The organism is Flavobacterium sp. C3NV, assembly GCF_046825355.2.
Taxonomy (GTDB): Bacteria; Bacteroidota; Bacteroidia; order Flavobacteriales; family Flavobacteriaceae; genus Flavobacterium.
In genome coordinates this window covers 57,672-173,014 of record NZ_JBKQBJ020000008.1, presented here as the reverse complement: position 1 = coordinate 173,014, position 115,343 = coordinate 57,672, and the positions used below count along the sequence as shown (strand labels likewise).

The following is a 115,343-nucleotide window of genomic DNA, read 5'->3' as shown; positions in this document are numbered from 1 at the left end:
TTTTTAAGGCAGAAACAATAGAAAAATAAAATGAAAATATTAAAATTTGGAGGCAAATCGTTATCAAACGGAGAAGGACTTAACAAAGTAGTTTCAATCATTTCTGATAAAGTAAATCAAGGAGAACAAATTGCAGTTGTAGTTTCTGCCCGCGGAAATGCTACAGATGAATTAGAATACATTTTGAAACTTGCCGCTAAAAACGGAAATTACAAACCACTATTCGAAAATTTTAAAACATATCAAATTTCAGATTATCCACAAGTTGATTTATCCGAAGAATTTACCATTTTAGAAAAACTTTTTGAAGGTGTAAGTCTAATTGGTGATTATAGCAACAAAATCAAAGATCAGATTTTGTCTAAAGGCGAATTGCTTTCGGCTAAATTACTGACTTCGATTTTGAAAGAAAAAGGAGTTCCGGCAAATTTTGTTGATTCGAGAGAATTGCTAAAAACCGATTCGAAATTTGGTGATGCACAACCATTGGAACAACTTTCTAAGAAAAATGTTGTCAATTATTTCAAAGAACACAATGGTTCAACGGTAAATATCGTAACGGGTTTTATTGGTTCAAACAACAATAACGATACAACAACTTTAGGCAGAAACGGTAGTAATTATACCGCATCATTAATCGCGAATTATTTGAATGCCGAAGAATTACAGAACTTCACGCATGTTGACGGAATTTATACAGCAAATCCTGATTTGGTTGCTGATGCTAAAAAAATCGAATTTCTTTCGTTTAACGAAGCGAATGAATTAGCGAATTTTGGCGCAACAATTTTGCATGCTAAAACGATAATTCCTTTATTAGAAAAAAATATTCCGCTTCGTATTTTAAATACTTTCAATCATGAAAATCGTGGCACATTAATTACTTCAGATTCAGCTAAAGAAGGAATCAAAACACTTTCGGTTTTAGAGAATTTATCATTGGTAAATCTTGAAGGACGCGGATTATTAGGAAAATCTGGAGTAGATGCCCGAATTTTCAAAGTAATGGGCGATCATAATATTAGTGTAAGTATCATTTCTCAAGGTTCTTCAGAAAGAGGAATTGGCTTGGTTGTGGCTACAGATAAAGCAACAACGGCCATGATCGAATTAGAAAAAGAGTTTGAAAATGATTTTTATTCTAAAGATGTAAACCAAATTACGGTAACAGATAATGTTTCGGTTATTTCGATTATTGGTCAGGATTTGAGCACTTTTCATAAGCCTTACACCGCTTTAATCAAAAATAAAATAGTTCCAATTTTGTTCAACAACACCGTTACGGGTAAAAACGTGAGTTTGGTGGTTAAAAAATCAGAACTTAATAAAGCGTTAAATGTAATTCACGGAGAGATTTTTGGAGTTTCAAAGAAAATCAACATTGCCATTTTCGGTCACGGATTAGTTGGCGGAACTTTAATCAATCAGATTTTAGAATCGGCTGCTGCAATCGAAAAACGTAAAGACATCAAGTTGAACGTTTTTGCAATTGCCAATTCGAAGAAATTACTTTTAAACAAAAATGGCGTAACTTCAAACTGGAAAAATGATATTGCAAAAGACGGTCTTGAATATACCATCAATGATGTAATTGCTTACGCGAACCAACATCATTTAGAAAATTTAATTGCGATTGATAATACAGCAAGTGCCTCTTTTGTAGAAAATTATATTTCGTTGATCGAGAGTAGTTTCGACCTGATTTCATCTAATAAAGTCGCCAATACATTAAGCTATGGTTTTTATAAAAAACTGAGAAAATCTTTGACAGAAAATCAGAAAAATTATTTATACGAAACCAATGTTGGTGCCGGTTTACCATTAATTGATACTATAAAATTATTGCACCTTTCGGGCGAAAATATCACAAAAATAAAAGGTGTTTTCTCCGGAACATTAAGTTATTTATTCAATAATTTCTCTGCAAAAGACGCTCCGTTTAGTGAGATTCTGCAAGAAGCAATTGATAACGGATATACAGAACCGGACCCGCGTGAGGATTTATGCGGAAATGATGTGGGAAGAAAATTATTGATCTTGGCAAGAGAACTTGATTTACAAAATGAATTTGAAGAAATCTCAATTCAGAATTTGATTCCGGAACATTTACGTGACGGAAATGTGTCTGATTTCTTAACGAAACTAAAAGAATTCGACCCTATTTATGAAAAAATAAAAGCCGATCAAAAACCAAATCACGTATTAAGATATATTGGCGAATTGTCAGGAGATTTACAAAATGATAAAGGAATTCTGGAAGTAAAATTAGTTTCTGTTCCTTCAGACACTGCTTTAGGCGGATTAAAAGGATCTGATTCTTTCTTCGAAATTTATACAGAATCTTACGGAGATCGTCCAATTGTAATACAAGGTGCAGGAGCTGGTTCTGCAGTAACGGCGAGAGGAGTTTTTGGAGATATTTTGAGATTGTCGGATAAAGGGTAAAAGAATTTTAGATTTTAGAGTGTAGATTTTAGATTTTTAAAATCCGATTAATAAACATTTAAAGAATGAAAAAAGTTCTGATTTTATTATTGTTTTCGAACATTTTGACTGCTCAGATTTCAAATGTCATTAGAAATAAAGACAGTTATACACAGGAAGTTTTTCCGTATAAAGGAGTTAGGGCAATTCAGATAGATGAAGTGAGTGCTGTTGGAAATGAGGAGAACGTATTTATTTTTTCTAAAATTGAAAAAAATGCCAATCCTGATAAAATGTATTTTCAGCGGTTTACAAAAGTCAATGATAAATGGATCGTAAAATCTATTCTTGAAGTAAATTATAGCGGAATCATTTCGGCCTGGGGAAGCAGAAAAGCTTTTGGAGATTACAATAAAGACAAGAGTGTTGATGCGCTTTTTATTTACGGACTTTATGACGCTGATTTTAAACAGCAATCAGTTCATTTAATTTTTTCGCAAAAAGATCAGTTTTACACGATCGAATCAAGTGTTTCTGATGATTTTAAAACAGATAAATTTTCTCCTAATTTTAAATCTTTAGATGCAGAATCTAAAAAGCAGGTTTTAGAATATTGGGGAAAATTAGACAAAAAAGACAAATAACTTAGGAAAACAAAAAACATGAAAGTAACCTTAAACAGAGTAAACGACGCGTTTCATTTTAAACTCAAAAATGAGCGTGGTCATGTAGTTGATGTTGATAGCAGAGCCGAATTTGGCGGAAGCGATTTAGGTGCAAGTCCAATGGAATTAGTATTGATGGGTGTTGCAGGATGCAGCGCTATTGATATGATTTCGATATTAAAGAAACAACGTCAGGAAATAAAGGCATTTAATGCTGAGGTAGAAGGAGAACGCGTAAAAGTTGGAGAAGCAACACCATTTAAAGAAATCAATGTGGTTTTTTATTTAGAAGGAGATATCAATCCTGAAAAAGCAAAAAAAGCAGCACAGCTTTCTTTCGAGAAATACTGTTCAGTTGCCAAAACCGTTGAGCCTACAGCAACCATCAAATACAAAGTTGTTTTAAACAACGAAGCGTTATAGAATTAGAAAATGAGTTAATTAGTCAATTTGAGAATTAGAAAATTAGATAATTCTTTTATTGATGGTAGCAAAAACCGCATAAAAATTTTTGGTGAATCTCTGAGTTTATTTTGCGAGTCTCTGTGAAATTTATAAAAACTGACGAATTAGTGCTAATCAGTGCAATTCGTGTTAAATAAAAAAAAATGAACGAACAAGAATTTGGTTTTGAAACACAAGCCATCCGTACACATTTAGAAAAAACACAATTTCAGGAACATTCAACTCCATTATATTTATCATCAAGTTTTGTATTTGAAGATGCCGAGGATATGAGAGCGTCTTTTACAGAAGAGAAAGTACGTAATATCTATTCACGTTTTAGCAATCCAAACACAACTGAGTTTGTAGATAAGGTTTGCGCTATGGAAGGGGCTGAGTCTGGTTATGCTTTTGCAACCGGAATGGCGGCGATATATTCGACTTTTGCAGCATTGCTGGAGTCAGGCGATCACATTGTTTCTGCGGGAAGTGTTTTTGGGTCTACACACGCGTTGTTTATGACTTATTTTCCTAAATGGAATATCGAAACAACTTATTTTGATATTAATAAACCGGAAACGATAGAGGGATTTATTAAACCTAATACCAAAATTTTATATGCAGAAACGCCAACAAATCCTGGTGTAGATGTAATTGATTTAGAATTATTGGGACAAATTGCTAAAAAGCACAACTTGATTTTAATCATCGATAATTGTTTTGCTACGCCATATATTCAGCAGCCAATTAAATACGGTGCTGACATAGTGATTCATTCTGCGACAAAATTAATCGACGGACAAGGTCGTGTTTTAGGAGGAGTTGCAGTTGGAAATGCAGAATTAATTCGTAAGATATATTTATTTTCAAGAAATACAGGACCGGCAATGTCGCCCTTTAACGCTTGGGTTTTATCGAAAAGTTTAGAGACTTTAGCAGTTCGTGTAGACAAACATTGCGAAAATGCCTTAAAAGTGGCGGAGTTTTTAGAAAATCATCCTAATGTTGAGAGTATTAAATATCCGTTCTTAAAATCGCATCCAAAGTATGAAATTGCCAAAAAACAAATGCTTTTAGGCGGTAACATTATTGCGATTGAAATAAAAGGCGGAATTGAAGCTGGGAGAAAATTTCTGGACAAAATTAAATTGTGTTCGCTTTCTGCAAATATTGGAGACGTAAAAACGATCGTAACACATCCTGCATCAACAACACACAGCAAATTATCTGTTGAAGAAAAGTTGGCTGTTGGAATTACAGAAGGTTTAGTGCGTGTTTCTGTAGGTCTGGAAACGGTAAAAGATATTATCGCCGATTTAGATCAGGCACTTTCTTAGATAATTTTAGATTTATGACTTTAGATATTAGATTTTCAAAATCTAATATCTAAAGTCTAATCTTTCTTATATATGGTTAAACCAAGATTACTGATTTTGTCGGACTTATTTGGAGGAAAAGATCCGGAATGGGTTAAAATCTACACAGATTTACTGAAATCTAAATTCGAGATTCAATATTATGATGTTCTTGAGTTGGCAAATATTGATTCTGATAATTTTATCGAAAGTAAGATTCATAATCAGTTTCTTAACGGAGGAATTGATAAGGCAGTTCAAAATTTGCTTCAATTGGAAACAGAAAAAGTAATTATTTTAGGATTTAGTATTGGAGGTACAATTGCCTGGAATGCATCTTTAAAAGGGTTGAATGTTGCACATTTATTTGCGGTTTCTTCAACAAGATTGCGATACGAAACTGAAATCCCTAATAGTATTATCAAATTGTATTTTGGAGCAAAAGATCCTAATAAACCTAACCCAAAATGGTCTTTGGATTTGAATATAGATAATGAAATTCTCGAAGCTAATAGTCATCAACTCTATTTGATAGAAAATAATATACCTTTAATTTGTAATGATATTTTAAAATCTTTGCAGTAATAACGATTTTTGATTGTAAATTAAATGCGGTCTAAAATCGTTTTTTATTTAAACCATACTAATTTAGTAGAACTTACTTTTTCATTGTGTTATTTTTCTCATCCAAAAAGCTTATTTTTGTTGCAGAAAAATATTTAGCTGTTATTTTAGCACGAAATCTAAAATCAACAATCTAAAATCTAAAATATATATAAGTGCTTTCAAAGAAAACAAAATACGGCATTAAGGCTTTAACTTATTTGGCTAGACGTGAAAATAATGAACCTGTACAGATTGCCGAAATTGCTAAAAGTGAACATATTTCGATTAAATTCTTAGAAAGTATATTATTACTGCTTAGAAATTCTGGTTTTCTTGGAGCCAAGAAAGGAAAAGGAGGAGGCTATTATCTGATAAAAGATCCCAAAGATATCAGTATGGCAAAAGTGTACCGTATTCTCGAAGGTCCAATTGCTTTGTTGCCTTGTGCAAGTCATAATTTTTATGAAAGATGCGATGATTGCGATGATGAAACTACTTGTGCAGCAAGACGTTTAATGATGGAAGTTCGTGATAATACTTTAAAAATATTAGAAAGTAATTCTTTGGCAGATATTGCGTTTTAAAGAAAATTTTAAACCATAGTACTCATGTAAGGCAATATAATTTTGCTTTATGTAAGTAGTTTTATAAGCTTATATTAAATGAACTTATATAACTTATATAGTGGAGAAATTAAAAAATCAATTTATATCCGGCTAAGAAAAGCATAACTGCGATGGCGTTTCTTAAAAACAAATCAGGCACTTTTCCGCTTAACATACTTCCCATAAAAATTCCCGGAAGCGACCCTAATAATAATTGCCCTAACAAGGCTAAATCTAAATTTCCCATTGAAGCATGTCCAATTCCGGCAACAAGAGTTAGAGGAACAGCGTGAGCAATTTCGGTTCCTACCAAACGTGGCGTTGGTAAAAGCGGATATAAGAAAAACAAAGTAACTGTTCCTAAAGCTCCGGCACCAATAGACGTTAAGGTTACGGTTGCGCCCAATAATACCCCAATCCCGATAGTCAGCATGTTTTGAGTATGACTTTCGCTGTGAAATTTATCCCCCGCATGTTTTTGAGAATATACTAATAGTTTCTTTTTGAATAAAATGGCAATTGATGTAAAAAGCAATGCCCAGCCTAAACTGTATTTGATAACTGCATTTATTGTCGAAATATCTGTTTTAATGCTGTTTAGTATCCACAGCGTTAGTAAAGCTGCAGGAACACTTCCTAAAGTAAGCCATCCTGTAATTTTCCAATTGATGTTGCCTTTTTTGTGGTGTACAAATACGCCTCCCATTTTGGTAAAAGCAGCATATAATAAATCGGTTCCAACGGCTGTGGTTGGGGGAATACCAAAATACAATAAAATAGGAGTCATTAAAGAACCGCCTCCAACACCTGTCAACCCCACTACAAAACCTACTGCTAAACCTGCAATTACAAGACCTATCTGAAAATCCATGAATAAAAATTTGCTGTAAAAATAAGAACAATTTTATAATAATCCGATGGATTTGGTAGACTTTAAAATGCTATATTTGTAAATGAATATTTTTAACGTTTTATATCATTGAAATACAAGTCGATACGATTTTTAACTTAGAAAGCAAATTTGTTATATTTTTTAAAGTTCCCGCTTGCTTAACTAAAAGAGGATTAGAGTTGTAAAAAAATTAAATAATGTTTTGATATTTAGAAATAAGTACTAATTTTGCATAGTAATCTATTAAGCCGATAGGGTAATAGATTTACTAGCTTAAAACAAGCCAGTAATATGGAGAAAGAATTAAAAATTAATAGTTATGATGTTAGATCTGATGCATCAATAAAAGAAAAGTTGTGGGTTGTAATTCCCGTAGTTCTGTTAGTAGGTTTGTTATCTACGTTGATATACAAGCATCATGCTGAATTTTCGATAGAGGGATTAGTTTCCGGATTTGACACAGACTTTTTAATATTTTTTGCTATTGGAGTTTTTGCTCAGTTGGTAGATGGAACATTAGGAATGGGTTACGGAGCAACCTCCACTTCGTTTTTATTGGCTTACGGAGTTCCGCCGGTAATTAGCAGCACAGGAGTTCACGTTGCAGAAATGTTTACAACAGGCGCATCGGCGATTTCACATCATAAATTCGGAAATATTAATAAAAAGCTGGTAAAACATTTATTAATTCCGGGAGTTTTAGGTTCGATTACAGGAGCTTATTTATTGTCTGACGTTATTAGCGGAGATGTTATAAAGCCATTTATTGCGGTTTACATGATTGTCTTAGCTATTATTATAATTAGAAAAGCATTAGCCAAAACCATTGTTAAAAAGAAAACAAAAAAGCTAGGATATTTAGCGACTTTTGGAGGTTTTATGGATGCTGTTGGCGGCGGCGGATGGGGGCCAATTGTAACGTCTACATTATTAGGACGTGGCAGGAACCCCAGATATACAATAGGTTCTGTAAATGCAGCAGAATTTGCTATTTCATTTGCAAGCGGAATAACATTTATGCTTTTTGGAGGAATCCATGGTTGGCAGGTTATTATAGGATTAATTTTAGGAGGAGTAATTGCGGCACCGGTTGGGGCTTATTTGGTTAATAAAATCAAAAGAAAACCTATGATGGTTGCGGTTGGAATTTTAATTATATTATTGAGTTTAAAAACATTATCTAAATTATTGTAATAGGTTTTTTAGAAAGGGAAAGAAAGAGATTATGAGTGCGACGAGTATACAATCATTATTAGATAAAACAAAAGATTTTTCGCTGGATGAAACACTTGTTTATTTAGCAAATGAATATCCGGGAAAAGTAATTTTCTCGACTTCTTTTGGTCAGGAAGATCAGGTAATTACAGATTTTATTGCAAAAAGTAATACTAATATTACCATTTTTACCTTAGATACCGGAAGATTATTTCAGGAGACTTATGATGTTTTTCACAAAACATTAAAAAAATACAAAAAGCAAATAGAAGTTTACTTTCCAGAAGCGGCATCAGTAGAAAATCTATTGCAACAAAAAGGACCAAACAGCTTTTATGATTCGGTTGAAAATAGAAAAGAATGCTGTTTTATTCGAAAAGTAGTTCCGTTGAGAAAAGCTTTATCCGGAAACTCAGTTTGGATTACAGGTTTAAGAGCTGAACAATCTGAGAATAGAAACGATTTGCAATTGTTTGAATACGATGGAGGTTTCGAAATCATCAAATTCAACCCTTTATTAAAATGGACTTTAGAAGAAGTTGAAACGTATTTATCAGAAAACAATGTTCCTCAAAATGCTTTACACAAACAAGGCTTCGTAAGCATAGGATGCGCGCCCTGTACAAGAGCAATTTTCCCTGGCGAAGATATAAGAGCCGGAAGATGGTGGTGGGAATCAAGCCATAAAGAGTGTGGTTTGCATAGTGCTAAGAAAGAGTAAAGAAGTTAGAATAGAATAAAGAGTATAGAATAAAGAGTAAAGAATAAAGAATAAAGAATAAAGAATAAAGAATAAAGAGTAAAGAATATAGAATCAAGAGCAAAGAATCAAGAATATAGATTTAAAGTTCCGGAGGAACGATTTATATTGTAGCGCCGGATTTTAATCCGGGGGGAAATGAAGATTCGTATTATAGCGTGGTTCTGAGGCTTTGGGATTATTAATCCGATGGCATTGTCAGATTGCGATTATTTAGAATAAAGCAACGGATTAAAATTCGTTGAAAAAAGACAAAAACAAAAAACACAGAATAACGATAGTTTATAGGTTTTAGATTAAACTCACAGCGATCTAAAACTAAAAAAAAACTGTCAAGCATTAAACAAAATATCAAATGAGTTCAAGTTCAGTATTAAAAACAAACGCTTTAGAGAGTGAAGCGATATACATTTTCAGAGAAGTAATTTCACAATTTGACAAGCCTGTTTTACTTTTTTCTGGAGGAAAAGATTCTATAACATTAGTGCGTTTGGCACAAAAAGCATTTTTTCCGGCAAAGATTCCGTTTCCTCTTTTGCATGTTGATACGGGACACAATTTCCCTGAAACTATTGCTTTTAGAGACAAATTGGTAGAAGAATTAGGATTGGAGTTAATTGTTCGTAATGTTCAGGATGCTATTGATGAAGGAAAAGTGGTTGAAGAAACTGGAAAATATTCTAGTAGAAACAGTTTACAGACCACAACACTTTTAGATGCTATCGAAGAATTTAAGTTTGATGCTTGTATTGGTGGTGCGCGTCGTGATGAAGAAAAAGCAAGAGCAAAGGAACGTATTTTTTCAGTTCGTGATGATTTTGGTCAATGGGATGAAAAAAATCAAAGGCCTGAGTTATTTGATATTTTGAACGGAAAAATAGAAAATGGTCAAAACGTTCGTGTTTTCCCAATTTCAAACTGGACAGAATTAGATGTTTGGAGTTATATCGAAAAAGAACATATTGAAATTCCGTCAATCTATTTTTCACATAAAAGAAAAGTTTTTTTGAGAGACGGTTTAATCTGGTCGCATTCTCCTTATGTGTACCAGGAAGAAGACGAACAAATCGAAGAAAGAATTGTTCGTTTCAGAACCGTTGGAGATATGAGTTGTACTGCTGCTGTTGAATCTTATGCTGCAACAATTCAGGAAGTTGTTGGAGAAATCAGAGAATCAACTATTTCTGAAAGAGGCGCCAGAATCGACGATAAACGTTCTGAAGCTGCAATGGAAAAGAGAAAACAACAAGGATACTTTTAATTCAATTAAAAATTTAGAATTAAAAATTAAAAATTAAAAATCTCTACAGTAAATTCAAAAACAAAAAAACATACAGATTTAAACTTTCGTTCATAGGGAATCAACTTTAAACCTGAAACCTGAAACAAAAAATTTAAACCTGAAACAAAAATATTAGAATGGAAGTTTTAAAAATAGCAACAGCAGGAAGTGTAGATGACGGAAAAAGTACTTTGATCGGAAGATTATTGTACGATACGAAATCGTTGACTACAGATAAAATAGAAGCAATCGAAAAAAGCAGTAAACAAAAAGGATACGACTATCTTGATTTTTCATTGGCAACTGACGGATTAGTGGCAGAAAGAGAACAAGGAATCACTATTGATGTTGCTCATATTTATTTTTCGACTGCAAAGAAAAGTTACATTATTGCCGATACTCCGGGTCACGTAGAATATACCAGAAACATGGTTACAGGAGCTTCGACTTCTCAGGTTTCTATTATTTTAATTGATGCCAGAAAAGGCGTAATTGAGCAAACATACCGTCACTTTTTTATCAATAATTTATTGAGAGTAAAAGAGGTAATTGTTGCGATCAATAAAATGGATTTAGTTGATTATTCTGAAGAAGTATACAACAAAATCAAAGCTGATTTTCAGGCATTAAATGCTAAAAGTACTTTCAAAGAACAAAACGTAAGTTATATTCCGTTAAGTGCTATCAATGGCGGAAACGTAGTTGATCAATCAGAGAATATGCCTTGGTACACTGGTCAAACTGTTTTGCAACATTTAGAGGGATTAGACTCTTCGGATGTTTTTGAAGCAGGAAAAGCGCGTTTCCCGGTTCAGACTGTCATTCGTCCAAAGACAGAAGAATACCATGACTTTAGAGGTTACGCAGGAAAATTATACGGAAACTCAATTAAAGTTGGAGATGCTGTAACAGTTCTTCCTTCTTTAACAGAATCAAAAGTATCAAAAATTCACTTTTTCGATAAAACATTTGATGAAGCCGTTGCAGGTTCTTCAATTACAATCGAACTGGAAAATGATATCAATGTTACGAGAGGAGATATGATAGTAAAATCATCAGAGCTTCCAAAAATTGAAAAAGAAATCAGTACAACAGTTTGTTGGATGGACAGTAAAAAACTGGTTGCAGGTACAAAATATATTGTACAACACAACACAAATTCAGTTTTGGCAAAAGTAGAAAGTATCAAAAATACCATCTCTACAGATTATTCAGGTACGAAAGAAGCATCGCAATTAGCCATAAATGAAATAGGAGAAGTAAGCATTAAATTAAGTAAACCTTTATATTTTGATGCCTATAACGATAATAAATCAAACGGAGCTTTTATCTTAATTGATACAGCAACCAATACCACCGCTGGAGTTGGATTTATTAGATAAAATGCAATAGACGTAAGTCCTGAGCACAAAGTAAGAAAGTTAAAGTTAGCTATTAGCTAAGAGCCAAAAGCAAAAAGAAAATGGAAAGTTTTAGAACAGAAATAGAAAATCCGATCGTTCAGAAAGAGATCATCGATTTAGAAAAAAAGATTCATTTATTCCGTGGAGGAAAAATTGATGATGAGCGTTTTCGTAGTCTTCGTTTAGCGCGAGGAATTTACGGACAACGTCAGGAAGGCGTTCAAATGATTCGTATTAAGTTGCCTTACGGTAAAGTAACCAGCGAACAATTGCTGCGTATTACTAAAGTTTCTGATGAATATTCTACAGGACGTTTGCACATTACAACGCGTCAGGACATTCAGATTCACTATGTAAGTTTAGACAGAACTCCTGAGCTTTGGGCAAATTTAGCAAAAGATGATGTTACCTTGCGTGAAGCTTGTGGTAACACCGTAAGAAATATAACAGGAAGTGAATTGGCTGGTGTAGATGTAAACGAACCATTTGATGTTTCGCCTTATGCACACGCTTTATTTCAATATTTATTAAGAAACCCGATTTGTCAGGAAATGGGACGTAAATTCAAAATTTCGTTCTCATCATCTGATGAAGATACCGCTTTGAGTTATTTGCACGATTTAGGATTTATCCCGAAAATTGTTGATGGCGTTCGCGGATTCAAAATCATGTTTGGTGGAGGTTTAGGATCTCAGCCGGCGCATGCTGAATTACTTTCAGAATTTGTTCCTGCAAACGAAATCATCCCGACAGCAGAAGGAATCATCCGTATTTTTGACCGTTACGGTGAACGTGCAAAAAGAATGAAAGCGCGTATGAAATTCTTAATCAAAGAAATGGGAAGAGATGTTTTCCTTGATTTAGTTGAAAAAGAGAAAAAAGCAATCGCTTTTGAAACTTACGAAATTGACACAACCGCTTTTGACGGACCAATTGCAGAACCATTATTGCAAGCTCCAGAAGTTACAATCGAAGATGCTGCAGCTTATGAAGCCTGGAAAAAATCGAATGTAATTGCTCAAAAACAAGCAGGTTATTACGCTATTGGTATCAAAGTTTTATTAGGAGATTTTTATACTGATAAAGCAAGATTATTAGCCGCTTTAATTAAAAATTACGCAGCAAATGAACTACGTTTTTCATTGCGTCAAAATATTGTAATACGTCACGTAAAAGAAGAGAATCTTCCTTTCTTTTATCAGGAATTAGCCAAATTAAACTTTGTTGATTTAGGTTATAATTCTACAGCTGATATTACGGCATGTCCCGGTACAGATACTTGTAATTTGGGGATTGCAAGTAGTACCGGTATTGCAGAAGAATTAGAAAAAGTTTTAAACGCAGAATATCCACAATATTTAAACAATCAGGAAATCGAGATTAAAATTTCGGGTTGTATGAATGCTTGCGGGCAACACAATATGTCTGCAATTGGTTTTCAGGGAATGTCTATCAATTCTGGAAAATTAGTGGCTCCGGCATTGCAGGTTTTATTAGGAGGAGGAAGATTAGGAAACGGAGCCGGACGTTTTGCTGACAAAGTAATTAAAATTCCAAGCCGTAGAGGACCAGATGCTTTGCGTACCATCTTAAATGATTTTGACGCGAATGCAAACGGAGAAAAATTCCTTAATTATTATGATCTAAAAGGAGAGAAATATTTCTATGAAATTTTGAAACCTTTCGCAGACGTAACCAATTTAACTGAAGCTGATTTTATAGATTGGGGTAATGCAGATAACTATGTAAAAGCAGTTGGAGTAGGAGAATGTGCTGGAGTTGTGATCGATTTAGTAGCTACTTTATTATTAGAGGCTAAAGATAAATTGACTTTTGCTCAGGAATCTTTCGACGAAGGAAAATGGTCAGATGCAATTTATCATGCTTATGCAGGATTTGTAAATGGTGCCAAAGCTTTATTGCTTTCAGAAAACGAAAAAACAAATAATCATGCAGGAATTGTAGATTTATTTGATACTGTTTTCATTGCAACTGATAAAATTCAATTACCAACAACATTTAGAGAATTGGTATATCAAATCAATCAAAATGAGCCTACCGAAGCATTTGCGAAAGCATATATTCAACAAGGAATTTCATTTTTTGATACCATAGAAAAATACAGAGCTCAAGAATTAGCAAATGCATAATACAATAAAACCCAAAGTAACTTTAGTTGGTGCAGGTCCCGGAGATCCGGATTTGCTTACGCTGAAAGCCGTAAAAGCCCTTGCTGAAGCGAATGTGGTTTTGTACGATGCCTTGGCCAATGACGAAATATTAGCGCATGCTCCTAAAAATGCCATCAAAATTTTTGTTGGAAAAAAAATAGGAAATCACGCTTACTCGCAAGACCAAATCAATCAGTTAATTGTTGATAATGCATTAACGTACGGAAATGTAGTGCGTTTAAAAGGTGGTGATCCGTTTATTTTCGGGCGCGGAAGCGAAGAAATTGAATTTGCAGAAAGCTTTGGAATCGAAACAATTGTAATTCCCGGAATATCTTCGGTAGTAGCAGTTCCGGCAAGTCAGGGAATTTCTATTACTAAAAGAGGCGTTTCAGAAAGCTTTTGGGCAATTACCGGAACAACTTCTGATAGAAAATTATCTTCAGATGTGGCACTGGCGGCGCAATCTTCTGCAACAGTTGTTATTTTGATGGGAATGCACAAATTGCCTCAAATTATCGATTTGTTTCAAAAAGAATCTAAAGGAGATTTGCCCGTAGCGATTATTCAAAACGGAACAACTTCTGATGAAAAAGTAGGCGTTGGAACAGTAGATTCAATTTTAGAAGTTGTAAAACAAAGACAACTGAGTTCACCGGCAATTATTGTTCTTGGAAACGTTGTTCGCGAAAGCAATAAATTAAAAGGATTTTACGAAGAATTTCTATCAAAAGAAATAGTTAGATAAAGTTCCGTAGGAACGATCCATATTGTAGCGCCGGGTTTCAACCCGGGAATGCAGGATTTATTTTGATGTTGTTAAGAATAAATCATCTAATTTTGATTGGATGAAATTAAATTAAAATGGAACAAAACGAATTATATCCAATATTCCTAAAGCTTCATAATCTAAATGTGCTGATTGTGGGTGGAGGAAATGTGGGACTAGAAAAGCTCTCTTTTTTATTAAAGTCGAGCCCTAATGCAAATGTTGAAGTTGTAGCGCCGGATTTTCATTTAGAAATTAAAGTATTAGCCGAAAGTCATCCTTCAATTAAATTGACAGAATCGAAGTTCAAAAAGAAAATGCTCAAAAAGCGTCATATGGTAATCGCTTGTACCGATGATCTAAAAGTCAACAAAAAGGTATACGATTTATCCCGAAAGCGTTATTTGATATGCAATATTGCTGATACACCAGATTTATGTGATTATTATCTGGGCGGAATCGTAACGAAAGGAAATGTGAAAATTGCCATTTCGACCAACGGGAAATCGCCAACAACAGCCAAAAGGCTGCGGGAGTTTTTCGAAGAAGTGATTCCGGAAGACATCAATAAAATGGTAGAAAACCTGAACGAATACAGAAGAACCTTAAAAGGTGATTTTGAAGAAAAGGTTAAAAGGATGAACGAGATTACCGCTTCATTAAAAAACAAAGAGTAATAAAAGAGTTCCGGAGGAACGTTTCATATTGTAGCGTCGGGTTTCAACCCGATGGAGGAGGAATGTTTTATATTGTAGCGTCGGGTTTTAACCCGATGATTCCAGAGGAACGGATTCATATTATAGCGTCGGGTTTAACCCGATGAAAAAAGATTCACAAAGAAATCAATGATAAAAATCATTTGTCATTAGAATATATTATTCGTTTCTTTGTATTATTAAGAATGATTATAAACAACAACATAATGATTAAAACAGATATACTTATAATTGGAGCAGGACCAACAGGTTTATTTGCCGTTTTCGAGGCAGGATTATTAAAATTAAAATGTCATATTTTAGATGCTTTACCACAAGCAGGAGGACAACTTTCAGAATTGTACCCTAAAAAGCCTATCTATGATATTCCTGGTTTTCCTGAAGTTTTAGCAGGAGATTTAATTGATAACCTACAAGAGCAAATTAAACAATTTGAGCCAGGTTACACATTAGGAGAAAGAGCTGAAACTATCGAAAAACAAGAAGACGGAAGTTTTATTGTAACATCAAACAAAGGAACTAAATTTCACGCACCGGTTATTGCTATTGCTGGAGGTTTAGGAAGTTTTGAGCCACGCAAGCCACTTATCGAAGATATCGAGTTTTATGAAGATAAAGGAGTAAAATACTTCATCAAAAATCCGGAGAAATTCAGAGACAAAAGAGTTGTAATTGCAGGAGGAGGAGATTCAGCTTTAGACTGGAGTATCTTCTTAGCAAATGTAGCTTCAGAAGTAACTTTGATTCACCGTAGAAACGAATTTAGAGGAGCTCTAGATTCTGTAGAAAAAGTACAGGAACTTAAAACAGCAGGAAAAATTAAATTAATTACACCTGCAGAAGTTATCGGAATTAATGGTGCTGAGCACGTTGAATCGTTAGATATCGAAGAAAACGGAGCACACCGCAAAATCGAAACGGATTTCTTTATTCCACTTTTCGGATTGACTCCAAAATTAGGACCAATCGCAGACTGGGGATTAGATATCGAGAAAAATGCTATTAAAGTAAACAATGCATTAGATTACCAAACCAACATTCCTGGAATCTTCGCCATTGGAGACGTTAACACTTATCCAGGAAAATTGAAGTTAATCCTTTGTGGTTTCCACGAAGCAACTTTGATGTGTCAGGCAGCGTACCAAATCATCAATCCAGGTAAAAAATACGTATTGAAATATACCACAGTTTCTGGAGTAGACGGTTTCGACGGAACTCGTAAAGAAGCGCCAAAAGCAGTTGTTAAAGCAATTATCTAATCTGAGTTGCTAAGGTTCTAAGGGACTAAGATTCTAAGATTTTTACATACAAAGCTCAAACTTGTTATCAAGTTTGGGCTTTATTTTTTATAAAATATATAAAACATAGCCAGTGGTTTCAACCACTGGAACACAACGTATAAACACAACGTATAAACACAACGTATAAACACAACGTATAAACACATCGCATTCCCGCAACATATAGACACAACGCATAATCAATATATATGGTTATAACGCAAACGAATTATCACAATACGTTCCCGGCGGTTGAAACCGCGGGCTATATTTGAAAAAAAGAAGTCGATTTTAAAACTTAGAACCTTATCATCTCAGCACCTTTTAAAAAACCTTAGAGCCTCAGAATCTTAGCCCCTCAGAAACTTAAAAAAAACACTTGCAAATCGAATGTTGATTTCATACCTTTGCCCTGTTCTTAAAATTATTGAAAGTTATCACGAAAGGCGGAGGGATAGACCCGATGAAACCTTAGCAACCCTTTATCTTAAAGAAGGTGCTAAATTCTACTTAATACAAATTCATAGTATTTAAGATAGATAACACAAATACATAAAGTATTTCCCAAAACTCTTCCTGACAACCATACAATATTATTTTACTGAATTCAGTATTATGAGCGAATCATTGACGCATTTTTTGCTGTCATCGTTCCCGCTTTCGCCTATATCTCTCCGTTTCACTGCGAGGATACCGGCTTAATCGGGGCTAGTTAGCTTACAATAGTGATTTTTTGGAATTAATGTGAATCAAAACACGTATTCTAACAGGTTTTCAAAACCAGTTAGGTATGTTTATAATAGAATAAAAAACTTAGCATCTTAGTGCCTCAGCACCTTAGCAGCTAAAAGATAAAAGACATGGCAATAACAATTCAGGAAGCAATAAAAAAAAATATCCTAATCCTTGACGGAGCAATGGGAACAATGTTGCAGCGCTATAATTTCTCCGAAGAAGATTTTCGTGGAGAGCGTTTCAAGGATTTCCCGCATCCCTTAAAAGGAAACAACGATTTACTATCCATAACACAACCACAAGCAATTCGCGATGTTCACGCTGCTTATTACGAAGCCGGCGCAGACATCGTAGAAACCAATACTTTTTCAGGAACTACGATCGGTATGGCCGACTATTTCCTGGAAGATTTGGTTTACGAATTAAACTACGAATCGGCTAAAATTGCACGAGAAGTAGCCGATGAATTCACCGCTAAAAACCCAGACAAACCACGTTTTGTAGCAGGATCAATCGGGCCAACAAACCGTACGGCAAGTATGTCACCAGACGTAAATGATCCAGGTTACAGAGCCGTAACATTTGATGATTTACGCATTGCCTACAAACAACAAGTTGAGGCGTTAATGGATGGAGGTTGCGATTTATTGTTAGTAGAAACCATTTTCGATACCTTAAATGCTAAAGCAGCACTTTTTGCAATCGAAGAAGTAAAAGACGAACGTAATCTGGATATCCCGATCATGGTTTCAGGAACCATTACCGATGCTTCAGGAAGAACACTTTCTGGGCAAACGGTTGAAGCATTTTTGATTTCGGTATCGCATATTCCGTTATTGAGTGTTGGTTTCAATTGCGCTCTTGGAGCCGATTTGTTGAAACCATATTTAAAAACATTATCGCAGCATACACAGTTCAATGTCTCGGCGCACCCAAATGCAGGATTACCAAACGCATTCGGACAATATGATGAAACGCCGGAACAAACTCAGGCTTTAATTAAGGAATATTTAGATGATAATTTAATCAACATAATTGGTGGTTGTTGCGGAACTACTCCGGATCACATCAGATTAATTGCTGAAGTAGCGAAGGATTATAAGCCACGTGTGGCACCTGTTTTGGCATAATAAATTTCCATAGAGATGAAGCAATTTAAAATAATAATAGTTGTATTTGTACTTTTCGGCTTATTTGGTTTCAGTGGAAAACCTTTGACAAAAGTTAGAGAAGAAGTATCAACTGATTTTTATTTTGTAATTGAAAATGGAGGAAATGATTATTATGATTCTCAGAATAATAATTTTCATAGAAAATATGTCAAAGAAGAAAAAATAATAAAAGTAAAACTAACCAGGGACGAAAAGGAAAAAATCTATTCGTTCATTTTGAAAATCAAATTTTTTGAAATGCCGACAAAATTTGAACCCAATGATAAGAAGAATATTGTAATCAGAAGTCCTGGTTTTTTGCAAAGTATATTAATTACGGCAAATGGCAAAAATAAACTTGTCAGTTATGACACAGGTTTTACCAGCAAAAAGAATGATGAAAATGCAAAACCTTTTTTAGATCTATATAATATGATTTGGGGAATTTTATATAAAAAAGAGGGAATAAAAAAAATGCCGAAGTCGGACTATTTTTATGAATAATCTAAAAAAGTTCCGGAGGAAAGAAATGTTTATAGCAACGTAGGAACGACATATAATACGTAAGATCTGAAAAAAGATAATTGAAATCGTTAAGACAAAAAATATCTGATGAACCCGATACCGCGTGAGGGATAGAAGTGGATAGCCCACAGCCTGACGAAGGAAGAGCGAGGACTTGTAACGGATAGCCCGACCCTTGGGGCACGCCCAAAATAGGATTATTAAAAACGAATATACCTACAAGGTTTCGAAAACCTTGCAGGAAAGAAAAAATAGAATAAAAAAACTCAGAACCTTAGAATCTCAGGATCTTAGTAACTTAAAAAGAAATGGCAGAAAAAAGAAGAGACCTTGTATTAGCAGGATTAGAACCGTTGATTATTACGCCCGAAAGTGTTTTTGTAAACATTGGCGAGCGTACGAATGTAACGGGTTCGCGAAAATTCCTTCGCTTAATCAAGGAAGAGAAATATGACGAGGCACTTGATATTGCAAGACAACAAGTAGAAGGTGGAGCACAAATCATCGATATTAATATGGATGAAGGAATGCTTGATGGTGTTCAGGCAATGACCAAATTTTTGAATTTAATTGCATCAGAACCGGATATTTCCCGAGTGCCGATTATGATCGACAGCTCGAAATGGGAAATCATCGAAGCGGGTCTTAAAGTAGTACAAGGAAAAAGCGTTGTAAACTCGATCTCTTTGAAAGAAGGCGAAGAAGCTTTTATTCACCATGCCAAATTAATCAAACGATACGGAGCGGCGGCCATTATCATGGCTTTTGACGAAGTGGGTCAGGCCGATAATTTTGACCGAAGAGTCGAAATCTGTCAGCGTTCGTATGATATTTTGGTTAACAAAGTTGGTTTTCCGCCACAAGATATTATTTTCGATTTGAATATTTTCCCCGTTGCAACCGGAATGGAAGAACATCGCCTGAATGCTTTGGACTTTTTTAGAGGTACAAAATGGGTTAGGGATAACTTGCCACATGCGCATATTAGCGGTGGAGTAAGTAACGTTTCGTTTTCTTTTAGAGGAAATGACCACGTTCGTGAAGCGATGCACTCGGTATTTTTATACCATGCAATCAAGAACGGAATGACGATGGGAATCGTAAATCCGGAGATGCTTTCGATTTATGATGATATCCCAAAAGACTTATTAGAACACGTTGAAGACGTAATCCTAAACAGACGCGACGATGCAACAGAACGACTTTTGGATTTTGCTGAAAACGTAAAAGGCGAAGTAAAAAGTGATGAAAAAGCAATTCAGGAATGGCGTTTAGGAACGGTTCAGGAGCGTATTACACATTCATTGGTAAAAGGTGTTGATGCTTTTATTGAAGAAGATGTTGAAGAAGCGCGTTTGGCCGCTGTAAAACCAATTGAAGTTATCGAAATCAATTTGATGACGGGAATGAATGTCGTGGGAGATTTATTTGGAAGCGGAAAAATGTTCTTGCCTCAGGTGGTAAAATCGGCACGTGTAATGAAAAAAGCCGTTGCGTATTTGTTACCGTACATTGAAGCCAGCAAACAGGCCGGAGACAAACAAGGGAATGGAAAAATTTTGATGGCGACTGTAAAAGGTGACGTTCACGATATTGGTAAAAATATTGTTTCGGTAGTATTGGCTTGTAACAACTACGAGATTGTAGATCTTGGTGTTATGGTGCCTCCGGAAAAAATTATTGCTGCGGCCATTGAACATAATGTTGATATTATTGGTTTAAGCGGACTGATCACACCTTCGCTTGACGAAATGGTGTATCTGGCAAAAGAATTAGACAAACAAGGAATTAAAATTCCGATTATGATTGGTGGAGCAACCACTTCGCGCGCGCATACTGCCGTGAAAATCGCTCCTCAATATAGAGAAACTGTAATTCACGTAAACGATGCTTCGCGTGCCGTTACCGTTGCAGGAAACTTATTAGATCATAACCGTAAAATATATGCGAGTGATATTCGGGCAGAATACGATGCGTTTAGAGAAACGTTTTTGAATCGTTCGAGAGATAAAAACTTCCTGACGATCGAGCAAGCGCGCAAAAACAAATTACAATTGGATTGGGACGAATATACTCCGACTAAACCAAAGTTTATTGGCAAAAAAATCATCGAAGTAGATCTTGATGTTTTGGTTCCTTATATCGACTGGACTCCGTTTTTTAGAACCTGGGAATTGTTCGGGAAATATCCGGCAATTTTAACAGATGAGGTTGTTGGAGAACAGGCAACTTCTGTTTTTGCTGATGCTCAGGAAATGTTGAAAGTGATTCTGGCAGAGAAAAAACTAACGGCTAAAGGAATTTACGGCATTTTCCCTGCGAACCAAATTGACGACGACGATATCGAATTGCGTGATGAAAACGGAAAAGTGTTGGAGAAATTCTTAACGCTTCGTCAGCAATCACAAAAAACAAAAGGAGCACCAAACATAGCATTGTCTGATTTTATTCTACCAAAAGACAGTGGAATTACAGATTATATGGGCGCATTTTGTGTAACAACCGGTTTTGGTGTAGACGAATGGGCAGCTGAGTTCGAAAAAGACTTAGATGATTATAATTCGATTATGGTAAAAGCATTAGCAGATCGTTTTGCTGAGGCTTTCGCCGAATATCTGCACGAAAAAGTACGTCAGGATTTCTGGGGTTATGATGCCGAAGAATCACTTTCGACAGAAGATTTGATCGAAGAAAATTACAAAGGAATTCGTCCTGCGCCAGGATATCCTGCTTGTCCGGATCACTTAGAGAAACCAACGATTTGGAAGCTCTTAAACGTTGCCGATGAAATTGGAGTAACCTTAACAGAAAGTATGGCAATGTGGCCGGCATCTTCGGTTTCCGGATATTACTTTGGAAATCCGAAAAGTAAATATTTCGGACTCGGAAAAATAAAAGAAGATCAGGTGGTAGATTACGCCAAACGACGCAATGTACCAACAGATTACGCCATGAAATGGTTAAACCCTAATATAGCAGATTAAATTAATTTTTGATTTTAGAGTTCAGATTTCAGATTTTACTCTAAATCATCATTTAAACAAAAAGATATTTGATTATGTTTTTTGATTTCAGATTTTTTACAGAAACTAAAACTCAAAATTCATAACTCATAACTCATAACTTAAAAAATGAAAGTAACACAACATATAGAAAACGCCAAAGGAAATACATTATTCTCATTTGAAATTATTCCGCCTCAAAAGGGGAAAAGCATTCAGGAATTGTACGATAATATCGATCCGTTGATGGAGTTTAAACCGCCGTTTATTGATGTAACGACTTCTCGCGAGGAGTACATTTATATTGATAAAGGCAACGGACTTTTAGATAAAAAACTGACTCGTATGCGTCCGGGAACGCTAGGGATTTGCGCTTCTATAAAACATAAATACAATGTAGATACTGTGCCTCACGTACTTTGCGGAGGATTTACGAAAGAAGAAACCGAGTATCTTCTGGTAGATTGTAATTATTTAGGAATCGATAATATCATGGCTTTACGTGGTGACGCCATGAAAGACGAACAATATTTTATCCCTAAAGCAGGAGGAAATAATTATGCAATCGATTTGGTACAACAAATTAATTTATTGAATCAGGGAAAATACCTTCATGAGGTAATGGATATTGATAACAAAGCTGATTTCTGTATTGGTGTTGCAGGTTATCCGGAGAAACATTTAGAGTCTCCTTCGTTACAATCGGACTTAAAAAGACTGAAAGAAAAAGTAGATGCCGGAGCTGATTATGTGGTAACGCAGATGTTTTTCGACAACTCAAAATATTTCAAATTTGTAGAAAAAGCCAGAGAAATGGGTATCACAATTCCTATTATTCCGGGAATTAAGCCAATCGCGGTTCAAAGACATTTACAGGTTTTACCTCAAATTTTCCGTATCGATTTGCCGGAAGATTTAATTCATGCCGTAGATCAATGCAAGAATAATGCAGAAATCAGACAAGTAGGAATCGAATGGGCAATTCAACAGTCATTAGAACTAAAAGCTGCCGGAGTTCCTGTTTTGCATTATTATTCAATGGGGAAATCTGAGAATATTCGTCAGATTGCGAGCCATCTTTTTTAAGTTTTTAATGTTTTAGTCATTGCACATAATATTGTCATTCCGAGGAACGAGGAATCTCCGCAAGTAACTCCGCACAGAAAAGCGGACAATCTTTATCGAGCTTCTTGCGGAGATTCCTCGTTCCTCGGAATGACAAAAGATACGTGAAAGTTATAGTGTGGTTGCTTCGTTCCTCCCAGTATTTTCATCTTTGCGAATAATTGGAATTTGGAATTTTTTAATTGGAATTTAATTTTAAAGTTATGAAACAAGAAGAATTACAAGCAATAGCTTCTCAGCTTAAACACCCAACTGGAGAAAAAGGAATCGAAATGGGCAATATGATGAATGAAACCAACATCAACATGACGCGCCATTCGATTCAGAATCTACAGATAGAAGCAGGAAATAAAATTCTGGAATTAGGTCACGGAAATGCTGGACACGTTGAATTCATCTTTGAACAAGCTGAAAATATTAAATACTACGGACTTGAAATGTCTGAGTTAATGTTTCAGGAAGCGCGCCAGATCAACAGAAATTATGTTTCTCAAAAACAAGCTTTCTTCTCGATTTATGACGGAAATACAATTCCGTTTGAAGATAATTCATTCAATAAAGTATTTACGGTAAACACGATTTATTTTTGGCAGGAACCTGAAAAATTGCTTTCTGAAATTTACAGGGTTTTGCAGTCAAAAGGAATTTTATGCATCACTTTTGCAGAAGAGAGTTTTATGAAGCAACTTCCTTTTACTCAATTCGAATTCGAACTTTATAGCACTGAAAAAGCCGAAAAACTTATAGGAAAATCATCGTTCAAAATCATAAACAAAGAGACTTTAACAGAAAAGGTAAAAAGTAAAACAGGCGAATTGGTCGACAGAGCTTTTACTACTTTGGTTTTAGAAAAATAATAATGAATGCGAATCAAGAGATTAAAATGTTTGGCTATTGCGTACCTATGACACGCTAAATCTATTTTTAATTCCTTATTTCTACCAATATTTAGTGCCTAAATGCACATCTTTCGCATGAATTAAAAATCATTTGAAATCCTTTTAATCAGTGGCATAAAAAAATAATTTCAGTACTCTTTTTTTGAGTAATTTAATTGATTTTTATTTCAGGTTTCTATTTCCAAATTCTAATACGGCTTAATTATGGAGGTTAAAAAAATCAATTTTCTAAAAAGTTACAGCAGTGTCTTGCTGCTTTTGGGCGGAATCATAATAGGAAGTATTTTCGGATTAGTTTTTAAAGAGAAAGTTGCCGTTATAAAACCTGTTGGAGATATATTCTTAAACTTGCTTTTTACAGCGATTATTCCGCTTGTTTTTTTTACAATTACTTCTTCAATTGCCAATTTAGAGAAAACAGAAAAGTTAGGAAAGTTATTTGTTATCATGATAGCAGTGTTTTTAGGGACACTTTTAATTTCGGCTATTGTTATGATTATCGCGGTTTATCTTTTTCCCATTCATGAAAATATTATCATTACTAAAGTTCCATTAGAGAATATCCAATCCGGGAGTGTTGGCGATCAAATAGCACAATTACTAACGACCAATGATTTCTACGAATTGTTGTCCCGAAAAAGTATGTTGGCGCTCATTATTTTTTCCTTTTTAATAGGATTTGCAACTTTGCAATCAGGAGAAAAAGGGAATGCTTTCAAAAGTTTTTTGGATTCCGGAAACGAAGTCATGAAACAGCTTCTAACTATGATTATGAAATTGGCTCCAATAGGTTTAGGTGCTTATTTTGCGTATCAGGTTAGTTATTATGGGCCACAATTATTTGGAGTTTATGCCAAACCATTAGGTGTTTATTACGTAGCTTGTATCTTTTACTTTTTTGTCTTTTTTAGTTTATATGCTTTATTGGCCGGAGGTAAGAGAGCTTTTATTGTTTTTTGGAGCAACAATATTACACCTTCATTAACAGCAATTGGAACCTGCAGCAGCATTGCGACTATTCCGGCGAACCTCGACGCTGCCGAAAAAATGGGCATTCCAAAACATGTCAGGAATTTAGTTATTCCACTTGGGGCACCTTTGCACAAAGACGGTTCTAGTATGTCATCCATCTTAAAAATAACATTTCTTTTTGCCATGTTTGGTAAAGATTTTACTTCACCGTCAACCATACTTTTAGCATTAGGAATTACGATAATCGTGTCGATTGTTGAGGGCGGAATCCCGAACGGTGGTTATATAGGAGAAGTTTTGGCCATTACCGTTTACGGATTACCAATGGAGCAAGCTTTGCCGGTTGCTATGATCTTAGGAACTCTTGTTGACCCTATTGCTACTTTACTAAATGCGAACGGCGATGTTATTTCCTCTATGATGGTCTCGCGGTTCTCGGAAAAGACGAAATGGTAAACGACTAATTATACCCCAACAATAAAAATCAGTATTAATCCGCTTAATCAGTTTAATCTGTGTGCTATTCTGTAGTAGCGCAATTATATAAGCATATAAAGTTATACAATGAATTCAGTACTTCAACATGATCTAAATGATCTCGAAAACATACTTAATCAAGCCAAAGAACAAGGGATACATTTTTTAAATAATCTTGAGGATATTCCAACTTCAAATAAAAATACGATTGACCCAACCCGAAATTTAAATGCAGTGGGTTTAGGATCATTAGCAGCTTTAAAAGAATTTAAAGAAAGATTAGCGCCCTTGATGGTTGCTTCGCCTGGACCAAGATATTTGGGTTTTGTAACTGGTGGTTCAACTCCGGCTTCGATTGTGGGAGATTGGTTAGCATCGGTTTATGATCAAAATACACAAGCGATAAAAGCACAAGGTGGAGTTTCGGCTTTAATAGAATTTGAAACCATCAATTTGTTGTTGCAATTACTAGATTTGCCAAAATCATTTTTAGGAGGTTTTGTAACAGGGGCAACAATGTCCAATTTTACCTGTTTGGGAGTGGCAAGACAATGGATTGGAGCGCAATCAGGAAAAGACTTTGCAAAGACCGGAATAACTGAAACCATTCATATTCTGACTGCTACACCACATTCTTCTTCAATAAAAACTTTATCGATGTTGGGTATTGGAAGCAATAATTACACGACAGTTAAAACCATCGAGGGTAATCGCGAAGCCATTGATGTAGATGATTTAGAAAAGAATATTCAAAATTTAAACGGACAGCCTTTTATTCTGATTTCGAGTGCAGGAACAGTAAACACAGCCGATTTTGATGATTTTGTAGAAATTGCAAAGCTGAAAGAAAAATACAATTTCTGGTGGCATATTGATGCCGCTTTTGGTGGTTTTGCCGCAGTTTCGGAGAAATTCAAACATCTAACAGAAGGGTGGGAAGGAGCAGATAGTATTACTATCGATTGTCATAAATGGCTGAATGTGCCTTATGAAAGTGCTTTTTATTTAATTAAAGAAAAGCATGTAAATCTTCAAATAGAAACTTTTCAGAATTCGAATGCACCTTATTTAGGAAATCCATTAGAAAACTTTAATTACCTGAATGTATTACCTGAAAATTCACGTCGTTTACGAGCCTTGCCGGTTTGGTTTTCATTAATAGCGTACGGAAAAGAAGGTTTTAAGGATATTATAGAAAATAGTACAGCATTGGCATTGCATTTTGCAAACGAACTTATTGAAGATGATAATTTTGAACTTTTGGCTCCTATTCGATTAAATAATGTTTGCTTTACTTTAAAAGGAGATCATAATCAGGAAAAAGTGAGTCAGTTTTTGACGCTTTTGAATGATAAAGGAAAAGTGTTTATGACACCAACTGTATATCAAAACCGAAAAGGAATCAGAGCTTCTTTTGTAAATTGGAGAACATCCGAAACAGATATAAAAATAATAATACAAGAGTTGAAAGAAACTATTTTAGACTTGGAAATATAAAGTTTATCCCGATTCGTAAAAGCCCGTTTATATTGTAAACGGGCTTTTTTTATGGTTTTTTTTAAGAATTTTACTAAATTAAGTTTTGTGTTTTAACTTTTAAAATATAAAAATTTAAGCAAATCTTAAGTCAGTCTTAATTATTTATTAAGGAATCAGTTGTTTTTTTATTGATTTCTCTATTTGAAAGTTAATCATTGAGTTTATTTAGAATAATTAAAAATAAGTTGCAAATACTGTTTTTTGATGTTAATTTTGTGCCAAATTAATTTCAACCTTTAGTAATGCAAATAAGTAAAATATTTTCCTTAGCCTTGATTCTCTTAACTTCAATTCAGGGTTTCTCACAAAGCAAAAAAGTAATTTTAAACGGAATCATTTTAGAAAATACTGGTAAACCTGCCGAAGGTGTTTCTGTAGCATTAAAAGGAACAGCTTATTCTACTTTAACAAACGAAAACGGAGAATATGAGATAGCTGCAGAACCGGGAAATTATGTGTTATCTGTTAGTTCAGTAGGATTTAAATCTAAACAGACAAAAATTAATCTGCAATCAGACCAAACAGTACCAAGCATTAGTATCGAAGAGGATATGGCTGCTTTAAACGAAGTTCAGGTTAAAGGAATTTCGAAAGTAACTAAAATAAAAGAATCTGCTTTTCAGGTTAATGCGGTCGATACGAAAGCAATGGCCAATATTACATCCAATTTGAGTCAGATATTGAACAAAACTACTGGAGTAAAAGTTAGGGAACAAGGAGGTATGGGTTCTGATTTTGATTTTTCTATCAATGGTCTTTCCGGGAGTGCAGTAAAGTTTTTTATAGATGGCGTGCCTTTGGATATAATGGGAAGCTCAATGTCGTTAAACAACATACCAGTTAATTTATCTGAAAGAATTGAAGTCTATAAAGGTGTAGTGCCGGTAAACTTAGGTTCTGATGCTCTTGGTGGCGCTGTAAATATAATTACGAATCAGCAAATATCAGATTATTTTGATATGTCATACAGTTTTGGATCTTTTAATACACATAGTGCCTCATTAACAGGTCAGGTTCGTAATAAAAAATCAGGACTTACTTTTAAAGCTTCCGGTTTTTTAAATTATTCTGATAATGATTATAAAATGAGAGATGTACAGGTAATAGAAGTTATTGATAAAGATAATTCTCGTTTTGTTAATGGTGATTTTAAAAGATTCAATGATCAATATAAGGCTGCTATGGGACAAGCAGAATTAGGTTTTGTTGATAAATCCTGGGCTGATGTGTTCTTTGTTGGAGGAAGTTATTCGGCAACAGAAAAAGGAATACAGACAGGTACTAACCAAGACGTAGTATACGGTCAGGTGCGTAGAGGTGGAGATGCTTATTCATTTTCACTACGATATTTAAAAAAGAATTTGTTTACAAAAGATCTTGATTTAAGCTTTTTTTCTTCCTATTCAGACGATCAATATACTATTACAGATACTGCGTTTAGAAAATATTATTGGGATGGAAGTTATGTACCTACTACTTCTTCAGAAATGGGAGGACCGGCAACTAAATGGAATATTCAACGTCCAAAATATTTTATTGGATCGAATCTTAGCTATAAAATAAACGATAATAATTCGTTAAGCCTTAACTATACTTTAGATAAGGTAGACAACAAAACTTATGACGAATTGCTTACGGATAAAGATCATAATCCAGGGAAACTTACAAAAAATATTATAGGATTATCCTATCAACAGAATTTCTTCGAAGAAAAACTGACCAACACGTTTTTCGGAAAATACTACGGTATGTTGTTAGAACAACCTTTTGCTATTACTGATTCCGGAAGTGGAGCAGGGCAAACCGTTAAAGATAACAATGGTTATACCGGATATGGAATTGCATCACGCTATAAAATAACACCATCTATAGGAGTAAAAGCATCTTATGAAAAAGCATATCGCTTACAAAGAGTAGATGAAGTATTTGGTAATGGGTACTCGGTTGTAGCAAATCCTGCCCTTAAGCCAGAGAATAGTAACAATTATAATGTGGGAGCTTATTGGAAGAATGAAGCGGAAAATCACCATTTTTTTGTTGAAACAGGAGGATATTTAAGAAATGCAAAAGGCTTTATTTCTGCAGTTGTTTATCAATCAAATAGTCAAATAAGCAGATTCGAAAACACATCAAATGTTCTGATCAAAGGACTTGAGGCTGATATTAAATACAATTATCAAAATAAAATAAACGCCGGAATAAATTTTACTTATCAAAGCACGGTCGACAACACAAAATATCCTAATGGATCAAATTCAGGAACAATATCAGCTACCTACAAAGATGACTTGCCTAACAGACCCTGGATGTTTGGTAATGCAAATTTAGGATATAGAAAATCTGACTTCATTAAAAAAGGAAATAATCTACAGTTTAATTGGGATTTACAATATACTCACTGGTACTACCTTACATGGGAAAACTACGGGACAAAAGAGGGAAAAAGTATAATTCCTGATCAATACATACAAAATGCATCTGTTTCTTATTCTATGAATGAAGGAAGGTATAATATTTCATTAGAGTGTAATAATTTAACAAATGATCTGGCTTATGATAATTTTAGACTACAAAAGCAAGGGCGCTCATTTTCAATTAAATTTCACTATTTCCTAAAATAACATTGAACGAAATTATTTTTTAATAACTACATATAAAACATTTAAACATGAAACGATTAATTAAACCCTCTTTTTATTTTCTATTTATTAGTACGCTAATAATGGGTACAACTATTTCCTGCTCTAGCAATGATGATTCTGGAAATGACGATTCTGGAAGCGATGGAAAAGCTGATTATGCACTATGGCTGCAATTAGGTAGCTGGCCAAATACAACACAGTACATTGTAGGAGTTGATGATTTGACAAAAGGTAGTGTTAGTTTAGTTGGTAATGGTGCCGAAGTGACTAGCAAGGCAGATTATGGAATTATTGCCAAAAACGGATTTTATTACTACCCAAGTACAAGTTCTAACTTTGGTAAAATGACTAAATTCGAATTTAAGAATAATCAATTGGCTGTTGTAAAAGAAGTGCCTTTTACTTACCAAAAATCTATAAATTGTTATACATGGGTAGATGACAACACCTTAATATTGATTGGTACGAATGGAGATGCAACCAAAGTATTGTATACTGTTGTAAACGCTACAACACTTGAAATTAAAAATGGAGAATTGGCATTGCCAGCGATTGCAGCAGGATTTAGCGCTTACAATCAGGGTAATGTTGAATATTCAAACGGAAAGTTATATGTAGCTTTCTCTAATATGGGTGTTTGGCCAGCACTTGCTAAACCAGGTATGAATATTGCAGTTGTAACTTATCCAAGTTTCGCTGTTGAAAAAGTTATCGAAAGCACTGATGCTGATGGTAATGGAGGTTCTAATATGTGGATGCCAACTTCTACTACAGACGAATCTGGTGACGTTTATATGATGTTTTTTGCTGATTGGATGACTACTAAAGAAAGTCCAACAAAAATATTTAGAATTAAAAAAGGTGCAAGTGCAATTGATGCTTCTTATAATTTTAACCTTGGTACTGCCTTAGGAGGAGAAACTGCAAGTGGATTCTGGTATGTTGGTAATGGTAAAGCAATTGTTAAATACATAGATTCAAAAATAGTAGCAGCAAGTCCTTCGACATTGTTTAATACTAAATTTGCCTTGATTAATATCGCGACAAACTCGGTAATTAAAAAATTAGATTTACCTGCAGATAAAGGAAGCCAGTTACAAAATGTAATTACATCTGATGGTAAAGTATTTATTCAGGTGAATGCTGAAACTACTAAAGATTATGTTTGGGAAGTGAATACTACAACAGGTGCTGTAACACCGGGTGTAGAAATTGTTGGAGGTTATGATTATATTTTACGTTTAGATAATTTGAAATAATCTAAATAAAAAGATCACAAATACTATATTATTTTTTTGAACCGCAGGCCATTTAGGTGGCTTGTGGTTTTTTATCTTTTATATTCCTTTAAATATGTTTTCTTCATCATCAGAATCAAAAAATAAAAAAAATAAAAAATCACGGTTTAGTAAAATCAATGCCTGGTTGCATTTATGGCTTGGGTTAGCATCGGGAATAATCGTGTTTATTATGGGAATTACCGGTTGTATTTTGGTTTTCGAACAGGAAATCAAAGCGCTAACTTCACCGTATCTAAATGTCGAAGCTGAAGGTCAGGAGAAATTATTACCGCCTTCAAAAATTTACGCTGCTGTTCATAAAGCATTGCCTAATAAAGAAATTCATGGCGTTTGGTATAATGGTTTAGATAAATCAATTAAGGTCGATATCGAATCGGATTCGTTGATTTATGTAAATCCGTATAACGGTAAAATTACCGGAATGGTACATCATGAAGATTTCTTTCATTTTATGGATGAAGGGCATCGTAATCTTTGGTTAGAGCGTGAAATTGGTTCTCAAATAACAGCTTGGGCAACGGTTGTCTTCTTCTTTTTGCTCATAAGCGGACTGATACTTTGGTTTCCGAAAAAATGGAATAAAACAACCCGAAACGCTAGTTTTAAAATAAAATGGGACGCTAAATTCAAACGCCTTAATTATGATTTGCATAATGTTATGGGATTTTATACGTTGATTTTGGCTGTACTTATTGCTTTTACAGGACTGTTGATGAGTTTTCACTGGTTACGAGAAAATACCTATTGGATAGCCGGAGGATGGGCTGATGAAAAAGACAAGAAAGAACAAGTTGTTGCAGTAAAAAAAGATACTTTATCGCAACAGCAATTAGATAAATTGGCTGGAGCCGATATTATCTGGAAGAAAGTAAGAACAGAAATTGCGAAGGAAAATAAAGAAGCCGTTATCATTCATTTTCCGGATGAACCAAAAGATGATTTCTATGCCTGTACAGATATGAATAAAGGAGTCTGGAGAGATTTATACTTTAATTCCCAAACGTTAGAATTACTTCCAAGTTCGCAGGACTACATTGGCGATGCCCCTTTTTCAAAATGGTTAATGCGATCCAATTATAGTCTTCATATTGGTGCAATTGGAGGCATGCCAACTAAAATTGTCTATTTTATAGGCAGCTTGATATGCGCCAGTTTACCTGTTACCGGATTTTATATCTGGTGGGGAAGAAAGAAAAAACAAAAAGCCAAAGCATAATTCGGCTTTAATTTTATTTACTTTTTTGTTGGTTAGTACTAAAAGTCTTTTGATAGAAGTAACATTCTTCAAAAGACTTTTTCTTGTTTAAGAACTGAAGGGAAGTATCAACCCAAAACAAATTGTTCAGGTGAATATTTCCGTTTGTCAGACTGAGCGAAGTCGAAGTCCCACAAAGTGACTCAGCGTACGGGACTTCGACTTTGCTCAGTCTGACATTCGTGTAATATAAAACAGTAAAAATAAACCAGCGTAAATCCGTTTAAATCCGTGTCATCCGTGTGCCATCTTCGCCAACATTCGCAAGTAATTTATCAAATAAAAACAGAAAGAGCCCGCTAACTACAACAGGCTCTTTTCCATCAAAAAAAAACAAAAACAAGGGGAAACTAAAAATCCAAAATATTAAATTCTGTATGTGAACGCTATTGTGGCAATACGGTTATCAAGGTCATACCTTTTGTTGATGCTCGTTTGTGCAATAACTGAATTGATGTGAAAATTATTGGTATTGAAAATATCAGTAACATTAAGTTTGATGTTGCCTTTTTTGGCAAGCACTTGTTTCGAAATTCCGATACTGAAATCAAAGAAAGCATCTCGTTCATATATACCAAGATTCGATTTTGACTGATACTGGGCGTTAGCTTCGGCTTTCCAACTTTCTGTAATGGTAAAGGAGTTTTGAACGCTTAAATTCAAGGTTACAATTGGGTCGATTTTGTCTGTATTAACTACATTGCCCATAAATTTATTTTCGAAAATATTAAAAAGCGTATTTACAGACCACCATTTATAAATTTCGGCCGTATTGGTAATATTGGCTCCGTAATTATAAGACTTGTCAACATTAATCTGAGAAGTTACCGTAGTATTATTGGCCGGATCATAAACATACACTTCGGTAAAAACATCTTTGGTTTTGCTGAAATATAATGATGCCATAAAAGCACTTTTCCAGGCATAACCAATTTCTGCAGAATGTGTAATTTCAGGAACCAGATTCGGATTTCCCTGAGAGTAATTAAACGAATCATCATAAAAACGAAACGGATTCAAATCGAACTGACTTGGTCTGTTGATTCTTTTACTATACGAAGCATGTATCGAATGATTGCTGCTCAGTTCATATTTCATAGAAACACTCGGGAACCATTTTAAATAATCGTCTTTATGCTCTTCATTCAGCGTTTTTTGTAAAATGTTTATCGCAGTATATTCAGTACGTAAACCACCCTGAATATTCAATTTTTCCATTTGATACTTAAAGTTGGCATAAGCCGCATAAATTTGTTCTTTATATTCAAAATGATTGGTCGAATTAAGATCTACAATCCATTGATTATTGTTATTGTATTCGTAAACCGATGGATTATCGTTGTTTTTTACACTGGCTTTAAAACCCCATTCGATAGATTGTTTTTCCTTCAGCGGATTTGTAAAATCTACTTTTCCGGTAAAAACCTTCAATTGCGACGGGATAAAACCTCTTCGGTCACTAATGTTATTGGTGCTCAAAGGATCTATATTTGTAGCACTCTGAAACTGATTCGATCTGAATTTCGAAGTTTCATATTCAAAATCAAAAGACATATTTTTTCCTTCTGTATTAAATTTATGAACCCCGGAGAATGCATACGTATAATCATTCCATTTCTCTTTACTGTCATTATAAGTCGAAGCATCAAATTGCACCTGATCTGTAGCGTTAAGCAAGGTGTTTCTACCATTGGCGATGTTTTCGTAGCGCCCCAATTTAGCATCAACATAGACTTCTAAATTCGTTTTAGGAGAAACTTCGTATGTTGTCCCTATTTTAAAATTGTTCGAAGTCAGTGGTTCATCAGTTGTTGAGGTTTGATGGTTTTTTGTCGAAATAGTCTGGCGGCTTGCATCAGTATATTGATTTTGGTCAAATTCTTTACGTTCTTCTTCACCTCTAAAAGTATAGCTGTAGTTTCCGTAAACGCCAAATTTTTCTTTATTGTAACTTAAGTTGGCACCAGAATTGGTTCTGTTTTTTCGGCCTCTTCCATAATTGGTAAAAACAGTTCCTTTAAGTCCGCCCGCATTTGGTTTCTTTAAAATGATATTAATGATTCCCGCTTTTCCGGTGGCGTCATATTTAGAGGAAGGATTGGTAATCACCTCTATTTGTTTGATATTTGATGAAGTGGTCGATTTTAAATAATTGGCCAGTTCCTTTTGCGAAAGCTGGGTCAATTTGCCATTGATCATTACGCCAACACCTTGTTGTCCGCGAATCGATAATTCGCCATCCTGAGACACGACAACACCCGGAGCACGCGATAAAACATCTAATGCCGTTCCGCCTTCAGAAACAATACTGTTTTCGACATTAAAAACTAATCTGTCTGATTTTTGGGTATATAAAACTTTCTTTTTTGTAATTACAATTTCATCTAATGCATTGATAGAAGTTTCGACAATACTGTCCGTTTCTTTTTCTGTCTGCGAATAACCGTAGACCGAAAATGCAAGCATAATAGATGTTATAATATTCTTCATGATATTTGGATTTGATTTTTTTGGGAGTAAGGCTTTTTATGTGATGCCAGATTTGTGGGGAGAAGACTTAATCATTCAAGAAGAAATGCTCAGTCTAAAACGATTTGTTCTAATTTATCAGAAAGTAGTTTTAAAAGAAATAAAAAATACTTAGATAGTTTCGAAAAATAAGATGAAATAAGGCTGAATACAGAGAACATTTGAGTGGTATTTTGAAGTTTCAATGTTCAAATATAATACTATTTATAACAAGTCTAAATAAAAATAGTTAAAATTTGCCTGCGATATCATAACAAATTGATAATTAGCCTTTCGCGATTTATTAAAAATGAATAAAATGTACTCTGAAAACCAAATTTTGACAATAAAGCCAGTAAAACCAAGCCTGCGTTTAAAAAAGTAATAGATCAATCCCAAAGCTGTAAAGTGGAAAAAAATTACCGCAAGGCACGTTAAGTTTTTTCGATTAGCTTTTAAAAGTAAAGTTCGCAATCCCGATAGTTATCGGGATTGGATTAACTTAGCTTTGCGAACTCTGTGCTTTTTAAGGCATTTTTATATAAAAATCTTTGTGTTCTCTGCGGTAAAAATAATTAGTGAAAGTAACATCAGAAGCATTACAAAAAAAAGCCAATCCTTTATAATGAAAGAATTGACTTTTATCTGTAAACTGCGACTGCAAACCGAGACTGTAAACTGAAAAACGCTATTTAGTAATTTCTCTAAAAACAGCTTCCAGATTTTTATTTTTCTGATTGAGTTGTAATGTTTTTAAGCCATTTTCGTTGGCAAAATCAAAAATAGCCGGGCGCATATCTTTTTCGGCAACAAAAGTCAGTTCCCAGATCATATCGTGAATATTTTTGTATGCAGTAATGTTTTCAAGTTTTGCCAGAAGTTGTTCCTGAATCTGATAATCAAATTCTACTTCGATAACTTGTTCTTTATCTTCAGATACTAAATGATTTAATTTTTTATCGGCAACAATTTGTCCTTTGTCAATAATAATGACACGATCGCAAATGGCTTCGACTTCCTGCATAATGTGAGTTGATAAAAAAACGGTTTTATCTTTTCCAACATTTTTAATTACGTTACGAATTTCCATTAACTGATTCGGGTCCAAACCAGTAGTAGGTTCATCCAGAATCAAAACATCCGGATTGTGCAATAAAGCATTCGCAAGTCCCACACGCTGGCGGTATCCTTTAGACAACTGTCCTATTTTTTTATGGCTTTCCGGTGTCAGTCCTGTCAGTTGAATGACTTCTTCAATTCTTGATTTTGGAACCTGATAAACATCGGCATTAAAAGCCAAATACTCACGAACATACAAATCCAGATATAACGGATTATGTTCCGGTAAGTAGCCAATAGAACGTTGAACTGACTTTGCGCTCGTCATGACATCATGACCATTTACAAGGGCTGAACCGCCATCGGCAAGTAAATAAGTCGTCAAAATTTTCATTAAAGTAGATTTTCCTGCTCCATTTGGACCAAGAAATCCAACGATTTCTCCTTTTTGAATAGAGAACGAAATTGAATTTAATGCTTTTTGAGTTCCGTAACTTTTTGATATGTTGTTTACTTCTATCGACATGACTTTTTATTTGCTACAAAAGTAAACAGAAATACGATCGATTGCTACGATTTTGTCTTTTAAAGAAATCATAAAAAAAACTTAAAGGCCAACAGCAACGGCATCGTTATTGCTAAAGCAGTAGTAATTAAAAAAAATATTTACAATGAAAAAAATTTTACTTATTCTGGCTTTAGCTATGTTTAGCTTTGCAAATGCACAAAAAGGAACAATCTTAGTTGGCGGAAACATCGGATTCACTTCTGAAAAATCAGAATTTCAATTTGGTGAAACAACAAAAAATTCATTTAGCTTTTCTCCTAAAGTTGGTTACCAATTTAATGACAACTGGACTGTTGGAGGTGAATTTACAGTAGCTTCTGCTAAAAACGAAACTGCAACTACAGAAATTAAAAATAATAATTTCAAAATAGGAGCATTTGTTCGTTATTCAGTGCCTTTGAGCCAAACTTTCTCTATTTTTGCTGATATGGGTGCTGGTTTTCAAAATGAAAAATCTAAAGTATATGGTCCTGCAAATGCTTATTCAAAATCTAAAGCAGATGGTATGTATGTAGGTGTAACTCCAGCTCTTTTCATTAACATGAAAAAAGGTTTTGGTCTTAACTTCAGTATTGGTGGTTTAGGATATGAAACATTGAGTTATGATAATAACGGACCAGATGTTAGTAAATTCTACTTCAACTTTGGACAAACATTTAATATTGGAGTTTCTAAAAACTTCTAATCTTAAATTATATATTCAATTTCAGAAAAAGCACTCCAATTGGAGTGCTTTTTTTGTGTTTTAGAGGTTCAGGATATGACTAGTTATCAGGATTTTGTAATGAATAAATTATCAACTATAGAAAACATAGGAAACACCAACAGTATTTTTGTGATGGCAGAAATAAAACATAGTACTGGATTAGAGTTTTAATTTTTTTTACAACGTTTTCGTGAATTTTTCTTGGTATTTTAATAGAAACAAGATAAAAATCACGTTTTCTGTAAATTTCGACTTCTAAATTTGTAAGACGCATATTAAATATGTCGCCTTATGATAAAAATAAATAAATGGATAGTTGCATCGGCAGGAATGTTATTGCAATTGTCAATAGGTTCGATTTACGCTTACAGTGTCTGGATTAATCCTATTCATGAATTGAATGGCTGGGATGCGCATCAATTAAAACTTTCTTTTAGTTTAGCCATTTGTTTTTTAGGTCTTACGGCTGCTTTCATGCAAAAATTTGTTCGAAGAATTGGTCCTAAAAAAGCCGGATTACTCGCTGCATTATTTTTTGGTGCAGGATTAATAGGCAGCGGATTTGCTATTGCAGAAAAGTCATTACTATTGTTTTATTTATTTTATGGCGTAATAAGCGGCATAGGTTTAGGATTTGGTTACATTACGCCTATTTCGGTTGTTGTAAAATGGTTTCCTGAAAAACCAGGATTTGCAGGCGGATTGGTTATTATGTCTTTTGCCGTGGGTTCTATATTGGCATCAAGACTTATTTTGCCTCTAACAGCTTCACTGGGTGTTCCGGGAGCTTTTTATTTATTAGGCAGTGCTTATTTTTTAATAATGGTATTGGCGTCATTATTTCTTTTGCTTCCTGTTTCCAGTATTCAGATCGAAAATACGGTACAGGATAATGCTACTATTCCTTTAAAAGTATTATTAAAAGACGTTCGTTTTTACGGTCTTTGGCTGATGCTTTTTTTTAATACAATTTGCGGTATTGCCTTAATTTCTATTGCAGCGCCAATGGCAAAACAATTAATTCATATTACGGATAGCCAGGCGATTAATTTTGTTGCTTTTATTGGTTTTTTTAACGGATTTGGAAGATTGTTCTGGTCCAGTATCTCTGATAAAATTGGCAGATGGTCAACTTTCTTTTTGTTTTACACAATAGGAGCATGTTGCTTTTTAGTTTTAAGTCATACCAATTCTCCCATTTTATTTCAAATCATGATATTCATTATTATAAGTTGCTATGGCGGGGCATTTGCAACGATTCCGGCTTTTGTTAAGGATATTTATGGACCAAATAAAATGAGCTCACCCTTTGGTTTTATATTGATAGCCTGGTCGGTAGCTGCTTTTGTTGGACCAGGATTAATTGGGCTGACTAAAGATTATACAACGATTTTTTATTTGTTCGCCGGAATTTTAATGTTTACTGCCATAATATGCTTAATATTGAAACAAAAGCTTACTTATAGTAAATAATTACGAATTTTATAAAAATAAGCTCCATTTATGATTATTGTCATGGTTTTGAGCGAAAAAAGTGTCTAAATTTGAGTATATAATAAACGCAATTAAATTATTTTGAGTTATGAAAGCAAGTGTCGAAAAAATGGTATTTACACCCGGAAAATGGGGGGCATCAGTGAACGTTCAGGATTTTGTATTAAAAAACATTACGCCTTATGAAGGGGATTCTTCTTTTTTATCGGGACCATCAGCAAAAACTACAAAATTGTGGGATATCTGTAAAGAAGCTTTATTAAAAGAGCGAGCAAATAACGGATGTTCAGCAATTGATGTAGAAACAATATCAACTATTAATGCATTTAAACCAGGCTACATTAGTAAAGAAGACGAAGTTGTTGTTGGTTTACAAACAGATGAATTGTTAAAACGAGCAATGAAACCTTTTGGAGGGATTAAATTGGTTGAATCTGCGGTAAAAGAAAGAGGATTACAAGTTTCTGATCGTGTAATAGATATTTTTAACTACGCTAAAAATCATAACGAAAAAGTTTTTGATGCTTATGATAAAGAAATCAGAGATTATCGTTCTAAACATATATTAACAGGTTTGCCTGATAATTATGCCCGCGGACGTATCATTGGTGACTTCCGTCGTATGGCGTTGTATGGAGTTAATCAGCTTATTGCTTTTAAAAGAGAAGATCATAATAGAGTTGGTGGCGAAATGACCGAACATAAAGTTCGTTTGCGTGAAGAGATTTCTGCTCAAATTAGTGCCTTGCAGGATATGCTTATAATGGCTGCTGATTATGGTTTTGATATTTCACTTCCTGCGCAAAATGCAAAAGAAGCGGTACAATGGGTTTATTTTGCTTATTTGGCTGCGGTAAAAGAGCAGGATGGAGCAGCAATGTCTTTAGGAAACGTATCTTCATTCCTTGATATTTATATAGAAAGAGATATGAAAGAAGGATCACTTACCGAATTTGAAGCTCAGGAATTGGTAGATCAGTTTGTAATGAAATTGAGAATGGTACGCCATTTAAGACCTGGAGCTTATGATGAAATATTTGGTGGAGACCCAACTTGGGTAACAGAATGTATTGGTGGTATGTTTAATGACGGAAGAACGAAAGTAACCAAATCTTCATTCAGATTCCTTCAGACATTATATAATTTAGGAGCTTCTCCAGAACCAAACTTAACAGTTTTATGGTCAGACGATCTTCCACAAGGATTTAAGGATTTCTGTGCGCAAGTGTCAATTGATACATCATCAATTCAATACGAAAATGATGATTTGATGAGACCTAACAGAGGTTCTGATGATTACGGAATTGCTTGTTGTGTATCGCATCAGGAAATTGGTAAATCTATTCAGCACTTTGGAGCACGTGCCAATTTGCCTAAAGCATTATTGATCGCTATAAACGGAGGTAGAGAAGAACGTGGCGGAGCATTAATCATGAAAGATATTCCGTTTATTCATGACGAAGTATTAGATTATAATGTAGTAAGCAATGTGTTTAAACGTACGCTGAAAGAAGTAGCGAGAGTATATGCTAAGTCTATGTATATTATTCACTATATGCACGATAAGTATTATTATGAAAGAGCGCAAATGGCGGTGATTGATTCTGATCCGCATGTTGATATTGCTTATGGTGCAGCAGGGATTTCTATTATTGCCGATTCGTTATCAGCAATAAAATATGCGAAAGTAAAACCAATCAGAAATGAAAACGGAATTACAGTAGATTTTAATATTGAAGGTGATTATCCTAAGTTTGGTAATGATGATGACAGAGTCGACTCTATTGCTCAGGAAATTACAGCTTTCTTTATCAAAGAGCTTAGAAAACATACTGCATATAAAAATGCAACACCAACTCTTTCATTATTGACAATTACGTCTAATGTAATGTACGGAACCAATACAGGAGCAACTCCTGACGGACGTAAAGATGGTGAGTCTTTTGCACCGGGAGCAAACCCAATGCACGGACGTGATTCTAGTGGAGCAATTGCTTCTTTAAATTCTGTTGCAAAACTGGATTACAATGATGCACAAGATGGTATTTCTAACACGTTTTCTATGATCCCGAAATCATTAGGAGATACCAGAGAAGAACAAGTAACAAATCTGGTTAACACAATAGATGGTTATTTTGCACAAATGGCGCATCACTTAAATGTGAACGTATTAAATCGCGAAACGCTTCAAGATGCTTATAATCATCCTGAAAATCATCCACAATTGACCATAAGAGTTTCAGGTTATGCTGTTAATTTTGTGAGATTATCAAGAGCGCATCAACTTGAAGTTATAGCGCGTACTTTTCACGAAGCAATGTAAAACAGGCCAAGCGTGAATCAGAGATAGGTTGGCTAAAAATAGCCAGCCTATTTTTTATTTATTATTATTAACTTGTTGGGTGTAATTAATAAAAAAATTAAACACATAGAAAGATAGATTTTATAGGCAAAAGAAGGAGACAAAAGAAACTCATTTCTTTCACATAGATAGCTTATGTGTATTTCAAATAAGTGAAATGCCTTTTTAAGTATAGAAAAGCTATGTTTCTATGTGTTAAAATAATTACCCCAATTCGTTATTATTATTTTAATTTCATTTAAGAAACTATGTATTTTCAATTACAAGATATTGAAGCCGCTAAATTAAATATTGATGATCCTGATCATTTAAGAATACACTCTCTCGAAACCTTTGGCACGCATGATGGTCCCGGTATTCGAATGGTGGTATTTGCACAGGGATGTCAGTTTAGGTGTTTGTATTGCCAGAATCCTGATACACTCGATGTAAAAGGAGGCTCTTTGGTCGAAATAGAAGAACTGGTAAAAAGAGCTGTTCGCCAGAAAAGCTATTTTGGTAAAACCGGAGGAGTTACAGTTTCCGGTGGGGAACCTTTACTCCAAAGAAACAAATTGCTTCATTTTTTTAAATTATTGCACGAACAGGGAATCAATACTTGTCTTGATACCAACGGAAGACTAAATAATCATCAGGCACAGGAACTTTTTGATAATACGGATCTTTTATTATTGGATGTAAAACATATTAATGACGAGATACATCATAAATTAACTGGTTTGACGAATAAAAATACACTGGAGGTTGCTGCTTATAGAGAATCTACAGGAAAACCAATGTGGTTAAGATATGTTTTAGTTCCCGGCTGGACAGACCAACCAGAATATCTGGAAGAATGGGGACAACATTTTACCAATTATAAAACGGTTGAACGCGTAGAGATTATTCCGTTTCACCAGCTCGGATCTCAAAAATGGGAATTGCTTAATATGCCTTATGCACTTAAAGATACTGCAGCACCAACACCAGAAAGTAAAGCAGAAGCATTTGCTATTTTTAGTAAATATTTCAAAAATGTCATACTCAAGTAGCAAGTTGTGTGTAGCCTGAATATACAGGAGGTTTATCTTTTAAATACTATATTTTGTTGAATGAAATCCTAAATAAAACGTATTTTTGACGCTTAGATGAGAAATCTACAATCTACAATCTGAATTCTAAAATACAAAAATGAACTGGGAACAACTTTTATCACTCAAACGCCAAGGCGATACTAGCAAGAGATTACGTGTAGAACAAGACGATACCCGACTGGGTTTTGAGGTTGATTATGATAGAATTATCTTTTCGGCTGCATTTCGATCACTGCAGGATAAAACACAGGTTATTCCGCTTTCTAAAATAGATTTTGTGCATACGAGACTTACGCATAGTTTAGAAGTTTCGGTGGTAGGACGTTCTCTTGGGCGTTTAGTTGGAAAAAAAATCATTGAAAAATATCCTCACTTAAAAGAAATTCACGGTTATCATATGAATGATTTTGGCGCTATTGTAGCTGCGGCTTCTTTGGCACACGATATTGGTAATCCGCCTTTTGGACATTCTGGTGAGAAAGCCATTGGAGAATATTTTTCGATAGGAAACGGTTTAAAATACAAAGATCAGTTAACCGCCAAAGAATGGCAGGATTTAATTGATTTTGAAGGAAATGCAAACGGATTTTCGGTTCTTACGGCAAGTCGTCCGGGAATCGAGGGTGGACTTAGAATTTCCTATGCTACTTTAGGTGCTTTTATGAAATATCCAAAAGAAAGCTTACCTAAAAAACCAACAAATGATATCGCCGATAAAAAGTACGGTTTCTTCCAGACGGATAAAGCATTCTTTGAAGAAGTAGCCAAAGATATGGGCATGATTGCCAATAAATCCGGAGATGACATTGGTTTTGAAAGACATCCTTTAGCGTATTTGGTGGAAGCAGCAGATGATATTTGTTACACCATCATTGACTTTGAAGACGGAATAAACTTAGGATTGGTATCTGAAGATTATGCTTTAGAATATTTAATCAAACTGGTAAAAGACAATATTGGAGTTGCGAAGTACAAGACTTTAACCACCAAAGAAGATAGAATTAGTTATTTACGTGCGCTTGCAATTGGAACTTTAATCAACGACGCCGTAAATGTTTTTATTGAAAATGAAGAAGCAATTCTGGCCGGAAAATTCCCTTTTGCTTTAACAGATAAAAGCAAATACAAAGCACAAATGAATGATATCATCAATTTAAGCGTTGATAAAATCTATCAGAGCCGCGAGGTTATAGAGAAAGAAATTGTGGGTTATCAAATCATTCAGACTTTATTGGATAAATTTATTACTGCTTTTAATAATAAATACGAAGGAACTGCTTCCAACTATGATAAATTAATTTTGAAAATGTTGCCGGAAAAGCATCAATTAGAAAAAGAGAATTTATACGAACGTTTGCTTCATATTTGTCATTACGTTTCGCTTTTAACCGATGGAAATGCATTAGAATTATTCGAAACCATTAACGGAAGAAAAAAGAATTAAATCATCTTTTCCTTTTTGATATAAAAAAACACCCGATAGAAACAATTTCTATCGGGTATTTTTTTGCTTAATAGCGATACTGTTTTATTGAAAAGCATATACTAAACCTACGCCCAAAACTTGTCTTAACTGCGCTCTTGGTCCGTCGTTTACCTGAGAAGTCGATCCTGTAGTTGGGTCAACAACATCTTTTTTAGTTTTAATATCATCATCATAAACCAAATGAATACCAATATTTGCTTTCACATAAGCGTTTACAACAAGATCTAAACGAGTATCATAATCTACGTCGACATTTCCGAATTTGTTCAAATAATCGGTGTATAAGCTTAATCTGTTCTCGTAGAAAATGTTTTTGAAAATTTCGTTTTTCATATATGCAGTTAGTAAAATACCAAATTCGGCTTTTACTTTTTGTCCGTTTTCAACTATAATTTGAGAATTAGGATCCATAGGATCCGGAGCATAAATTGCTTTTTTAACACCAAAAGATCCTTGGTTGGCCAAATCCTGATCTAACACCAAAGTAGTTTTTAACGTAATAGGAGAGAAGTAAAACGTTCTGTTTTTCTTTTTATTTGAGTTTTCAGCTCCAGCTCCCAAAAATACATAGGCTGGTGCAAAAGGTTTCGAAATAGCAATATCTCTGTTTGGGTAATTATATCCGTTCGTAAACTGCGTATTGAAATTAAATTTAGCCGAATAATACCAATTCGAAATCGTATCTTTTCTGAATCCGTAAGTAGAATTCAGCATCACAGCATCATCAGTCTTTCTTAATTCGGTACCGTCTTGTTTATTTAAACCATACTTTATGATAAGTTCGTTCGCCCATTTATGATTTCCTTTGATGTAAGTTCTTCCAAATTCGCCCTTAAACAAACCTGAGATAGAACTTGTTCCCCCCGCGCTCCAGTTCACAAAAGCAATTTCGGAAATGTCAAATCCCAATTGATTTTTCTTAGTCCAGTTAGAAGGTGGCGGCGGCAGCTGATTAGGCGCTAAAGTCGTTTGTATGATTTGAGCAAAGTTATGTGAGGTACACAAAAGCAATAGAAGCAAAAGGGTAGAACGCAATAATTTCATTATGATTTTAGTTTTTTTTGGTAGTGCAAAATAATTATTTTGTATCGGTTGAAAAAAGATTTATCAAACTTTTAACGTCTATTTTGCATAATTGTTGTAATTGATTTGCAGTTCCATGTTCAATAAAGACATCAGGAACGCCTAAAATTTCTATTTTATTTTTAAAATTATGCGCTGCTGCAAACTCTAAAACAGCACTTCCAAAACCTCCGTTTATAGTCCCTTCTTCAACAGTTATAATCCTTTCGAAAGTATTGAAAATACTAATCAATGATTTGATATCTAATGGTTTGATAAATGGAAAGTCATAGTGTGCAATTGACTCGGAGTTGTCACATTCATTAATCGCTAAAGTGACATTATTTCCAATTGTTCCGGTAGATAAAACAGATGTTTTTGTTCCGGGTTTTAATTGACTAGCCTGTCCTATAATAATTTCTTCATAATGTCCGAAATTTTCTACTTCCCAATTTGGTAAAACGCCTCTACCTCTCGGATATCGAATCGCAATAGGATGATTTAATCCTAATTGGGCCGTATATAAAATGTTTTGCAGTGCAATTTCGTTGATTGGAGCATGTATAATCATATTTGGAATGGCCCGTAAATAAGCAATATCAAAAACGCCATGATGTGTTGCGCCATCTTCGCCAACCAAACCTGCACGATCGATACAAAAAATAACCGGTAAGTTTTGTAAAGCCACATCGTGAATAACCTGATCGTAAGCGCGTTGTAAAAAAGTAGAGTAAATGGTGCAATACACAATCATGCCTTGAGTTACCATTCCCGCAGCAAGCGTCACGGCATGTTGCTCAGCAATTCCTACATCAAAAGCACGTTCGGGAATTTCATCCATCATGAACTTTAAAGAACTACCAGATGGCATTGCAGGTGTAATTCCGATGATTTTATCGTTTTTTCTGGCTAAATCCAAAATGGTCAGTCCAAAAACATCCTGATATTTAGGAGGTAAATTTTCTTCAGATTTTAAAATAATCTCCCCTGTTGAAGCATCAAATTTCCCAGGCGCATGATATTTTACCTGATTTTCTTCAGCTTGTTGCAGGCCTTTTCCTTTAGTGGTAACAATATGAAGGAATTTAGGACCTTTTATCTCTTTTAATCGTTTTAATTCTTTTATTAAAGTCGGAATATCATGCCCGTCAATTGGTCCCGAATAATCGAAGTTAAGAGACTTGATCATGTTGTTCTTCTTCGGGTTCTTTCCCTCTTTTACAGCAGTAAGATATTGTTTGAGAGCACCAACGCTAGGGTCAATTCCAATAGCATTATCATTTAGAATCACCAGTAAATTGGCATCTGTAACTCCAGCGTGATTTAAACCTTCAAAAGCCATTCCGGATGCGATAGAAGCATCGCCAATAACTGCAATATGTTGTTTATCGAAATCTCCTTTTAGCTGAGAAGCAATCGCCATTCCGAGTGCAGCAGAAATAGAAGTAGAGGAATGTCCAACGCCAAAAGTATCGTAAATACTTTCGCTTCTTTTAGGGAAACCAGAAATCCCGTCTATTTGCCTGTTGGTATGAAAGATTTCCCTTCTTTCGGTCAAAATTTTATGTCCGTAAGCCTGATGTCCAACATCCCAAACCAATTGATCTTCCGGAGTATTAAAAACATAATGCAAAGCAATCGTAAGTTCAATAACACCAAGACTAGCGCCCAAATGCCCTTCTTTTACCGAAACAACATCTATAATAAATTGACGCAATTCCTGTGCAATTTGAGGAAGTTGCGCTTCGGTTAATAAGCGTAAATCAGTTGGATTGTATATATTGGAAAGTAAGTTGCTTTTCATTGTAAGGTAAAAAGCAAATTTACGGTTTTAAATTTAATTAGGACATAAGGTTCTATTAGCAGTGTTTTACTTTTTAATTGTAATCGGTAAAACATAAGTTGAGCGAACAATTTTGTTTTTTAGTTTACCCGGAACCCACTTTGGAGTTTTTTCTAAAATTCCGATAATATCTTTTTCACTTGCTGACGTTGTATTTTCAAGTATTTTAAAATTGCTAAGACTTCCGTCGCCTTCAATTACAAATAAAACGGATATTTCTCCTTGTTTTGCTGTGATAAGATTTTTTAAAAAATTAGAATTGAATTTTTTTATTCCATTTTTTGGAACAGCTGCAATGTCTAAATCATTTGAATTATAAATAACTCCGTAATGTCCAGATTGAGGTACGTCTTGTTCAAATTGAGAATGTTCTTCGGCGTTAAGTTTGTCTACAGGCATCAAAATAATTCCAGTAGTAGCATGTTGTTCTGGTTTGACATCTTCAACAACTTCAATTGTATCTATTTTTTTCTTATTTCCGTCTTTGTCTTGACAACTAAATAATGTAGTTCCCATAGCTATAAAAAGTGCCAATAAAAACATTTTTCGATAATGGATCTGGCTGTGTAATATTTGAGATGGAATCTGAATATTTATTTCGCTTAACTGTTCACTTTTAAGTCGTCCACAGACATTTTTATTTGAAATAAAATACTGCTGAATTTCCTCCGGAAGCATTGCCGTGAAATCAACAACGGTTTTAGAACAACTTAAACAAAATCTTCCGTTGTCTTTTGGTGTCATCTTATCCCAGTTTTCGTGGCAAGGTTCTGGAATCGTTATTTTAAAATTTCTTTCCATGTTTTGAATTTCAATATTTAAATGTAATAAAAAATAATACTAAAACCTTATTTTTGCAATTATGATAAATCCTTTCACCGACGAATATTTTATGAAAAAAGCTTTGCAGGAAGCTGAAATGGCTTTTGAGAAAGGCGAAATTCCTGTTGGAGCTATAATTGTCGTTGCAGACAGAGTAATTGCAAGCAGTCATAATTTAACCGAATTACTGAATGACGTTACGGCTCATGCCGAAATGCAATCCATAACTGCTGCCGCAAACTTTCTGGGCGGAAAATATCTTAAAGATTGTACACTTTATGTTACTCTTGAACCTTGCCAAATGTGTGCCGGTGCTTTGTATTGGAGCCAGATTTCTAAAATTGTTTTTGGCGCCCGTGATGAACAGCGTGGTTTTATAGCAATGGGAACAAAATTGCATCCTAAAACAACTGTTGTTTCAGGTATTATGGCAAATGAAGCGGCTGATTTAATGAAGCGTTTTTTTATTGAAAGACGTAAGTAAGATATGCTGAATTATTTTTTATAAATTAATGACATGACCGACTTCTCCACAATTAAAAAACTATTTCATATTACAGAATCTTGTGGGTTTACTACTGATGAAATTCAGGTTGTAAAGGATATATTTGGAGATCTTCCAAAAGTATTTACGGATTATTATACGGAATTGGGTAAAATTCAAAATCTGAATCACACTCAGGATTTATTAATTACACCAGAGCGCTTTCAATATTACAAACATGACGATTATTTGATATTTTATTCTGAAAATCAAAGAGCTTGTGTTTGGGGAATTCACAAAGACGATTTGTCGAAATCTGATCCGCCGGTTTACATGAGCGAGGATCAAAAAATATGGAAACCGGAAACGCAAACCTTAACCGATTTTTTTACAGCAATGGCTTTTCTTCAGGCTGGTTTTGCATTAGAGTTTCCCTGTAATACATTTTACGAATTAGAACCTCATGAACTCGATTTTATAACTGAAAACTTCGTTAACAAGGATGTTTCATTTAAACAATGGCTTGATGGAATAAATTTCTATGGTAATTACGATGATGATGTGATTGTAATTATGGCTGGTAACCAATTGTTTTATGCTTCAAATTCAGAAACTCATTTTCTTGAGATGGATAATGTTTTATCGAAGCTGGGAACAGAGCTTTAAATCATCTTACGAAAACAAATGCCCTCGCCCAGATAGGAGAGGCATACTTTTTATTGCTTCTTTAGTAAGGAAAAGATATAGCAAATCCTGAAACTTCAGGAGAAATAGCTCCTTATAAAACTAAATTACCTTTTTCTAATTTAAGGATTTAAATAATTAGCTTCAGCGGAATTTTCCTCTTAAATTATTTAGAAAAATAATCTATATTTACTACAACATAATTGGCAAAATAATAGTTACGCATTTAACTGTAAAAAGTTAAAATGTGCTGCCAATTTTGAATTTATAACCTTATAATTCTATAGAAAAGTGAAAGTAAAAGGATTAGTTCTCGCGTTTTGTGTTTTTTTTATTTTTCAATCTTGTGGTAGAAAATCTGCTGCCGATTTCAATTCCGATTTTTCACTATTTAAGGATTATATTGTCAGCTTTACGGGGGGAATTGTTTCCTCGGAATCTGATATTCGGGTGGTTTTGGCTTTCGATAAAAAAGACTGGAAAGTCAATCAGGAATTAGATGATGATTTATTTGATATTTCGCCAAATGTTCGTGGAAAAGTAGTTGCGCTTTCGAGCAATACGCTTGCTTTTATTCCGGAAAAAAAGTTAAGCCCGGGAACAGAATATCAGGTGACTTTAAACTTAGATAAACTGATCACACTCCCAAAAGAGAAAGAGGCAACGCTTTCTAAATTCAACTTCACGGTAAAAACAATCAAACAGGATTTTACAATTAATACGATAGATATTCAGTCGTATAGTAAACAATATCAATATTTGAATTGTGTGCTTAAAACGGCAGATAATATTGATATTGAAACGGCTATAAAATTAGTTTCGGCCAGTCAGAAAGGGAATAATCTTAAAATTAAGTTCGAAAAAAAATCAGGAACTGCTAAAGAATTCAATTTTATAATTGATAGTATTCAGCGTTATGATGAAGCGACAAATTTGGAAATTGCTTACGATGGAAATGATTTTGATATTGACCAGAAAGGACAATTAGATTATGCAATTACAAGCATTAATGAATTTAAAATTGTAAAAGTTGATGTTCCGGACGGAAGTAATCAGTCGGTTTTAATTAATTTTTCAGAACCATTAGAAAAAGGACAAGATTTTAAAGGCTTGGTTTCAATTCAAAATACGAATAACTTAAAATTTTCTACTCAGGGAAATGTCCTGAAAGTGTATTTTACGAATGAAGCTGCCGCTAAAAAAGAAGTTCCTGCTCCGGTTGTGGTACAAGAACCGGCATATGTTAGTGTGGATTCTTCATCAGTTGTAGTAGATTCTGCCGCTGTTGCAGTAGATTCAGTTGCAGAAGAAGTAGTTGAGGTTGTTACTGACGAAACGCCAGAACCGGTTATAACAGGAGAATTACTTCTGGAAGTTTTTGAAGGAATCGAAAGCCAGTACGGTAAAAAGATGGATTCGAATTACACGGAAAAAATTACTTTTGACCAAATAAAACCAAGTGTTCGCTTTATTAAAAACGGAACAATTTTACCAAGTTCAAATAATTTAAAACTGAATTTTGAAGCTGTAAACTTAAGTGCTGTTGATGTAAAGGTTTATAAAATCTACAAAAACAATATTCTTCAGTTTCTTCAATATAATCAATTAAACGGAAGTCAGAATCTTAAAAAAGTAGCGCAGCCTATTGCAAAAACAACGCTAAAGTTAAATGAAAGCGGTTTAATAAATCCTACCAGGTGGAACACTTTTGCATTAGATTTATCTAAAATAATTACGCCGGAACCTGGAGCAATTTATAGAGTAGAATTTGTGTATAAAAAGAAATATTCGCTCTATAAATGCGAAACTTCTGAAACAGATGAGAGTAATGAAGACGAAGAAGAGATTGATGAAAATGATGTAAACTATAGCGGAAACTCGTATGATGATTACGAGTACGATTACGGAGATTATGACTGGAGAGAAAGTGAAAATCCGTGTACAAACTCGTATTATTACAATGCCAAAATTGCTACCAATATCTTAGCAACAGATTTAGGGGTTATTGCGAAAAGAGGAGAAAATAAATCGTATTTATTTGCCGTAAACAACATTGTTACTACAGAACCTGTATCGAATGCCAGAGTTGATTTGTATACCTATCAACAGCAAAAAATAACTACAGGAGCCACCAGCAGCGAAGGAATTGTATCTTTTCAGCTTGATAAATTTGCTTATTTTGCAATCGTTACTTTGGGCGATCAGTCGACTTATGTAAAACTCGATGACGGACTTTCGTTATCACTAAGTAATTTTGATGTTGCAGGTGAGACTTTGCAAAAAGGATTAAAAGGATTTATTTACGGAGAGCGCGGCGTTTGGCGTCCGGGAGATAATGTGTATTTGTCTTTTATTTTGAATGATGCTGCGAATAAACTTCCGAAATCACATCCTATAAAATTTAGATTGAATGATCCTAACGGAAAAACGACCTATCAAACGATTCAGAGAACGAACGAATTAAATCATTATTCGTTTGTGGTGCCTACAAGTTCAGAAGCGCCAACAGGAAACTGGGAGGCAATGATAAGCGTAGGTGGAGCTAAGTTTTACAAGAGTATTAAAATCGAAACGATCAAACCAAATCGATTAAAAATAAAAAATAATTTCTCCAGAAAAACGCTTTCTTCTTCATATCCAAACACAAGTAATCTTGAAGTTACGTGGCTTCATGGCGCAATTGCGAAAAACCTGAATGTAGAAATGCAGGCTAAATTTTCTCAACAAATAACCACTTTTAAAGGATATGAGAAGTTTACTTTTGATGATTTGGTACGCAAATTTAGTACAGAAGAAATCAATGTTTTCTCAGGGAAATTAAACGAAAACGGAAAAGCAACAGTAAATATCGAACCTAAATTACAGGGTCAGGCGCCAGGAATGCTTCGCGCTTCATTCATTACAAAAGTATATGAAGAAGGAGGAGATTTTAGTACAGATGTTATTTCGACAACATATTCTCCGTATAAAACTTATGTGGGAATTAAATCCCCGGAACCTAATAAATACGGAATGCTGGAAACCAGAGCAAACAATCGCTTTGAGGTCGTTACTGTTGATGAAAACGGAAGACCAAAAGCAGTTAGAAATCTTGAAGTAAGAATTTATAAAGTAGACTGGAGATGGTGGTGGGATTCTTCGAGTGATAATTTGTCTAATTATAATTCATCGAACTCAACAACAGCTTATAAATCTGTTACAATTGATACCGATTTCAGTGGAAAAGGAAGTTTTCAATTTGCATTATCTGATGAAGAATGGGGACGTTATTTAATTCGTGTTTCTGATGATACTAATGGTCATGCAACGTCATTGACTGTAAATATAGACTGGCCAATATGGTCCGGAAAAACGCGTAACAGAGATGCTTCTACGGCAAATATGTTAGTGTTCTCAACAGATAAACATAATTACGCAGTAGGCGAAAAAGCGCAAATATCTTTCCCGTCAAGTGAAGGTGGTCGCGCTTTAATTTCGATCGAAAACGGATCAAGAGTAGTACAAACAATTTGGGCGAAAACACAAAAAGGAGAAACTAAAGTAGAGATTCCGATTACGGCGGCGATGGCTCCAAACGTGTATTTTAATATTACACTTTTACAGCCACACGCTTCGACCAAGAATGATTCGCCTATTCGTATGTACGGTATTGTGCCTATTGAAGTTGTTGATAAAAATACCATTTTGGCACCAACACTTTCGATGCCGGATGTTTTAAAACCAGAGCAAAAATTCACGGTAAAAGTAGGTGAAAAAACAGGCAAAGAAATGACCTATACGATTGCCGTTGTCGATGAAGGTTTATTGGATTTAACCCGTTTTAAAACGCCAAATGCATGGGATAGTTTTTACGTTCGTGAAGCCTTAGGAGTAAAAACATGGGATGTTTATGATGACGTAATAGGAGCTTATGGCGGAAAAATAAATCAGATTTTCAGTATTGGTGGAGATCAGGATTTAGGTGGTGGAAAAGCTAAAAAAGCAAACCGTTTTAAACCTGTTGTGTTGTATTACGGGCCATTTAAATTAGAAAAAGGACAAACGAAATCACATGAACTAAAATTGCCAAAATACATTGGTTCAGTTCGAACTATGGTGGTTGCGGGTGATGCCAGTACAAGTGCATACGGAAGTGTCGAAAAAGCAACTCCGGTTCGTAGTCCGTTGATGGTATTAGCTTCTTTACCTAGAAAAATTTCACCTTCAGAAAAAGTAACAATTCCGGTTACGGTTTTTGCTACAGAAAGTAAGATTAAAAACGTTTCAATTCAGATTAAAACAAGCCCTGGATTAAAAGTAATGGGAAGCGCAACGCAAAGACTGACTTTTGCCCAGCCCGACGAAAAAATGGCGTATTTTAATTTAGTTGTGGGTTCTGCAACCGGAATTGCAAAAGTTCAGGTTATTGCGACTTCGGGAAGCGAAAAATCGGTTTATGATGTTGAAATTGAGATGACAAACCCTAATCCGGTTACAAGTACGTATACGGATGTTATTTTACCTCCAAATAGTACTAAAACTATTTCATGGCAAACTTTTGGAGTGTCAGGAAGTAATAAGGCAAGATTAGAGGTTTCGTCAATGCCAACAATCAATTTGAATGGAAGATTACAGTTTTTAATTCAATATCCACACGGATGTGTTGAGCAAACTACTTCATCAGTTTTTCCACAATTATTTCTGAATGATGTTGTCGATTTAGATGCTACAAGAAAAGAACTTATTCAAAAAAATATCACAGCAGGAATTGCAAGATTAGGTAGTTTTCAATTATCGAATGGAGGATTACCTTATTGGCAGGGAAATACAATTGCCGATGACTGGGGAACTTCATACGCAGGACATTTCCTGATTGAAGCAGAGAAAAAAGGTTATGTTTTACCAATAAACTTTAAATCAAAATGGACTTCGTATCAGCAAAAAGAAGCGAAACAATGGCGTTTTGAACAAAAATACGGGAATGATTTAGCTCAGGCTTATCGTTTATATACACTGGCTTTAGCAGGAAATGCCGATTTATCGTCAATGAACAGATTGAGAGAAACAAAAGGCATTTCGAACGAAAGTAAGCTCCGTTTGGCTGCAGCATATGTTTTGGCCGGACAAAAATCAGCAGGACAAAATCTATTATTACGTACCAGTATTGATAGTGAGTCAAGTGATTATAATTATTATTACTATGGTTCAAGCGAAAGAAATCGTGCAATGGCTTTAGAAACCATGTTGCTTTTAGACCAAAAACAAAAAGCATTCTCGATGGCTTCAAAATTAGCCAAAGAAATGTCTAATAATCAATGGATGAGTACGCAAACAACAGCGTATTGTTTGTATGCGATGTCGAAATTTGCAGCGAGTAATGGTCCTAAAGGAATTAATATTCAGTTTAGTAAAAACGGAAAAGGCGAAACGATAAGTACTCAAAAAACCATTGCAGACAGAAGTTTAGTTGTGCAAACAGGTTCTAATAGTATTACTTTAAAAAATAATAAAAGCAATACGATCTATGTTCGTGTTCTGAATACAGGAATATTGCCAATCGGACAGGAAAATGTAGTTCAAAGCGATGTTTCGGCTGCTATCGTTTTCAAAAACAGAAAAGGCGGCGTTATCAACGTTTCGAAAATAAATCAGGGAACAGAATTTGTTGCAGAGGTTACGGTTAAAAACCAAAGAAACGAAAGTGTTCAAAATGTAGCTTTGTCGCAAATTTTACCTTCAGGTTTCGAAATTGTAAATACGCGTTTCACTGATTATGGAGACGCGACAAATAATGTGGCAGACTATATCGATATTCGAGATGACAGAACTAATTTCTATTTTGGATTAAAATCCAGAGAAACGAAAGTATTCAGGATTCTGCTAAACGCATCTTATTTAGGGAATTATTATTTGCCTGGATTGCAATGCGAAGCGATGTACGATAATACATTCCTGGCCAGAACAAAAGGATTCTGGGTTGAGGTGGTGAAATAGGAAATAAAATGGCCCACGGGTTTTACGGATTAAACAGGTTCGCACGGGTTTTTTTATGGATTGAATAAGATTTAAATTTAATCTGCGAAAACCCGTTTAATCCGTAAAACCCGCGGGCCAAAATTAAAAGCTTTGAAAAATAAACTTATAGCGTTCTCAAAACGCATTATAAATTGGGTAAAAAAGAATAAAATGAAATCAGCAATTGCGTTTACGCTCTTGCTGATTTATTATTTCTCTATACCCCGAACGTTGTTTCAGGAACCTTATTCTACCGTTATAGAAAGTAAAGAAGGAGAATTATTAGGGGCTAAAATTGCTCGTGACGGACAATGGCGTTTTCCTGCGCAAGACAGTGTGCCGGATAAATTCAAGAAATGCATCGTTTACTTTGAAGACGAATATTTTTATAAACATCCAGGATTTAATCCCATAGCGATGGTAAATGCGATCAAACAAAATAGAAAAGCGGGGAAAGTAGTAAGAGGAGGAAGTACACTCACGCAACAAGTGATCCGATTATCCCGAAAGGGAAAAGGAAGAACGTATTTTGAAAAGTTTATCGAAATTATCAAGGCAACGAGATTAGAATTGGGATATTCTAAAAACGAAATTCTCGAATTATATGCTGCTCATGCGCCTTTTGGCGGAAATGTTGTGGGACTTGAAATGGCTGCCTGGCGCTATTTTGGCGTACAATCGAATCAGTTGTCCTGGGCTGAGAACGCTACTTTGGCCGTTTTACCTAATGCGCCGAGTTTGATTTATCCGGGTAAAAATCAGATAAAATTATTGAGTAAACGTAACCGACTTTTACTAAAGCTGCATCAGGAAGGAATAATTGATAAGCAAACGTACGAACTTGCGATCGAAGAACCATTGCCTCAAAAGCCGTATGATTTGCCTCAAATAGCGCCTCATTTATTGCAAAGAGTGGCGAAAGAAGATGAAGGAACACGCGTAAAAACAACAATTGATTATGCTTTACAAAATAGAGTCAATCAAATTGCGAGATATTATTACAATCAGTACAAACAGAATGAAGTTAATAATCTGGCGATTTTGGTTATTGATGTTTCGAATCGAAATGTGATGAGTTATGTTGGAAATGCGCCAACAGATAAAGATCACCAGAAAGATGTTGATATTATTGATGCGCCAAGAAGTACGGGCAGTATTCTTAAGCCGCTTTTGTATGCTGCAATGCTGGATGATGGCGAACTATTACCGAATACTTTAGTGGCTGATATTCCAACGCAAATTTCAGGATATACTCCTCAAAATTTTAATCTGACTTTTGATGGAGCTGTTCCTGCACATCGTGCTTTGTCAAGATCTTTGAATATTCCGGCAGTTTTGATGCTGCAGGATTTTGGAGTGAATAAATTTTATGAAGAATTGCAAAAGTTTAAATTAAGAGATATTAATAAAACGCCCGATCATTACGGATTATCACTTATTTTAGGCGGTGCCGAAAGTAATTTATGGGATTTATGCAGAACGTATGCAAATCTTTCTTCAACAGTTAATTATTACACTAAAAACCAGGCAAAATACAGAACCAAAGAATTTACGGAACTCAATTACAGAAACGATTTTGAACCTGATTTTGGATCAGAAACAGATCAGAAGAATACATTAGGCGCGGGATCGATTTGGCTTACCTATAATGCAATGGAAGAAGTAAACCGACCGGAAGGTGACGAAGCCTGGAAGTTTTATGACAGCTCATTGAAAATTGCCTGGAAAACAGGAACCAGTTTTGGAAACAGAGATGCCTGGGCTATTGGTACAAATTCGAAATATGTGGTGGGAATTTGGGTAGGAAATGCAACAGGAGAAGGTAGACCAACGCTAACCGGAGTTACAAGTGCAGCACCTATTTTATTTGATGTGTTTAATTTATTGCCGAGACAAAGATGGTTTCAAACCCCTTATAAAGATCTGGATGAAGTTGAGGTTTGCCGTTTAAGCGGTTATCTAGCTAAAGAAGAATGCCTGAAAATAAAACAATGGGTTTCTAAAAAAGGAAAATCTACGGCTGTTTGTCCTTATCATAAAAAAGTTCATTTAGATAAAACCGAAAAATTTCAGGTCAATAGCAGTTGTGAAAGTATTGATAATATAGTTACCAAAAATTGGTTTGTTTTGCCGCCTGTCATGGCTTGGTATTATAAAAGTCAGCATATTGAATATTTGCCTTTGCCGCCTTTTAAAGAAGATTGTCAGGGAACGCAAACAACAACTATGGATTTTATTTACCCCAAAGCAAATAGCAAAATCTATTTAACGAAGAATTTTAATAGTGAAATTCAGCCTGTAATTTTAAAAGTTGCTTATTCTGAAAGAGACAAAGAATTGTTTTGGTATGTTGATGATGTTTATAAAGCGACAACAAAAACGTTTCATGAATTGCCTATTTCTCCAACTACAGGAATACATTATATTACGGTTGTGGATGCTTCTGGGAACGAAATTAGAAGAAAAATAGAAATTGTAAGAGAATAATAGTCTTATGAAAATGGGTTGTCTAGCCCTGATGGGAGGGAAAATCCTTTTGTGCCGGGGTTCGGCACAAAAGATTGGAAGGACAGCAGGAAATATCTCCTAATAAAAATAATTCGTGTTCATTCCTGTAATTCGTGGCGACAATAACGCACAAAAAAACCGCCAATCTTTCGAGAGGCGGTTTTTGTTTTATTCTGAAATAACATTTCCTTTTTTATCGTAGAAATGATATTCTAAGTACGTGTAAGCGTCACGAGGTATGATTTTCACCCATTTCTTATGCTCAAAAAACCATTTTGAACGTAATGATGGAAAACCTTTACTGAGGTATGCAGCCACAAATGGATGTACATTAAGTACAACACCCTTGTGGGTTTTTAAAATTCTGTCCAGATCAGATGCGATTCTGTCAATGATCAAAATTGGCGCTTCAATTTCGCCATGTTCATTGTTTGGATCTTCTTCTCTGGTTTTAATATTTACTTCTGGTCTTACGCGTTGTCTGGTAATTTGAACTAAACCAAATTTACTAGGCGGTAAGATTTTATGCTTTGCTTTATCGTCGCTCATTTCTTCTCGCAAGAAGTCGAACAAGACTTTCCTGTTTTCAGGATTAGACATATCGATAAAATCAACTACGATTATTCCGCCCATATCACGCAAACGAAGTTGTCTGGCGATTTCAGCGGCGGCAATCATATTTACTTCCATGGCGGTGTCTTCCTGGTTGGTCGCCTTATTCGAACGGTTTCCGCTATTTACGTCTATAACGTGAAGAGCTTCAGTGTGTTCGATGATAAGATACGCGCCTTTACTCATGGAAACGGTACGTCCAAATGAAGTTTTGATTTGTCTCTCTATATTGTATTTCTCGAAAATTGGAGTGTCATTTGATTGATAAAACTTAACAATCGATTGTTTTGAAGGTGCAATTTCTTGCAGATATTCCTTCGTTTGATGGTACAACTCTTCGTCATCTATCTGAATACCACTAAAGGTATCGTTGAATACATCTCTTAATATCGAAGAAGCTCTGTTGAGTTCTCCTAATACTTTTGAAGGATGATGAGCAGTTGGTAATTTTTTACACATTGCAGTCCATCTGCCAAGCAGGTTCTGCAAATCTTTTTCTAATTCGGCTACGTTTTTGCCTTCGGCTACTGTGCGAACAATAACGCCAAATCCTTTAGGTTTGATCGATAGAACAAGTTTTTTTAGTCGGTCCTTTTCTTTTTTGTCTTCTATTTTTTGAGAAATAGAAACACGGTCAGAAAACGGAACGAGAACAATAAATCTTCCTGCCAATGAAAGCTCAGCGCTTATTCTTGGACCTTTGGTCGATATAGGTTCTTTTACAACTTGAACTAAAACAGATTGATTGGCACTTAAAATATCAGTAATGATGCCATCTTTGTCAATCTCTTTTTCAAACTGAAAGGTTTTTAGGGAGAAATCTTTTATTTTACCTGCGCTTACAAGTTTTATGAATTTCAGTTGAGAAGCTAAGTTAGGTCCTAAATCGTGATAATGTAAAAAGGCATCTTTTTCGAAGCCTACATTTACAAAAGCAGCATTAAGTCCGGCAACGGGTTTTCGTATTTTGGCAATAAAAATATCACCAACCTGAAAGTTGCTTTTCTCTTCTTCCTTGTGTAATTCAATTAGTTTTCCATCTTTTAATAAGGCAAAATCTACGGCTTCAGAACTAGATCTAATGATTAATTCTTTATTCACACTGTAAATTTTTATCTGTGTTTCAGAAAATAGAGTATAGAGAGAAGAGCATAGATTCAAAAAAAAATCTAAAATCTAATGTCTAAGATCTAAAATCTTATCTACAGATGGATTAAACAATATTTTTTAACAGGTATTGAACCCGGGAGGGAAAGTTTAAATCTCAATTTTTAAATTCCAAATTCCAATTGAATCAATATTGATTTCTTAATTTTTGGATTTTGGATTTTATTTTTTGGAATTTTTGAAATTTCCCAAATTTCAATGAACGTTTAAAAAGAAAAAAGTAGTTTAAAACTACTTTTTCTTTTTGTGACGGTTAGCTCTCGCTCTTTTTTTTCTTTTGTGCGTAGCTACCTTATGTCTCTTTCTTTTTTTACCACTTGGCATATCGTGTCGATTTTATGATTAATTAATAGTATTATTTTGCTTCGTTATTTGTTTTTACTCCTTCTACAAAAACTTTTGCAGGTTTAAACGCAGGAATGTTGTGTGCTGGAATCTTGATAGTGGTGTTTTTAGAAATGTTTCTACCTGTTTTTTCAGCTCTGGTTTTTACGATAAAACTACCAAATCCTCTTAGGTAAACATTGTCTCCAGTTTCTAATGAAGTTTTAACTTCTTCCATAAAAGTTTCTACTGTTGCTTGAACATCTCCTTTTTCAAGACCTAGTTTCTCTGAAATTTTCGCTACGATATCTGCTTTCGTCATTTTCTTTCCTATTTTATTTTATAAATGGTGTACTATTTTTTTGAGTTTGCAAATATAGGAATTAAAAAAATAATTAATCAAGCTAATTCGTTAAATTTTAATTACATAAACATTTACTTTTGTATTCTAAGTATTTTGCAATGAATTTTTCTAACATATTGATAAAATGGTATTTACAAAACAAACGTGATTTGCCATGGCGAAAAACGGCCAATCCATACCATATTTGGCTCTCAGAAATTATGTTGCAACAGACTAGAGTTGCGCAGGGAACGCCGTATTTTTTTGCTTTTACGGAGGAATTTCCTACTGTATTTGATTTGGCAAATGCCTCAGAAGAGCAGGTTTTGAAACTTTGGCAGGGATTAGGGTACTATTCCCGAGCCAGAAATCTGCATAAAACGTCTCAATATGTCGCAAATGAGCTTAATGGAGTTTTTCCTGAGAATTTTAAAGAGTTATTAAAATTAAAAGGAGTTGGCGAATATACTGCAGCAGCAATTGCTTCTTTTTCTTATAATGAAGCGGTTCCTGTTGTTGATGGAAATGTGTTTCGGGTACTTTCCCGTTATTTTGATATCGAATCTGATATTTCTCTTCCCGCAACAAAAAAAGAATTTACTGAGCTCGCTTACGAATTAATGCCAAAAGATAACCCTGCGATTTTTAATCAGGCGATTATGGAGTTTGGCGCTTTGCAGTGCGTACCTAAAAGTCCGGATTGTTCCATTTGTGTTTTTAATGATAGTTGTGCGGCTCTTCAAAAAAAGAAAGTTTCGGTTTTGCCGGTAAAATCAAAAAAACTTAAAGTGACCAATCGCTTCTTTAATTATTTAATATTAGAAGATGTTTTAGGGAATACTTTAATTCAAAAAAGAACAGCTAAAGGGATCTGGCATAATTTATATGAGTTTCCTCTTTTGGAAACCACTGAAATTGTTGGTTTTGATAGTGTTTCAAAAGCGGTCATAAATGATATTTTTCCTTCTTATACTATATTAGGTATAGAAGAATGTAATGAAACTACTGTTGTTCATAAACTTTCGCATCAGCATCTTCATATTCAGTTTTGGAAGGTTAAAATTGCAGAAAAAATAGAAAATGGATTGAATTCCAGTCAATTAAAAACTTTTCCTTTTCCTATAGTGATATATAATTTTATAGAAAAGCAAGAAATAAATTGCTAAAAAAAATGTATCTTTGGGATAAATACCACTGTAAAACTATGAATGGAACATTAAATAAAGTGATGCTAATTGGCCATTTAGGCGATGATGTGAAAATGCATTATTTTGATGGCGGAAACTGTATAGGTCGTTTTCAATTGGCTACAAATGAAGTTTATATCAATAAAACGACCAATGAAAAAATAACTTCAACAGAATGGCATAATCTGGTTGTGCGCAATAAAGCCGCCGAAATTTGCGAAAAATACCTTTCTAAAGGAGATAAGATCTATATAGAAGGGCGTATAAAATCACGCCAGTGGCAAGCTGAGGATGGTACTACAAAATATACCACCGAGATTCAGGTTACAGAGTTTACTTTCCTGACGACCAAAAAAGAAACAGGAAATCATAAACCACATCAGGAACCAGAACCAGCAAAAAACACTAACTTTGATGCGACAAATGAAGGTTTGCCTATAAATGACTTACCTTTTTGATTGTTTAACTAATCTTTTTAAGTTTGGACCCGGAGCCCAGTTTATTTTTTAATACCACATTAGACATCAATTTAATAATTGGTTTTGTCGGAATATTTATTTTGCTGTTTCTTTCGGCAATTGTTTCAGGTGCCGAAGTAGCGCTTTTTTCTCTTTCTCAAAAAGACATTGACGAAACATTGCAGGAAAATAATCCAAGAGGGAAAATTATTTCAAATCTTTTAGATAAACCCAAAAAACTTTTAGCCACCTTATTAGTAGCCAATAATTTTTTCAATATAGGAGTTGTTATTTTATTCTCTTTTATAGGACAAAATATTTTTGCAAATGTAAGTTCTCCGGTTTTTAAGTTTATACTCGAAATCATTCTGGTTACTTTTCTTATTTTATTGTTTGGAGAAGTTTTACCTAAAGTTTACGCCAGCCGGAACAATATAAAATTCGCAAAACGCGTTGCATATCCAATCGCTATTTTAGATACATTGCTATCGCCAATAAGTTTGCCTATGCGCAGTGTTACGCTATATTTGCACAACAAATTAGGGAAACAAAAAAATAGTTTTTCGATAAATCAGCTTTCGCAGGCTTTAGAGCTTACTGATTCTGAAGGCACATCAAGCGAAGAACAGAAAATTCTGGAGGGAATTGTTTCTTTTGGAAATACCGATACCAAACAAGTAATGAGCCCAAGGATTGATATTTTTGCATTAGAAATATCAGAACCGTTTTCGGTAATTTGTCCTAAAATAATCGAAAAAGGATTTTCGAGAATTCCGGTTTACAGAGATAATATCGATCAGATTGAAGGAGTTTTATTCGTTAAGGATTTATTGCCTCATATTGATAATGACGAGTTCGATTGGACTTCTTTGGTAAGAGAAGCATTTTTTGTTCCTGAAAATAAAAAACTCGACAATCTATTAAAGGATTTTCAGAGCCTTAAAAGCCATTTGGCAATTGTAGTTGATGAATATGGCGGAACATCAGGCTTAGTGTCTCTTGAAGATGTTATTGAAGAAATAGTAGGGGATATAAGCGATGAGTTTGATGATGAGAATTTGAATTTCTCTCAAATCGATGAAAAGAATTTTCTTTTTGAAGGAAAAATAAACATGAAAGATTTTTACAGAATCGTTGATGTTAATGAAGATATTTTTGAATCTCATAAAGGTGAAGCAGAAACGCTGGCGGGATTTATTTTAGAAATTTTGGGTAATTTCCCTAAAAAAGATCAAAAAGTAGCTTTTGAAAATTGTGTCTTTACGATAGAAACAGTTGATAAAAAGCGTGTTAAACAAATAAAAGTAACAATAGATTAAATGTTAAAAAAAACAATTTCAATAGCAACAATTTTACTGGCATTGACTGTTTTAAGTTGTAAAGATGATGTGGTGCCTAAGCCATCAGGTTTTCTTCGTTTAGATTATCCGGAAGCAAAATATGTTAGTTTTGAAAACAATTGTCCGTTTGCCTTTGACATGAACGAGGGAGCGGTGATAAAAGGAGAAAAAGATTGCGGATTTGCAATTACCTATCCTAAAATGAAAGCAACAATTTACCTTACTTATAAACCTGTAAATGGTAATATCGAGAAATTGCTTAAAGATGCTCAAAAACTTACTTACGAACACGTAATTAAAGCCGATGATATATTAGAACAGCCCTATTTAAACCCTCAAAAAAAGGTTTACGGAATGTTTTATCAAGTGGATGGAAATGCGGCTACAAACTCGCAATTTTACGTGACAGACAGTACAAAGCATTTTATAACAGGATCAGTTTATTTTTATGCTAAACCAAACTTTGATTCGATTATGCCGGCGGCGAGTTATATCAAAAATGATATGCAAAGGCTAATGGAAACTTTGAAGTGGAAATAGAAAAAGAAGATATAAAAAAGGGCGTTTAATTTATAAACGCCCTTTTTATGTTTGATAAAGGATTAAATCCTCTAATTCTTATTTTTAAGAAACCGAAAAAGCGTCGGTAATAAAATCCTGAAGTCCTGCTTCTTCCAGTATTTCAATAGAGAATTCTCCAAAACGTTTTGGAAGCCAAATAATTCTAACTCCACTCGGGGAATTAAGACTTTCTTTTGTCAAAGTATTTCCATTTTCATCCTCTGGCTGAACGCCCGAAGCTACCAATTCGTCAAAAGCAACTTCAATATCAGGTGTAGAGTAGCAGTGACGGTAAATAGTTCCTTCGCCTTTTGTGTCTAGTAATGTTTTTAAATTTCCGGAAAATGGCTGAACAAGCATAAAACGTTCTTTTCTCATTCTCACAACGGCATAGATAACATGAAGTTCGTCTCTTTGCCAGATAAATTTTTTAGAGATTTCTGCTCCAAGGATTTTTGCGTAATAGTCGCAGGCTTCCTGAAGATCTTTTACCAGAATATCGATGTGGCTAAATTTAAGTTCCATTGTTTTTGTTTGCATATTGATATAAGCTAAAATAAAGTTTTGAAAATCATTCACAAAAAAAAACAGTAGTAAGCCTGAGTTTACTACTGTTTAAATATATTTGTTGTGAATCTTTTTTTGGACTACGACTTTATATTCAAAACTTTATAAGTTTTCCCATCTCCGGTTGCCTGAACCGTTTTAATCAGATTCTCTTGGTTTTGAACTGTTTTGTCGAATACAACAGTAGCTGTTTTTTTATCGAAATCTACTGTAGCTTTTTCTACTCCGTCAAGATTAGATAGTTCTTTTTCGATTGTTTTGGCACATCCCATAGCACAAGTCATTCCTTCGATTTCGAAACTTGCTGTTTGTACATTTTCAGCAGCAATTGCTTTGTGCTCTTTTACAGCTGTGTTTACAGGTTTTATATTGGCCAGGTTTTTATCTTCTTCTTTTTTGCAGCTTACTAATACTAAACTCGCGATGGCGAAAGCGGCTATGATCTTTGTAAATTTCATTATATATGATTTTTAAATTGATAAGTTGTATTCCTTGCAAAATTAATAAAAAGGAAGAGGTCAGTTCATAAATTTATTACAAATTTGCATCAAAATGGTATTTATGGACGCAAAGCAATTAAAGTGGGCTTATTTATTTGTTCTTTCGCTTATTTGGGGAAGTTCTTTTATTTTAATAAAAAGAGGTCTAGTTGGCTTAACGGCGATTCAGGTGGGTTCATTCCGAATTATTTTCGCAGCTTTGTTTCTGTTGATTTTTGGCTTTAATAGTCTAAAGAAAATTTCACGCCGCCAATGGAAATTTGTTGCCATAACCTCTGTTTTCGGAACCTTTACTCCGGCTTTTCTTTTTGCAATTGCAGAAACTCAGGTCGATAGTTCGATTGTTGCTATTTTAAATTCGCTTACACCTTTAAATACTTTGGTTTTGGGAATAATTGCTTTTGGAATCCAATTTCAAAAACGACAGGTTTTGGGCGTTTTTGTGGGTCTAATAGGGTGTTTGCTACTGGTTTTAAGTGGAGCATCAGCTCATCCCGGGCAAAATTATTATTATGTAGTTTTGGTGGTTGTTGCAACTCTTTGTTACGCCATCAATGTCAATCTCATCAAGAAATATTTATCCGATCTGAATTCGGTAAGTATTACAACCGGAAACTTTGCTGTTTTGCTTTTACCGGCTCTGATTATTTTAAGCTTTACAGATATTACACAAAGAATAAGTATTGATGTTACGCAGCATTCTATTCTTTTTGTAATGATTCTGGGAGTTCTGGGAACCGGCATTGCAAATGTTGTATTTTTTAAATTGATACAAATGTCTTCACCCGTATTTGCAACATCCGTAACTTATTTAATCCCAATAGTAGCTTTCTTCTGGGGATTATTAGATAATGAAATGCTTACTCCAATTCAGTTTTTTGGAGCGTTTATTATTTTAATCGGCGTTTATTTATCGGCTAAGAAATAAGAAAGTTTTTATGTTTTTCCGGATGTCACTCTGAGCGAAGTCGAAGAGCATGCCAATTGGAACATGGACTTCGACTTCGCTCAGTCTGACAAAGCAATGAATGGAAATAGTGCGCATAAAAAAAAGCTTTGTCAAAGTTTTTAAACTTTGACAAAGCCTCTAAAAATCTTAGAACCTTAGCAACTTAGTGCCTTAGAATCTTCCTAAAGAAAGTCTTTCTCAGAAACTCCTTCATTTATCTTAATATCAGACATTTTAATATCCAATTCAAAACCAACATTCTGAACTAAGTTAAAAGGAACTTTAATGCCTTTTACTTCTCTGTAATCGTTGAAGTTGGTTATTTGAGAAGATGATTTTCCGTCTTGTTCGCGGACTTTGCCTTTTGCTGTTTTTAAGCCTGATTTTACATCGTAGTAATACGTTGTTTTACCATCTTTTATTACATAAGCATCGCTGCCGTTTATAGGTTCGATTCCTTCTACTTTTAAGTCTGTTCTTTTTTGTAATTGTAATTCTTCAAAAGGAGCAGCGCTGGCTTTCATGTCGGCAAGATCTGCACCTTCAAGATTTTTGCGTTGGCCTTGTTGCTCGATATAAGCACCTTTTTCGTTTACAACCTGTTTCATTAAATTCATAGTTCCCATAGCAAGCGAAACCATCATTTTTCCTTTCGAATCTAATTTAGAAGTAAAAGTTAAAGGACCTGGAGCCTGAGGAACAGTTGTAGTTCCCGTCATAGCTAAAGTTTTTACAGCAGCAACTGCTTTTTCGCCACCAATCGCTTTTAGGTAATTTTCGAAAACAGTTTTGGCAGTAATTCCTGCTGGAGCTTCTTTTTTGGTTGCAGGTTTTTCAACAGGATTTCCGTATTTGTCAAAGTAGAAAATCGGAATTTGAAGTTTTTCTAAACCAGTAATTACATCAGAACCCTTTCCTGCAATTACAATTCGCATATTGTCTAATAGAAAATATTTGTTGGCTACGCGGTAAATATCGTCAGCCGTAACATTGTTGATAGTCTGAATGTATTTTTCGTAAAAATCAGCCGGAAGATTTTCTGTTTCAATGTTTAAAGCATATCTGGCAACAGTTTGTGGTTTTTCGACCTGCATTACAAATCGGCCAATGTATCCTGCTTTTACATTTCGCAAAACTTCCTGTGGAACTCTTTCGGTTCTGATTCTTTTAATTTCTTTTATAAACTGAACAACAGCACTATCTGTAACAGTGTTTCTAACGGCAGATGAAGCTTTAAATTTGGTGACGTATTTTCCGCTTCCAATGCTTGAACTTGCGCCATAAGTCCAGGCGTGTTGTTCGCGTAAGTTCATATTCAAATAGCTATTGAAATCTCCACCTAAAATTTGATTGGCAATTACAGCCGGGAAAAAATCAGGATCGCTCATTTTTAAATTCACGGTATTTACCAATGAAATTTCAGATTGTACCGCGTTTGGAACATCTACAAAATCAATTTGAAGCTGAGAAACATTTTCCGGATTAGGATAAGTACTTTTTGGTGCGATTTGTTTTTTCCATCCGCCAAAAAGTTTTTCTACTGCTGCTTTTGTTTCTTTAAATTTAACATCGCCAATGATTACCAAATAAGCATTTTCTGGAACAAAATATGTCGAATAATTTGCCTGAACATCTGCAAGTGTCACGTTTTTTACTGTTTCTTCTGAAAGGAATTCTCCGGAAGGATGATTTTTTCCAAAAGCCAAAACATCAACAACTCTTGTTGCGATTGCCGGAACACTTTTTTCATCGGCTTTAAGTCCTTCGATTAATTTTGCTTTTTCTTTATCAAATTCAGTTTGAGTGAAATTAGGTTGTAAAGCACCTTCGGCTAAAAGTTCCAGAACGCGTCCTGAATATTTAGAAAGAGCACTTGCATAAGCTCCTGTTGAGGAAAAGTTAATGCTTGCTCCGTAAAAATCAATTTCTTCGTTAAAAGCCTCTTTGGTTGTTTTTTGAGTTCCGTTACCAATCAGGCTGCTGGTTAATTCATCAACGCCTTTTTTGTTGCCTTCTGTAAACGGAGCATTATTTAAGGTTAAATTAAAACTTACTCTTGGTAATTTATGATTTTCAACTACCAAAACTTTCATGCCGTTTGCCAAAACAAAAGTTTGTGGTTTTTTGATATTGACTACTGGCGAAGGGCCTGGTTTTGGTTGTGGACGATTTTGTGCTTGCATAATTCCAGTCAGGAATAAAAGGATTAAAAATGTATGTATTTTTTTCATGATTCGATAAGCTTAGTTTTGAACTTTAGTTGAAGGAACGTAGTCTAAAATTAAACGCTGGTTAGGGTTTAAGTACTTTTTAGCCACTTCTCTGATTTCTTCTCTTGTAATAGAGTGGTAAATATCAATCTCGGTATTGATTAAATTTACATCTCCGTAAAGCAGGTAATAAGAAGCCAGGTTTTCTGCAATTCCTTCTACGCTTGCATTGGCGTTCACAAAATTATTATCGAATTTATTCTGTAATTTTTCATAGTCTTTTTCAGAAATCAGGTCGGTTTGAATTTTCACAATTTCCTCGTCCATTTCTTTTAAGATATCGGCTGTTGTATTGGGTGCCATTGGCAAACCATATAAAATGTACATTCCGTAATCTTCCTGACTAAAACCAACGGCACCAATCTGGAGCGCCATTTTTTTATCATCAACTATTTTTTTGTACAATTTTGAGCTTTTTCCGTCACTTAAATAAGAAGAGATTAAATCTAAAACTCTTGCATCTCTGGTTTTCATCGAAGGCGTTCTGTAAGAAGCAACAATCATCGGAATCTGAATATTCGGATCTTCGTAAGTTGCTTTTATAGTCTGATTGATTGGTTCTTCGACAAAAGTTTGTTTTTTTACTTCTTCACCTCTAGGTATTGGAGCAAAATATTTCTGAATCCATTCTTTTGTTTTTGCTTTGTCAAAATCTCCGGCCACAACCAGAACAGCATTGTTTGGTGTGTAGAATTTTTTATTAAAAGCCTGAAATTCTTCCAGCGTTGCTGCATCAAGATCTTTCATTGAGCCAATAGTGGTCCAGCGATACGGATGATTTTTGAACATATTTTTCTTAACCTCCGGAAGTATGTTTCCGTAAGGCTGGTTGTCGTAACGCATTCTTTTTTCTTCTTTTACGACTTCGTTTTGTGTTTCAACACCAATCTTATTGATAATCGGATGCATTAATCTTTCAGATTCCATCCATAAACCAAGCTCTAAACTGTTTGATGGGAAAACTTCGTAATAATATGTTCTGTCGTCAGAAGTGTTGGCGTTGTTGACTCCGCCATTCGCAGTCACGATTTTCATCCACTCGCCGCGTTTTATATTTTGTGTTCCTTCAAATAATAAATGCTCAAAGAAATGCGCAAAACCGGTTCGGTCCGGACGCTCGTCTTTTGATCCTACGTGGTACATTACCGAGGTGATTACAACGGGAGCCGACGGATCGTTGTGCAAAATAACGTGCATGCCGTTATCTAAATTATATTCTTCAAAAGCTACCTTTTGAGCATGAGCCACTCCGCCGAGCATTAGTGCTGCACTTAACATCATTATTGATTTTTTCATAAAGATTAATAATTTTTATTTACCTATATATGTAGGTAGCCAAGAGTTGATTATCGTTACATCAAAATTAACTTTTTTTAATTATGAATGAAGGGTTAGGGTTGGTTTTGGTGATACTTTAACAGTATTTTACGGCTAAATGTTTCTTTTTTAGCTGTGAAACACCTTGAAAAACAGACTTTAAAATGAAATAAATATTTTTAGAATAAGAGATTGCACAGTAAATTATTAATTGTATATTTGCAACCTTAAAAATCAATAAATCAATTTGGTATGTATGCAATCGTAGAGATAGCAGGGCAACAATTTAAAGTAAGCAAAGACTTAAAGGTTTATGTTAACCGTTTGTCTAACGAAGAAGGTTCAAGTATTTCATTTGACAAAGTTCTTTTATTAGACGATAATGGTAGCGTAACTTTAGGCGCCCCAGCTATAGAAGGTGCTTCAGTAGAAGCTAAAGTGTTACAACACTTAAAAGGAGATAAAGTAATCGTTTTCAAAAAGAAAAGAAGAAAAGGTTACAAAAAGAGAAATGGTCACAGACAATATCTTACTCAAATTGTAATTGAAGGTATTACTGCAGCAGGTGGAACTAAAAAAGCAGCAGCTAAAAAAGCGGTTGTAGCAGAAGATGCTCCGGCAACTGAAGTTGAAGCAGCTCCAAAAGCAAAAAAAGCAGCAGCTCCAAAAGCAAAAAAAGAAGCTACTAAAGAATAATAACAATATTTAAACTCATACGTCATGGCTCACAAGAAAGGTGTCGGTAGTTCGAAGAATGGTAGAGAATCAGAATCAAAACGTTTAGGCGTAAAGATTTTTGGTGGACAAGCTGCTATTGCTGGGAACATCATCGTTAGACAAAGAGGTTCAAAACATAATCCAGGTGAAAACGTTTACATCAGTAAAGATCACACACTACACGCAAGAGTAGCTGGAGTTGTTAAGTTCCAAAAGAAAAAAGATAACAAATCTTATGTATCTATCCTTCCATTCGAAGCATAATCATTAGATTACTTATTACAAAACCCGTTCTGAAAAGAGCGGGTTTTTTGTTTTTGTGACTTCACCATATAAGTTATATAAGAAAATTTAAGTTTACACTGTTTTGTTATTTGTTTAAAGTAGGAGTAATTGTCCTTGTGTTTATTATTGGAATTTGGAATTTTTATTTTATTAAACTGTATTATTTGTATTTTTGATAAGCCTAATCTATATAAGCCTTGAAAAAAATAGTTTTCCTTATATTTCTTTTCTGTACAAGTCTGTTTGCAAAAGAAATTCATCCTGCGCAAGAAATTGTTTCCTTAAATAATTCTCAAAAAAAGATTTTATACGAATTTGCGGTGCTGCAAAAAAGCGGTTCTAATGCTGATGTTTATTGGCAGCAACATAAAAATCAGTTTTCGGTCATTAATGATAGCGTAAGAAATCGACTCGCAAATGAAATTTATGCTAATTCGCAGGTAGTTTATATTCCTGTAAAAGATTCTGCAGTTCAGCTATGGATGCAAACGCAATCGCTCACCAATTGGATGTTGTATCTGGCCGCGTTTATTGCAATATGCGCGATAGTGGGTTTACTGCGAAATTATTGGGACAGGATTATAGATATCCTGATAAAACAATTCGCACCATTATTCAGGCTTTTATTCTCTGCAATTTTGTTAACCTACGAATTATTTCTGATCGGGATTGTTTGTATTGTTGGCGGATGTTATATCGAAGAAATGACCTTGCGCACTGTAGTAATTCATATTGGTTTGTTTTTATTGTGGAGCCAGTCAACGGCTATTTTTACCCGTAAATACTTAGTTAAGAAATATATTTTTGAAATAAGAAATACGTTCTGGGGAAGTAATAAATGGGAAACAGTAAAAACAATTTGTCTTCCGGCAATTATTGTGACTGTGGCTCTTTTGTATCTATTGTATAAAATTCCGGGTGACGTAGTATACAATTATGAGATTGTTGTAGCTGCTATGGCGGTAATTTGTGCTTTGCCGGTTTGGCGCACTTTAGATAAATACATTTATCCAATTCTTATCCCGTATAAAGATACTTCTATCGAAAGAAGTATTTGCACCCTTGCGGCTTGCGTTGTTTTGGCCTTAATTATTGATGGCTTTTTTATTGTACAGCATAATCCGCTTTTCTCGTATATTATCATTGCCTTGACAAGCTTACTTATTATATCATTTTTAATTATATCGCTCAAAGAAAATTTTAAACGCAATTATAAGAATTACTATTATTTGCAATTTATTACCATACTTTTTCTGGTATCGACTTTAGTTTATAGTTTTCAGGTTCGTTCCGGAGAACTTATTTGGGCATCCTTAATAGGGACAAGTATTTATATTGTGATTAAATATTGGGAGATTCCAGCCTTTTTTATCAGTTGGAAAAGAAACAGAGCTTCTGCCTGGGGATTTTTAGGAATGGCAGTTTTGTTGTGGATATTGGCAAAAGGGATTTTGTATATATCTGGAATGTTGTATCTGTAGTTCGGGCTGTTTTTTCATTTCGAGGCACGAGAAATCGCACTAGAAACTCCGCAAAAATTGTCGATTTTGTTTGTTGAGTTTCTTTGTGATTTCTCGTGCCTCGAAATGACAAAGAAACTTGGAATTTGGAATTTAAAAATTTGGAATTTTAATTCTCTGTGTCTTTAGTTTCTTCCAAGTCCTCAGTTTTTCTTCCTAATTTTACTTTAGGACTATTCTGAGTTCCGGTAACCGTCAATGGAATTCCGAATATACCAAGAGGAGGTAAGCCTAAACGCATTTTTAAGTTCAGTTTTCCGTCGAGACTTGTTGTGCCCTCAATTCTTGGTCTAAAGCCTGCAAACTTAAATTTAAAGCGCTCTACGGTCATGATATTGTTCTTGATCGTGGTTTTAATGTCAACCTTAGAAAGATCAGGATTTTGCATGGATTCAGAACTTGTTGCTTTGCTTACCGCATTAAACATTTTCAGTCCTCGCACCTTTACATCTTTTACAGAAAGCGTTCCGCCACCCACAAGTGATGGATAAACAGGATCCATATTACCGTTTAAGCGGCCTTTTAATTGATAATCAACCGAAACAATTCCCTGGGCTTTTTCCGCAGCGCTGGCCATTTTTCTGAAAACTTCAATTTCGTTGTATGCTTTTTTAATATCAAAATCAGAAGCTTTAATAGTAAAATCAAAATTTGCTTTTTGAGGAGTAACAGCCTGATAGTTGGCATTCATGGCAACATTACAGCCAATTAAGTTAAAACCGGTATTCTGCATGCTTAATTTTCCTTTATTCATGCTTAAATTTCCAGTCGCATTTTGAAGGTTTAATTTATCAAAATTCACTTTTTGGGCATTAGCAGTAAAAATCAGATTCAAATTCGTCGGAATTATGATAACACCCGTTTGTTTTGCCTCAGTCTGAGCAGGAGCTGGGGTTTCAGTTTTTGTTTGGGTTACAGAAGTATTTGCCGGAGTACTCGACATAAATTCATCCACATTGATGTATCGTGATGTGGATTTAAAAGAGCCTCTTAAAACGCCTGTATTTGTGGTTGCGTAATTAAAAACGTTCTGCAAATATCCATTCATCTTAAAATCTGACTCGCCGTAAGCAGCCAGAAAATTATTAAAATACATTTTATCCTGATTGATTTTAAAAACGCCTTCCTTGATAATGAATTTTTTTGGCAAATATTCTGATGTTATGCCAATATTTCTAAGTTCAAGCGTTCCTTTGTTATGAAGTTTGCTGTAGTTTCCTTTTTCGGCATCACTTTGTTTGCCTTTCAAAACTAAATCAGCTTTTACAAAACCATCTAAATCAAGTCCTTTTTGAGAGAAAACTTTATAGATTTTATTCACGTCAAGTTCTCCTTTGGCTTTAATATCATAAGTCAAATCGTTGAAATTGCTCAAATCGGCTTCTATAAAAACAGGTTTTCCTTCAAAGGTAAACTGAGTAGGTTTCAGGCTCACTTTCAAATCATCAAAAGTTCCTTTTTGATTGTTGATTTTAGATTTTATGGTAATATTGGTAATAGGATTTGGGTAATAAGGAGTTTTTAAATAACCGTTTTCTAAATCGATAACACCATTTGTAACCGGGAAAAGTTTGTTTTTAAGGTCGAATTTTCCGTTTGCTTTTACATCACCCGCCAAACTTCCTTTTAAAACAATATCAGGAATTCCCAGTGCTGTAATTAATTTTTCAAGATCAATTTTGGCTTTAAAGTCAGCATCGATATTAGGAGTATTGATACCTTCAACATAAAATTTAGATTTTAAGTAATCCTTGTTGATGTTCAGCGATACGTTTTTAGCATCAACAATAGCAAGATCAGGATTCAGTGATGGCACTTTTGTTTTTACTTCTAAATTTAAATTAGAAACCGGAAAGGCACTTTTGTTATAATTGACAAATCCGTTGTCTATTTTTACATCTAAATTAAGGTCTGGAGCAATGTTTTGCGATGCAATATAATTTCCTTTTAAGGTAAAAAGTAAATTTGTTTTTCCTTTTAATTCGGTTTTAGAAAGCCAGGTAATGTATTTTGGAGGAAAAGCTGTAAATACATCGTATAAGTCGCTATTGTCAGATTTAATCACAAAATCCATATTATAACCATCTTTCAGGAAGTCGAATTTTCCTTTAAAATCGACCAAAAGCTGATTGATTTTTAAGTTGTTTTGTTGAAAGAAAAAAGACAATGAGTTTACATTTACTTTTGTAATCAAATCGGCATCAATTTTTTTATTCATTAAATAAGGTTCACCTTCATAAACAATATTTAATTTCTCGATTTTGGCTTTCGAATACAAATCAAAAATATCTTGGGCTAAATCTCCTTTTCCTAAATAATTAAAACCAAAAGCATCAAAATGAACTTTAGTCGATAAGTCGTCGTAAATAATTTTACTGTTCAGGATCTCGATTTTTTCGAGTTTTAGTGATGCATCGGCATCAGTACTGTCTTTCGGGTCTGATGGACTTGATGATTTGTAAACATTGTAATTTGCTTCTCCTTTTGCATTTACTTTTACATTAATAAACGAATCAGATAAATAAATCTGGTCAATTTTTACTGCTTTGCTAAATACTAAACTTGCTACATTTATTCCAAAAGAAACCTCTTTTGCAGTAATGAACTTTTCGTTTTTATACGGAGCCGATCCATTAAGACTTAAATCATTTAAGGTTAAAGTCAACGAAGGAAAGTGATGAAAAAACGAAACTGAGACATCAGAATAATTCAATTCTGCGCTCAGTTTTTCGTTAGCAGTTTTTTTAATTTGCTCCTTAATTTTGTCAGCAAAAATAATAGGGGTCACAAATAATAGTCCTATAATAACAACAAATGTTATCCCGAGATATTTGGCTATTTTTAATAAAATAGATTTCGTTTTATTTGCAGACATAACAAATTGTGGTATTTATAGGTAAGGTTTAAATTGAATTTTATCCGTGAACAGTTTCTTTTTTACCATAATTGGTAATGATAGAACCTTCGTATTCAATCCATTCTTTCCAGCGTTTATCGATATCTATATTGTCAGTATATTTTCGTGCAAATCCTAAAAAAGTAGTGTAATGACCTGCTTCAGAAATCATCAAATCACGGTAAAATTTAGCTAATTCTTCGTCCTTAATATTTTCAGAAAGCACTTTAAAACGTTCGCAGCTTCTTGCTTCGATCATAGCCGAAAACAATAAACGATCGCAAAGAGCATCTTTACGGCTTCCGTCTTTTTTCATGAATTTAAAAAGTTCATTCACATAATGATCTTTTCTTTCGCGGCCCAAAGTCAGCCCTCTTTTTTTGATGATATCGTGTACCATTTGCAAATGCTCTAATTCTTCTCTCGCAATTACAAGCATCTCGGTAACTAATTCTTCTAATTCAGAATTGTAAGTGACTAAACTAATGGCGTTTGAAGCTGCTTTTTGTTCGCACCAAGCGTGATCCGTTAATATTTCTTCGATATTCGATTCTACAATATTTACCCAACGAGGGTCTGTGGCTAATTTTAATCCTAACATAATTTCCCGGCATTTTAGTTCCTGCAAAATTAGTGTTTTTTATTACTAAAAATCAGGAAATATCGTATGATTGCGCTCAAAAAAGCATTATTTTGTAGCTTGAAATATTTTGAAATGAATCAGATAAAAAAACTTTTAATAATTGGCTTTGTTTGGCCTGAACCAAATTCGTCTGCAGCGGGTGGAAGGATGATGCAATTGATTTCTATTTTTAAGCAAAACGGATTCGAAATTACATTTGCAAGTCCGGCTTTAGACAGCGATTTTATGGTCGATTTATCTGAATCTGGAGTAAAAAAAGTGTCAATTGAACTTAATAATTCCAGTTTTGATGATTTCATTATCGAATTAAACCCTGATGTTGTTTTGTTTGATCGTTTTATGATCGAAGAACAATTTGGATGGCGGGTTGCTGAAAATTGCCCAAAAGCGATTCGTTTATTAGATACCGAAGATTTGCATTGTTTAAGAACGGCAAGGCAAAAAGCGTTTAAAGAAAATAGGGTTTTTGAACTTCATGATTTATTGTCTGAAGAAGTGGCGAAGCGCGAAATTGCCAGTATTTTAAGATGTGATTTATCTTTTATTATTTCTGAATTTGAAATGAAAATCTTAAAAGATGTTTTTAAAATAGATTCAGGTTTATTGTATTATTTACCATTTTTGGTTTATGAAATGTCTGAATTGGATTTAGTGAAATTGCCTTTGTTTGAAGAACGTAAAAGTTTTGTTTTCATCGGAAATTTTCTGCACGAACCCAATTGGAATACGGTTCAATATTTGAAAGAAACCATTTGGACTTTGATCAAAAAGCAATTTCCTGAAGCTGTTTTGGAAGTTTACGGTGCTTATCCTTCGCAAAAAGTGTTGCAATTGCATCAGCCTAAAAATGGTTTTTTTATTATGGGAAGAGCTGCAGATGCTAACGAAATCGTTAAAAAAGCGAGAGTTGTTCTGGCGCCAATTCGCTTTGGAGCCGGATTAAAAGGGAAATTATTGGAAGCCATGCAATGCGGAACACCAAGTGTTACTACAACAATAGGTTCTGAAGCGATGCACGCCAATTTATCATGGAATGGCTTTGTTACAGATGATACCGAATTGTTTGCAAAAAAGGCGGTTGAATTGTATCATGACGAAAATCTTTGGAAACAAGCTCAAAAAAATGGAGTTGCTATCGTCAACGAATGCTATCAATTGAGTAAATATTCTACGGCATTAATAGCAGCGATTAATTCATTATTGAATGATTCTGAAAGTCATCGTTTACAAAATTTTATGGGAAGTTTGCTACAGCATCATACGCTTAAAAGCACGAAATACATGGCAAAATGGATTGAGGCTAAAAATAAAAATTAGTCTGCCATTTTTCCAAAACCTACTGTTTCTCGGTACAATTGTGGCGAAACATCGGCATTGGTTTTAAAGAATCGGCTAAAATAATGTTCGTCGTCATAACCCAATTCATAAGCGATTTCTTTTACCGTTTTGTTGGTCATGTACAATTCTCTTTTCGCTTCGATTATAATTCTTTCGGCAATTAAATCGGTCAGAGTTTTGTTGAAGTAATTTTTCGATAATTTGGCTAAGGCTTTCGCCGAAATATTTAGCATCTCTGCATAATGTCCCGCAGAATGTTTGATCTTGAAGTTCAGTTCGATAGCATCTTTCAAATTTTGAAGAATAAAAGGTTCTTTAGAATCCGGAACCGATTTCATCTCTTCGAGTTGTATGTTTTTGAGTCTCGAAGCCGTGATCAAAAATATCTTTAAATACGAAATGAGCAGTTCATATTGTGCCAGTTCTGAATTTTGCATTTCAATTTTCATCTGATCCAAAACCATTTTAAAAGGCGAAGCAGCTTCTTCTGTAATTATGGTAAAAGGCGGCTGATAGACATTGTTGAATAAAACACCATTGCACGAAACTTCTTTCTGATGGTAATGAATGCAGTAAAAATCAGGATGAAAATGAATAGCAATTCCTTCAATAGGTTCGCTTACACAGAGCATAAAAGGCTGATACGGTGAAAAGGCGAGGAGTGAGTTTTCTTCAAACTGATGCTCGGCAAAATCAGCTTTTACTTTGCCTTTTCCTTTGGTAACCCAAATCAAGGAGAAATAGTTATTGCGCTGCAAATGATCAAAATGGCTATTGTCATCAAACGGAAGCAGCTTAAAAGCAAGGTTCCCGGTTTGCGGATTAATTAAAGTAAAAACACTTTGATTGCTCATGATTTTATGTTTTTTAAAATATAAAGATAGTCATGAAATAAATTCACAACTATCTTTATAAATTGTTTTTTGTTTGAAAAATTAGTTTTGTAATGCTAAGTCCGGAACTGCGGGAAAATCAATTTCTGTGTTTGCAGTATTGTTAAAGTAGTTGGTTAAAACATTCAGTGCAACATGTGCAACGGTTTCTGCAAGTTCAGCGTCTGATATTCCTGCGTTTTTAATTGCATTTACATCCTGATCGTTTACTAAACCGTTTTTACTAATTAATGTTTTAGCAAATTGTAGTATCGCTTCCGTTTTTGCATCAGCAGAATTTCCTGTTCTTGCGTCATGTAGGACTTGTGCGTCAGTTTTTAATAATTTTCCGCCAATAAAAGTGTGGGCAGCTACACAATATTCACATGAATTGCTTTCTGAAACTGTTAGAGCAATTAGTTCTCCGGTTTTTGAGCTTAGTTTTCCGTGGCTCAATGCCCCGCTTAAATTTAAATATCCTTCAAGAACTGCTGGGGAATTTCCCATTGTTCTCATCATGTTAGGAACAACTCCTAGTTTAGCTTGTACAGCGTTGAATAAATCTTTAGTTTTTCCTGTTACTTCTTCTGGGTTTAATGCTGTTAATCGTGTCATTTTATTTAATTTTTTATGTTAATTATTAGTTGTTGTCTTTTGACATTACAAAGGTGCGACGATTACAGATTGTAGAACATGGAGGATTTACGCTATGTGATGGACAATTTTCCCGAGGTTATTTTTGAATAGAAGAGTATCTCGATTGTAATACCAACGGATAAAAAAATCCCCGAATTATCTGTTTGATAATCGGGGATGTTAATTGTAAAATCACAAACTGTCAACTGTCAACTGCAACTGTCAACTGAGACTGAAAACTGCGACTGAAAAACGGCGAATGAAAACTGAAAACTATTTCAAAACGCCTTCAACAGCCTGAATAGTTGTAGCGTGATAACCAGATTTTGCTTTGTCAAAAACTTGTTTTGCCCAAACTTTTCCTTCAGGGATTTTAACCATTTCTTTATAAAGCATCATTACAGATCCTGTTCTGCTTATTGAAACTAGAAACTGCTCAATCGCAGGATTCGCTGCTTTGTATTGGTGAATTATTGCCTGAACAAACCACTGACGTTTGATGATGAAGTTTCCGCCTTTTGTAAAGTTGAATTCCGCATCGATCGCTTGCATTTCTTTTGGTGTAATATCCGTAGGAAGATGATCTATAAAATACTGTTTTTCGCTGGTTGTTGTAATTTTTTGGCTTAATCCTTTAAGTCCGGTTTCTCTCCAGCTTTTTTGGATTTTATCTATAGCATCGAAATCAGCAGAGCTTACCGGAGTAATATTGGATGGAATTCCAGGTTTGTAGATCCAGTCTTCTGCTTTTATTTTATCTGCGAGTGCTTTGTCTCCTTTTATAAGGTTTTCATTGTAATATTTAATAAAATCTTCTGTTGTAATAGATTTGAAAGCGTGTGCGTCGAAATAATTTTTAATAAATACGTCAAATTTCTCACGTCCAACAGCGTTTTCGATTACTCTTAAAAAAGCATAACCTTTTACATAAGGAATCATACTGATTCCGTCATCGGGATTTCTTCCTGTAAGACTTACTTTTAATCTTGTATCCGGGCTTGTCTCTCCATATTCTGCTACATTATCAACTAATTCTTTACGAGTGATAACATTTTGCATTTCAAATTCTTTCTTTCCAAAAATGGCTTCGCCAATACGGTGTTCTACATAAGTAGTGAAACCTTCGTTTAACCAAATATCATCCCACGTAGCGTTTGTAACCAGATTTCCGCTCCAGCTGTGTCCTAATTCGTGTGCTAACAAACTAGTCAAAGAACGATCTCCTGCAATTACTCCCGGAGTTAAAAAGGTTAGGTTTGGATTTTCCATTCCTCCGTAAGGAAAACTTGGAGGTAAAACCAAGACATCGTAACGTCCCCAACGGTAAGGTCCGTACAATTTTTCGGCAGCTACAACCATTTTTCCAAGTTCAGCAAATTCCCAAGCTGATTTTTTTAGCATTGATGGTTCTGCGTAAACTCCGGTTCTGTTGTCGATAGATTGAAATTCGATATCTCCAACAGCAATCGCCATTAAATAAGAAGGAATCGCTTTATCTTGTTTGAAGGTATAAACTCCGGTGTCATTTTTCTTCTGAGGATTTACGGCACTCATTACGGCTAGTAAATCTTTAGGAACGGTAACTTTTGCATTATAAGTAAAACGAACTCCCGGTGAATCCTGGCAAGGAATCCAGGTACGTGACCATACACTTTCTCCCTGAGAAAAAAGGAAAGGTTTCTTTTTGTCTGCAGTTTGTTCTGGTTTAAGCCATTGTAGCGCAACGGCTTCTTTGGTTGTGCTGTAGTAAATATTTACTTTAGTTGTAGTTGGTTCAATCGTAACATGAAGAGGTTTTCCGTGAAATTCCACGTCTTTTCCTAATTCGAATTTAGTTTCTTTTTCGTCATCGCCCAGAGTTACTTTTGTAATGTTAAGTGTGTTTTCGTCAAAGATAATTTCGTTTCCTTTGCTTACATTATCTATTAACCAGGAAGCTTTTCCTGAGATGGTCTGAGTGTCAAAATCGACTTTTATGTCAAGATCTAAATGTTTTACAACGGCAAGTTCTGGTTTAGAATAGCTGTGTTCGTCTGTAACAACAGTTGCTTTTTCTGTTTGTTCCTTTTTCTGACATGCAATTACAGTCAGGAATAAAGTGGCAAGGATTAGTTTTTTCATTTTATGAAGAATTGAATTAGTGGAGGAAAATTAAACAAAAAATCCCGTTTTGAATAAACAAAACGGGATTTTATTATAAATAACCTTAAGCTTGGTTCAGGATGACCCTTTGACTTTGCTCAGGATAAACATCGAAATTATGCCAACATTGTAACAGGGCTTTCGATGTATTGTTTTAATGTTTGTAAGAACTGAGCGCCAGTTGCACCATCAATTGTTCTGTGGTCACACGCTAATGATAACATCATTGTGTTTCCTACTACAATCTGACCGTTTTTAACTACTGGTTTCTCAACAATTGCACCTACAGAAAGAATAGCAGAGTTTGGCTGGTTGATAATTGAATTGAATTCAGTAATACCGAACATTCCAAGGTTAGATACTGTAAAAGTACTTCCTTCCATTTCTTGTGGTCCAAGTTTTTTGTTTTTAGCTCTTCCTGCAAGATCTCTTACTGAAGCTCCAATTTGAGATAAACTCATAGCATCTGTAAATTTCAATACAGGAACTACTAATCCGTCTTCAACAGCTACAGCAACACCAATGTTAACGTGGTGGTTGATGATGATAGCATCTTCTTTCCACTGAGAGTTAATTTTTGGATGTTTTTTCAATGCTAAAGCACAAGCTTTAATTACCATATCGTTAAAAGATACTTTTGTATCAGGAACCGTATTGATTGTCGCTCTTGAAGCCATTGCGTCATCCATGCTTACTTCGATCACTAAGTTGTAGTGAGGTGCAGTAAATAATGATTCAGCAAGACGTTTTGCGATAATTTTACGCATTTGAGAGTTTTTGATCTCTTCGGTGAAAACTTCTCCGGCAGGAACAAATACTTTTGGTGCAGCAGGAGCAGCGTCAGCTTTTGGAGCAGCAGCAGTTGCTGTTACAGCTGGTTGTGCTTGTGCAGCTGGAGTAAAGTTTTCGATATCGCTTTTTACGATACGTCCGTTTTCTCCTGAACCTTTAACCTGAGTTAATTGGATTCCTTTGTCAGAAGCAATTTTCTTCGCTAATGGCGAAGCTAAAATTCTTCCTCCGTTTGAAGTTTCAGCTACAGCTTCAGTTGCTTTTTCAGCAGCAGGAGCAGCTTTTTCTTCAGTTGCGGGAGCACTTGCAGTTGCAGCGCCTCCGGCAGTATAATTGTCAGCAATTCCGGAAATATCAGTTCCTGCAGGTCCTATAATAGCTAGTAAGCTATCAACAGGTGCAGTATTTCCTTCCTGAATACCAATGTATAATAATGTTCCTTCATTGAAAGACTCAAACTCCATTGTTGCTTTGTCAGTTTCAATTTCAGCAAGGATATCGCCTTCAGCAACAGCATCACCTACTTTTTTCAACCAGGTTGCTACAGTTCCTTCAGTCATTGTATCGCTCAAACGTGGCATAGTTACAACGATAACACCTTTTGGTAATTCAGTTGCAGCTTTTGCAGCAGGAGCAGCAGTTTCTGTTTTTGCTTCAGCAGCAGGAGCGGCTTCAGCTTTTGGTGCTTCTGCAGCAGGAGCATCACCACCAGCTAAAAGAGCAGAAATATCTTCTCCTTCGTTACCAATGATCGCTAATAATGAATCAACAGGAGCAGTTTCTCCAGCCTGAATTCCGATATGTAAAAGAGTTCCTTCATTGAAAGACTCAAATTCCATTGTTGCTTTATCTGTTTCAATTTCAGCAAGGATATCACCTTCGCTAATTTTGTCGCCTACTTTTTTTAACCAAGTCGCTACCGTTCCTTCCGTCATAGTATCGCTCAAACGAGGCATTGTTACTTTTATGGCCATAATATATTATAGTTTATGAGGTGTGAATGGATAGTCTTCTTGTGCGTATACTACATCGTATAATTGTTCTAATTCAGGATATGGAGATTCTTCAGCGAATTTCACACATTCTTCAACCAGATCTTTTACTCTTTGGTCAATTACTTCAATTTCTTCTTCTGTAGCATACTTTTGATCCATAATTACATCTAAAACCTGAGTAATAGGATCAATTTTTTTGTATTCTTCAACCTCTTCTTTAGAACGGTACAATTGTGCATCAGACATAGAGTGTCCTCTGTAACGGTATGTTTTCATTTCAAGGAAAGTTGGTCCGTCACCACGACGAGCTCTGTCGATAGCTTCTGTCATTGCTTCAGCAACTTTTACAGGATTCATTCCGTCAACTGGTCCGCAAGGCATTTCGTATCCTAAACCAAGTTTCCAGATATCAGTGTGGTTTGCAGTTCTTTCAACAGAAGTTCCCATTGCATAACCGTTGTTTTCAACGATAAATACAACTGGCAATTTCCATAGCATAGCCATGTTGAAAGCTTCATGCAATGAACCTTGTCTAGCAGCACCATCACCAAAATAGGTCATAGTTACTCCGCCAGTTTCAAAATATTTATCAGCAAAAGCTAAACCAGCTCCTACCGGGATTTGTCCACCTACGATTCCGTGTCCTCCGTAAAAACGGTGCTCTTTAGAGAAAATGTGCATAGAACCTCCCATACCTTTAGAAGTTCCTGTTGCTTTTCCTAAAAGTTCAGCCATTACTCGTCTAGGATCAACTCCCATACCAATTGGCTGTACGTGGTTTCTGTAAGCAGTAATCATTTTATCTTTAGTCAGGTCCATAGCGTGCAAGGCACCTGCTAGTACAGCTTCCTGACCATTATATAGGTGTAAAAAACCTCTAACTTTTTGTTGAATGTATAATGCTGCAAGTTTGTCTTCAAACTTTCTCCAAAGTAGCATGTCTTCGTACCACTTTAAATATACTTCTTTTGTAACTTCTTTCATCTGAATTCTTTCTTTTGCTAAAGTTTGTTTGTGTTATCAATTGTTGCCTATAACGCAAAATAGTTTCCTCCCACAAATTTGCGCCCGAAAGGTCGGGATGCAAAAATAAGACATTCCTATTAAGAAGTAAAATTTAAACGTGACTTTTTGGCTTTTTTTTACAAGAACTTTTTATCAAACATAAAAGGAAGCAAATTTTTAAGGGATGCTGATTTGTAAACTTCGCCAATTTCGCCCATAAAATAGATTTCTATAGGGGTATCTTGCTTGATTTCATATTCGGCAATAGATTGGCGGCAAGAACCACACGGCGGAATTGGTGCTGTAGTCTGATTCGTGTCTGAAGCTGCTGTAATGGCTATTTTTAGGATTTTGGCATCAGGATACATACTTCCGGCATAAAAAATGGCAACTCTTTCTGCGCATAATCCAGATGGATAAGCTGCATTTTCCTGATTAGAACCTAAAACTATTTTTCCGTTATCTAATAATAATGCGGCGCCAACTCTAAATTGTGAATAAGGTGCATAGGCTTTTTTTCGAATTTCAATTGCCTGACTCATTAACTCCTGTGTGTCTTTTGAAAGTTCTTCTAATGAGTTGTAAATGGTAAATGATGATGTAATGCTTATTTCTTTCATTCTTTTTATGGGAAAAAAAATCCAAATCTCTAAAAAGTAGAAATTTGGATTGTTATTATTTTTATTGTTTTATTCGTTTAGTACACTTCGTATTTGTCGCCAAAGTTAAAGGTTAAAGAAAAGCGAAGTGTGTTTTCTAAAGGATTTTTAATTTTAGATGCCGAAAATAAGTAAGAAACGTCAAGTTTTACTACATTATATTTGAAACCTGCTCCTAAAGAGAAAAACTGAACGCCTCCTTTTTGCGGGCTTTGGTGATAATATCCTGCTCTCATCGAAAAAGCATCCTGATATGTATATTCTCCTGCAACACTATAAGTGATCTCTTTTAGTTCTTCGCTAAAACCACCCGGAGCATCTCCAAATGATTTAAAAATTCCCGAAACCCAACCTATGTCATTATAGTTTTTGTAATTGGTAGCATTTGCCTGTTCCTGAGAAATTTCTCCCGGATCATTGTAATCTCCATCTCCGTTTAGATCTACCGGAGTTCCTGGTCCCGGAGGAGTAGGTACTAAAAGTTTGGTAAATTCGACACTTAGTCCAACTTTGTTATATTCGTCCAGAATAAAATCAAAACCACCACCAACTCTTAAATTTGCCGGTAAAAAGTTTGAGCTTAAGTCATCATTGTCGTAGCTTATTTTCTGACCCAGGTTTTGCATGTTGAAACCTGCTCTCCATCGTCCGTTAAAGTCAGAATAAGCAATTTCTTCAGATTGGTAAAATCCTGCAATATCAACTGCAAAAGTACTGGCTGCAGAAGCGTCTACATCTTCTGAGGCAATTTTTAGATTTGAATTGATGAATCTTGCGGCAACTGCCATCGAGAATGTTTCACTTAATTTCAGTGAATACGATCCGTCTAAGGCGAATTCGTTTGGTGATACTATTCTGGCAGCTTCACTTGGATCTCCTGTCGTTCTTAACTCAATATCTCCAAAACCAAAATAGCGAAGACTTCCTGCAAAGGCACTTCGTTCGTTGATTTTGTTGTAGTACGTAACCTGACCTAATGAAATGTCATTGGCTAAGTCTGTTAAATAAGGAGTGTAACTAATAGAGAAACCTTGCTTATCTACTGAGAAAGCATATTTTGCAGGGTTCCATTGCTGGGAGAACGCATCTGCTGATGTGGCTACACCCTGATCAGCTAAACCGGCTGCTCTGGCATCTGCTGCAACTAATAAAAATGGAACTCCCGTTGTAATAGGTCGGTTGTCCTGAGCCTGTGCTTTAAAAAGAATAAAAGAACAAATTAAAAGTAGTGATATTTTTTTCATTTAGGGACTTAATGTATTTATGATACAAATATATATATAATTATAAGATGACAAGCTTTTCATATTTTTCTGCCTTTTTATTTGTCAAATTAGATCTGACCGTAAGTTTATAAATATAAACACCTTTTCCTATCCGATCTCCAAAATCATCTCTTCCGTCCCAGGTAATTTCTCTCGATAAAAAACCTTCTGTGTTGATGACCTGGTTTTTTGTCCAGACTACTTTTCCTGTTATAGTCATTACCTGAACCTGAACGTCTAAGGGTTCGTACGGTCTGTTGTGGGAAAACCAAAACTGAGTATAGGTAGAAAAAGGATTAGGATAATTAAGAACGTGAGTTAGTGTTAATGATTCATCTCCAACAACTATAAATTGTATTTCGCTTGTCACCGGATTGTTGTAAACATCCCATGCTGTAAAGCTTATAGTGTGCATTCCAGGAGCTAAATTTCTTAAAGGGAAACGTAAATTTCCGTTAGTATAATCGTCTAATTTTGTTTGATAATAATCATTCAGAATATAGGGATTACTAACGTCTCCGTCCAGAATTGCTACAATGTCATGCCCGATTCCGCTTGCTGTATTTATTCCGTTTTCATCCTCCAGAAACGCCAGTAAAAATGGCGATTCGTTTGTAGTTCCGCCAGATACAAAAGTTTCATCGTTCATATATAACTTAACTTTTGGACTTATATTGTCCTGAGGTGCATTTTCATTTATTCCTCCTATTTTAATGGTGGTATTGTAGCCGGTTTGGTTTTCTAAAGCCTGATTTTTTTTCGAATAAAAACTAATTCGGCCATAATCAACTGGAACCCTTATGTCTCTTGGTACCACAAAGCTAAATTCGAATTGACCATTGGTTACGGATGCATTTCCTCTAAAGATTGTTTCTCCCAGTATTTTAAATGACATTGCAGGGCTATAACCATCATTATTTAGGGTTGTTGTTGTAATTAATTTATCGAAAATTGCAGTGGCTAATTCACCATTATAGCTGCTTAGAAGGTTGTTGTTTTCATCGGTAATCTCACCTGAAATTTTAATTTTTGCCAAAGATTTAAAGTCCGGAATTGATTGCGAAATCACAACATCATTTACTTTTGTTAAATTAATTCGCGGTTTAGGAACGGCTAACATTAAAGCAGGGTCACCAATATAAAAAATAACATTACTGGCTGAACTTGGGTTCTCGTTTTTAGAAATTCGGAGCGCCTCGGCAATGCTTGTATATTGATTAGATCCGTAAGAAAGCAGGTTTTTGCTAAGGCTGTCATTAAAATCTTCGGCATTAAATTGTCCTATGGCGCGAATGGTTGTCAGCATAGAAATTGCTCCTCCTTTAGGGTTCCAGAAAGTATATTCGCCTGCTGTTGGTCTTGTTGGGTCATCAAATCTTGAAAACTCACAAGTAATGGTTATAAATAAAGGATATTTATATTGATTGTTTAGATTTTGTCCGTCTGATTTTTCCCAAATACGTTCGCTTGCCAGTCCATCTTCGCCACCATGGCCTAAATAATTAAAAATTAAAGCGCCTTTTTCGAAAGCATTAAATAAATCGGTTCTGGCTTTAGGATATCTTGATCCGCCGGCAGAAGCTTCCTGAGTGTATGCATCCAAAATGATTTTGTCGACATTCAAAAAAGGTTTCTGCGTAGAAATATTGTCTGCCAGATTGTTTTGGTGAAACTGTAATGTTGCATCTGAAGTCTGGTCAGAATCATCGCTCACCATAACAATATTATTTCGCCAATTTCCGTATGATTTGACGTCATGGTATTCTAAAACTTTATTGACCATTTCGCCTGCCTGAGCATTGTCAGATACCAGCATTCTGCCAACGGCGATATCAATTCCGCCAAAAGGCGAAACCACAACTCCTTCATTATTGTCCATTAAACCATAAAAGTCATCGGATGCAAATGACGCTTCTCCGGTCGAATTGCTAATTACAGATTGATATATAGGTACAATATTATTGTTATTCGTAATTCTGTCTTTATAATCGAAAGAAGCATCTCCGAATAAATTCAGGTATTTTATTTTTTTATCTGAAGAAGATGCATTGTCGTATATGTATCTGATGCAATTTCTAATGGCTGCGATATCTTGTTTTCCTGAAGAAAATTCCTGGTAGATATTCTCTAAGGCGATTACTTTCACATTCAAATTAGAATATGTTCTGTGAAAATTAGCTAGTTTTTCGGCTTGGGAAACTAAAAATCTGGGAGTGACAATTACGTAGTCGATATCCTGAAAGCTGTTTTGAGTATTCTTAAATAATGTTCCTTTTAGGTTTTGATTGGCAATTTTTGATTGGTTTTCTTTTAAAGGAGTAAAATAATCAGCAGCATCAATTGCAATGTATTTTCTAATTTCTCCTAAGGATGCCTTGAAGCTAAAAGTTGCCTGATTGCTGGTTTCTGTTTTTGATACATTATATAGGTCTGTAATATCCCAAATTTGAGAAATTCCGGAAGCATTACTTATAGTATAATTCACTATTCCTCCGGTTGAGCCCGCTAAGTCGTATTGAAATTTAAATTGTTTGCCTGTGCCTGTTAATTTTCTTTTGGCAATTAAATTGATGTAATCCAAGTAGCCTTTTGATCCCGGAACACCATTGTTATTATAGGTAAGTTTTATTTTTATGTTTTCGGCACCGGTAAACGAAGTGTTAGAAGCTAACTTTTGAGTGTAAAATTTTAGTTCAGAATTAGAAACTAATGCCTGAAAATTGACAGTGCCAATATTTTGACCATTGGCAGCAACGGCAAATGATGTGGGGGTAAAAGCTGCCGAAGCAGTATTCAATTCTATTTTTACAGGTACTGAAGTTTCTATATTTGGAAAACTGAATTCAAATTCCTGTTCCTGATTAATGTCAAATGATTCTCCAAACCATTGGCGACCGAGATGAGCAATGTTGGTTTTGTCGATTTCATGAAATTGATAGTCGTCAAAAGTGTTTAGTTCTAAAGTGCTGTTTCCTGTTGGCTGGTTGGAGTTGGGGATGCGTTTTCCTTCGCTGCCGGCCACTGTAATATAATAGTAGGATTTTGTAGCATACAAATTAAGATTGGTTTGGCTCTCAGTGTTCCAGTTTTCGAGTCCTTCACCATAAAAAAGAATGTAATCTTCGTTGTTAAAGATGCCATCACTTTCTCCTATAATCTGTATCGCATTTTCTGTTAAATCTTCAGGGTAGTAAGTGCTATTGGCTAATGGAAGCATTTTTCCTCCGTTTCCGTAGATCTTAATTCTTCTTGGATCTACTTTTGACGGATCAAATCCAAGGCTTTGTAAAAAAGATTTCGAAATTTTATAAACGCCAGATTTTTCGATATAAAATCGGTACCAGTCTCCCGAGGCTAAAACTGAATTATAAACAGAATTTGATTTTTTAAAAGAAGATGAATTGCTGTTTCCCGATGTTGAGTTGCTTGTTGAGTAAGAAAAGGATTTCATTCGCTTGTAGCTATTGCCTTCTCTTACTATAGGTGATAATGACAGGAAAGTTTGTCTTTGATCTCTTGAAATAGTTATTTTTAACGTTTCATTTGGTTTTTCCGGGATGTTTTCGAGTGATAAGTCGCCCAGCTCAGCAATTGAAACAGATTCATAAATAACGTTGCTAATTTGTACAGAATTATTGTTTGAAGAACTGGTTTCACCCAGGTTAAGTAATAAGCTTATGCTTTTTTTAGTAGTATCGTACCTGAAACTGCCTCCTGAAAAGTAGGGAATTTTTATTTTTGATTCGCCAAAACTCATCTCTTTTTTGTTTTGCCAATCTAGCGTAAAGCTCCCATTTACCTGAGAAAATGAAAGGAACGGAATCAAAAAAAGGTATAAGATTAGGGCTTGTTTCATTACCGGATAAAACTGTTTTAAATTAAAAATATTTTAGTAAGTAAAAATATAGTATTTCATGTTATAGTAAATAATAAAAAGTATATTTTTGCGTTCGTAACTATAGGTTATTTTCTGGTAAAAAACAGCTAAATAAAATTATTAGAACAGATGTTGCTAATTAAATGTTAATTATTATATTGCAGCACCTAAATTTATCACCTAAGAATGAGTATGAAAGTAAACAAAATTGTAGTCTTGCAATTAATGATGTCAATGGTATTGATGTTGGGCACGGCTAGTTGTAGCAAAAAATCGAGTTCCAGTCACGCTTCCAGAGCAACTGGTTGGGATGTAGATAGTCAGAATGGAACTGCTGCCAGAAATGCAGGGAAAAAACAACAGGCTGGTCCTGGTTTAGTTTTTGTTGAGGGAGGTACATTTACTATGGGTAAAGTACAAGATGATGTTATGCACGATTGGAATAACACACCTACCCAACAGCACGTTCAGTCATTCTATATGGATGAAACCGAAGTTACGAATGGTATGTACTTAGAATACCTGGAGTGGTTAAAGAAAGTTTTCCCTCCAACAGAAGAAAATTACAAAAATATTTACGAAGGAGCATCTCCTGATACTTTAGTGTGGAGAAATCGTTTAGGATACAACGAAACGATGACTAATAACTACTTGAGACATCCATCTTATGCAAACTATCCTGTAGTTGGTGTTAACTGGATTCAGGCTGTTGAATTTGCTAAATGGAGAACTGACCGTGTAAACGAGGCAGTTTTAGAGAAAAATGGTTACCTTAAAAAAGGAGCTAAAACACAAGATGTTAGTGCTGAAAGTATATTCAACACAGAAGCTTATGTTGCGTCTCCAAGTACTACTTACGGTGGTAACGAAGAACTTGTTTTAAAGAAAAATCCAAACGGAAAAAGGCCTAAAGCAGGAAAAGACGGTGTAGTTCCGGAAGAAAAAAATGTGTATGCACAACGTTCTTCAGGTATCATCTTACCAGAATACAGACTACCTACAGAGGCAGAATGGGAATATGCTGCAGCAGCTGATGTTGGACAAAGAGAATACAATATATATAAAGGACAAAAGAAATATCCTTGGTCCGGAGATTATACACGTTCATCTAAACGTAAAAACAAAGGCGATCAATTGGCTAACTTTAAACAAGGAAACGGTGATTACGGTGGAATTGCAGGTTGGTCTGATGATGGAGCAGATATTACTAATGCTGTAAAAAGCTATGCGCCTAATGATTTTGGATTATACGATATGGCTGGAAACGTAGCCGAATGGGTTGCCGATGTTTACAGACCTATTATCGATAACGAAGCGAATGATTTTAACTACTTTAGAGGAAATCAATATGCTAAAAACAAAATTGGTAAAGACGGTAAAATTGAAATCATTACTAAAGATAATATTCAATACAAAACTTTAAGTAACGGTAAAAAAGTTGCAACAAACTTGCCAGGAGAAATTGCTCAGGTTCCGGTTGACGAAAATGAAACTTACCTAAGACAAAACTTCACGACAAGTGATAACATCAACTATAGAGATGGTGATAAACAATCATCTAAATATTTTGACTTTGGTGATCCTGATGGAGGAACAAAAGCTGATCAGTCAATGTATAACTCTCCTAAACATAATGTAACAACAGACAGTTTAGGTCAAATGGTTAGAAAATATGACAACTCTAGTAAACGTACTACATTAATCGATGATAACGTAAGAGTTTACAAAGGTGGTTCATGGAGAGACAGAGCATACTGGTTAGATCCGGCTCAAAGAAGATATTTCCCTCAGGATATGGCAACAGATTACATCGGATTTAGATGTGCTATGTCTAGAGTAGGTGCAAAAGCTGAAAAAAGAAAATCGCCTAGAAACTAAATTCTAGAAAATTCAATAAAAAAAATTCCAAATTCCAACTGAATTACTCAGCTTTTGGAATTTGGAATTTTTTTATTGCTTATTTTATAAATATAAATAATCCTATAAATGAATATTCAGGACATTCATAACTTGTTTTTGCAATGTAAATCGGTTTCAATTGATACAAGAAAAATTGAAAAGGATTCTATGTTTTTTGCTATCAAAGGCGAAAATTTTGATGCTAATACTTTTGCTGCAAAAGCACTAGAATTAGGAGCTTTGTTTGTTGTTGTTGACAATGTATCTTATGTTATCGATGAGAGAACAATTCTTGTCGAAAACAGCTTAGAAACCTTGCAGGAACTGGCAAAATTTCACCGCTCTTATCTAAAACTGCCTATAATAGCATTAACTGGGAGTAATGGTAAAACGACAACTAAAGAATTGATTAATGTCGTTATTGCTAAGAAATACAAAACCAAAGCTACAATAGGTAATCTAAACAATCATATTGGTGTTCCTTTGACTTTGTTGTCTTTTAATAAAGAAACAGAAATAGGTATTGTTGAAATGGGAGCCAATCACAAAAAAGAAATTGAGTTTTTATGCGAAATCGCGCAACCGGACTATGGTTATATTACCAATTTTGGGAAAGCGCATCTTGAAGGTTTTGGTGGTGTTCAGGGCGTAATTGAAGGTAAAAGCGAGATGTATCAGTATCTTGCAAAAAACGATAAACTGGTTTTTGTGAATCTTGAAGATCCTATTCAGATCGAAAGATCTGCCGGAATAAAATCATTTACTTTCGGGCTAAATAATGATACAGCCGATTTAAAAATCAAAAATATCAAAGCCAATCCTTTTGTTGTTGTAGATTACAATAATTTTAGTGTAGAGTCGCATTTAATTGGACTTTACAATGCTAATAATATTAATGCGGCTATTGCGATTGGATATTATTTTAATGTCGACGAAAAGGATATGAAACAGGCGATTGAAAACTATATACCTGAAAATAACAGATCACAATTATTAAGGATAGATTCTAATCAGATTATTCTGGATGCTTACAATGCTAATCCTAGTAGTATGGCTGTCGCGATAACTAATTTTCTACAACTGGAAAATGAGAATAAAGTGATGATTTTGGGCGATATGTTTGAGTTGGGAGACGAGAGTTCGCAAGAACATAAGTTAATTGTAGATTCTTTATTAAATCAAAATGAATCTGAGTGTTATTTGATTGGTAAGTCATTTTATGAACATAAGGTTGATAAAGATAATATTCAGTTTTTTGAGACTTTCGATGCTTTTGTAGCGTATCTTAAAACAAGACATTTTAGCGAAAATACGATTCTCGTAAAAGGATCCAGAGGAATGGCATTAGAACGCACACTGGAATATATTAAATAACAAAAAAGCCATCAGTCGCGACTGATGGCTTTTTTGTTTTTAGATACTCATTAAGAAACCAATTAGGTTTTCCTTTTTATTTAATCCAAGTTTTTTTCTTAACCTGTATCGGGCTAACTCAACTCCTCCCGTTGAAATATTCATGATCTCGGCTATTTCTTTTGTTGACATATTCATTAATAAATAAGTAGATAAATCGAGTTCTCGTGGCGAAATTGTTGGGTATTTTTCTTTTAATCTTTTCAAAAATTCAAAGTGAACGTTTTTGATGTGTTTTTCTAAGTCTTTCCAGCTTTTGTCTGTGTTTACTTCTTTTACAATACTTTTATTTAATTTACTCACTTGGAATTTTGTCGAATCGTCAAGCGCATCAACGTCAATTTCTTTAAGTTTATGAATAATTCCGTTTAGGATTTTGTTTTTCTTTACGACTTGCAAAGAGTTGTTTACTAGTTCTTTATCTTTTGCCAGGATTTTTATCTGAAGCTTATCGTTTTTAAGTTTCTCAATTTCTTTTTCAAGATCAAATTGTTCCTGTCTTATTTTGGATTCTTTTTCAAGATATAGTCTTCTTTGTTCGATAGTTTCGTAATATTTATTTTTTCGAATTTTCATTTTTACTCTGGCAGAAATCAAATATACGGCCACCATAATTAGTACAAAGTAAAACATGAAAGCCAAAAAGTGCCTGTACCACGGAGGAGATACCATAAAAGAAAGTGTCGAGGGTTCAGATTGAATCCCGTAACTGTTTCTGACTTTTACCTTCATGGTATATTCGCCTTCTCTTAAATTGGTATATTCTTTAATAGAAATTGTAGACCAATTACTCCATTTGTCATCAAATGGTTCTAATTGATAGGAGAATTCGACATTTTCAAGATTTTCATATATAGGAGATGAAAATGTAAAGCGCACATGATTTGAAGAGTATGGGATACGGATATTTTCTGTTTTATGCTGATTGTTTCCTAAAACGATCGTGTCGCCGGGAAATGAAAAACTTCTGATAAATGCTTTAGGTTTGGTTACAAAATTGTTGAGCAATTCAGAATCATAATGAGCTAAACCATCTGTTAGTCCTATAAAAATATTTTTTGAATCGATTGTGTTTACAGATAAATAACTATTTACGAGATTACCGGTTAAGTTCGAGAAAGGTGCAACAACATTTTTGTACTGATCATTTTGTTTCATTAATACTCCTAAAGATTCATTGAATGCGTACCACAAATTCGATTGTGAATCTTCGCTTAAAGCATTTATAAAAGGAATATTTTTGAATAATGCCGACAGTTTTTTGTCTTCATAAAACAAATCCTGTTCTTTTGAGAATTTATAAAAGTGATTGTTAGTTTGAAAGTAGATTTTTCCATCAATTTTTTGAAGGCTGCCAATGTTTTTATATTGTGGAGATAAATGATTTATTTTTTTAATAGAGATAAATCTGGTCAAATCATTGCTAAGCTGCATTTTGTAAATGGATTCATCTTTTTTAAGCCATAAATACGATTCATCAAGCTCAAAACTATTAGATGATTTGTCGAAACCGGCAATTTGATTTTTGAATACCAGTCCATTTCCTGTTTTTTGAAAAATAGCAAATCCGTCATAGTTAGAACCAATAAAAAATCCGGGATGATTCGGCATGCTTTTAAAACCAAAATATCCCTTAGAGTCTATAATACGCGTTACTTTTCCTCCTTGTATTGCCAGTGCTCCTCTGTTATTAGAGCAAACAAGCTCATTTTCTATGACCTGAACATTCCATGATTGGGCGGTCGTTCCTTCAACAAGTTTAAAAACATCTTCCTTAAAACTATTGTTCCAGGCATGGTAAAAAACGCCTTGGTTTGTCGCAACATATAGGTTTCCCTGATGAATTACAGAAGCATATACAGTACTAATGTCATAACTGAATCCAAAGTAAGTAAATGGAGAGCTTTCGTTTAAAAACGCTATACCGTTGTCTAATCCAAGCCATAAATTGTGCTTGTTATCAATAAATGAGGTTAGGACAGTATTGTTTTGTAATCCTTTTTTTCTGTTTACATGTTGAATTATTTTGCCATTAAAATCACAAATGATAACGCCGTCCAATACAGAGTTTAAAACAATGAAGTTTTTGTTGATTATAGCACCTCCCAGGGAGTTGTTTTTTCTAACGAAATTATTCGCTTCAGTTTCCCACGGTCTGATGGTATTGTTTTCATAAATAAATAATCCTTTCTCAAGTGTTATTATGAGTGTTTTGTCTTTTGATAAAGAATACATTCCCCATATCTCGGTATTATTGAGGACGGTCGTATTAGGAAGTGGGTATAACTTGTCATTTCGATATTCTAAAATTCCTTTTTCGACATCCTGAAAATAAAGTTTATTATTTACTACAAATGAAAATTGAAATCTTTTAGGAGCTTTTATGATGGATAGTTTTCCGTTTTTTAGAATATAGGCCCGTGCGAAAGATTGAAAAATAGTTTCATTGTTTAGAGAGTGAATTTTCCAGATAAAATCAATGATTTTGATTTTGTTCTTATCCACCATTTTAGACAGCGAAGTGTATTCTAGTTTTCCTTTATTATCAGGTTTAAAAAACCCAAATTCATTATATCCTCCAACAAAGATTTTTCCTGAATTATCAATTTTTAAACATCGAACAGAAGTTAGATTCGGTAGTGGATATTTTCGCCATGAAGATCCGTCGAATTGTAAAAGACCATTATTATTGGCAAAATATAAATTTCCGTTTTTATCCTGACCAATATTCCAGTTTTGCGTTCCTCCTTTATATTCATTTCGCTTGTAATTTCTTACGTCCGGAAGCCCAATACTTTTAACTTGCCCGAAAATTGTAATTGAGAATAATGTAAAAAAAGTAATAATAAAATATGATTTTATCAATTGCATGTGTTTTTGGTTTTTTTAAATTTTTTATTGGTTAAGTGTTTCTTTTGTAGCGGTTTATGTTTGTTTGTTCTCTACTATCACGATGTAGGAAGCTCTTTTTTTTATAAAAATAAGCATTATCATACTAGTGTAGTGTTTATTTTTACAATTAACATTTTCATAACATCTTAAATTTTATTTTTAATTTATTGATAATTAATAATTTATATAAAATTTGATGTGTTTTTGTAATGTAATAAAATTTGATTTGATGTGTTTTTGTAGTGAAAATTAGTTGCGAGTAGTGAAAAATTAACATTATTATTGCATCAAATTACTAATTAATTAACCAAAATTTTTAGAAAAATGAAATTAACAAAATTACTTATTTTTTGTGTTTCGTCTTTGTTATTCTCGGTTATAGCTGTGGCCCAGGATGTCACAGTAAGTGGAATAATAAATGATGAAAGTGGAATGCCAGTTCCAGGCGCAACTATTGTATTAAAAGGTACTACAAAGTCGACTGCATCTGATTTTGATGGAAAATTCCAGATACAAGCACCTTCAAACGGTGTTTTGACGATTACTTTTATAGGTTATACTACAGTAACAGAAGCTGTAAATGGAAGAACAAAGGTTTCAATTCAATTAAAACCAGAATCACAATCACTTAACGAAGTTGTAGTTGTAGGATATGGTACTCAAAAGAAATCAGTTGTAACGGGAGCTATCTCTAGTGTAAAAGCTGCTGATTTAGAAGATTTACCTCTTACAAGAGTTGAGCAAGCTTTACAAGGTAGGGTTTCAGGAGTTACCATTGCAGCAAATGCTGGACAGCCAGGATCAGCTTCGACAATCCGTGTTAGGGGTATTACTTCGTTTGGAAACAACGAACCTTTGTGGGTTGTTGATGGAGTTATCGTTGATTCAGGCGGAATTGGTTACTTAAATCAATCTGATATTGCGTCGATGGAGGTTTTAAAAGATGCTGCATCACAGGCAATTTATGGTGCCAGAGCAGCAGCAGGGGTTATCCTTATTACTACTAAAAAAGGAAAATCTGGTAAAATGAGTGTAAACTATAATGGCTACACCGGTTTTTCTAAAGCAGCCAGAAAATTAGATTTATTGAACGCTACTGAATATGCTACAATAATGAATGAAAGATATGCAAATGGATACACAGTAGATCCTCAAAAACCATTTCAACTTCCCTATCAGAATCCATCATCATATGGAATTGGAACTGACTGGCAAAAAGTTATTTTTAATGACAGTGCTCAAAAAACGGGACATGAACTAAGTTTGTCAGGAGGAAATGATGTATCTACTTATTATGTTTCTTTCGGATTGTTAGATCAAGAAGGTATTGTTGCTACTCCAATATCAAATTACAATAGAAAAAACATTCGTTTAAACTCGACACATAAAATTGTAAAAGGATTAACTTTTGGTCAAACTTTAGGATATTCTCACGAAAAAAATGTTGGGATAGGGAATACAAATAATGAATATGGTGGGCCGCTAAGTTCGGCAATCAATTTAGATCCACTTACACCGGCGGTAGTTACCGATCCAGCTGTTGCAAATTCAGCTCCATATAGTACTCAGGCTGGTATTTTGAGAGATGCAAACGGAAATCCGTATGGAATTTCTAGTGCTGTAAGTCAGGAAATGAGTAATCCTTTGGCATATATTCAAACGAGATTAGGAAATTATGGCTGGTCTGACAATTTTGTTGGAAATGCTTATATAGAAGTTGAAGCAATTAAGGGGTTGAAATTTAGAAGTACACTAGGAGGTAAATTAGCGTATTGGGGTGCAGAAAGTTTTACGCCAGTATCCTATTTAAACTCTGCAACTATAAATGCGGTTAATAATTTAACTAGAAATACCAACAAAGGTTTTGGATGGAATATTGAAAATACAGTTTCTTATGCAAAACAAATAGGAGATCATAATTTTTCAATTTTACTTGGACAAGGTGCATATGTAGACAATATCACGTCTGGTTCTACAGTAACTTATAATGACATACCTTTTACTAATTTTGACGATGCAACATTTCCTAATGGTCATCCAAAGGAGAAAATTACTGCTTCGGCATATAATGGTTATGAGCATAAAGTAACATCACTATTCGCGAGAGTAAATTATGATTATAAAGAAAAATATTTATTTACAGGTATTGTTCGTCGTGATGGTTCATCTCGTTTTGGTCAAAATTATAAATACGGAACTTTTCCATCATTCTCTTTAGGATGGGTTCCAACTAAAGAAAATTTCTGGCCACAAAATAATGTAGTAACACAATTGAAGTTTAGAGGAGGTTATGGTATTACAGGTAGCGATGCAATTGGTGATTTCAAATTCTTACCAACTATTGGTTCAGGAAGAAATTACACTATAGGAAACCAAGGATCAGTTGTTGTTGGTAGTAGTCCAAATGCACCAGCAAATCCAGATTTAAAATGGGAAGAAACGAGCCAGGCAAATATAGCTTTTGATATTACATTCTTTAATGACTTTACTTTAACTTCAGATTTTTATGTCAAAAAATCTACAGGTATTTTACAGGATATTGATTTGCCTGGTCATATTGGTAGTGCAGGTAGACCTTCTGCAAATATTGCTGACATGCAGAACAAAGGTATTGATGTAGAACTTTCTTACCGTAAAAAATTAGGTCAGTTTAATCTAGGCTTAAGCGGGAATATTTCTTATTTAGAAAATGAAGTAACTAATTTAGGAAAAGGGATTCAATTTATTTCGGGAGATGCATCTTTCCAAAATATGGGTGCGGTAACCAGAACACAAGTTGGTCAGCCTTATAATTCTTTTTACGGATATAAAACACAAGGTATTTTTCAAAATCAAGCAGAAATTGCAGCTTATAGAAATGCTGCAGGAGGTTTAATTCAGCCAAATGCAAAACCGGGAGATTTTAGATGGCAGGACGCAAACGGCGATGGGACAATTACAGATGATGATAAGACCTTTATTGGAAATCCGCTTCCAAAATATACATTTGGATTTACTGTTAATTTAGATTACAAAAATTTTGATCTATTAATATTTACACAAGGTGCAGTAGGAAATCAAATTTTTCAGGGATTACGTCGTCTAGACATCAATACTGCTAACTTCCAAACTTCTGCTTTAGGTCGTTGGACTGGAGAAGGATCTACAAATTCATATCCAATTATATCTAGTGTTGATGATAATAAAAACTTTTCAAACGCTTCAGATTTTTATTTAGAAGATGGAGATTATTTGAGAATCAAAACAGTTCAATTTGGATATAATCTGCCAAGTGATGTTGTTTCAAAAGGAGGACTTTCAAAAGTGAGACTTTATTTAACCGGAGAGAATTTATTAACATTCACAAAATACAGCGGTTACGATCCAGAAATTGGTGGAGGAGTTTTTGGTATTGATAAAGGATATTATCCACAAGCTAGAACTTTAATGTTAGGGGTTAATTTACAATTTTAAAATTAGAGATTATGAAAATTAAAAATATAAAATATTCATTTGCCGCAGTAGGATTGTTGCTTCTTAGCTCTTCTTGCGGTGAAGATTTTTTAACAGTTGATCCAAAAGGACTTCCGTTGGTAGATAATTATTACAAAGATGAGAACGAAGCATATTCTGGATTAGTTGCTGCTTATGATATTATGGGAAAACAATCCAAAGGTTTTGAAAACATGGTCTGTATGCTTAATGCAGGTTCTGATGATTTTTATGCTGGAGGAGGAGGACCTGGAGACGGGGCTGGTATTCACGGTTTTGATAATTATAAGCTTGATAAAATAATTATGCCAAGGAGTTTTTGGGGGGATTTTTTCCAGGGAATTGCCAGAGCAAATATCTTGTTGGAGAAATTACCGGGTGTAAATATGCCTGATGCTAAGAAAGTACGTTTTGCAGCAGAAGCAAAAGCATTACGCGGCTATTACTATTTTGAACTGGTAAGAACATTCAGGAATTTACCATTAATTCTAACTCCAATTTCACCAGCAGAAGGATACAACATTACTCAGGTTAGTCCAGAAGAAATTTATGCGCAAATAGAGAAAGATTTGATGGAAGCTAAAGCAGTTTTGCCAAATACAATTGATACCGCAACAGAAGCTGGGCGTTTTTCTAAAGGTTCTGTACAGGCTTTATTAGGAAAAGTATATTTATACGACGGAAAAAATTCATTGGCCGCAGCAGAATTCGCTGATGTAAATGGAACTCCGGGAGGTACTAGCATGTACGGTTATAAATTGCTGGACAAATTTTCTGACCTATGGGTATTCAGCAACAAATTTAACTCAGAAGCTATTATTGAAATTATGCATACTGATAAAAGTAATGCAAATTGGGATTTCTGGGGTGGAGGAGCAGACGAAGGTAATTCTGTAAATATTATGGTAGGGCCTAGAGATTTTTCAAGAACAAAACCTGCACTGATACCAGATTATGTTTCTGGATGGAGTTTTAACCCTGTTACGCCAAGTTTGTACAATTTTATGAAAGGTGATCCCCGTTTTGATGCTACAATTTTAGACATGTCAGCAATGCTTGCAGCAGGAATTGCTAAGTGGGGACCAAAAGATCAGGATACAGGATATTTCTTAAAGAAATTTATGCCATTAAACTCAGATACTTCTACAGGAGGTGGAGCTACTGCTTTAAACTATAACCAAGATATGTATGCAATTCGTTTAGCAGATACTTACTTAATGGAAGCAGAAGCTTTGGGCGGAACAGGAGCAAGAGCACAGGCTTTACTAGATGCTGTACGTGCAAGAGTTGGTTTAGGTTCAGTACCAGTTTCTTTGGATGCTATTGCTAACGAAAGAAGATTAGAATTGGCAGGTGAAGGACACCGTTGGTTTGATTTAGTAAGAACCGGAAAAGCGGCAACTGTACTTGCAGGAGACGGATTTGTGGCTGGTAAAAATGAAATTTGGCCAATTCCACAAAAAGATTTAGAGAATACTAAACTTGTTCAAAATCCAAAATATTAATACAATATCATATGAAAATATATTTAATGAAAAAGCAAAGATTTTTATTGTTGTTTTTTATGACAATAGTATTAAGTATTACTAGTTGTCAACCAGATGATTCCATTGTAAACAATGGATTAACAGATAACAATGTAGATGCATCATTTCAAATCGTTCCAGTAGAAGGAAAAGTAAATGTTTATAAGTTAGTAGCAAATACAACTGGGGTTACATCTTCATTATGGGATACAGGTGCTGGATTTTATGCTGGTAAAATGGTAGAAGAAATTTCTTTACCTGATGCAGGAACATATACTATTTCGCACACTGCGATAGGTAAAGGTGGAGGAAAAGCTACAACTTCAAAAGAGGTTATTGTAGCGACTTCTGATCCATTAAAAGGAAATCTGGTTAAAGGTGGTTCGTTTGTAACTGCTGAAGATCAGGCTAACTGGAAAATAGTAGCTTATGGCGCTGGTGGAAACTGGACTTATAGCGCTAAAGGCGCTACTGTTAGCGGGGGTCACGCAGGTATTTTTCAGGCTATTGATGTAGTAAAAGACAAAGAATATACAATTGACATGTTTGTTACAGGAGATGCTTCAACAGATATGTGGTTTGAAGTTTATGCAGGTAAAGCTGATCCTGCAACAACTACCGGCGATTACAGTGACGGAGGAAAAGTAATGGGCTTAAATACTTGGGATGGTTGCGGTAAAACTGCTGTTTCAGGTAAATTGTCTGCTATTGGATGCACTAAAAATGCAAAACTTAATGAAAAAAGCAACGTAGTTAAATTTGATACTACAGGAAAAATTTACTTGATGGTGAGATGCGGTGGAGGAATTGCTCCAGGCGGACTTACTATCAAAGGCGTTGAATTACGCGGAAAATAAAGTTTAAGTTAAGTTTAAGTTTGGTTGTAAATAGCCCATAATCATTATGAGTATGGGCTATTTTTTAAATCAGCAAGCTGGCGGAAACTTTTTTAGTGAAGAAGAGTTCACCAAAGAGTTTCAATTTAGAATTTAAAAAAAATAGAAAAGAATGAAGAAAAATAGTTTAAAAGCGCTATGTTTTTTGTTTTCGTTAGCGGCTTTTGCCCAACAACCCAAAACAAAAAAAGAGTTTACAACCAATGGAAAAAAGATAACGGTTTACACCACAGCTGAAAATTCAAATTTAAGATTAACATCTACAGATCATCTAACATTTACAGCCGCTAAGCAGCCTCTGGAAATAGAGAGCTCTGTTTTTGTAGAACCTGCAAAGAAGTTTCAGACTTTTATAGGAATTGGAGGAGCTATTACAGATGCGAGTGCCGAAATATTTGCTAAACTTTCAAAAGAAAAACAAACAGAATTTTTAAACGCCTACTATGATAAACAAAAAGGTATAGGCTATTCATTGCTAAGAACCACGATACAAAGTTCTGATTTTAGCAGTGGAAGCTATTCTTATATCGAAGAAGGAGATAAAGATTTAAAAACTTTTACTATTGATCATGATAGACAATTTCGCATTCCGTTGATTAAGCAAGCCATCCAGACTGCAGGCGGTAAATTAATGACCTATGTGGCACCATGGTCTCCAAATGCTTTTATGAAAAGCAACGGAAATGTCCTGAAAGGCGGAACATTACTACCGGAATATTATCAAACCTGGGCGAACTTTTATGCCAAATTTATAAAAGCCTATGAGAAAGAAGGAATTCCTATTTGGGGTACTTCTACTCAAAATGAACCAATGGCCGTTCAAACTTGGGAATCTTGTATTTATACAGCAGAAGCTGAAAGAGATTTTATTAAAAACTTCTTAGGTCCAACACTCAAAAAAGAAAAATTAGGAGATGTAAAAATTATTGCCTGGGATCATAATCGTGATTTAATGAATTACAGAGCCAATGTCATTTACTCTGATCCGGAAGCTTCAAAATATGTTTGGGGAATGGGATTTCACTGGTACGAAAACTGGTCAGGAGGAGCATCAATGTTTGATAACGTTGCAAAAGTGAACGAAGCATATCCTGATAAAGGTTTGATGTTTACAGAAGGTTGTGTAGAAAAATTTGATGCTGCAAAATATCAATTTTGGGGTAACGGAGAAAGATATGGAATCTCTATGATTAATGATTTTAATAACGGAACTGCCGGATGGACAGACTGGAACATTCTTTTGGACCAGAACGGAGGACCAAACCATGTGGGTAATTTTTGCTTCGCGCCAATTCATGCTGATACAAGAACAGGAGAGCTAATTTACACTCCGTCATATTATTATATTGGGCATTTTTCAAAATTCATTCGCCTAAATGCAAAAAGAGTAAGTTCTGCAGTAAGCAGAAGCGCTTTGTTAAGTACATCATTTTTGAATGCTGATGGTACGATGGCTACAGTTGTCATGAACCAAACAGATAAAGCATTAGACTATAAATTGATTATAGGAGCTGAACAAGCAGTAGTTAAAATTCCTGCACACGCAATACAAACGCTTGTGTATTAATGTTTTGTTAGTAGAAAGAGGGTTAATTTGAATCATCCAAATTAGCCCTCAATTTTTAATTTAAATTAAATCGTTTTTTTGAAAATACTATGAAAATCATCAATAGAATTTTAATAGCTCCAATAGTAGTTCTACAATTAATTTGTTCTTCATCAAAGGTTGTTGGACAAAATGCTCATACATCAAAAAAAAATAAAAAAATAGAGGTTTACACTACTGCCGAAAACACAAATTTGAGATTATCATTATCGAATAATTTAATTTCAAAACCAACTTCACAACAAACAAAATCAACAGTTTCTATACAATTAGATCCTGATAAAACAGACCAGACTTTTCTGGGAATTGGTGGCGCTGTAACTGATGCAAGTGCGGAGGTTTTTGCCAAACTATCACCAAAAAAACAACAAGAATTTCTTAGCGCTTACTACGATAAGAATAAAGGAATAGGATATTCCCTTGCCAGAACAAATATTCACAGTTGCGATTTTAGCAGCGACAGTTATACTTATGTTCAGGAAGGTGACAAAGAGCTCAAAACCTTTAATATCGATCACGATAGAAAATACAGAATTCCACTCATTAAAAAAGCAATTGAAACAGCCGGCGGGAAATTAACTTTATTTGTTAGCCCATGGAGTCCCCCAGCTTTCATGAAAGACAATAATGATATTTTGCACGGCGGCGTTTTATTGCCTGAATTTGCACAATCATGGGCAAATTATTATGCTAAGTTTATAAAAGCTTATGAAAAAGAAGGAATTCCGGTTTGGGGATTGACGATCCAGAACGAGCCAATGGCAAAACAACGTTGGGAATCATGCATCTATACTCCGGAAGCAGAAAGAGATTTCCTGAAAAATTTTCTGGGACCAACTTTAGAAAAAGAAGGACTTGGTGCTAAAAAAGTAATCATTTGGGATCATAATCGTGGAGATATGTTAACTACAAGAGCTAATCTTGTTTTCTCTGATCCTGAAGTTTCAAAATATGCTTGGGGAATTGGATTTCACTGGTATGAAACCTGGAACGGCGGTACTCCAAAATTTGAATCGGTAGGCGAAGTTCACAAAGCATTTCCGGATAAAAATTTAATTTTTACAGAAGGTTGTATAGAAAAATTCGATGCTACTAAATTTCAGTTTTGGGGAAATGCAGAACGATATGGCCTTAATATGATCAACGATTTCAATAACGGAACCGTTGCCTGGACAGACTGGAACATTCTTTTAGACCAGAACGGCGGACCTAATCATGTTGGAAATTTTTGTTTTGCACCCATTCATGCCGATACCACAAAAGATGAGTTAATCTACACACCAATGTATTATTATATTGGACATCTCTCAAAATTTATCCGCCCTGGAGCAAAAAGAATCATTCAAACAACAAGTGATAAAAATTTAATAAGCACTTCTTTTAAAAACGCTGATGGCAAAGTAATTACAGTTGTCATGAACCAATCAGATAAGGAGATTGTTTATACCCTAATCAACCACGATTTGCAAAATACTATAACTATCCCGGCACATGCTATGCAAACTATTGTATACTAATGGCTGACCTAAAAACTATAAAAAAATGAAATTAAATTTTAAAAACAGCATAAAAATATTGTTCTTCGCGATGGCAGTATTTGCTCAGGTAAAATGCTCTTCATCAAATGATGCTGTCGATCCGGTGGTAAATCCTCCAGTGGTAAACCCTCCGGTTGTGGTAACAAACGATGTCGATTTTTGGCTGACAAAAGGAGATTTAAGCGCATTATTAACCAAACAAACCGGGACTTTAGGATTTGTCACTACTACTAATTCATACGCAAATATTGAAGTAAATGCTGCTCAGAAATATCAAACCGTAGATGGTTTTGGATATACTTTAACTGGCGGAAGCGCTGATGTAATTTATAAATTAACAGCAGCCAAAAGAACTGCACTTTTACAGGAATTGTTTGGTTCCGGAGAAACCTCAATTGGCATAAGCTACATCAGAATCAGTATTGGAGCTTCTGATTTGAATGCATCTCCGTTTACTTATGATGATCTTCCTGCAGGAAGTACCGATCTTGATTTAGCAAAGTTTAGTTTAGAAAAAGATAAAACAGGAGTAATTGCACTTTTAAAAGAAATTCTGGCCATCAATCCTAAGATTTTAATTTTAGCTACGCCTTGGTCAGCTCCGCTTTGGATGAAAGATAAAGACAGTTTTGTTGGAGGTAGATTACAAACCCAATACTACGATGTTTACGCCAAATATTTTGTAAAATACATTCAGCAAATGAAAGCTGAAGGAATTGTTATTGATGCCGTAACGCCTCAAAATGAGCCTCTTCACGGCGGAAATAATCCAAGTATGGAAATGTCAGCATTAGAGCAAACCAATTTCATTAAAAACAACTTAGGCCCGGCATTTAAAGCAGCCAATATTACTACAAAAATTATTGCATACGATCATAATTGTGATAAGCCAGAGTACCCAAAAGCAATTTTAGCAGATCCGGCAGCAAACCCTTTTGTTGATGGTTCGGCTTTTCATTTATATGCCGGAGATATCAGCGCACTTTCAAATGTTTATAACGCTTATCCGGATAAAAATATTTATTTCACAGAACAATGGACTTCTTCTACAGGTGAATTTGGCGGAGATTTAAAATGGCATCTTAAAAATGTAATTATAGGTTCAATGCGCAACTGGAGCAGGAATGCACTAGAGTGGAATTTGGCCAATAACGGATCTTTCGAACCTCACACAACAGGAGGATGCAGCACTTGTAAAGGAGCAATAACGGTAACTTCAAGTGAAGCTTTTCAGCGCAATGTAGCCTATTATATTATAGCGCACGCCTCGAAGTTTGTTCCGGCCGGATCAGTGCGAATTGCAAGTAATATAAGCGGGAATTTACAAAATGTAGCTTTTATTACGCCATCAGGCTCTAAAGTTTTAATTGTTGAAAATGACGGACAAGCGGCTGAAATATTTAATATTAAATTCAATGATAAATGGGTGACTACTTCTTTGCAAGGAGGATCTGTGGGCACTTATACCTGGAAATAATTTTAAAATGCTGAACGTTCATCTGGAAACAGAAAACGGGAAATTAATTGTGTAAGAATTTTAAACTAAAAATATTTTAAGCCAGCAACGATGATATATTTAATATTAACTATTCTAACGTACATAATTAACATAACTTTTAAATAAGATTTTTTCTTTAAGGCTAGAGAAACATTAGCTTTACCGACTAAATTTTTTTAAAGATGAAAAAGATAAACAAAATTATTTTAGTAGTATTCCTACTTTTTGTAAGCGGATCATTTTATGGTCAAAATTTAAAAATCATGACCTACAACATCCGTTTGGATGTTGCTTCTGACGGAGAAAATGCATGGCCAAATCGAAAAGATTATTTTACTTCTCAAATACAATTTTACAGTCCGGATGTTTTTGGAGTTCAGGAAGCAACGCCAAATCAGGTAACAGATATCGCATCGGCTTTGCCAAATTATAACAAATTTGGAGTAGGAAGAGAAGAAGGAGGAACCGGTGAAGCATGTACGATTTATTATAAAAAAGACCGCTTTAAAGTAGAGCAATCCAATACATTTTGGTTATCAGAAACTCCAAATGTAGTTTCCAGAGGCTGGGATGCAGCTTGTAACAGAGTCTGCACCTATGGACTTTTTAAAGATTTAAAAACTAAAAAAACGTTTTGGGTTTTTAATCTTCATCTGGACCACATGGGCGAAGAAGCAAGAATAAAAGGAGTACAGCTTGCTTTGAAAAAAATAAGCGAATTGAATACAAAGAAATATCCGGCGTTTTTAATGGGAGATTTCAACTCAGAACCGGATACAAAACAAATAGCAGAAATTAAAAAAGTAATGGATGATACAAAAGATGTTTCAAAAGAAAAACCATTTGGACCATCAGGAACGTTTAACGATTTTAAACACAACGAACCGGTAACATTATTACTCGATTATATTTTTGTTTCAAAAAACAGTGGATTAAAAATTCAAAAACACGCAGTTTTAAGTGATTCTAAAGATTTAAAATATCCATCGGATCATTTACCTGTTTTAATAGAAATAGATTAAAATGAAAAACATCAACAAAAAACTTCAAATTTTACTTTTACTGCCTCTTATTGCAGTTCAGATAAAATGCGGAACTTCAAAAAATGCAGCAACCACTTCTAATAAAGCAGAATCGTGGATCACTACAACCGATGAGTCTTTAAAACTTCAAAAGCAAAATGATTTGGTTTTTAATACAGAAACGAATTCAAACCAGACTATTGAAGTAAATCCTTCACAAAAATTTCAAACCATCGAAGGTTTTGGATTTTCTTTGACAGGGGGAAGTGCTCAGGCAATCCTAAAACTGGATAAAGCAAAAAAAGAAGCCTTGCTTCAGGAATTGTTTTCCAGAAAAGAAGATGCAATTGGGTTGAGTTATCTTCGTATAAGTATAGGAGCTTCTGATTTGAATGAAAAAGTTTTTTCGTATGATGATTTACCGGAAGGTGAGACAGATTTAAAACTGGAAAAATTTAATCTTGGTCCTGATTTAAAAGATGTTGTGCCTTTATTAAAAGAAATTTTAGCCATCAATCCTCAAATAAAAGTTATGGGTTCTCCGTGGTCACCTCCGGTTTGGATGAAAGACAACGGAAGCTCGAAAGGCGGAAGTTTACAGCCTAAATACTATCAGGTTTATGCTGAATATTTTGTAAAATATATTCAGGCAATGAAATCGCACGGAATTGTTATTGATGCAATTACACCTCAAAATGAGCCATTGCACCCAGGAAATAACCCAAGTTTATTGATGCTTGCAGAACAACAGGCAGATTTTATTGGGAATCATTTAGGTCCCGCTTTCGCGAAAGCTAAAATCAAGACCAAAATCGTGATTTACGATCACAATTGCAACAAACCGGAATATCCGTTAACGATTTTAAAAGATGCAAAAGCGAATCCTTTTGTAGCGGGTTCTGCATTTCATTTATACGAAGGAGATATCAGCGCATTATCTACAGTTCATGATGCATATCCAAACAAAGATTTGTATTTTACCGAACAATATACAGGATCAAAAAGCAGTTTCGAATCTGATTTGAAATGGAGTGTAAAAAATGTTGTAATTGGTTCTATGCGTAACTGGAGTGTAAATGCACTTTCGTGGGGATTAGCAAATGACGAATATTACAAACCTTTTACTCCAGGCGGATGTTCGACTTGTAAAGGAGCGTTGATGATTGATCAGGCTCAGAATATAAAAAGAGAAGTAGGATATTATATTATTGGTCACGCATCAAAATTTGTTCCTGAAGGATCAGTAAGAATTGGAAGTAATATTAGCGGAAATTTATACAATGTCGCTTTTAAAACACCATCAGGACAAACGGTTTTAATTGTAGAAAACGACGGAGCTACAACAGACACATTCAATATAAAATACAATAACAAACAAATTACAACTACCTTAAACGCAGGTGCTGTGGCTACTTACGTTTGGTAATCAAAATTAATTCATGAAATCGCCATGATTCCAAATAAAAACAGAATAAAGAATGGCAATTCCTCCCGATAGCTATCGGGATTCATTAAAAAGAATATATTAAATTAGTATGAAGAAATTAACCACATTTGCCTTGTTGATGGTATCGGTTTTTGCGATGGCACAACAAGAAACAATAGATCAGAAAGTAAATGCTCTATTGAAAAAAATGACCATCGAAGAAAAAATTGGTCAGCTTAATCAGTATACGGGGGATAATTCTGCGACAGGGCCAATTACCATAAACCCAAACAAACAAGCCGAAATCAAAGCAGGAATTATAGGTTCTATGCTAAATATTGTAGGTACAAAATACACCAGACAATATCAGGAACTGGCAATGCAATCACGTCTTAAAATCCCGTTGTTGTTTGGTCAGGACGTTATTCACGGTTACAAAACTACTTTTCCGCTTCCGTTGGCCGAGGCTGCAAGTTGGGATTTACAAGCAATTGAATTAGCAGCAAGAGTTGCCGCTACAGAAGCTGCAGCAAGCGGAATTCACTGGACATTTGCACCAATGGTCGATATTAGCCGTGATCCTCGTTGGGGACGTGTAATGGAAGGTGCCGGAGAAGATACGTACCTGGGATCTAAAATTGCGTATGCAAGAGTAAAAGGTTTTCAGGGAAATAAACTGGGAGATTTAAACTCGGTTATGGCTTGTGTAAAACACTTTGCAGCTTACGGAGCAGCAGTTGGAGGAAGAGATTATAACTCAGTAGACATGAGCGAAAGAATGTTATGGGAAACCTATTTACCGCCATTCAAAGCAGCTCTTGATGCCGGAGCAGCGACTTTTATGAATTCATTCAATGACTTAAACGGAATTCCTGCTACAGGAAATGCACACTTACAGCGCGATATCTTAAAAGGAAAATGGAACTTTCAGGGATTCGTAGTTTCAGACTGGGGTTCGATTGGCGAAATGGTAGCACATGGATATTCTAAAGATCTTAAAGCAGCAGCACTTTCTGCGATTACAGCCGGAAGTGATATGGATATGGAAAGTAATGCTTACAGATATCATTTAGCTGACTTGGTTAAAGAAGGAAAAGTGCCTGTTGAATTAATTGATGATGCAGTAAAGAGAATTCTTCGCAAGAAATTCGAATTAGGATTATTTGAAGACCCTTACAAATATTCAGATCAAAAAAGAGCAGATAAAGCTTTGAGCAATCCTGAACACAGAAAAGCTGCTCTTGATGTAGCGCAAAAAAGTATTGTTTTATTAAAAAATGAAAACGAAACTTTACCACTTTCTAAAAACCTGAAAACAATTGCTTTTATCGGGCCAATGGTAAAAGAGTACAAAGAAAACATGGGATTCTGGTCTGTAGAATTGCCTGAAGTGGATTACAATAAATGGATCGTTTCGCAATGGGACGGTTTACAAAATAAAGTAGGTAAAAATACCAAGTTGCTTTACGCCAAAGGTTGTGAAGTTGACGGAGACAACAAAGATGGTTTTGCCGAAGCGGTTGCCACTGCCAAACAAGCAGATGTTGTTATTTTAAGTATAGGAGAAAGACGTGATATGAGCGGTGAAGCAAAAAGCCGAAGCGATATTCATTTACCGGGAGTTCAGGAAGATTTAGTAAAAGCGATTCAGGCTACCGGAAAACCTGTTGTAGTGCTGGTAAACGCAGGAAGACCTCTTATTTTTAACTGGACTGCAGATAACGTTCCTGCAATTGTATACACATGGTGGTTAGGTACAGAAGCAGGAAACGCAATTGCGAATGTTTTATTTGGAGATTATAATCCGTCTGGAAAATTGCCAATGACTTTCCCGAGAGAAGTGGGACAGATTCCAATTTACTACAATCACTATAGCACAGGAAGACCGGCAAAAGACGAAGATTCAAAAAATTATGTTTCAGCCTATATCGATCTTAAAAACTCTCCTAAATTCCCTTTTGGATATGGTTTGAGTTATACCAAATTCAATTATTCTGATTTGAAATTATCTTCGACTAAAATGAAAAATAATGAAACCATTAAAGTTTCTTTTCAATTATCGAATATTGGAAAAGTAGCCGGAGAAGAAGTAGTACAATTGTATCTAAAAGATAAATTTGGCTCTGTAGTAAGACCAATTTTAGAATTAAGAGATTTTCAAAAAGTAAAATTAAATGCAGGAGAATCTAAAACAATAGAATTTACAATCGACAAAGAAAAACTTTCTTTCTACAACGATAAATTAGAATTTATTGCAGAAGCAGGAGATTTCGAAGTAATGATTGGAGCTTCATCAGCAGATATCAAACTAAAATCTAATTTTGAATTGCTTTAAGAAATTCATCCATAAACAAAAACGGGCTTCATTTGAAGCCCGTTTTTGTTTTAATTACTTTACCAGTTTCTTGAAATTAAATTTCATCAAATTCATAAAGCCTTGTTCTATAATATCGATTCCCAGTCCGAAATTGCTGTCTGCAACCTCATGATGTGCATTTCTGAATTCTTCAAAATCTGCTGGCGGAATTTCTAAATTCACCAATGGCGTAAAATCAATGTTTATTGTAGCACCATTTTTTGTTACTTTTTTACGGCTGATATAATCAAAATAAGGATTTTTTATCGTGCTTTCCTGTGTCGTAAATTTCTCCTCCACATCTATTCTTTGATCTGTGTAAAGATTGATTTCGTATTTCTCGTTATCAAAATTATGCCAGAAAGCAATATCAGTATGCAAAAAGTCACGGGCATTATTTTTAATCACATTTCGATCAAAATACATTAAGAAACGATTTTTTTGTGCATCTGTGTAATACGGATCTTCAACATTTGCCTTGTACTGAATGGTATATTCGTTCAGTTTTTTATCATCACTCAGCGTTTCAATTGTAGCATCTTTAAATATATTTCGAACATCAGTTCCGTTTCGGTCATTGTTATAATTCAAAGTATAAAAGAAGAAATTATTCCAGCTGTCTATGATTTCTCTTTTGTTAGTATTCTTAAAATACTTACGCATATAATTGGCACGATTTCCTTTGTAAGTTGTGGTTAACGAAAGCTGTCCTATATTATTCTGAACATTAAAATCAGCTTTTTCATTAATACCATAATAAGGGAATTTATGCGATTTTTTTATTTGTAAATCCTGATTTGGTTTTACCTCCAGATAATGCATGAAGTAAATAAAACCGCGATTTTCTATCAATCCAAATTCATCACGACTTGTAGCATCAATAAAATACGTTTCACCTTTATAATCGATTTTTACAATTACATGATTAAAAGTCAATAAAGACGGCAAGTAATATTTCAGGTAATGATCTGTATTAAAATTAACCAAAACCACAGACGAATCTACCTTGATATAATCTAAAATCACTTTTAGTAAAACACATTTTGCTTTACAATCTCCCTGTTTGTTTTGATACGTGATAGAAGGTTCCTGAGGCTTGTGACCGTTCATTTCATCTGCATTAAAAACATAATAAACATGATTTTGCACATAATCTATAGCAAACTGCAATTGTTCATCTTTGTTGGTAATGGCATCCAGTTTTTCGACCAGATTAGGAGCAAATTCCTGTAGAGAAGCTTTGGCATAAACCTCTTCGTATAACGGAGAAATATAATTAGACAAGTCGATCCAGTTACTATCAGTTGCAAAATCTATAAAAGGAGCAATTTCGCGATTAGTATCTACAAAATTGATGTAGTTTTCTTTTTCGATAGTAAACCTTTGACCTTTTTCTAAGTAGTTTACTTCTGGAGCCAATACATTTCCGTCTTCATCTCTAAAGAACGTTTTTTTGTAAGCAATTCTATTCTTGCGATCATTGATAAAAGAAAAATTATAACTTCCGTAAGCCCAATAAGTGCTTGGACTAACCCAAACAAACTTAGAGAATTCTTTACGTAAAAAGTCACGTTCTGTAAAGACTTTTACACGAGAATCTTCCATGATCAAAACATCATAAAGGCGTAAATCTTTTATGGTAATATTAATTTTTTTATTGCTGCTTAAAACACCGCCATCACTTTGGTTTTCGCTGTCCAGAACTTTAATTTTTGTATCAGGGATTTTATCTACCAAAACACCTTCTCTTAAAACGCTAATTCTATGTATAATGTAAGTTTCGTTTTCTTCGACCACGACATCCATTACCGAAGCGTTTTCAAGATTAGCAGGTTCGTTAAGCGTATAAGCTACACAAGCATACTCACTATTTTCCTCATCACTGGTGTAATAAATTTTATCTAAAAAATAACAGTAATCACGTCCTTCATCTATTTGTTTGCTTGCAAAATCTGATTCTTTAATGTATTCAATAAGTTGATTGTCATTAATATTAGTAGCCCATTCTGCCGGCTTTTGAATTTTGTAATTCTCTGATTGAATAAGATTTTCCATCGATGTGTTTTTAATATTTCTAATAATTAATATAAGTATAACTCCTTTTCGTGAAGTCACAAAAAGTGGGGATTTGAGAATACCTGACGATTGTTAAAATTAATTAATTTAATTTTTCTTAATAAAATTGCGTCATTTTATTGACATTGACAATTGAAATCGTAAAAAAATATCTTTTTTTATTGCCACGAAACTTAAAATTAAAATAAAAAAAAGCCTCAGGGTTATGTAATATTTTATTGTAGAGGACTTTGTAGAAATGAAAAAACCTCGCTTGTAGCAAGGTTCATATTTTTTAGATTATTCATCTTAAAAGTATCATCTGTCAAAAAAATAATCTTCTTAATGTTTCCGTAATTACAATTTATTTTAAAACGGTATTTATAAAATCCATAGCGCCAATTCCTTTGTAAGATGCAAATAATGCTTTGTCAAAAGCTTCGCGTTTTGCTTTTTTATTTTTTGCATCAGTTTCAACAATCATTTGGTTGAAGATTTTTTCCTGCTCTTCGCTATACTTTATAGAAGCTTCGAGTAGATCATTTTTTGATACTAATCCAAAAGAAGAATAGATCTTCTTCATAAATTTTTTATTGAGTTTATCTAAATCAGGAATGCTCATATTCTAATCATTAATGGTTCTATATTTAAATAGATTTTGTATGGTGACTTTCTTGAAAAATTACAATATTAAAACTGATAATTAATAAGTTATAATTTTAAAAGGCATTTATTACTTGAAAAAACAACAAAGTAAATGCGTAATGTGTTATTATGACGCAATGTACTTATTTTTTTAATTTGTTGTTTGTTTTTAATTAAAAAATTGTGATTTTAACACTTCTTTCCAGCGACAGTTTTTTCAGACTTATTAAAGCTGAATTGGATAAAAATGTTTCGGTTTTATAAAAATGATTTAAATTGCAGAGCCAATCTAAAACGAAAGTTGTAATTAATAAAAAGTTAAATGTTAAAAGACATTATAGAAAATAATCAAAATTATCAACCCGGACTTTCGATAGATTGTGTGATTTTTGGTTTTCATGACAATCAGCTTAAGGTTTTATTGATTAAGATTCCGCATAGTAATAAGTGGTCATTACCCGGCGGTTTTATCCCAATCGATCAGGATATTGATACTGCAGCGGTGACTGTTTTAAACGAAAGAACCGGAGTAGAAGGTATATTTTTGAGACAATTTGCCACTTTTGGAAAAATAAAACGCAACGATCAGCATTTTAGCAAAGAAGTTTTAGAATATTTAAAGATCGAAGAAGCAAAAGGAAAATGGCTCACGCAGCGTTTTGTTACCATTGGGTATTATGCCCTTGTCGATTTTTTGAAAACGATTCCAAAATCTGTCAATAAAGAAGAAGTTATAGAATGGATTGATCATAAAGAAGTTCCTGAACTTATTTTAGATCATGCAGCAATTCTCGATAAAGCATTAAACACACTTAGAATCGAATTGAATCTAATGCCGATAGGTTACAATTTATTGCCCGAAAAATTTACAATGCCTGAACTCCAAAAATTGTATGAAACGATTTTGGATAAAAAACTGGACAGAAGGAACTTTCTACGTAAAATTAACAATATCGGAATTCTTAATAAACTCGACGAAAAGAAAAGTAATGTAGCGCATAAAGCACCAAATCTATATACTTTTGATAAAGACAAGTACGAAGAAGTCCTTAAAAACGGATTAAATCAGGGCTGGTAAAAATAATGCTAAAGTTTTTTTTTACTATTAAAAGCTTAATTTTCCTTAATCTCTTATGCTTCAATAAATTTCTATTATGAGACAATCGTTCTAAAAGTCAAATTTACACGAGGTTTTGATGTTGTTTTAGTTGGCGGTAATCTGTGTAGCCAATGCGTTTGGGTTTCATCTTTCATCACCAATAAGCTGCCATGTTCCAGAATTAAAGAAACGGTTTCTTTGGTTTCTTTATGTTTAAAAGCAAACTTTCTTTCGGCACCAAAACTAACTGAACCAATAGCGCCATTCTTTTTTAAATCCTTTTCGGCATCGCTGTGCCACGCCATTCCTTCATCGCCGGAATGATATAAGTTAAGAAGGCAGGAGTTGAAGGTTTCGCCTGTTTCTTTTTCAATAACAGCTTTTAATTCCAGTAATTCTTTCGTCCACGGAAGCGCTTTTTTGGTGGTATTCGAATAAGTATATTCAAAACCTGAATCGCCATACCACGCTACTTTTCGTTTGGTAAGAATTAATTTCCCGAAGATAATTGCTTCGTCATTTTTCCATTCAATAGTATTCAAAAGCAGATCCAAGTAACGATTCGATTCTTCTCTCGAAAATAATTTGCCATAGTAATTTACGGTTCCGTCTTTAGGAAGCAGGTTCGTCGTTTCGTCAGTTTCGGGATTAAATAAGTCCATTTTTCCAGTTTTGATATTCGGTTTTCATGCAATGTCCGCAAGGTCTGAAGCCATTTTGCCTGGCCTCATTTTCAGATATAAAGAAAACCCGATTTTCTCGTTTCATTCTTTTTCCTGACGAACATTTTAAAGTTCCGTAGATTTTTAATTTTTGGTTTCCACCAAAGCAAATTTCCGCATTTTTAATTTTATTTCGAAGATCTGAGTCCGAAATTTTATTGTGTTGTGTCATATTTTTACCGCATTTTTTATCGTAGAGGCGCACAGCAGTGCGTCTCCCACAACGTATGTTTTTTGCTACAGATTAAATAAAATGATTTTAAAATCTGCCATATCTGCTAAATCTGCGTGAAAATATCATATTGGAGTAGATAATCGTTGCGTAGACGCACTGCTGTGCGTCTCTACAGATATACTGTGTGTTGAAACCTCCGCACCTCTGCACCTTCAATTTAACGCATCATGAAAAATAATCCCCAACGTGTGTCGCTCACCAGAATGAATTTCGCTCACGCCATGTTTCATATTCACACGATAATATCCTTTTGTGCCTTTTACAGGTTTGAAATTCGTTGTGAAAACCAAAACATCGCCTTTTTTAGGTTTCAGAACAATCGCTTTCGATTGCGCTCTTGGTGTTTGCTGTGTTAAAACAAATTCACCTCCGGTAAAATCTTCATCAGGTTCGTTGAGAAAAATTACTATTTGAATAGGAAAATAAACATCGCCATATAAATCCTGATGTAAGGTATTAAAACCACTTTTGCCATATTTTAAAATCAAAACAGTTGCTTTTAGCTGATTATTGTTGTGACATTCTTCTAGTAATTTTTCGTGAGTTTCAGGAAAACTAGTGTTTATATTTAGCACTTTCATCCAGGTATTTGCGATTGGTGCAAGTTTAGGATAAATCGATGTACGAATGTTTTGAATCAAATCCGGCAATGGATAATTGAAATATTTGTATTCGCCCAAACCAAACCGATAACGTTCCATAACGACTGTTTTTCGGTATAAAGAGGGATTATCATAATCGAATTTTAAATCTTCACATTGTTCGTTATCGAGTACATTCGGAATAATGGCGAACCCATTTTCGTGCATAGATTCGGTAATGCTTTCCCAATTAAGAGACGCAATTTTTGATTGTATATTTTGCATAAATTTTAGATTGAATTTTATATGAGGAATTATTTACACAAAGAATATCTGTAGAGATGCACTGCAGTGCATCTACGC

At 34.7% G+C, this 115,343-nt stretch carries 84 protein-coding genes and 1 riboswitch (1 of these 85 only partly in view); of the genes, 56 read left to right on the top strand and 28 right to left on the bottom strand.

Going from position 1 to position 115,343, the window contains the following annotated elements; all coding sequences use genetic code 11:
- The 7 genes from ACIDC4_RS13595 to ACIDC4_RS13565 all read left to right on the top strand — a co-directional run.
- Positions 1 to 29: the 3' portion of an alpha/beta fold hydrolase gene (locus ACIDC4_RS13595; RefSeq protein WP_412043111.1), read on the top strand. The gene continues 955 nt to the left of window position 1, outside the view; only the last 29 of its 984 coding nucleotides appear in the window; the start codon falls outside the window, past its left edge; its stop codon occupies positions 27 to 29.
- A gap of 1 nt (position 30) precedes the next feature.
- Complete coding sequence (gene thrA / locus ACIDC4_RS13590) at positions 31 to 2,445, top strand: bifunctional aspartate kinase/homoserine dehydrogenase I (protein ID WP_412043112.1); 2,415 nt, start codon at positions 31 to 33, stop codon at positions 2,443 to 2,445.
- A 65-nt stretch (positions 2,446 to 2,510) separates the two neighbouring features.
- Complete coding sequence (locus ACIDC4_RS13585; protein ID WP_412043113.1) at positions 2,511 to 3,068, top strand: hypothetical protein; 558 nt, start codon at positions 2,511 to 2,513, stop codon at positions 3,066 to 3,068.
- An 18-nt stretch (positions 3,069 to 3,086) separates the two neighbouring features.
- Complete coding sequence (locus ACIDC4_RS13580; RefSeq protein ID WP_065449289.1) at positions 3,087 to 3,512, top strand: OsmC family protein; 426 nt, start codon at positions 3,087 to 3,089, stop codon at positions 3,510 to 3,512.
- Positions 3,513 to 3,697: 185 nt separating this feature from the next.
- Positions 3,698 to 4,870 (top strand): trans-sulfuration enzyme family protein, encoded by a 1,173-nt coding sequence (locus tag ACIDC4_RS13575; RefSeq protein WP_230034933.1) that lies wholly within the window; start codon positions 3,698 to 3,700, stop codon positions 4,868 to 4,870.
- 72 nt (positions 4,871 to 4,942) lie between these two features.
- Entirely contained in the window at positions 4,943 to 5,473 is a 531-nt protein-coding gene (locus ACIDC4_RS13570) for an alpha/beta hydrolase (RefSeq protein ID WP_412043114.1), read from the top strand.
- 194 nt (positions 5,474 to 5,667) lie between these two features.
- Complete coding sequence (locus tag ACIDC4_RS13565; protein WP_055097114.1) at positions 5,668 to 6,078, top strand: RrF2 family transcriptional regulator; 411 nt, start codon at positions 5,668 to 5,670, stop codon at positions 6,076 to 6,078.
- A 109-nt stretch (positions 6,079 to 6,187) separates the two neighbouring features.
- On the opposite strand, the gene ACIDC4_RS13560 is transcribed toward ACIDC4_RS13565, so the two are convergent.
- Positions 6,188 to 6,970 (bottom strand): sulfite exporter TauE/SafE family protein, encoded by a 783-nt coding sequence (locus tag ACIDC4_RS13560; protein ID WP_230034935.1) that lies wholly within the window; start codon positions 6,968 to 6,970, stop codon positions 6,188 to 6,190.
- 312 nt (positions 6,971 to 7,282) lie between these two features.
- Between ACIDC4_RS13560 and ACIDC4_RS13555 the strand changes: the two genes are divergently transcribed.
- The 18 genes from ACIDC4_RS13555 (at position 7,283) to ACIDC4_RS13470 (ending at position 32,171) form a co-directional block, all read left to right on the top strand.
- Entirely contained in the window at positions 7,283 to 8,185 is a 903-nt protein-coding gene (locus ACIDC4_RS13555) for a sulfite exporter TauE/SafE family protein (RefSeq protein WP_412043115.1), read from the top strand.
- 31 nt (positions 8,186 to 8,216) lie between these two features.
- On the top strand, positions 8,217 to 8,927 hold the full coding sequence (locus tag ACIDC4_RS13550; protein ID WP_412043116.1) for a phosphoadenylyl-sulfate reductase: 711 nt from the start codon (positions 8,217 to 8,219) through the stop codon (positions 8,925 to 8,927).
- 394 nt (positions 8,928 to 9,321) lie between these two features.
- A complete protein-coding gene (cysD, locus tag ACIDC4_RS13545) occupies positions 9,322 to 10,227 on the top strand; it encodes a sulfate adenylyltransferase subunit CysD (protein WP_173970907.1) in 906 nt (301 codons plus the stop codon).
- Between the two features lie 158 nt (positions 10,228 to 10,385).
- Complete coding sequence (locus tag ACIDC4_RS13540; protein ID WP_412043117.1) at positions 10,386 to 11,630, top strand: sulfate adenylyltransferase subunit 1; 1,245 nt, start codon at positions 10,386 to 10,388, stop codon at positions 11,628 to 11,630.
- A gap of 80 nt (positions 11,631 to 11,710) precedes the next feature.
- On the top strand, positions 11,711 to 13,801 hold the full coding sequence (locus ACIDC4_RS13535) for a nitrite reductase (protein WP_412043118.1): 2,091 nt from the start codon (positions 11,711 to 11,713) through the stop codon (positions 13,799 to 13,801).
- Complete coding sequence (cobA, locus tag ACIDC4_RS13530; RefSeq protein ID WP_412043119.1) at positions 13,794 to 14,570, top strand: uroporphyrinogen-III C-methyltransferase; 777 nt, start codon at positions 13,794 to 13,796, stop codon at positions 14,568 to 14,570. The genes ACIDC4_RS13535 and cobA overlap by 8 nt, the downstream gene beginning before the upstream one ends.
- A gap of 116 nt (positions 14,571 to 14,686) precedes the next feature.
- Complete coding sequence (locus tag ACIDC4_RS13525) at positions 14,687 to 15,268, top strand: precorrin-2 dehydrogenase/sirohydrochlorin ferrochelatase family protein (RefSeq protein WP_078006280.1); 582 nt, start codon at positions 14,687 to 14,689, stop codon at positions 15,266 to 15,268.
- Positions 15,269 to 15,513: 245 nt separating this feature from the next.
- Positions 15,514 to 16,566, top strand: a complete 1,053-nt coding sequence (locus ACIDC4_RS13520; protein WP_412043120.1) for an NAD(P)/FAD-dependent oxidoreductase — start codon at positions 15,514 to 15,516, stop codon at positions 16,564 to 16,566.
- Positions 16,567 to 17,018: 452 nt separating this feature from the next.
- Positions 17,019 to 17,133: riboswitch (SAM riboswitch) on the top strand.
- A 314-nt stretch (positions 17,134 to 17,447) separates the two neighbouring features.
- The gene (locus ACIDC4_RS13515) at positions 17,448 to 18,452 is read left to right on the top strand and encodes a homocysteine S-methyltransferase family protein (protein ID WP_412043121.1); all 1,005 of its coding nucleotides are present in this window, start codon (positions 17,448 to 17,450) and stop codon (positions 18,450 to 18,452) included.
- A 15-nt stretch (positions 18,453 to 18,467) separates the two neighbouring features.
- Positions 18,468 to 18,977 (top strand): hypothetical protein, encoded by a 510-nt coding sequence (locus tag ACIDC4_RS13510; RefSeq protein WP_412043122.1) that lies wholly within the window; start codon positions 18,468 to 18,470, stop codon positions 18,975 to 18,977.
- Positions 18,978 to 19,306: 329 nt separating this feature from the next.
- Complete coding sequence (gene metH, locus ACIDC4_RS13505) at positions 19,307 to 21,982, top strand: methionine synthase (RefSeq protein WP_412043123.1); 2,676 nt, start codon at positions 19,307 to 19,309, stop codon at positions 21,980 to 21,982.
- A gap of 147 nt (positions 21,983 to 22,129) precedes the next feature.
- Positions 22,130 to 23,086: a methylenetetrahydrofolate reductase [NAD(P)H] gene (metF, locus tag ACIDC4_RS13500; protein ID WP_230034952.1), complete on the top strand. Its 957-nt coding sequence runs from the start codon at positions 22,130 to 22,132 to the stop codon at positions 23,084 to 23,086.
- A gap of 242 nt (positions 23,087 to 23,328) precedes the next feature.
- Positions 23,329 to 23,982 carry a class I SAM-dependent methyltransferase gene (locus ACIDC4_RS13495; RefSeq protein ID WP_412043124.1) on the top strand — a complete coding sequence of 218 codons (654 nt, stop codon included), beginning with the start codon at positions 23,329 to 23,331 and terminating at the stop codon, positions 23,980 to 23,982.
- 246 nt (positions 23,983 to 24,228) lie between these two features.
- Positions 24,229 to 25,452 (top strand): dicarboxylate/amino acid:cation symporter, encoded by a 1,224-nt coding sequence (locus tag ACIDC4_RS13490; protein ID WP_412043125.1) that lies wholly within the window; start codon positions 24,229 to 24,231, stop codon positions 25,450 to 25,452.
- 108 nt (positions 25,453 to 25,560) lie between these two features.
- Entirely contained in the window at positions 25,561 to 26,970 is a 1,410-nt protein-coding gene (locus ACIDC4_RS13485) for a pyridoxal phosphate-dependent decarboxylase family protein (protein WP_412043126.1), read from the top strand.
- 284 nt (positions 26,971 to 27,254) lie between these two features.
- Positions 27,255 to 29,633: a TonB-dependent receptor gene (locus ACIDC4_RS13480; protein ID WP_412043127.1), complete on the top strand. Its 2,379-nt coding sequence runs from the start codon at positions 27,255 to 27,257 to the stop codon at positions 29,631 to 29,633.
- Positions 29,634 to 29,680: 47 nt separating this feature from the next.
- Positions 29,681 to 30,913 (top strand): DUF4374 domain-containing protein, encoded by a 1,233-nt coding sequence (locus ACIDC4_RS13475; protein ID WP_412043128.1) that lies wholly within the window; start codon positions 29,681 to 29,683, stop codon positions 30,911 to 30,913.
- Positions 30,914 to 31,007: 94 nt separating this feature from the next.
- Positions 31,008 to 32,171 (top strand): PepSY-associated TM helix domain-containing protein, encoded by a 1,164-nt coding sequence (locus ACIDC4_RS13470; RefSeq protein ID WP_412043129.1) that lies wholly within the window; start codon positions 31,008 to 31,010, stop codon positions 32,169 to 32,171.
- A 405-nt stretch (positions 32,172 to 32,576) separates the two neighbouring features.
- On the opposite strand, the gene ACIDC4_RS13465 is transcribed toward ACIDC4_RS13470, so the two are convergent.
- The gene (locus ACIDC4_RS13465; RefSeq protein ID WP_412043130.1) at positions 32,577 to 34,700 is read right to left on the bottom strand and encodes a TonB-dependent receptor domain-containing protein; all 2,124 of its coding nucleotides are present in this window, start codon (positions 34,698 to 34,700) and stop codon (positions 32,577 to 32,579) included.
- A 706-nt stretch (positions 34,701 to 35,406) separates the two neighbouring features.
- Positions 35,407 to 36,303: a gliding motility-associated ABC transporter ATP-binding subunit GldA gene (gldA, locus tag ACIDC4_RS13460; protein ID WP_412043131.1), complete on the bottom strand. Its 897-nt coding sequence runs from the start codon at positions 36,301 to 36,303 to the stop codon at positions 35,407 to 35,409.
- Between the two features lie 145 nt (positions 36,304 to 36,448).
- Here gldA and ACIDC4_RS13455 point away from each other — a divergent pair, with 145 nt between their 5' ends.
- The 6 genes from ACIDC4_RS13455 (at position 36,449) to ACIDC4_RS13430 (ending at position 43,424) form a co-directional block, all read left to right on the top strand.
- Entirely contained in the window at positions 36,449 to 37,030 is a 582-nt protein-coding gene (locus ACIDC4_RS13455) for an outer membrane beta-barrel protein (RefSeq protein WP_230034970.1), read from the top strand.
- Positions 37,031 to 37,069: 39 nt separating this feature from the next.
- Positions 37,070 to 37,222, top strand: a complete 153-nt coding sequence (locus ACIDC4_RS13450; protein WP_412043132.1) for an Lrp/AsnC ligand binding domain-containing protein — start codon at positions 37,070 to 37,072, stop codon at positions 37,220 to 37,222.
- 120 nt (positions 37,223 to 37,342) lie between these two features.
- Positions 37,343 to 38,524, top strand: a complete 1,182-nt coding sequence (locus ACIDC4_RS13445) for an L-lactate MFS transporter (protein WP_412043133.1) — start codon at positions 37,343 to 37,345, stop codon at positions 38,522 to 38,524.
- Between the two features lie 109 nt (positions 38,525 to 38,633).
- Positions 38,634 to 40,868, top strand: a complete 2,235-nt coding sequence (gene pflB, locus ACIDC4_RS13440) for a formate C-acetyltransferase (RefSeq protein ID WP_412043134.1) — start codon at positions 38,634 to 38,636, stop codon at positions 40,866 to 40,868.
- A 287-nt stretch (positions 40,869 to 41,155) separates the two neighbouring features.
- Positions 41,156 to 41,938, top strand: coding sequence for a pyruvate formate-lyase-activating protein (gene pflA, locus ACIDC4_RS13435; RefSeq protein ID WP_412043135.1), 783 nt, complete (start codon positions 41,156 to 41,158; stop codon positions 41,936 to 41,938).
- Positions 41,939 to 42,077: 139 nt separating this feature from the next.
- Entirely contained in the window at positions 42,078 to 43,424 is a 1,347-nt protein-coding gene (locus ACIDC4_RS13430) for a deoxyguanosinetriphosphate triphosphohydrolase (RefSeq protein ID WP_230034979.1), read from the top strand.
- 84 nt (positions 43,425 to 43,508) lie between these two features.
- Here ACIDC4_RS13430 and ACIDC4_RS13425 read toward each other — a convergent pair whose 3' ends face one another.
- From ACIDC4_RS13425 to ACIDC4_RS13415, 3 genes are all read right to left on the bottom strand, one after another.
- Entirely contained in the window at positions 43,509 to 44,510 is a 1,002-nt protein-coding gene (locus ACIDC4_RS13425) for a DUF3078 domain-containing protein (protein ID WP_065448120.1), read from the bottom strand.
- Positions 44,511 to 44,544: 34 nt separating this feature from the next.
- Positions 44,545 to 46,332: a 1-deoxy-D-xylulose-5-phosphate synthase gene (locus tag ACIDC4_RS13420; RefSeq protein ID WP_412043136.1), complete on the bottom strand. Its 1,788-nt coding sequence runs from the start codon at positions 46,330 to 46,332 to the stop codon at positions 44,545 to 44,547.
- A 66-nt stretch (positions 46,333 to 46,398) separates the two neighbouring features.
- Positions 46,399 to 47,172, bottom strand: coding sequence for a hypothetical protein (locus tag ACIDC4_RS13415; protein WP_412043137.1), 774 nt, complete (start codon positions 47,170 to 47,172; stop codon positions 46,399 to 46,401).
- Between the two features lie 61 nt (positions 47,173 to 47,233).
- Between ACIDC4_RS13415 and ACIDC4_RS13410 the strand changes: the two genes are divergently transcribed.
- The 4 genes from ACIDC4_RS13410 (at position 47,234) to pbpC (ending at position 56,842) form a co-directional block, all read left to right on the top strand.
- Positions 47,234 to 47,677: a nucleoside deaminase gene (locus tag ACIDC4_RS13410; protein WP_412043138.1), complete on the top strand. Its 444-nt coding sequence runs from the start codon at positions 47,234 to 47,236 to the stop codon at positions 47,675 to 47,677.
- Positions 47,678 to 47,710: 33 nt separating this feature from the next.
- Positions 47,711 to 48,343, top strand: coding sequence for a hypothetical protein (locus tag ACIDC4_RS13405; RefSeq protein WP_412043139.1), 633 nt, complete (start codon positions 47,711 to 47,713; stop codon positions 48,341 to 48,343).
- Positions 48,344 to 48,652: 309 nt separating this feature from the next.
- The gene (locus ACIDC4_RS13400) at positions 48,653 to 54,334 is read left to right on the top strand and encodes an alpha-2-macroglobulin family protein (protein ID WP_412043140.1); all 5,682 of its coding nucleotides are present in this window, start codon (positions 48,653 to 48,655) and stop codon (positions 54,332 to 54,334) included.
- Positions 54,335 to 54,526: 192 nt separating this feature from the next.
- Complete coding sequence (gene pbpC, locus ACIDC4_RS13395) at positions 54,527 to 56,842, top strand: penicillin-binding protein 1C (RefSeq protein ID WP_412043141.1); 2,316 nt, start codon at positions 54,527 to 54,529, stop codon at positions 56,840 to 56,842.
- Between the two features lie 189 nt (positions 56,843 to 57,031).
- On the opposite strand, the gene ACIDC4_RS13390 is transcribed toward pbpC, so the two are convergent.
- Positions 57,032 to 58,576 carry an Rne/Rng family ribonuclease gene (locus ACIDC4_RS13390; RefSeq protein WP_194615975.1) on the bottom strand — a complete coding sequence of 515 codons (1,545 nt, stop codon included), beginning with the start codon at positions 58,574 to 58,576 and terminating at the stop codon, positions 57,032 to 57,034.
- Between the two features lie 421 nt (positions 58,577 to 58,997).
- Positions 58,998 to 59,288, bottom strand: a complete 291-nt coding sequence (locus ACIDC4_RS13385; protein WP_007805026.1) for an HU family DNA-binding protein — start codon at positions 59,286 to 59,288, stop codon at positions 58,998 to 59,000.
- Between the two features lie 140 nt (positions 59,289 to 59,428).
- Here ACIDC4_RS13385 and mutY point away from each other — a divergent pair, with 140 nt between their 5' ends.
- Genes mutY through gldD form a run of 4 tightly spaced genes read left to right on the top strand, consistent with a single transcriptional unit; the run spans position 59,429 to position 62,834 of the window.
- Positions 59,429 to 60,475: an A/G-specific adenine glycosylase gene (mutY, locus tag ACIDC4_RS13380; protein WP_412043142.1), complete on the top strand. Its 1,047-nt coding sequence runs from the start codon at positions 59,429 to 59,431 to the stop codon at positions 60,473 to 60,475.
- A gap of 38 nt (positions 60,476 to 60,513) precedes the next feature.
- On the top strand, positions 60,514 to 60,954 hold the full coding sequence (locus tag ACIDC4_RS13375; protein ID WP_213295037.1) for a single-stranded DNA-binding protein: 441 nt from the start codon (positions 60,514 to 60,516) through the stop codon (positions 60,952 to 60,954).
- A 23-nt stretch (positions 60,955 to 60,977) separates the two neighbouring features.
- On the top strand, positions 60,978 to 62,273 hold the full coding sequence (locus ACIDC4_RS13370; protein WP_412043143.1) for a gliding motility-associated protein GldE: 1,296 nt from the start codon (positions 60,978 to 60,980) through the stop codon (positions 62,271 to 62,273).
- Entirely contained in the window at positions 62,274 to 62,834 is a 561-nt protein-coding gene (gene gldD / locus ACIDC4_RS13365) for a gliding motility lipoprotein GldD (RefSeq protein WP_230035001.1), read from the top strand. It abuts the gene before it with no gap.
- Positions 62,835 to 62,918: 84 nt separating this feature from the next.
- Here gldD and ACIDC4_RS13360 read toward each other — a convergent pair whose 3' ends face one another.
- On the bottom strand, positions 62,919 to 63,380 hold the full coding sequence (locus ACIDC4_RS13360) for a VOC family protein (protein WP_412043144.1): 462 nt from the start codon (positions 63,378 to 63,380) through the stop codon (positions 62,919 to 62,921).
- Positions 63,381 to 63,502: 122 nt separating this feature from the next.
- Positions 63,503 to 63,880 carry a heavy-metal-associated domain-containing protein gene (locus ACIDC4_RS13355; RefSeq protein ID WP_412043145.1) on the bottom strand — a complete coding sequence of 126 codons (378 nt, stop codon included), beginning with the start codon at positions 63,878 to 63,880 and terminating at the stop codon, positions 63,503 to 63,505.
- 103 nt (positions 63,881 to 63,983) lie between these two features.
- On the opposite strand from ACIDC4_RS13355, the gene ACIDC4_RS13350 reads away from it, so the two are divergent.
- On the top strand, positions 63,984 to 64,850 hold the full coding sequence (locus ACIDC4_RS13350; RefSeq protein WP_412043146.1) for a DMT family transporter: 867 nt from the start codon (positions 63,984 to 63,986) through the stop codon (positions 64,848 to 64,850).
- Between the two features lie 203 nt (positions 64,851 to 65,053).
- On the opposite strand, the gene ACIDC4_RS13345 is transcribed toward ACIDC4_RS13350, so the two are convergent.
- Together ACIDC4_RS13345 and ACIDC4_RS13340 are read right to left on the bottom strand one after the other, a co-directional pair.
- On the bottom strand, positions 65,054 to 67,102 hold the full coding sequence (locus ACIDC4_RS13345; RefSeq protein WP_412043147.1) for a M16 family metallopeptidase: 2,049 nt from the start codon (positions 67,100 to 67,102) through the stop codon (positions 65,054 to 65,056).
- 12 nt (positions 67,103 to 67,114) lie between these two features.
- Complete coding sequence (locus tag ACIDC4_RS13340) at positions 67,115 to 68,437, bottom strand: M16 family metallopeptidase (protein ID WP_173969774.1); 1,323 nt, start codon at positions 68,435 to 68,437, stop codon at positions 67,115 to 67,117.
- 273 nt (positions 68,438 to 68,710) lie between these two features.
- Here ACIDC4_RS13340 and rplU point away from each other — a divergent pair, with 273 nt between their 5' ends.
- From rplU to ACIDC4_RS13325, 3 genes are all read left to right on the top strand, one after another.
- The gene (rplU, locus tag ACIDC4_RS13335) at positions 68,711 to 69,154 is read left to right on the top strand and encodes a 50S ribosomal protein L21 (protein ID WP_065448104.1); all 444 of its coding nucleotides are present in this window, start codon (positions 68,711 to 68,713) and stop codon (positions 69,152 to 69,154) included.
- A 24-nt stretch (positions 69,155 to 69,178) separates the two neighbouring features.
- The gene (rpmA, locus tag ACIDC4_RS13330) at positions 69,179 to 69,439 is read left to right on the top strand and encodes a 50S ribosomal protein L27 (RefSeq protein ID WP_017497241.1); all 261 of its coding nucleotides are present in this window, start codon (positions 69,179 to 69,181) and stop codon (positions 69,437 to 69,439) included.
- Between the two features lie 218 nt (positions 69,440 to 69,657).
- Positions 69,658 to 70,941 (top strand): hypothetical protein, encoded by a 1,284-nt coding sequence (locus ACIDC4_RS13325; protein ID WP_412043148.1) that lies wholly within the window; start codon positions 69,658 to 69,660, stop codon positions 70,939 to 70,941.
- 148 nt (positions 70,942 to 71,089) lie between these two features.
- Here the strand turns inward: ACIDC4_RS13325 and ACIDC4_RS13320 are convergent, their stop codons facing one another.
- Complete coding sequence (locus ACIDC4_RS13320) at positions 71,090 to 73,855, bottom strand: AsmA family protein (protein ID WP_412043149.1); 2,766 nt, start codon at positions 73,853 to 73,855, stop codon at positions 71,090 to 71,092.
- A 40-nt stretch (positions 73,856 to 73,895) separates the two neighbouring features.
- Entirely contained in the window at positions 73,896 to 74,477 is a 582-nt protein-coding gene (locus tag ACIDC4_RS13315) for a MiaE family protein (protein WP_065448101.1), read from the bottom strand.
- Between the two features lie 114 nt (positions 74,478 to 74,591).
- Between ACIDC4_RS13315 and ACIDC4_RS13310 the strand changes: the two genes are divergently transcribed.
- Positions 74,592 to 75,836, top strand: coding sequence for a glycosyltransferase family 4 protein (locus ACIDC4_RS13310; protein ID WP_412043150.1), 1,245 nt, complete (start codon positions 74,592 to 74,594; stop codon positions 75,834 to 75,836).
- On the opposite strand, the gene ACIDC4_RS13305 is transcribed toward ACIDC4_RS13310, so the two are convergent.
- From ACIDC4_RS13305 to porU, 8 genes are all read right to left on the bottom strand, one after another.
- The gene (locus ACIDC4_RS13305) at positions 75,833 to 76,711 is read right to left on the bottom strand and encodes a helix-turn-helix domain-containing protein (protein ID WP_412043151.1); all 879 of its coding nucleotides are present in this window, start codon (positions 76,709 to 76,711) and stop codon (positions 75,833 to 75,835) included. The two genes, ACIDC4_RS13310 and ACIDC4_RS13305, sit on opposite strands and share 4 nt — an antisense overlap.
- Positions 76,712 to 76,792: 81 nt before the next feature.
- The gene (locus ACIDC4_RS13300) at positions 76,793 to 77,344 is read right to left on the bottom strand and encodes a carboxymuconolactone decarboxylase family protein (protein WP_412043152.1); all 552 of its coding nucleotides are present in this window, start codon (positions 77,342 to 77,344) and stop codon (positions 76,793 to 76,795) included.
- Positions 77,345 to 77,638: 294 nt separating this feature from the next.
- Positions 77,639 to 79,486 (bottom strand): hydrolase/aminopeptidase, encoded by a 1,848-nt coding sequence (locus tag ACIDC4_RS13295; protein WP_412043153.1) that lies wholly within the window; start codon positions 79,484 to 79,486, stop codon positions 77,639 to 77,641.
- Between the two features lie 137 nt (positions 79,487 to 79,623).
- Positions 79,624 to 81,273, bottom strand: coding sequence for a dihydrolipoyl dehydrogenase family protein (locus ACIDC4_RS13290; RefSeq protein ID WP_412043154.1), 1,650 nt, complete (start codon positions 81,271 to 81,273; stop codon positions 79,624 to 79,626).
- Between the two features lie 6 nt (positions 81,274 to 81,279).
- Positions 81,280 to 82,278 (bottom strand): pyruvate dehydrogenase (acetyl-transferring) E1 component subunit alpha, encoded by a 999-nt coding sequence (gene pdhA, locus ACIDC4_RS13285; protein ID WP_173969782.1) that lies wholly within the window; start codon positions 82,276 to 82,278, stop codon positions 81,280 to 81,282.
- Between the two features lie 158 nt (positions 82,279 to 82,436).
- Entirely contained in the window at positions 82,437 to 82,919 is a 483-nt protein-coding gene (cdd, locus tag ACIDC4_RS13280) for a cytidine deaminase (protein ID WP_412043155.1), read from the bottom strand.
- A gap of 77 nt (positions 82,920 to 82,996) precedes the next feature.
- Positions 82,997 to 84,202 carry a type IX secretion system outer membrane channel protein PorV gene (gene porV, locus ACIDC4_RS13275; RefSeq protein ID WP_412043156.1) on the bottom strand — a complete coding sequence of 402 codons (1,206 nt, stop codon included), beginning with the start codon at positions 84,200 to 84,202 and terminating at the stop codon, positions 82,997 to 82,999.
- Between the two features lie 40 nt (positions 84,203 to 84,242).
- Positions 84,243 to 88,079 carry a type IX secretion system sortase PorU gene (porU, locus tag ACIDC4_RS13270; protein WP_412043157.1) on the bottom strand — a complete coding sequence of 1,279 codons (3,837 nt, stop codon included), beginning with the start codon at positions 88,077 to 88,079 and terminating at the stop codon, positions 84,243 to 84,245.
- 213 nt (positions 88,080 to 88,292) lie between these two features.
- Here porU and gldJ point away from each other — a divergent pair, with 213 nt between their 5' ends.
- Positions 88,293 to 89,978: a gliding motility lipoprotein GldJ gene (gene gldJ / locus ACIDC4_RS13265; RefSeq protein WP_412043158.1), complete on the top strand. Its 1,686-nt coding sequence runs from the start codon at positions 88,293 to 88,295 to the stop codon at positions 89,976 to 89,978.
- A 108-nt stretch (positions 89,979 to 90,086) separates the two neighbouring features.
- Positions 90,087 to 91,373 carry a UDP-N-acetylmuramoyl-tripeptide--D-alanyl-D-alanine ligase gene (locus ACIDC4_RS13260; protein WP_412043159.1) on the top strand — a complete coding sequence of 429 codons (1,287 nt, stop codon included), beginning with the start codon at positions 90,087 to 90,089 and terminating at the stop codon, positions 91,371 to 91,373.
- 39 nt (positions 91,374 to 91,412) lie between these two features.
- On the opposite strand, the gene ACIDC4_RS13255 is transcribed toward ACIDC4_RS13260, so the two are convergent.
- Entirely contained in the window at positions 91,413 to 94,283 is a 2,871-nt protein-coding gene (locus tag ACIDC4_RS13255; protein ID WP_412043160.1) for a triple tyrosine motif-containing protein, read from the bottom strand.
- Positions 94,284 to 94,628: 345 nt separating this feature from the next.
- On the opposite strand from ACIDC4_RS13255, the gene ACIDC4_RS13250 reads away from it, so the two are divergent.
- From ACIDC4_RS13250 to ACIDC4_RS13210, 9 genes are all read left to right on the top strand, one after another.
- Positions 94,629 to 97,757: a SusC/RagA family TonB-linked outer membrane protein gene (locus ACIDC4_RS13250; protein ID WP_412043161.1), complete on the top strand. Its 3,129-nt coding sequence runs from the start codon at positions 94,629 to 94,631 to the stop codon at positions 97,755 to 97,757.
- Positions 97,758 to 97,768: 11 nt separating this feature from the next.
- The gene (locus tag ACIDC4_RS13245; protein ID WP_412043162.1) at positions 97,769 to 99,280 is read left to right on the top strand and encodes a RagB/SusD family nutrient uptake outer membrane protein; all 1,512 of its coding nucleotides are present in this window, start codon (positions 97,769 to 97,771) and stop codon (positions 99,278 to 99,280) included.
- Positions 99,281 to 99,306: 26 nt separating this feature from the next.
- Positions 99,307 to 100,158 (top strand): hypothetical protein, encoded by an 852-nt coding sequence (locus ACIDC4_RS13240; protein ID WP_412043163.1) that lies wholly within the window; start codon positions 99,307 to 99,309, stop codon positions 100,156 to 100,158.
- Between the two features lie 151 nt (positions 100,159 to 100,309).
- Positions 100,310 to 101,764 (top strand): glycoside hydrolase family 30 protein, encoded by a 1,455-nt coding sequence (locus ACIDC4_RS13235; protein WP_412043164.1) that lies wholly within the window; start codon positions 100,310 to 100,312, stop codon positions 101,762 to 101,764.
- Between the two features lie 89 nt (positions 101,765 to 101,853).
- On the top strand, positions 101,854 to 103,320 hold the full coding sequence (locus tag ACIDC4_RS13230; protein WP_412043165.1) for a glycoside hydrolase family 30 protein: 1,467 nt from the start codon (positions 101,854 to 101,856) through the stop codon (positions 103,318 to 103,320).
- Positions 103,321 to 103,345: 25 nt separating this feature from the next.
- Positions 103,346 to 104,818, top strand: coding sequence for a glycoside hydrolase family 30 protein (locus tag ACIDC4_RS13225; RefSeq protein ID WP_412043166.1), 1,473 nt, complete (start codon positions 103,346 to 103,348; stop codon positions 104,816 to 104,818).
- 203 nt (positions 104,819 to 105,021) lie between these two features.
- The gene (locus tag ACIDC4_RS13220; protein WP_412043167.1) at positions 105,022 to 105,861 is read left to right on the top strand and encodes an endonuclease/exonuclease/phosphatase family protein; all 840 of its coding nucleotides are present in this window, start codon (positions 105,022 to 105,024) and stop codon (positions 105,859 to 105,861) included.
- A 1-nt stretch (position 105,862) separates the two neighbouring features.
- Positions 105,863 to 107,287, top strand: coding sequence for a glycoside hydrolase family 30 protein (locus ACIDC4_RS13215; RefSeq protein ID WP_412043168.1), 1,425 nt, complete (start codon positions 105,863 to 105,865; stop codon positions 107,285 to 107,287).
- 109 nt (positions 107,288 to 107,396) lie between these two features.
- On the top strand, positions 107,397 to 109,622 hold the full coding sequence (locus tag ACIDC4_RS13210; protein WP_412043169.1) for a glycoside hydrolase family 3 N-terminal domain-containing protein: 2,226 nt from the start codon (positions 107,397 to 107,399) through the stop codon (positions 109,620 to 109,622).
- 54 nt (positions 109,623 to 109,676) lie between these two features.
- On the opposite strand, the gene ACIDC4_RS13205 is transcribed toward ACIDC4_RS13210, so the two are convergent.
- Positions 109,677 to 111,698 (bottom strand): DUF3857 domain-containing protein, encoded by a 2,022-nt coding sequence (locus ACIDC4_RS13205; protein WP_412043170.1) that lies wholly within the window; start codon positions 111,696 to 111,698, stop codon positions 109,677 to 109,679.
- 364 nt (positions 111,699 to 112,062) lie between these two features.
- Positions 112,063 to 112,281 (bottom strand): hypothetical protein, encoded by a 219-nt coding sequence (locus ACIDC4_RS13200; protein WP_228520404.1) that lies wholly within the window; start codon positions 112,279 to 112,281, stop codon positions 112,063 to 112,065.
- A 384-nt stretch (positions 112,282 to 112,665) separates the two neighbouring features.
- Here ACIDC4_RS13200 and ACIDC4_RS13195 point away from each other — a divergent pair, with 384 nt between their 5' ends.
- Positions 112,666 to 113,421 carry an NUDIX hydrolase gene (locus tag ACIDC4_RS13195; RefSeq protein WP_412043171.1) on the top strand — a complete coding sequence of 252 codons (756 nt, stop codon included), beginning with the start codon at positions 112,666 to 112,668 and terminating at the stop codon, positions 113,419 to 113,421.
- Positions 113,422 to 113,495: 74 nt separating this feature from the next.
- On the opposite strand, the gene ACIDC4_RS13190 is transcribed toward ACIDC4_RS13195, so the two are convergent.
- The 3 genes from ACIDC4_RS13190 to ACIDC4_RS13180 form a co-directional block, all read right to left on the bottom strand.
- The gene (locus ACIDC4_RS13190) at positions 113,496 to 114,104 is read right to left on the bottom strand and encodes an alpha-ketoglutarate-dependent dioxygenase AlkB family protein (protein ID WP_412043172.1); all 609 of its coding nucleotides are present in this window, start codon (positions 114,102 to 114,104) and stop codon (positions 113,496 to 113,498) included.
- Complete coding sequence (locus ACIDC4_RS13185) at positions 114,091 to 114,336, bottom strand: Ada metal-binding domain-containing protein (RefSeq protein ID WP_412043173.1); 246 nt, start codon at positions 114,334 to 114,336, stop codon at positions 114,091 to 114,093. The genes ACIDC4_RS13190 and ACIDC4_RS13185 overlap by 14 nt, the downstream gene beginning before the upstream one ends.
- A gap of 215 nt (positions 114,337 to 114,551) precedes the next feature.
- A complete protein-coding gene (locus ACIDC4_RS13180; RefSeq protein ID WP_412043174.1) occupies positions 114,552 to 115,265 on the bottom strand; it encodes a 2OG-Fe(II) oxygenase in 714 nt (237 codons plus the stop codon).
- Between the last annotated feature and the right edge of the window lie 78 nt (positions 115,266 to 115,343).

What these genes read in the sequence shown, in the direction of transcription:
- thrA (WP_412043112.1), top strand. Translation starts at nt 31, where the DNA reads ATGAAAATATTAAAATTTGGAGGCAAATCGTTATCAAACGGAGAAGGA.
- ACIDC4_RS13585 (WP_412043113.1), top strand. Translation starts at nt 2,511, where the DNA reads ATGAAAAAAGTTCTGATTTTATTATTGTTTTCGAACATTTTGACTGCT.
- ACIDC4_RS13580 (WP_065449289.1), top strand. Translation starts at nt 3,087, where the DNA reads ATGAAAGTAACCTTAAACAGAGTAAACGACGCGTTTCATTTTAAACTC.
- ACIDC4_RS13575 (WP_230034933.1), top strand. Translation starts at nt 3,698, where the DNA reads ATGAACGAACAAGAATTTGGTTTTGAAACACAAGCCATCCGTACACAT.
- ACIDC4_RS13570 (WP_412043114.1), top strand. Translation starts at nt 4,943, where the DNA reads ATGGTTAAACCAAGATTACTGATTTTGTCGGACTTATTTGGAGGAAAA.
- ACIDC4_RS13560 (WP_230034935.1), bottom strand. Translation starts at nt 6,970, where the DNA reads ATGGATTTTCAGATAGGTCTTGTAATTGCAGGTTTAGCAGTAGGTTTT.
- ACIDC4_RS13555 (WP_412043115.1), top strand. Translation starts at nt 7,283, where the DNA reads ATGGAGAAAGAATTAAAAATTAATAGTTATGATGTTAGATCTGATGCA.
- ACIDC4_RS13550 (WP_412043116.1), top strand. Translation starts at nt 8,217, where the DNA reads ATGAGTGCGACGAGTATACAATCATTATTAGATAAAACAAAAGATTTT.
- cysD (WP_173970907.1), top strand. Translation starts at nt 9,322, where the DNA reads ATGAGTTCAAGTTCAGTATTAAAAACAAACGCTTTAGAGAGTGAAGCG.
- ACIDC4_RS13540 (WP_412043117.1), top strand. Translation starts at nt 10,386, where the DNA reads ATGGAAGTTTTAAAAATAGCAACAGCAGGAAGTGTAGATGACGGAAAA.
- ACIDC4_RS13535 (WP_412043118.1), top strand. Translation starts at nt 11,711, where the DNA reads ATGGAAAGTTTTAGAACAGAAATAGAAAATCCGATCGTTCAGAAAGAG.
- cobA (WP_412043119.1), top strand. Translation starts at nt 13,794, where the DNA reads ATGCATAATACAATAAAACCCAAAGTAACTTTAGTTGGTGCAGGTCCC.
- ACIDC4_RS13525 (WP_078006280.1), top strand. Translation starts at nt 14,687, where the DNA reads ATGGAACAAAACGAATTATATCCAATATTCCTAAAGCTTCATAATCTA.
- ACIDC4_RS13520 (WP_412043120.1), top strand. Translation starts at nt 15,514, where the DNA reads ATGATTAAAACAGATATACTTATAATTGGAGCAGGACCAACAGGTTTA.
- ACIDC4_RS13515 (WP_412043121.1), top strand. Translation starts at nt 17,448, where the DNA reads ATGGCAATAACAATTCAGGAAGCAATAAAAAAAAATATCCTAATCCTT.
- ACIDC4_RS13510 (WP_412043122.1), top strand. Translation starts at nt 18,468, where the DNA reads ATGAAGCAATTTAAAATAATAATAGTTGTATTTGTACTTTTCGGCTTA.
- metH (WP_412043123.1), top strand. Translation starts at nt 19,307, where the DNA reads ATGGCAGAAAAAAGAAGAGACCTTGTATTAGCAGGATTAGAACCGTTG.
- metF (WP_230034952.1), top strand. Translation starts at nt 22,130, where the DNA reads ATGAAAGTAACACAACATATAGAAAACGCCAAAGGAAATACATTATTC.
- ACIDC4_RS13495 (WP_412043124.1), top strand. Translation starts at nt 23,329, where the DNA reads ATGAAACAAGAAGAATTACAAGCAATAGCTTCTCAGCTTAAACACCCA.
- ACIDC4_RS13490 (WP_412043125.1), top strand. Translation starts at nt 24,229, where the DNA reads ATGGAGGTTAAAAAAATCAATTTTCTAAAAAGTTACAGCAGTGTCTTG.
- ACIDC4_RS13485 (WP_412043126.1), top strand. Translation starts at nt 25,561, where the DNA reads ATGAATTCAGTACTTCAACATGATCTAAATGATCTCGAAAACATACTT.
- ACIDC4_RS13480 (WP_412043127.1), top strand. Translation starts at nt 27,255, where the DNA reads ATGCAAATAAGTAAAATATTTTCCTTAGCCTTGATTCTCTTAACTTCA.
- ACIDC4_RS13475 (WP_412043128.1), top strand. Translation starts at nt 29,681, where the DNA reads ATGAAACGATTAATTAAACCCTCTTTTTATTTTCTATTTATTAGTACG.
- ACIDC4_RS13470 (WP_412043129.1), top strand. Translation starts at nt 31,008, where the DNA reads ATGTTTTCTTCATCATCAGAATCAAAAAATAAAAAAAATAAAAAATCA.
- ACIDC4_RS13465 (WP_412043130.1), bottom strand. Translation starts at nt 34,700, where the DNA reads ATGAAGAATATTATAACATCTATTATGCTTGCATTTTCGGTCTACGGT.
- gldA (WP_412043131.1), bottom strand. Translation starts at nt 36,303, where the DNA reads ATGTCGATAGAAGTAAACAACATATCAAAAAGTTACGGAACTCAAAAA.
- ACIDC4_RS13455 (WP_230034970.1), top strand. Translation starts at nt 36,449, where the DNA reads ATGAAAAAAATTTTACTTATTCTGGCTTTAGCTATGTTTAGCTTTGCA.
- ACIDC4_RS13445 (WP_412043133.1), top strand. Translation starts at nt 37,343, where the DNA reads ATGATAAAAATAAATAAATGGATAGTTGCATCGGCAGGAATGTTATTG.
- pflB (WP_412043134.1), top strand. Translation starts at nt 38,634, where the DNA reads ATGAAAGCAAGTGTCGAAAAAATGGTATTTACACCCGGAAAATGGGGG.
- pflA (WP_412043135.1), top strand. Translation starts at nt 41,156, where the DNA reads ATGTATTTTCAATTACAAGATATTGAAGCCGCTAAATTAAATATTGAT.
- ACIDC4_RS13430 (WP_230034979.1), top strand. Translation starts at nt 42,078, where the DNA reads ATGAACTGGGAACAACTTTTATCACTCAAACGCCAAGGCGATACTAGC.
- ACIDC4_RS13425 (WP_065448120.1), bottom strand. Translation starts at nt 44,510, where the DNA reads ATGAAATTATTGCGTTCTACCCTTTTGCTTCTATTGCTTTTGTGTACC.
- ACIDC4_RS13420 (WP_412043136.1), bottom strand. Translation starts at nt 46,332, where the DNA reads ATGAAAAGCAACTTACTTTCCAATATATACAATCCAACTGATTTACGC.
- ACIDC4_RS13415 (WP_412043137.1), bottom strand. Translation starts at nt 47,172, where the DNA reads ATGGAAAGAAATTTTAAAATAACGATTCCAGAACCTTGCCACGAAAAC.
- ACIDC4_RS13410 (WP_412043138.1), top strand. Translation starts at nt 47,234, where the DNA reads ATGATAAATCCTTTCACCGACGAATATTTTATGAAAAAAGCTTTGCAG.
- ACIDC4_RS13405 (WP_412043139.1), top strand. Translation starts at nt 47,711, where the DNA reads ATGACCGACTTCTCCACAATTAAAAAACTATTTCATATTACAGAATCT.
- pbpC (WP_412043141.1), top strand. Translation starts at nt 54,527, where the DNA reads ATGAAATCAGCAATTGCGTTTACGCTCTTGCTGATTTATTATTTCTCT.
- ACIDC4_RS13385 (WP_007805026.1), bottom strand. Translation starts at nt 59,288, where the DNA reads ATGACGAAAGCAGATATCGTAGCGAAAATTTCAGAGAAACTAGGTCTT.
- mutY (WP_412043142.1), top strand. Translation starts at nt 59,429, where the DNA reads ATGAATTTTTCTAACATATTGATAAAATGGTATTTACAAAACAAACGT.
- ACIDC4_RS13375 (WP_213295037.1), top strand. Translation starts at nt 60,514, where the DNA reads ATGAATGGAACATTAAATAAAGTGATGCTAATTGGCCATTTAGGCGAT.
- gldD (WP_230035001.1), top strand. Translation starts at nt 62,274, where the DNA reads ATGTTAAAAAAAACAATTTCAATAGCAACAATTTTACTGGCATTGACT.
- ACIDC4_RS13360 (WP_412043144.1), bottom strand. Translation starts at nt 63,380, where the DNA reads ATGGAACTTAAATTTAGCCACATCGATATTCTGGTAAAAGATCTTCAG.
- ACIDC4_RS13355 (WP_412043145.1), bottom strand. Translation starts at nt 63,880, where the DNA reads ATGAAATTTACAAAGATCATAGCCGCTTTCGCCATCGCGAGTTTAGTA.
- ACIDC4_RS13350 (WP_412043146.1), top strand. Translation starts at nt 63,984, where the DNA reads ATGGACGCAAAGCAATTAAAGTGGGCTTATTTATTTGTTCTTTCGCTT.
- ACIDC4_RS13345 (WP_412043147.1), bottom strand. Translation starts at nt 67,102, where the DNA reads ATGAAAAAAATACATACATTTTTAATCCTTTTATTCCTGACTGGAATT.
- ACIDC4_RS13340 (WP_173969774.1), bottom strand. Translation starts at nt 68,437, where the DNA reads ATGAAAAAATCAATAATGATGTTAAGTGCAGCACTAATGCTCGGCGGA.
- rplU (WP_065448104.1), top strand. Translation starts at nt 68,711, where the DNA reads ATGTATGCAATCGTAGAGATAGCAGGGCAACAATTTAAAGTAAGCAAA.
- rpmA (WP_017497241.1), top strand. Translation starts at nt 69,179, where the DNA reads ATGGCTCACAAGAAAGGTGTCGGTAGTTCGAAGAATGGTAGAGAATCA.
- ACIDC4_RS13320 (WP_412043149.1), bottom strand. Translation starts at nt 73,855, where the DNA reads ATGTCTGCAAATAAAACGAAATCTATTTTATTAAAAATAGCCAAATAT.
- ACIDC4_RS13315 (WP_065448101.1), bottom strand. Translation starts at nt 74,477, where the DNA reads ATGTTAGGATTAAAATTAGCCACAGACCCTCGTTGGGTAAATATTGTA.
- ACIDC4_RS13310 (WP_412043150.1), top strand. Translation starts at nt 74,592, where the DNA reads ATGAATCAGATAAAAAAACTTTTAATAATTGGCTTTGTTTGGCCTGAA.
- ACIDC4_RS13305 (WP_412043151.1), bottom strand. Translation starts at nt 76,711, where the DNA reads ATGAGCAATCAAAGTGTTTTTACTTTAATTAATCCGCAAACCGGGAAC.
- ACIDC4_RS13300 (WP_412043152.1), bottom strand. Translation starts at nt 77,344, where the DNA reads ATGACACGATTAACAGCATTAAACCCAGAAGAAGTAACAGGAAAAACT.
- ACIDC4_RS13295 (WP_412043153.1), bottom strand. Translation starts at nt 79,486, where the DNA reads ATGAAAAAACTAATCCTTGCCACTTTATTCCTGACTGTAATTGCATGT.
- ACIDC4_RS13290 (WP_412043154.1), bottom strand. Translation starts at nt 81,273, where the DNA reads ATGGCCATAAAAGTAACAATGCCTCGTTTGAGCGATACTATGACGGAA.
- pdhA (WP_173969782.1), bottom strand. Translation starts at nt 82,278, where the DNA reads ATGAAAGAAGTTACAAAAGAAGTATATTTAAAGTGGTACGAAGACATG.
- cdd (WP_412043155.1), bottom strand. Translation starts at nt 82,919, where the DNA reads ATGAAAGAAATAAGCATTACATCATCATTTACCATTTACAACTCATTA.
- porV (WP_412043156.1), bottom strand. Translation starts at nt 84,202, where the DNA reads ATGAAAAAAATATCACTACTTTTAATTTGTTCTTTTATTCTTTTTAAA.
- porU (WP_412043157.1), bottom strand. Translation starts at nt 88,079, where the DNA reads ATGAAACAAGCCCTAATCTTATACCTTTTTTTGATTCCGTTCCTTTCA.
- gldJ (WP_412043158.1), top strand. Translation starts at nt 88,293, where the DNA reads ATGAAAGTAAACAAAATTGTAGTCTTGCAATTAATGATGTCAATGGTA.
- ACIDC4_RS13260 (WP_412043159.1), top strand. Translation starts at nt 90,087, where the DNA reads ATGAATATTCAGGACATTCATAACTTGTTTTTGCAATGTAAATCGGTT.
- ACIDC4_RS13255 (WP_412043160.1), bottom strand. Translation starts at nt 94,283, where the DNA reads ATGCAATTGATAAAATCATATTTTATTATTACTTTTTTTACATTATTC.
- ACIDC4_RS13250 (WP_412043161.1), top strand. Translation starts at nt 94,629, where the DNA reads ATGAAATTAACAAAATTACTTATTTTTTGTGTTTCGTCTTTGTTATTC.
- ACIDC4_RS13245 (WP_412043162.1), top strand. Translation starts at nt 97,769, where the DNA reads ATGAAAATTAAAAATATAAAATATTCATTTGCCGCAGTAGGATTGTTG.
- ACIDC4_RS13240 (WP_412043163.1), top strand. Translation starts at nt 99,307, where the DNA reads ATGAAAAAGCAAAGATTTTTATTGTTGTTTTTTATGACAATAGTATTA.
- ACIDC4_RS13235 (WP_412043164.1), top strand. Translation starts at nt 100,310, where the DNA reads ATGAAGAAAAATAGTTTAAAAGCGCTATGTTTTTTGTTTTCGTTAGCG.
- ACIDC4_RS13230 (WP_412043165.1), top strand. Translation starts at nt 101,854, where the DNA reads ATGAAAATCATCAATAGAATTTTAATAGCTCCAATAGTAGTTCTACAA.
- ACIDC4_RS13225 (WP_412043166.1), top strand. Translation starts at nt 103,346, where the DNA reads ATGAAATTAAATTTTAAAAACAGCATAAAAATATTGTTCTTCGCGATG.
- ACIDC4_RS13220 (WP_412043167.1), top strand. Translation starts at nt 105,022, where the DNA reads ATGAAAAAGATAAACAAAATTATTTTAGTAGTATTCCTACTTTTTGTA.
- ACIDC4_RS13215 (WP_412043168.1), top strand. Translation starts at nt 105,863, where the DNA reads ATGAAAAACATCAACAAAAAACTTCAAATTTTACTTTTACTGCCTCTT.
- ACIDC4_RS13210 (WP_412043169.1), top strand. Translation starts at nt 107,397, where the DNA reads ATGAAGAAATTAACCACATTTGCCTTGTTGATGGTATCGGTTTTTGCG.
- ACIDC4_RS13205 (WP_412043170.1), bottom strand. Translation starts at nt 111,698, where the DNA reads ATGGAAAATCTTATTCAATCAGAGAATTACAAAATTCAAAAGCCGGCA.
- ACIDC4_RS13200 (WP_228520404.1), bottom strand. Translation starts at nt 112,281, where the DNA reads ATGAAGAAGATCTATTCTTCTTTTGGATTAGTATCAAAAAATGATCTA.
- ACIDC4_RS13195 (WP_412043171.1), top strand. Translation starts at nt 112,666, where the DNA reads ATGTTAAAAGACATTATAGAAAATAATCAAAATTATCAACCCGGACTT.
- ACIDC4_RS13190 (WP_412043172.1), bottom strand. Translation starts at nt 114,104, where the DNA reads ATGGACTTATTTAATCCCGAAACTGACGAAACGACGAACCTGCTTCCT.
- ACIDC4_RS13185 (WP_412043173.1), bottom strand. Translation starts at nt 114,336, where the DNA reads ATGACACAACACAATAAAATTTCGGACTCAGATCTTCGAAATAAAATT.
- ACIDC4_RS13180 (WP_412043174.1), bottom strand. Translation starts at nt 115,265, where the DNA reads ATGCAAAATATACAATCAAAAATTGCGTCTCTTAATTGGGAAAGCATT.